The organism is Croceicoccus sp. BE223 (genome assembly GCF_031457155.1).
In the GTDB taxonomy this organism is placed as follows: domain Bacteria; phylum Pseudomonadota; class Alphaproteobacteria; order Sphingomonadales; family Sphingomonadaceae; genus Croceicoccus.
This window is the reverse complement of record NZ_JAVDWB010000010.1, coordinates 1-112,155: the sequence shown is the minus strand read 5'-3', so window position 1 is coordinate 112,155 and position 112,155 is coordinate 1. Positions and strand designations below refer to the sequence as shown.

At 66.8% G+C, this 112,155-nt stretch carries 108 protein-coding genes and 2 riboswitches (1 of these 110 only partly in view); of the genes, 45 read left to right on the top strand and 63 right to left on the bottom strand.

The annotated features are described in order from the left end of the window. A protein-coding gene (locus J2X37_RS16370) for an adenylosuccinate synthase (protein ID WP_310023357.1) crosses the window boundary here: on the bottom strand, nt 1–448 show its 5' end (the start). The gene continues 842 nt to the left of window position 1, outside the view; the window shows 448 of its 1,290 coding nt (coding positions 1–448); its start codon is at nt 446–448; its stop codon lies beyond the left edge, outside the window. Nucleotides 449–660: 212 nt separating this feature from the next. On the opposite strand from J2X37_RS16370, the gene J2X37_RS16365 reads away from it, so the two are divergent. Continuing rightward, nucleotides 661–1,623 carry an alpha/beta hydrolase gene (locus J2X37_RS16365; RefSeq protein WP_310023356.1) on the top strand — a complete coding sequence of 321 codons (963 nt, stop codon included), beginning with the start codon at nt 661–663 and terminating at the stop codon, nt 1,621–1,623. A gap of 11 nt (nt 1,624–1,634) precedes the next feature. Here the strand turns inward: J2X37_RS16365 and J2X37_RS16360 are convergent, their stop codons facing one another. The 5 genes from J2X37_RS16360 to J2X37_RS16340 all read right to left on the bottom strand — a co-directional run bounded on the left by J2X37_RS16360 (nt 1,635) and on the right by J2X37_RS16340 (nt 7,037). Beyond that, nucleotides 1,635–2,753, bottom strand: a complete 1,119-nt coding sequence (locus tag J2X37_RS16360) for an ATP phosphoribosyltransferase regulatory subunit (RefSeq protein ID WP_310023355.1) — start codon at nt 2,751–2,753, stop codon at nt 1,635–1,637. A 43-nt stretch (nt 2,754–2,796) separates the two neighbouring features. After that, a complete protein-coding gene (locus J2X37_RS16355; RefSeq protein ID WP_310023354.1) occupies nt 2,797–3,531 on the bottom strand; it encodes an EthD domain-containing protein in 735 nt (244 codons plus the stop codon). Nucleotides 3,532–3,534: 3 nt separating this feature from the next. Then, complete coding sequence (locus J2X37_RS16350; protein WP_310023353.1) at nt 3,535–4,107, bottom strand: carboxymuconolactone decarboxylase family protein; 573 nt, start codon at nt 4,105–4,107, stop codon at nt 3,535–3,537. A gap of 154 nt (nt 4,108–4,261) precedes the next feature. Next, the gene (gene serA, locus J2X37_RS16345) at nt 4,262–5,845 is read right to left on the bottom strand and encodes a phosphoglycerate dehydrogenase (protein ID WP_310023351.1); all 1,584 of its coding nucleotides are present in this window, start codon (nt 5,843–5,845) and stop codon (nt 4,262–4,264) included. 70 nt (nt 5,846–5,915) lie between these two features. Further along, the gene (locus tag J2X37_RS16340; RefSeq protein ID WP_310023349.1) at nt 5,916–7,037 is read right to left on the bottom strand and encodes a phosphoserine transaminase; all 1,122 of its coding nucleotides are present in this window, start codon (nt 7,035–7,037) and stop codon (nt 5,916–5,918) included. A 195-nt stretch (nt 7,038–7,232) separates the two neighbouring features. Here J2X37_RS16340 and J2X37_RS16335 point away from each other — a divergent pair, with 195 nt between their 5' ends. Then, complete coding sequence (locus tag J2X37_RS16335) at nt 7,233–7,928, top strand: extensin family protein (protein WP_310023347.1); 696 nt, start codon at nt 7,233–7,235, stop codon at nt 7,926–7,928. On the opposite strand, the gene J2X37_RS16330 is transcribed toward J2X37_RS16335, so the two are convergent. Next, the gene (locus J2X37_RS16330; RefSeq protein ID WP_310023344.1) at nt 7,925–9,121 is read right to left on the bottom strand and encodes an MFS transporter; all 1,197 of its coding nucleotides are present in this window, start codon (nt 9,119–9,121) and stop codon (nt 7,925–7,927) included. The two genes, J2X37_RS16335 and J2X37_RS16330, sit on opposite strands and share 4 nt — an antisense overlap. Before the next feature lie 1,304 nt (nt 9,122–10,425). Here J2X37_RS16330 and J2X37_RS16325 point away from each other — a divergent pair. After that, nucleotides 10,426–10,998, top strand: coding sequence for a TMEM165/GDT1 family protein (locus tag J2X37_RS16325; RefSeq protein ID WP_310023342.1), 573 nt, complete (start codon nt 10,426–10,428; stop codon nt 10,996–10,998). A 56-nt stretch (nt 10,999–11,054) separates the two neighbouring features. Here J2X37_RS16325 and J2X37_RS16320 read toward each other — a convergent pair whose 3' ends face one another. The 7 genes from J2X37_RS16320 to J2X37_RS16290 form a co-directional block, all read right to left on the bottom strand. Continuing rightward, nucleotides 11,055–11,672, bottom strand: a complete 618-nt coding sequence (locus J2X37_RS16320) for a LuxR C-terminal-related transcriptional regulator (protein ID WP_310023340.1) — start codon at nt 11,670–11,672, stop codon at nt 11,055–11,057. A 141-nt stretch (nt 11,673–11,813) separates the two neighbouring features. After that, on the bottom strand, nt 11,814–12,572 hold the full coding sequence (locus J2X37_RS16315; protein ID WP_310023338.1) for a proteasome-type protease: 759 nt from the start codon (nt 12,570–12,572) through the stop codon (nt 11,814–11,816). A 97-nt stretch (nt 12,573–12,669) separates the two neighbouring features. Beyond that, entirely contained in the window at nt 12,670–13,482 is an 813-nt protein-coding gene (locus tag J2X37_RS16310) for a transglutaminase family protein (protein WP_310023336.1), read from the bottom strand. Between the two features lie 33 nt (nt 13,483–13,515). Beyond that, the gene (locus J2X37_RS16305) at nt 13,516–14,460 is read right to left on the bottom strand and encodes an alpha-E domain-containing protein (protein WP_310023334.1); all 945 of its coding nucleotides are present in this window, start codon (nt 14,458–14,460) and stop codon (nt 13,516–13,518) included. Further along, on the bottom strand, nt 14,460–15,884 hold the full coding sequence (locus tag J2X37_RS16300; RefSeq protein ID WP_404979647.1) for a circularly permuted type 2 ATP-grasp protein: 1,425 nt from the start codon (nt 15,882–15,884) through the stop codon (nt 14,460–14,462). Before J2X37_RS16300 ends, J2X37_RS16305 begins: the two co-directional genes overlap by 1 nt. Next, nucleotides 15,881–16,807 (bottom strand): alpha/beta hydrolase, encoded by a 927-nt coding sequence (locus J2X37_RS16295; protein WP_310023330.1) that lies wholly within the window; start codon nt 16,805–16,807, stop codon nt 15,881–15,883. The genes J2X37_RS16300 and J2X37_RS16295 overlap by 4 nt, the downstream gene beginning before the upstream one ends. Nucleotides 16,808–16,933: 126 nt before the next feature. After that, a complete protein-coding gene (locus J2X37_RS16290) occupies nt 16,934–17,515 on the bottom strand; it encodes a DUF3617 domain-containing protein (RefSeq protein ID WP_310023328.1) in 582 nt (193 codons plus the stop codon). A gap of 99 nt (nt 17,516–17,614) precedes the next feature. On the opposite strand from J2X37_RS16290, the gene uvrB reads away from it, so the two are divergent. Next, nucleotides 17,615–19,801 carry an excinuclease ABC subunit UvrB gene (gene uvrB, locus J2X37_RS16285; protein WP_310023326.1) on the top strand — a complete coding sequence of 729 codons (2,187 nt, stop codon included), beginning with the start codon at nt 17,615–17,617 and terminating at the stop codon, nt 19,799–19,801. 91 nt (nt 19,802–19,892) lie between these two features. After that, the gene (locus J2X37_RS16280; RefSeq protein ID WP_310023324.1) at nt 19,893–20,477 is read left to right on the top strand and encodes a hypothetical protein; all 585 of its coding nucleotides are present in this window, start codon (nt 19,893–19,895) and stop codon (nt 20,475–20,477) included. 4 nt (nt 20,478–20,481) lie between these two features. Here J2X37_RS16280 and J2X37_RS16275 read toward each other — a convergent pair whose 3' ends face one another. The 6 genes from J2X37_RS16275 to tsaD all read right to left on the bottom strand — a co-directional run bounded on the left by J2X37_RS16275 (nt 20,482) and on the right by tsaD (nt 25,802). After that, nucleotides 20,482–21,153, bottom strand: a complete 672-nt coding sequence (locus J2X37_RS16275; RefSeq protein WP_310023321.1) for a hypothetical protein — start codon at nt 21,151–21,153, stop codon at nt 20,482–20,484. Continuing rightward, nucleotides 21,146–21,322, bottom strand: a complete 177-nt coding sequence (locus J2X37_RS16270; RefSeq protein WP_310023319.1) for a hypothetical protein — start codon at nt 21,320–21,322, stop codon at nt 21,146–21,148. The genes J2X37_RS16275 and J2X37_RS16270 overlap by 8 nt, the downstream gene beginning before the upstream one ends. A gap of 9 nt (nt 21,323–21,331) precedes the next feature. Beyond that, a complete protein-coding gene (locus tag J2X37_RS16265) occupies nt 21,332–22,084 on the bottom strand; it encodes an OmpA family protein (RefSeq protein ID WP_310023317.1) in 753 nt (250 codons plus the stop codon). Nucleotides 22,085–22,096: 12 nt separating this feature from the next. Beyond that, a complete protein-coding gene (locus J2X37_RS16260) occupies nt 22,097–23,602 on the bottom strand; it encodes a lipopolysaccharide biosynthesis protein (protein WP_310023366.1) in 1,506 nt (501 codons plus the stop codon). Nucleotides 23,603–23,673: 71 nt separating this feature from the next. Then, nucleotides 23,674–24,714, bottom strand: a complete 1,041-nt coding sequence (locus J2X37_RS16255) for an NAD(P)H-dependent glycerol-3-phosphate dehydrogenase (RefSeq protein WP_310023315.1) — start codon at nt 24,712–24,714, stop codon at nt 23,674–23,676. Next, nucleotides 24,711–25,802: a tRNA (adenosine(37)-N6)-threonylcarbamoyltransferase complex transferase subunit TsaD gene (tsaD, locus tag J2X37_RS16250; RefSeq protein ID WP_310023313.1), complete on the bottom strand. Its 1,092-nt coding sequence runs from the start codon at nt 25,800–25,802 to the stop codon at nt 24,711–24,713. Before tsaD ends, J2X37_RS16255 begins: the two co-directional genes overlap by 4 nt. A gap of 43 nt (nt 25,803–25,845) precedes the next feature. Here tsaD and hemC point away from each other — a divergent pair, with 43 nt between their 5' ends. Genes hemC through J2X37_RS16235 form a run of 3 tightly spaced genes read left to right on the top strand, consistent with a single transcriptional unit; the run spans nt 25,846 to nt 28,443 of the window. Then, nucleotides 25,846–26,826 carry a hydroxymethylbilane synthase gene (gene hemC / locus J2X37_RS16245; RefSeq protein ID WP_310023310.1) on the top strand — a complete coding sequence of 327 codons (981 nt, stop codon included), beginning with the start codon at nt 25,846–25,848 and terminating at the stop codon, nt 26,824–26,826. Then, nucleotides 26,823–27,503, top strand: a complete 681-nt coding sequence (locus tag J2X37_RS16240; protein ID WP_310023308.1) for a uroporphyrinogen-III synthase — start codon at nt 26,823–26,825, stop codon at nt 27,501–27,503. Before hemC ends, J2X37_RS16240 begins: the two co-directional genes overlap by 4 nt. Nucleotides 27,504–27,522: 19 nt before the next feature. Continuing rightward, a complete protein-coding gene (locus J2X37_RS16235; protein ID WP_310023306.1) occupies nt 27,523–28,443 on the top strand; it encodes a hypothetical protein in 921 nt (306 codons plus the stop codon). A 10-nt stretch (nt 28,444–28,453) separates the two neighbouring features. Here the strand turns inward: J2X37_RS16235 and J2X37_RS16230 are convergent, their stop codons facing one another. Next, a complete protein-coding gene (locus J2X37_RS16230) occupies nt 28,454–29,683 on the bottom strand; it encodes a UbiH/UbiF/VisC/COQ6 family ubiquinone biosynthesis hydroxylase (protein ID WP_310023304.1) in 1,230 nt (409 codons plus the stop codon). Between the two features lie 164 nt (nt 29,684–29,847). Here J2X37_RS16230 and J2X37_RS16225 point away from each other — a divergent pair, with 164 nt between their 5' ends. The 6 genes from J2X37_RS16225 (at nt 29,848) to J2X37_RS16200 (ending at nt 37,139) form a co-directional block, all read left to right on the top strand. Beyond that, nucleotides 29,848–31,890, top strand: coding sequence for a thioredoxin family protein (locus J2X37_RS16225; protein ID WP_310023302.1), 2,043 nt, complete (start codon nt 29,848–29,850; stop codon nt 31,888–31,890). A 169-nt stretch (nt 31,891–32,059) separates the two neighbouring features. Then, on the top strand, nt 32,060–32,431 hold the full coding sequence (locus J2X37_RS16220) for a response regulator (RefSeq protein ID WP_310023300.1): 372 nt from the start codon (nt 32,060–32,062) through the stop codon (nt 32,429–32,431). A 92-nt stretch (nt 32,432–32,523) separates the two neighbouring features. After that, nucleotides 32,524–33,066: a thermonuclease family protein gene (locus J2X37_RS16215; protein WP_310023297.1), complete on the top strand. Its 543-nt coding sequence runs from the start codon at nt 32,524–32,526 to the stop codon at nt 33,064–33,066. 73 nt (nt 33,067–33,139) lie between these two features. Then, nucleotides 33,140–33,727: a hypothetical protein gene (locus tag J2X37_RS16210; RefSeq protein WP_310023295.1), complete on the top strand. Its 588-nt coding sequence runs from the start codon at nt 33,140–33,142 to the stop codon at nt 33,725–33,727. A gap of 74 nt (nt 33,728–33,801) precedes the next feature. After that, entirely contained in the window at nt 33,802–36,591 is a 2,790-nt protein-coding gene (locus tag J2X37_RS16205; protein WP_310023293.1) for an ATP-dependent DNA helicase, read from the top strand. Further along, nucleotides 36,588–37,139: a histidine phosphatase family protein gene (locus tag J2X37_RS16200; RefSeq protein WP_310023291.1), complete on the top strand. Its 552-nt coding sequence runs from the start codon at nt 36,588–36,590 to the stop codon at nt 37,137–37,139. Before J2X37_RS16205 ends, J2X37_RS16200 begins: the two co-directional genes overlap by 4 nt. Before the next feature lie 3 nt (nt 37,140–37,142). On the opposite strand, the gene J2X37_RS16195 is transcribed toward J2X37_RS16200, so the two are convergent. The 7 genes from J2X37_RS16195 to J2X37_RS16165 all read right to left on the bottom strand — a co-directional run bounded on the left by J2X37_RS16195 (nt 37,143) and on the right by J2X37_RS16165 (nt 41,671). Continuing rightward, complete coding sequence (locus J2X37_RS16195) at nt 37,143–37,610, bottom strand: GNAT family N-acetyltransferase (RefSeq protein ID WP_310023289.1); 468 nt, start codon at nt 37,608–37,610, stop codon at nt 37,143–37,145. Then, nucleotides 37,607–38,077: a MerR family transcriptional regulator gene (locus J2X37_RS16190; protein ID WP_310023286.1), complete on the bottom strand. Its 471-nt coding sequence runs from the start codon at nt 38,075–38,077 to the stop codon at nt 37,607–37,609. Before J2X37_RS16190 ends, J2X37_RS16195 begins: the two co-directional genes overlap by 4 nt. 22 nt (nt 38,078–38,099) lie before the next feature. Continuing rightward, the gene (locus J2X37_RS16185) at nt 38,100–38,396 is read right to left on the bottom strand and encodes an integration host factor subunit alpha (RefSeq protein WP_310023284.1); all 297 of its coding nucleotides are present in this window, start codon (nt 38,394–38,396) and stop codon (nt 38,100–38,102) included. A gap of 157 nt (nt 38,397–38,553) precedes the next feature. After that, nucleotides 38,554–39,543, bottom strand: coding sequence for a beta-ketoacyl-ACP synthase III (locus J2X37_RS16180; protein WP_310023282.1), 990 nt, complete (start codon nt 39,541–39,543; stop codon nt 38,554–38,556). Beyond that, nucleotides 39,540–40,586, bottom strand: a complete 1,047-nt coding sequence (gene plsX, locus J2X37_RS16175; RefSeq protein ID WP_310023280.1) for a phosphate acyltransferase PlsX — start codon at nt 40,584–40,586, stop codon at nt 39,540–39,542. The genes J2X37_RS16180 and plsX overlap by 4 nt, the downstream gene beginning before the upstream one ends. Nucleotides 40,587–40,618: 32 nt before the next feature. Next, nucleotides 40,619–40,798 (bottom strand): 50S ribosomal protein L32, encoded by a 180-nt coding sequence (gene rpmF / locus J2X37_RS16170; RefSeq protein WP_066558963.1) that lies wholly within the window; start codon nt 40,796–40,798, stop codon nt 40,619–40,621. Between the two features lie 183 nt (nt 40,799–40,981). Then, entirely contained in the window at nt 40,982–41,671 is a 690-nt protein-coding gene (locus tag J2X37_RS16165; RefSeq protein WP_310023275.1) for an MBL fold metallo-hydrolase, read from the bottom strand. Nucleotides 41,672–41,763: 92 nt separating this feature from the next. Between J2X37_RS16165 and J2X37_RS16160 the strand changes: the two genes are divergently transcribed. After that, nucleotides 41,764–42,219: a GNAT family N-acetyltransferase gene (locus tag J2X37_RS16160; RefSeq protein WP_310023273.1), complete on the top strand. Its 456-nt coding sequence runs from the start codon at nt 41,764–41,766 to the stop codon at nt 42,217–42,219. Nucleotides 42,220–42,225: 6 nt separating this feature from the next. On the opposite strand, the gene J2X37_RS16155 is transcribed toward J2X37_RS16160, so the two are convergent. Further along, on the bottom strand, nt 42,226–42,897 hold the full coding sequence (locus J2X37_RS16155) for a S24 family peptidase (protein WP_310023272.1): 672 nt from the start codon (nt 42,895–42,897) through the stop codon (nt 42,226–42,228). A gap of 114 nt (nt 42,898–43,011) precedes the next feature. Here J2X37_RS16155 and J2X37_RS16150 point away from each other — a divergent pair, with 114 nt between their 5' ends. From J2X37_RS16150 to J2X37_RS16140, 3 genes are read left to right on the top strand one after another with little or no spacing between them, the layout of a single operon-like run. After that, a complete protein-coding gene (locus tag J2X37_RS16150; RefSeq protein WP_310023270.1) occupies nt 43,012–43,221 on the top strand; it encodes a hypothetical protein in 210 nt (69 codons plus the stop codon). Next, nucleotides 43,211–43,606 (top strand): hypothetical protein, encoded by a 396-nt coding sequence (locus J2X37_RS16145; RefSeq protein ID WP_310023268.1) that lies wholly within the window; start codon nt 43,211–43,213, stop codon nt 43,604–43,606. Before J2X37_RS16150 ends, J2X37_RS16145 begins: the two co-directional genes overlap by 11 nt. Before the next feature lie 43 nt (nt 43,607–43,649). Next, nucleotides 43,650–44,561: a YihY/virulence factor BrkB family protein gene (locus J2X37_RS16140; RefSeq protein WP_310023265.1), complete on the top strand. Its 912-nt coding sequence runs from the start codon at nt 43,650–43,652 to the stop codon at nt 44,559–44,561. Here the strand turns inward: J2X37_RS16140 and cysS are convergent. From cysS to J2X37_RS16115, 5 genes are all read right to left on the bottom strand, one after another. Continuing rightward, nucleotides 44,558–46,057: a cysteine--tRNA ligase gene (cysS, locus tag J2X37_RS16135; protein ID WP_310023263.1), complete on the bottom strand. Its 1,500-nt coding sequence runs from the start codon at nt 46,055–46,057 to the stop codon at nt 44,558–44,560. The two genes, J2X37_RS16140 and cysS, sit on opposite strands and share 4 nt — an antisense overlap. Nucleotides 46,058–46,106: 49 nt before the next feature. After that, nucleotides 46,107–46,766: a nitroreductase gene (locus J2X37_RS16130; protein WP_310023261.1), complete on the bottom strand. Its 660-nt coding sequence runs from the start codon at nt 46,764–46,766 to the stop codon at nt 46,107–46,109. After that, complete coding sequence (gene cobT / locus J2X37_RS16125; protein WP_310023259.1) at nt 46,763–48,589, bottom strand: cobaltochelatase subunit CobT; 1,827 nt, start codon at nt 48,587–48,589, stop codon at nt 46,763–46,765. The genes J2X37_RS16130 and cobT overlap by 4 nt, the downstream gene beginning before the upstream one ends. 26 nt (nt 48,590–48,615) lie before the next feature. Continuing rightward, nucleotides 48,616–49,269 (bottom strand): fructose-6-phosphate aldolase, encoded by a 654-nt coding sequence (gene fsa, locus J2X37_RS16120; RefSeq protein ID WP_310023257.1) that lies wholly within the window; start codon nt 49,267–49,269, stop codon nt 48,616–48,618. 129 nt (nt 49,270–49,398) lie between these two features. Next, entirely contained in the window at nt 49,399–50,103 is a 705-nt protein-coding gene (locus J2X37_RS16115; protein ID WP_310023255.1) for a DUF4197 domain-containing protein, read from the bottom strand. A gap of 72 nt (nt 50,104–50,175) precedes the next feature. Between J2X37_RS16115 and J2X37_RS16110 the strand changes: the two genes are divergently transcribed. Further along, nucleotides 50,176–52,356 carry a primosomal protein N' gene (locus J2X37_RS16110; protein ID WP_310023253.1) on the top strand — a complete coding sequence of 727 codons (2,181 nt, stop codon included), beginning with the start codon at nt 50,176–50,178 and terminating at the stop codon, nt 52,354–52,356. Here the strand turns inward: J2X37_RS16110 and J2X37_RS16105 are convergent. Further along, nucleotides 52,341–53,249, bottom strand: coding sequence for a type II CAAX endopeptidase family protein (locus J2X37_RS16105; protein WP_310023252.1), 909 nt, complete (start codon nt 53,247–53,249; stop codon nt 52,341–52,343). The genes J2X37_RS16110 and J2X37_RS16105 overlap by 16 nt on opposite strands. A gap of 35 nt (nt 53,250–53,284) precedes the next feature. Beyond that, a complete protein-coding gene (locus tag J2X37_RS16100; protein WP_310023250.1) occupies nt 53,285–54,346 on the bottom strand; it encodes a methylated-DNA--[protein]-cysteine S-methyltransferase in 1,062 nt (353 codons plus the stop codon). 104 nt (nt 54,347–54,450) lie between these two features. On the opposite strand from J2X37_RS16100, the gene J2X37_RS16095 reads away from it, so the two are divergent. The 6 genes from J2X37_RS16095 to J2X37_RS16070 all read left to right on the top strand — a co-directional run bounded on the left by J2X37_RS16095 (nt 54,451) and on the right by J2X37_RS16070 (nt 61,142). Further along, entirely contained in the window at nt 54,451–56,076 is a 1,626-nt protein-coding gene (locus tag J2X37_RS16095) for a serine protease (RefSeq protein ID WP_310023248.1), read from the top strand. Between the two features lie 267 nt (nt 56,077–56,343). Beyond that, nucleotides 56,344–56,898, top strand: coding sequence for a F0F1 ATP synthase subunit delta (locus J2X37_RS16090; RefSeq protein ID WP_310023365.1), 555 nt, complete (start codon nt 56,344–56,346; stop codon nt 56,896–56,898). A 28-nt stretch (nt 56,899–56,926) separates the two neighbouring features. Continuing rightward, nucleotides 56,927–58,456, top strand: a complete 1,530-nt coding sequence (gene atpA / locus J2X37_RS16085; protein WP_310023245.1) for a F0F1 ATP synthase subunit alpha — start codon at nt 56,927–56,929, stop codon at nt 58,454–58,456. A 41-nt stretch (nt 58,457–58,497) separates the two neighbouring features. Next, complete coding sequence (locus J2X37_RS16080) at nt 58,498–59,370, top strand: F0F1 ATP synthase subunit gamma (RefSeq protein ID WP_310023243.1); 873 nt, start codon at nt 58,498–58,500, stop codon at nt 59,368–59,370. Between the two features lie 21 nt (nt 59,371–59,391). Further along, nucleotides 59,392–60,864, top strand: coding sequence for a F0F1 ATP synthase subunit beta (gene atpD / locus J2X37_RS16075; protein WP_310023241.1), 1,473 nt, complete (start codon nt 59,392–59,394; stop codon nt 60,862–60,864). A 20-nt stretch (nt 60,865–60,884) separates the two neighbouring features. After that, a complete protein-coding gene (locus J2X37_RS16070) occupies nt 60,885–61,142 on the top strand; it encodes an ATP synthase F1 subunit epsilon (RefSeq protein ID WP_310023239.1) in 258 nt (85 codons plus the stop codon). Between the two features lie 87 nt (nt 61,143–61,229). On the opposite strand, the gene J2X37_RS16065 is transcribed toward J2X37_RS16070, so the two are convergent. Continuing rightward, a complete protein-coding gene (locus J2X37_RS16065) occupies nt 61,230–61,502 on the bottom strand; it encodes an HNH endonuclease (RefSeq protein ID WP_310023237.1) in 273 nt (90 codons plus the stop codon). Then, nucleotides 61,499–62,401, bottom strand: a complete 903-nt coding sequence (locus J2X37_RS16060; protein WP_310023235.1) for a DMT family transporter — start codon at nt 62,399–62,401, stop codon at nt 61,499–61,501. Before J2X37_RS16060 ends, J2X37_RS16065 begins: the two co-directional genes overlap by 4 nt. Nucleotides 62,402–62,572: 171 nt before the next feature. Between J2X37_RS16060 and J2X37_RS16055 the strand changes: the two genes are divergently transcribed. The 5 genes from J2X37_RS16055 to J2X37_RS16035 are packed head-to-tail and all read left to right on the top strand — an operon-like array spanning nt 62,573 to nt 69,022. After that, nucleotides 62,573–63,589, top strand: coding sequence for a glycosyltransferase family 2 protein (locus J2X37_RS16055; protein ID WP_310023233.1), 1,017 nt, complete (start codon nt 62,573–62,575; stop codon nt 63,587–63,589). Continuing rightward, nucleotides 63,586–65,262 (top strand): hypothetical protein, encoded by a 1,677-nt coding sequence (locus J2X37_RS16050; protein ID WP_310023231.1) that lies wholly within the window; start codon nt 63,586–63,588, stop codon nt 65,260–65,262. Before J2X37_RS16055 ends, J2X37_RS16050 begins: the two co-directional genes overlap by 4 nt. Next, the gene (locus J2X37_RS16045) at nt 65,262–66,917 is read left to right on the top strand and encodes a hypothetical protein (protein ID WP_310023229.1); all 1,656 of its coding nucleotides are present in this window, start codon (nt 65,262–65,264) and stop codon (nt 66,915–66,917) included. The genes J2X37_RS16050 and J2X37_RS16045 overlap by 1 nt, the downstream gene beginning before the upstream one ends. Nucleotides 66,918–66,921: 4 nt before the next feature. Beyond that, nucleotides 66,922–68,016 (top strand): glycosyltransferase family 4 protein, encoded by a 1,095-nt coding sequence (locus J2X37_RS16040; protein ID WP_310023227.1) that lies wholly within the window; start codon nt 66,922–66,924, stop codon nt 68,014–68,016. Then, nucleotides 67,961–69,022 (top strand): glycosyltransferase family 4 protein, encoded by a 1,062-nt coding sequence (locus tag J2X37_RS16035; protein WP_310023225.1) that lies wholly within the window; start codon nt 67,961–67,963, stop codon nt 69,020–69,022. Before J2X37_RS16040 ends, J2X37_RS16035 begins: the two co-directional genes overlap by 56 nt. Nucleotides 69,023–69,046: 24 nt before the next feature. Here J2X37_RS16035 and J2X37_RS16030 read toward each other — a convergent pair whose 3' ends face one another. Beyond that, a complete protein-coding gene (locus J2X37_RS16030) occupies nt 69,047–70,450 on the bottom strand; it encodes an oligosaccharide flippase family protein (RefSeq protein ID WP_310023223.1) in 1,404 nt (467 codons plus the stop codon). 286 nt (nt 70,451–70,736) lie between these two features. Between J2X37_RS16030 and J2X37_RS16025 the strand changes: the two genes are divergently transcribed. Continuing rightward, complete coding sequence (locus tag J2X37_RS16025; protein ID WP_310023221.1) at nt 70,737–71,498, top strand: Stf0 family sulfotransferase; 762 nt, start codon at nt 70,737–70,739, stop codon at nt 71,496–71,498. On the opposite strand, the gene J2X37_RS16020 is transcribed toward J2X37_RS16025, so the two are convergent. Further along, entirely contained in the window at nt 71,495–72,649 is a 1,155-nt protein-coding gene (locus J2X37_RS16020; RefSeq protein WP_310023219.1) for a glycosyltransferase family 4 protein, read from the bottom strand. The two genes, J2X37_RS16025 and J2X37_RS16020, sit on opposite strands and share 4 nt — an antisense overlap. 209 nt (nt 72,650–72,858) lie before the next feature. Between J2X37_RS16020 and J2X37_RS16015 the strand changes: the two genes are divergently transcribed. Next, nucleotides 72,859–74,361, top strand: coding sequence for a CpaF family protein (locus tag J2X37_RS16015; RefSeq protein WP_310023217.1), 1,503 nt, complete (start codon nt 72,859–72,861; stop codon nt 74,359–74,361). 37 nt (nt 74,362–74,398) lie between these two features. Here the strand turns inward: J2X37_RS16015 and J2X37_RS16010 are convergent, their stop codons facing one another. Beyond that, a complete protein-coding gene (locus tag J2X37_RS16010; RefSeq protein ID WP_310023215.1) occupies nt 74,399–74,617 on the bottom strand; it encodes a hypothetical protein in 219 nt (72 codons plus the stop codon). Nucleotides 74,618–74,707: 90 nt separating this feature from the next. Here J2X37_RS16010 and J2X37_RS16005 point away from each other — a divergent pair, with 90 nt between their 5' ends. Then, nucleotides 74,708–75,622, top strand: a complete 915-nt coding sequence (locus tag J2X37_RS16005; RefSeq protein WP_310023213.1) for a DMT family transporter — start codon at nt 74,708–74,710, stop codon at nt 75,620–75,622. A gap of 60 nt (nt 75,623–75,682) precedes the next feature. Then, nucleotides 75,683–75,814: an entericidin A/B family lipoprotein gene (locus J2X37_RS16000; protein ID WP_310023211.1), complete on the top strand. Its 132-nt coding sequence runs from the start codon at nt 75,683–75,685 to the stop codon at nt 75,812–75,814. Here the strand turns inward: J2X37_RS16000 and J2X37_RS15995 are convergent. The 15 genes from J2X37_RS15995 to J2X37_RS15925 all read right to left on the bottom strand — a co-directional run bounded on the left by J2X37_RS15995 (nt 75,807) and on the right by J2X37_RS15925 (nt 89,624). Next, nucleotides 75,807–76,511 (bottom strand): DUF938 domain-containing protein, encoded by a 705-nt coding sequence (locus J2X37_RS15995; RefSeq protein ID WP_310023209.1) that lies wholly within the window; start codon nt 76,509–76,511, stop codon nt 75,807–75,809. The two genes, J2X37_RS16000 and J2X37_RS15995, sit on opposite strands and share 8 nt — an antisense overlap. After that, on the bottom strand, nt 76,492–76,965 hold the full coding sequence (locus J2X37_RS15990; protein WP_310023207.1) for an isoprenylcysteine carboxylmethyltransferase family protein: 474 nt from the start codon (nt 76,963–76,965) through the stop codon (nt 76,492–76,494). Before J2X37_RS15990 ends, J2X37_RS15995 begins: the two co-directional genes overlap by 20 nt. 1 nt (nt 76,966) lies before the next feature. Beyond that, nucleotides 76,967–77,992, bottom strand: a complete 1,026-nt coding sequence (locus tag J2X37_RS15985; RefSeq protein ID WP_310023205.1) for a bile acid:sodium symporter family protein — start codon at nt 77,990–77,992, stop codon at nt 76,967–76,969. A gap of 76 nt (nt 77,993–78,068) precedes the next feature. Beyond that, the gene (gene gcvPB / locus J2X37_RS15980; RefSeq protein WP_310023202.1) at nt 78,069–79,679 is read right to left on the bottom strand and encodes an aminomethyl-transferring glycine dehydrogenase subunit GcvPB; all 1,611 of its coding nucleotides are present in this window, start codon (nt 79,677–79,679) and stop codon (nt 78,069–78,071) included. After that, nucleotides 79,676–81,034, bottom strand: coding sequence for an aminomethyl-transferring glycine dehydrogenase subunit GcvPA (gene gcvPA, locus J2X37_RS15975; RefSeq protein WP_310023200.1), 1,359 nt, complete (start codon nt 81,032–81,034; stop codon nt 79,676–79,678). The genes gcvPB and gcvPA overlap by 4 nt, the downstream gene beginning before the upstream one ends. An 11-nt stretch (nt 81,035–81,045) precedes the next feature. Next, nucleotides 81,046–81,807 carry a class I SAM-dependent methyltransferase gene (locus J2X37_RS15970; protein ID WP_310023198.1) on the bottom strand — a complete coding sequence of 254 codons (762 nt, stop codon included), beginning with the start codon at nt 81,805–81,807 and terminating at the stop codon, nt 81,046–81,048. After that, nucleotides 81,807–82,178 (bottom strand): glycine cleavage system protein GcvH, encoded by a 372-nt coding sequence (gcvH, locus tag J2X37_RS15965; protein WP_310023196.1) that lies wholly within the window; start codon nt 82,176–82,178, stop codon nt 81,807–81,809. The genes J2X37_RS15970 and gcvH overlap by 1 nt, the downstream gene beginning before the upstream one ends. A 6-nt stretch (nt 82,179–82,184) precedes the next feature. After that, nucleotides 82,185–83,366, bottom strand: coding sequence for a glycine cleavage system aminomethyltransferase GcvT (gcvT, locus tag J2X37_RS15960; protein WP_310023194.1), 1,182 nt, complete (start codon nt 83,364–83,366; stop codon nt 82,185–82,187). A gap of 58 nt (nt 83,367–83,424) precedes the next feature. Then, nucleotides 83,425–83,534: riboswitch (glycine riboswitch) on the bottom strand. After that, nucleotides 83,535–83,642: riboswitch (glycine riboswitch) on the bottom strand. It lies immediately after the preceding riboswitch. 37 nt (nt 83,643–83,679) lie between these two features. Beyond that, nucleotides 83,680–84,405: an NAD(P)H-binding protein gene (locus J2X37_RS15955; RefSeq protein WP_310023192.1), complete on the bottom strand. Its 726-nt coding sequence runs from the start codon at nt 84,403–84,405 to the stop codon at nt 83,680–83,682. Next, complete coding sequence (locus J2X37_RS15950) at nt 84,398–85,615, bottom strand: deoxyguanosinetriphosphate triphosphohydrolase (RefSeq protein WP_310023190.1); 1,218 nt, start codon at nt 85,613–85,615, stop codon at nt 84,398–84,400. Before J2X37_RS15950 ends, J2X37_RS15955 begins: the two co-directional genes overlap by 8 nt. 94 nt (nt 85,616–85,709) lie before the next feature. Continuing rightward, the gene (locus J2X37_RS15945) at nt 85,710–86,405 is read right to left on the bottom strand and encodes an amino acid racemase (protein ID WP_310023188.1); all 696 of its coding nucleotides are present in this window, start codon (nt 86,403–86,405) and stop codon (nt 85,710–85,712) included. Between the two features lie 136 nt (nt 86,406–86,541). Continuing rightward, on the bottom strand, nt 86,542–88,023 hold the full coding sequence (locus tag J2X37_RS15940; protein WP_310023186.1) for an NAD(P)(+) transhydrogenase (Re/Si-specific) subunit beta: 1,482 nt from the start codon (nt 88,021–88,023) through the stop codon (nt 86,542–86,544). Next, entirely contained in the window at nt 88,024–88,329 is a 306-nt protein-coding gene (locus J2X37_RS15935; RefSeq protein WP_310023184.1) for an NAD(P) transhydrogenase subunit alpha, read from the bottom strand. A gap of 13 nt (nt 88,330–88,342) precedes the next feature. Next, entirely contained in the window at nt 88,343–89,482 is a 1,140-nt protein-coding gene (locus J2X37_RS15930; protein ID WP_310023182.1) for an NAD(P) transhydrogenase subunit alpha, read from the bottom strand. 19 nt (nt 89,483–89,501) lie between these two features. Next, nucleotides 89,502–89,624, bottom strand: coding sequence for an aa3-type cytochrome c oxidase subunit IV (locus J2X37_RS15925; RefSeq protein ID WP_310023180.1), 123 nt, complete (start codon nt 89,622–89,624; stop codon nt 89,502–89,504). Between the two features lie 335 nt (nt 89,625–89,959). On the opposite strand from J2X37_RS15925, the gene J2X37_RS15920 reads away from it, so the two are divergent. Both J2X37_RS15920 and J2X37_RS15915 read left to right on the top strand, forming a co-directional pair. Further along, nucleotides 89,960–91,375 carry a sigma-54 dependent transcriptional regulator gene (locus J2X37_RS15920; RefSeq protein WP_310023178.1) on the top strand — a complete coding sequence of 472 codons (1,416 nt, stop codon included), beginning with the start codon at nt 89,960–89,962 and terminating at the stop codon, nt 91,373–91,375. Between the two features lie 47 nt (nt 91,376–91,422). Next, on the top strand, nt 91,423–92,202 hold the full coding sequence (locus J2X37_RS15915) for an SDR family oxidoreductase (protein WP_310023176.1): 780 nt from the start codon (nt 91,423–91,425) through the stop codon (nt 92,200–92,202). 12 nt (nt 92,203–92,214) lie between these two features. Here J2X37_RS15915 and folP read toward each other — a convergent pair whose 3' ends face one another. From folP to J2X37_RS15895, 4 genes are all read right to left on the bottom strand, one after another. Next, nucleotides 92,215–93,360 (bottom strand): dihydropteroate synthase, encoded by a 1,146-nt coding sequence (gene folP, locus J2X37_RS15910; RefSeq protein ID WP_310023174.1) that lies wholly within the window; start codon nt 93,358–93,360, stop codon nt 92,215–92,217. A 43-nt stretch (nt 93,361–93,403) separates the two neighbouring features. Next, on the bottom strand, nt 93,404–94,573 hold the full coding sequence (locus J2X37_RS15905; protein WP_404979645.1) for a site-specific DNA-methyltransferase: 1,170 nt from the start codon (nt 94,571–94,573) through the stop codon (nt 93,404–93,406). Nucleotides 94,574–94,786: 213 nt separating this feature from the next. Next, nucleotides 94,787–95,701 (bottom strand): oxidoreductase, encoded by a 915-nt coding sequence (locus tag J2X37_RS15900; RefSeq protein ID WP_310023172.1) that lies wholly within the window; start codon nt 95,699–95,701, stop codon nt 94,787–94,789. 12 nt (nt 95,702–95,713) lie between these two features. Beyond that, a complete protein-coding gene (locus tag J2X37_RS15895) occupies nt 95,714–96,298 on the bottom strand; it encodes a ribonuclease HII (RefSeq protein ID WP_310023170.1) in 585 nt (194 codons plus the stop codon). A 54-nt stretch (nt 96,299–96,352) separates the two neighbouring features. Between J2X37_RS15895 and J2X37_RS15890 the strand changes: the two genes are divergently transcribed. From J2X37_RS15890 to J2X37_RS15860, 7 genes are all read left to right on the top strand, one after another. Next, complete coding sequence (locus J2X37_RS15890; RefSeq protein WP_310023168.1) at nt 96,353–97,537, top strand: PQQ-dependent sugar dehydrogenase; 1,185 nt, start codon at nt 96,353–96,355, stop codon at nt 97,535–97,537. Nucleotides 97,538–97,670: 133 nt separating this feature from the next. Continuing rightward, nucleotides 97,671–98,183 (top strand): N-acetyltransferase, encoded by a 513-nt coding sequence (locus tag J2X37_RS15885; protein ID WP_310023166.1) that lies wholly within the window; start codon nt 97,671–97,673, stop codon nt 98,181–98,183. Nucleotides 98,184–98,211: 28 nt separating this feature from the next. Then, nucleotides 98,212–98,772: a DUF1285 domain-containing protein gene (locus tag J2X37_RS15880; protein ID WP_310023164.1), complete on the top strand. Its 561-nt coding sequence runs from the start codon at nt 98,212–98,214 to the stop codon at nt 98,770–98,772. After that, a complete protein-coding gene (locus J2X37_RS15875; protein WP_310023163.1) occupies nt 98,769–99,386 on the top strand; it encodes a CoA pyrophosphatase in 618 nt (205 codons plus the stop codon). The genes J2X37_RS15880 and J2X37_RS15875 overlap by 4 nt, the downstream gene beginning before the upstream one ends. A gap of 23 nt (nt 99,387–99,409) precedes the next feature. Next, complete coding sequence (locus tag J2X37_RS15870; RefSeq protein ID WP_310023363.1) at nt 99,410–100,564, top strand: CCA tRNA nucleotidyltransferase; 1,155 nt, start codon at nt 99,410–99,412, stop codon at nt 100,562–100,564. 68 nt (nt 100,565–100,632) lie between these two features. Continuing rightward, nucleotides 100,633–101,295, top strand: a complete 663-nt coding sequence (locus J2X37_RS15865) for a TIGR02281 family clan AA aspartic protease (protein WP_310023161.1) — start codon at nt 100,633–100,635, stop codon at nt 101,293–101,295. A gap of 241 nt (nt 101,296–101,536) precedes the next feature. Further along, a complete protein-coding gene (locus J2X37_RS15860; protein WP_310023159.1) occupies nt 101,537–102,943 on the top strand; it encodes a DEAD/DEAH box helicase in 1,407 nt (468 codons plus the stop codon). Nucleotides 102,944–102,965: 22 nt separating this feature from the next. Here J2X37_RS15860 and J2X37_RS15855 read toward each other — a convergent pair whose 3' ends face one another. The 3 genes from J2X37_RS15855 to parC form a co-directional block, all read right to left on the bottom strand. Beyond that, entirely contained in the window at nt 102,966–104,594 is a 1,629-nt protein-coding gene (locus J2X37_RS15855; protein WP_310023157.1) for a long-chain-fatty-acid--CoA ligase, read from the bottom strand. A 131-nt stretch (nt 104,595–104,725) separates the two neighbouring features. Then, nucleotides 104,726–105,304, bottom strand: coding sequence for a DUF924 family protein (locus J2X37_RS15850; protein WP_310023155.1), 579 nt, complete (start codon nt 105,302–105,304; stop codon nt 104,726–104,728). Between the two features lie 3 nt (nt 105,305–105,307). Continuing rightward, a complete protein-coding gene (gene parC, locus J2X37_RS15845) occupies nt 105,308–107,617 on the bottom strand; it encodes a DNA topoisomerase IV subunit A (RefSeq protein WP_310023153.1) in 2,310 nt (769 codons plus the stop codon). A 188-nt stretch (nt 107,618–107,805) separates the two neighbouring features. On the opposite strand from parC, the gene J2X37_RS15840 reads away from it, so the two are divergent. Both J2X37_RS15840 and J2X37_RS15835 read left to right on the top strand, forming a co-directional pair. Further along, nucleotides 107,806–108,372, top strand: a complete 567-nt coding sequence (locus J2X37_RS15840) for a type 1 glutamine amidotransferase domain-containing protein (RefSeq protein ID WP_310023152.1) — start codon at nt 107,806–107,808, stop codon at nt 108,370–108,372. Between the two features lie 529 nt (nt 108,373–108,901). Then, nucleotides 108,902–112,155: DUF5801 repeats-in-toxin domain-containing protein (locus tag J2X37_RS15835; RefSeq protein ID WP_310023150.1), on the top strand; the 3,254-nt coding region annotated here is incomplete at its 3' end.

Genomic DNA, 112,155 nt, shown 5'->3' with positions numbered 1-112,155 from the left:
CGCAGACCCGGATCGCGCGGCGGCCGACCTTGTCCTCGTAGGCCGGGCCGATGCCGCGACCGGTGGTGCCGATCTTGCCCGAGCCGGCGGCCTGTTCGCGAAGGCCGTCGAGATCGCGGTGCAGCGGCAGGATCAGCGGGCAATTGTCGGCGATGCCGAAGTTTTCCTGCGTGATGGAGACGCCCTGCCCCTCCAGCTTCTCGATCTCCGCCTTCAGCGCCCAGGGATCGAGCACGACGCCGTTGCCGATCAGCGACAGCGTGCCGGTGACGATGCCGGAGGGCAACAGCGAGAGCTTGTAGACCTTGTCGCCGACGACCAGCGTGTGGCCCGCGTTGTGCCCGCCCTGAAACCGGACGACGGCATCGGCGCGGCTGGCCAGCCAGTCGACGATCTTGCCCTTCCCCTCGTCGCCCCACTGGGCGCCGATCACGGTGACGTTTGCCATGGATAGAGTCCTTCCCCCTGCCCGGTGGATCCGCTTCGCGCCCTTCGACAGGACTCGGCACGAGGGATGGACGTTCGGGCGGCGAAAGAGCTTCGCACCCCGGAGTGCGGGCGCGCGTTAGAGCGCATGCGCGGCAGGGTCAAGGCTCGTTTGGGAACGGTTTGTGCGCCCCGTTCCGGTGGATGAAAGGTTCGCTGCGCTAACCAGCCGCCATGACACGCAAGATCGTCTCGCTGCTCGCCTCTGGTGCCCTGCTGATGCCGGTGGCGACGGGCCATGGCGCGCTCGCCGCACCGGCGGTGCAGGCCGCCCCCGCCCCCGCAGCAAAGGTGGCGACGACACCGCCCGGGACGGTGCGCAAGGCCGCGTTCGGAGCGGCCGCGAAGAACGAGATCGCCTTCGGCGCGCATCCGCTGCAACGCATGGATTTCTACCCCGGCGCGAGCGCGACGCCCGGTGCACCACTGCCCACCATCGTCTTCGTCCATGGCGGCGCATGGGTCGGGGGCGACAAGTCCGATTCGACCGGCGCTGCCAAGATCCGCCACTACACCGAGGCTGGCTACAACCTCGTCAGCGTCAATTACCGGCTGCTGCCCGAGGTCGATCTCGAGGACCAGGCCGCCGATCTTGCCGCTGCGGTCGATGACCTGATGGCCAATGCAAAGACGTTGGGCGTCGACAAGCGCCGGATCGTGCTGATGGGGCACAGCGCCGGTGCGCATCTTTCGGCGCTGGTCGCCACCGACCCGTCGCTTCTCAAGGCGCATGGCCGCAATCCGGCCGACATCGCGGGCGTGGTCCTGCTCGATGGCCCCGCCTATGACGTGCCCGAACAGATCACCGATGTCGGCCCGCTGATCGGTTTCGGCTTCCAGGTCGCTTTCGGGGGCCGGACCGGTCGGCAACGCGCCCTGTCGCCCGCCTCGCACGTGGAAACACCCAATGCGGCGCGGTTCCTTTTGCTCCATGTCGAACGGCCGGATTCGACGCGGCAGGCGCGGATCTTCGCCGATGACCTGACGCGGGCCGGGGTCGACGCGCAGGTCATGGCCTTTCCCGGACGCGGCATGGAGGGGCACAACATGCTGAACGCGATGCTCGGCCGCGTCGATTCGCCGGCGACAGTGCCGGTCGACACGTGGCTGGCGGAGACGTTCCGACGCGCGGGCTGACCCGCTGGAGTTCAGAGAGGCTGCGGGCCGTCCGCGCCGAGGACGTGGGTGCAGCCCAGCGCCGCGGCCTCATCGTCTTTCGATAGCGCGGCGACCGTGCTCCACCCGATGGTGCGCAGGCGCGCCGCCGCATCGGCGTCGTGGCCCAGCGGCAGGAACAGCTTTTCCGCCCGCACCGATCCGGCGCGACGTTCGATCAGCGGATCGGGATAGAGCGAGAAACCCGTCGCCGCCTCGTCGTGCCCGCCTTCGCTGGTGACGCGATAGGTGCCGCCCCGGCCCAGCGCTCCGCGCACACCGGAGGCATAGATCATGAAGCCGAACCACGACTGGTATTCGAAGCCGTGCCGCTCGGTCGGGTCCAGCGTCAGCCGCGCCGCGCCCCCTATGCGGGCGGCGATCTGCTGCAAGGCCTCGATCCGGCTGGAAAGCGCCTCACCCCCGTCGATGGCCTTCAGCTTGGCGATGGCGGCATCGAAGGGGCCGGTCGCGTAAAGCAGGGGCAGATAGGCCGCGCCGCCCGCCGCCTTCAGCGACCCGGCGTCCTTGGCATCCAGTTCGCGCCGCACGGCGTCGACCGCGGAAGGATCGAGCGGGAGAGCGCCCGCGGCCAGCGTGTCGACAAGGTCGGGCAAGGTGAAATCGACCGAGATGCCTTCGCCGCCAGCGGCCTGCAGCGCCTCGATCGCGACGGCGACGGTTTCGGCGGCGGCGGCGACGGTGTCGGTGCCGATGATTTCGGCCCCCACCTGCAACCGCTCGCGCTCCGGCTCCAGCCCGTCGCCCTTCAGCAGCAGCACCTGCCCGGCATAGGACAGGCGCAGCGGGCGAGCCGCGTTCTTCAAGCTATTGGCGGCGATGCGGCCGACCTGCACGGTCATGTCGGACCGCATGGCCAGCGTGCGCAGGCTGGCCGGATCGACGAAGCGCACCATTCGGCGGCGCTCGGTGCCCTTCATCCGGCTGGCGAGCGAGCGTTCGAATTCGACCATCGGCGGCTGGACCGGATCGTAGCCGTGGGTGGCCATGACATCGCACATCGCGCGCGTCACGCGCATGGCTTCGGCGGCAAGCGGCGGCAGCCGGTCGCTCAGCCCTTCGGGCAACAGATCGTAAGTCATGTCCTGCATCGCGAGGCGCCTCTTAGCCACGCCTTGCGCGCTTGTCGAATGGCTATGACGCGGGGTTGGTCGTCGCTTGTCCGCCCCGCCGCCAGATCGTGTCGTAGATCGCGAACCGCGAACGCGAATGGTCGATGAACCGCTTCTCGTCGACGATGGCATCGATTTCGACCGACGGCTGGCTCATGATCTCGAACCCATGCTCGATACTGTCGAAGTAGGATTCGGCCAGCCCGTCGAGCGTCTCCCCCTCGCCGCTCACGCGCGCCTTCAGCGCGTCGGTCGCGGCAAGGTCGACATGGTTCTGGCGATATCGCACGCCGGGCACCTCGACCCCGAGCTGGGCATGGACCCCGAACCAGGCCTGCATGAAGCCGGGGCGATCGAGCGAGGGCAGGCGGCGCAGCGGCATCGTGCAGAACACCGGGCCGTCGCCGGTGGTGATCGCCACCTCGCGCCCGACGAGAACCTCGCGGTCGACCAGCGCGTCCGCAAGCGCGTCGGCGAGCGCGGCGGCGGCCTGTTCCATCGCGCCCCGATCGGCGTCGTCGGCGACCAGCAAGAAGGCAAGGTCGAACGGCGGGAGCGATGCCGCCATCAGGCGGATGTGCGCGATCTCCGGGAAATCGACGATGCGCGCACCCAGCCGCGCATCGATCGCCGGATCCAGCCCGGCGACGATGCCTTCCGCGGCATGGACCGCGCGGCCCAGCACGTCAGCCGCGTCGGCCCCATCGGCGAAGCGGGCGTAAAAGGCGACCTTGGGCCGCCCGATCGCTTCGGCCATGCCCTATTCCGCCGCCTCTGCCGTGGCGCGGGTGGCGACGGCGGGGATCTGGCAGGCGGTGTTGGTCGCGTCGAGCACCGCGAACATGCGCCCGATGCCGACAAACTGCGCGACATCGAAGCACAGCTCGACCAGTTCCTTTTCGCTGAAGCTGCGATGCAGCCGCGCGAACATCGTGTCGTCCACGCCGAAGTGGTCGAACGCCATCTGCTGGCCGAATGCGATGGCCGCCCGCTCCCGTTCGTCGAAGAGCGGCGAGGTTTCCGCGTTCGGCAGGGCCGCGATCATCTCCTCGGTCAGCCCTTCGTCGAACGAATCCTGGTATCGCGAGCCGAGGCAGTTGGGGCACTGGTTCACTTGCGCCACGGCAAAGCGTACCAGTTCGACCAGCTTGCGGCTGAGCAATCCGTCCATCTGCAGGGGCCAGTAGAACGCGCCGAACGATTTCACGATGTCGGGCCGGTGCGCGATGGCGCGAAGCGCCGTCGTGTCGCCGACCAGTTCGGCCATGTGATCGACCATCCCCGCCATCTCGGGGTCCATCTCGTCCTTTTCGAGCAACCGGATACGCGCCATGTCACTTCTCCCAACTGTTATGGCGCGCAGTCTATGGCACGCCGCCGCGCGGCCCGACTGCGACAATGGACAGTGCACCGGATAGGAAAAGGGGCCGGCGCATCGCTGCACCGGCCCCATTTCCAAACGTCCCTGCGGGATCGGAAAGACGCTGTCAGAAGCTCAGCGCCTTCACCGTCTTCACGCCTTGCGCGTCGCAGATGGTCTTGAGCACCTGTTCGGGAATCGCCTGGTCGACCGACAGGAGCAGCACCGCCTCGCCGCCGGCTTCGCGACGGCCAAGGTGGAAAGTGCCGATGTTGATGCCGGCCTCGCCCAGGATCGAGCCGATGCGGCCGATGAAGCCGGGTGCGTCCTGGTTGACGATGTAGAGCATGTGGCCTTCGAGATCGGCTTCGATGCCGATGCCGAAGATGTCGACGAGGCGCGGCTGGCTCTTGCCGAAAAGCGTGCCGGCCACGGTCTTCTCGCCCTGTTCGGTATCGACCTTGATGCGGATCAGGGTGTTGTAGGCCCCGTCCCGCTCGTTGCGGATCTCGCGCACTTCCATGCCGCGCTCCTTGGCGAGGAACGGCGCGTTGACCATGTTCACCGTGTCGGAATAGCGGCGCATCAGCCCTGCCAGCACCGCGCCGGTGATCGGCTTGATGTTGAGCGTGGCGGCGTGGCCTTCCACCTCGATGCCGATGCGGGTGAGGTTGCCGTGGGCCAGCTGGCCGACCAGGCTGCCCAGCTTTTCGGCCAGCGCCATGTAGGGCTTCAGCTTCGGCGCTTCCTCGGCCGAGAGCGAGGGCATGTTGAGCGCGTTGGTGACGCCGCCGTTGACGAGGTAGTCCGAAAGCTGTTCGGCCACCTGCAGCGCGACGTTCACCTGCGCTTCGGTGGTCGAGGCGCCGAGGTGCGGGGTGCAGATGAAGTTCGGCGCGCCGAACAGCACGTTGTCCTTCGCCGGCTCCACGGCAAAGACGTCGAGCGCGGCACCGGCGACGTGGCCGCTGTCGAGCATCTCGCGCAGCGCCGCCTCGTCGATCAGCCCGCCGCGGGCGCAGTTGACGATGCGCACGCCCTTCTTCGTCCTGGCAAGATTTTCGCGGCTGAGGATGTTCTTGGTCTCTGCCGTCAGCGGCGTGTGAAGCGTGATGAAATCGGCGCGGGCGAGAAGCTGGTCGAGCTCGACCTTCTCGACGCCCATCTCGATCGCGCGCTCTGCCGAGAGGAAGGGATCAAAGGCGATGACCTTCATCTTCAGGCCTTGCGCGCGGCTGGCGACGATCGAACCGATGTTGCCCGCGCCGATCAGGCCGAGCGTCTTGCCGGTGACTTCGACGCCCATGAAGCCGTTCTTGGGCCACAGGCCGGCCTGGGTCTGCGCATTGGCCTCGGGGATTTGGCGGGCGAGCGCCATCATCATCGCAATGGCGTGTTCGGCGGTGGTGATCGAGTTGCCGAACGGGGTGTTCATGACCACCACGCCCTTGGAACTGGCATAGGGAATGTCGACGTTGTCGACGCCGATGCCGGCGCGGCCGATGACCTTGAGGTTGGTCGCGGCGTCGAGGATTTCCTTCGTCACCTTGGTCGACGAACGGATCGCGAGACCGTCGTAATCGCCGATGCGGGCGATCAACTGTTCGGGGGTTTCGCCGGTGATGACGTCGACGTCGCAGCCGTTCTCCTCGAAGATACGGGCGGCGTTGGGGTCCATCTTGTCGGAAATCAGAACGCGGGGCTTGCTCATCTCAGCCTCCTTGAAAATCATGATGTCGGGGTGTCCGGCGGGCACGACCGCGCCCGCCGGTAAACGTGGATCAGGCCGAAAGCTTCTCGCGGGCCCAGTCGAGCCACGGGCCGAGCGCCTCGATATCCGCGGTATCGACGGTCGCGCCGCACCAGATGCGCAGGCCCGCCGGGGCATCGCGATAGCCCGCAATGTCGTAGGCGGCGCCCTCGTCCTCGAGCAGCTTGGCAAAGGCCTTGATGTAGGCCTCGTCCGCGCCCTCTACGGTCAGGCAGACCGAAGTGTTGGAACGGATCGCCGGATCGGTCACGAGATGGCCCAGCCAGTCTCGCGCCTCTACGATGGCGTTCAAGGCCGCCGCATTGGCATCGGCCCTTGCGCGCAACGCGGCAGCGCCGCCGATGTCCTTGCCCCATTCGAGGCTGAGGATCGCGTCTTCGACCGCCAGCATCGACGGGGTGTTGATCGTCTCGCCCTTGAACACGCCTTCGGCCAGCTTGCCCTTCGACACGAGGCGGAAGACCTTCGGCAGCGGCCATGCGGGCGTGTAGGTTTCGAGCCGTTCGACGGCGCGCGGACCGAGGATCAGCACGCCGTGCGCGCCTTCGCCGCCGAGCACCTTCTGCCACGAGAAGGTGCAGACGTCGATCTTGGTCCAGTCGATCTTCTGCGCAAAGACGGCGCTGGTCGCGTCGGCGAAGGACAGGCCTTCGCGGTCGGCGGCGATCCAGTCGGCGTTGGGAACGCGCGCGCCGGAGGTCGTGCCGTTCCAGGTGAACAGCACGTCGTTCGACCAGTCGACCGCGTTCAGGTCGGGGATGTCGCCATAAGGCGCCTCGACGATGGTCGGATCGATCCTGAGCTGCTTGGCCGCGTCGGTGACCCAGCCCGCGCCGAAGCTCTCCCACGCCATGGCGGTGACGGGACGAGCGCCCAGCATCGTCCACATCGCCATTTCGAAAGCGCCGGTGTCCGAACCCGGAACGATGCCGATGCGGTGTGTCTCGGGCAGTTCGAGCAGTTCGCGCATCAGGTCGATGCAGTACTGCAGGCGCTGCTTGCCGAGCTTCGAGCGGTGCGACCGCCCCAGCACGCGAGTATCGAGTTTTTCGGGAGACCAAACCGGCGGCTTGGCACAGGGTCCGGACGAGAAATAGGGACGCTCCGGCAGCGTCGGCTTCGTATCAGTCATTTAAGACTCTCCTTGCAGAGAGCTCGCGCGGCGTTGGGACCGCGTGGCCCGTCGGCCGCTCTAAGGATGGTGGGCAAAGTGTCAATGGATCTTTCGGCCCGATGGCGCAAGACATGGAAAGTCCACGCGATTTTAGCGAAGGATATGTGCGCCGACCGATTTGGCGGGCGGCCCCGCCAAACCTAAAGTACCAGCATGTCGAACCGAATCCGGCCCGATGCGTTCCCCGCCCTGCCGCGCGCCAGGACCGTCGTGGCGGCCGCTGCCCTTGCCGCCCTCGTCGCGGCCTGCGCGTCGGACAGGCCGGTCGGCCCTCCGACGGGCACGCCTGCCGGGCGCCCCGCGACCGGCGCCGAAACGCAGATGTGCCGGCGCCAGCTTGCCGATCTCGGCGCGGGGTTCAGCCCGATCGGCGATCTGTCGGCGGGCAGCTGCTCCAGCACCAACGCCGTCACGCTCTACCGATTGGCCGGAGACACCGCCCCCATCGGCGTCACCAACGTGCCGCGCATCGGCTGCCCGCTGTCGCAGACGGTGGCGGCATGGGCGCGCTATGGCGTCGACCGCGCGGCGCGCCAGATGCTGGGCAGCGGCCTTGCCACGATGGAGACCTTCGGCTCTTACTCCTGCCGCAACGTGGCGGGCAGCGAGCGTCTTTCCTCTCATTCGACCGCCAGCGCGCTCGACGTGTCGGGCTTCGTGCTGGCCGACGGACGGCGCATCACGGTGAAGGATGGCTGGGATGGCGGCACAGAGGTGGAGCGCCGCTTCCTGCGCGTGGTGCAGGCCAGCGCGTGCAAGCGGTTCGGCACCGTTCTCGGCCCGGACTACAACGCCGCCCATGCCGACCATCTCCACGTCGAAATGGGCAACGGCAGCTTCTGTCGCTAGTCCCCGTCACTCCCGTGACGATAGGGGCCAAGCGTGGCGATCAGCACGACGACCACCGCCAGCGCCGCCGCCGAGGCTGCCAGCGCCCAGTCGTAGTTGCCGGTAAGGTCGACCGACCGGCCGAAAGCCATCGGGCCGAATGCGGCCCCCAGGCTGAACAGGCCGAGGATGACGCCATACGTCGCGCCATAGTTCTCGATCCGCGCATAGCGGCCGGTGAAATAGGCCAGCATGTCGACCTCCGCACCCGCGGCAAGACCGAGCAGCAGGGCGGCCAGCAGCACCGGGCCTCCCCACAAAAGCAGCAATGCGCTGACGATCGGCGAGACCAGAAAAAGCGCGGCGATATAGGGTGCGTGTAAGCGGTCGAACAGATAGCCGACGACGACCCGCGCGACGATCACCGCAGCGCCGATGGCTCCGGCAAATTGCGCAGCTTCGGCCGCCCCCATGCCGCGATCGACCAGCAGAGGCACGAGGTGGACGATAAGACCCGCTACCAGAAAGCCGAGCATCACGCCGACCAGCGCGACGATCGCGGTCTGCCGGTTGAGATCGAACCGACCCCCGCCCCGCCGGGCCTTTACGGGTTCGCCCCGCGGCATGAGCAGGCTGACCGGCAAGCCGATGAGCGCCGTCGCCCCCGCCACGACCAGCGCCGCAGTCCGCCATCCCGATTGCGCCACCAGCGGGCCAAGCAGCATCGGGGCCAGCATCGCGGCCGCCCCCGTGCCGAGCAGCATCAGGCCGAGCGCGAGGCCGCGCGCCCTATCGAAGCGAACCGAGACCACGCGCGCCCAGATCGCCGGCGTCGTTCCGCATCCGGCCAGCGACAGCAGCAGCCATAGCGCATACCAGCCGGCGATCGACGGACCCGCGAAAGACAGCGCGACCCAGACGAGCGGCGTTGCGAGGTAGCTGGCAATGGCGATCGGGCGCGCACCGATGCGGTCGGCAAGGAGCCCGACGATGGGCGCGGACAGGAAGATGCCGAGTTGCTGGAACGTGGCGGCCCCGGAGACCTCCGCCCTGCTCCAGCCCATTTCGGCCTGAAGAGGCTGCACGAAAAGGCCGAGCGAATAGAAGCCGACCCCCATCATCCCGACCCCGATGGCGAGCGCCGCGCCAAGGACGGCGGGCCAACCGTCGGCAAATTCGGCGCGGGCGGGTGCGGAGGACATGGGCGCGGTCATCCTGGTCCCTTGCCCTGCCGCGTTCCGGACCACCAGCGCCAAGTTCGCGCTTGTCCGAAAGGCGGTCAGGCCCGACCGCGCGCCTTTGGCGGCCGAAACAGCAGGGATCGAGCGTGGTGGTCTCGTGGTCGTCCGACCGGTTCAGCCGAATGGACGGTTCGCGCGTGAGATCGAGGACGAGTCCATGCGCCGTTTGCAGCAACAGCTTTTTGCGGTCCGCCCCAATAGACCAGGGGGCTGCCGGGCAGCACCCGTGCCATCTGCCGCGGCTCCAGTCCGGGCATGCCGGTTCCCGCTTCGTCAAAGGTGCCGCAGGCGACGTCGATCTGCGCCGCGTCGGCTCCGCCGGTTCGTGCAAGGCGGCCATCGGTGCCGTAAGCGACATGGTGTCCGGCGTGATGAGGATGCGGCTCTGCAGGTCCGAGAGCCCGATGCCGCTTCGCCCCTGCTCGTTGCCGAGCTGCAATCCCTCGGCGCGCCATTCGCCGGCGATTTCGGCCATGTCGGGAAGCGTTGCCAGACGCATCGCTTCGGGCCGTTCGAGAATCCGTTCGCTGCCGTTCGCGACCAGCCTGAGCCGCCCGCCTTCGATCCGCTCGATCGACGTATTCTGGGTGAAGAAGGCAAAATAGCGACTGTCGCGATCCTCGCGTTCTTTCCCGCAGCCCATCGCCGTCCGGCCCTGCGGTTCGGAACTGGCGGGCGGAACGAAGTGTCCGCCCTGCACCGTGCCCGGCGCACCCGACCAGTTGCATTCGAGCCTGAGGCCGACCCGCCCTCGCCGAACGTTGCGAAGGCAGTCGGAAGCGGATGCGTGACTTACGCCGGACGATATCCGGCAAATTCCACGATTTGCCATGTCCCCTCGATATCGACCAGGGACCTGATCGGCGTGAGACCCGGCTCTCCCGGAGCGGTCGGGGGTTCGGATACCGGCGGCGCGGAGACCTCGGTCGCCGTGCAGCCTGCGAGAGCAAAAGTCATGGTCCAACCGGCCGGAAAATGTCGCTTCATCGCCACCGCAGCCCACTTGTCATTCCGAACAAGGGACTGCCCGCCGCCGATTTGATCGCGCTTGAACGAAGCCCGGCTTTGCCGTAACGGCACCGCGTCATCCGGGGAGTAGCCACCCGCAGCGCCGTTTCCGGCATCGCGGGCCTGCCGTCGACATACTGGGCCGAGAGGCTCCGGCGCGTGGGGACAATGGTCCGGCGAGACTGCGTGACACCAAACCTCCTGTCCGGCCGGGCGGGGGTGCGGTGTTGCATGGTTTCAGCTTGGAAGTGCCCGGCCCGGAGATGTTCATGGAAGCCCTCGTTACCTCTACCGCCGTCGTCGCCCTTGCCGAAATCGGCGACAAGACGATGCTGCTGGCCATGCTGCTGGCCGCGCGGTTCCGCCAACCGGTGCCGATTGCCTTCGGCATCCTGTTCGCGACGCTGGCCAATCACTTCCTGGCCGCCCTGCTCGGTTCCAGCATCGCGGGATGGTTCGATGGCGACCTGTTCCGCTATCTCGTCGCCGCAGGCTTCGTCGTCATGGGTCTGTGGACGCTGGTGCCCGACAAGTTCGACGAGGACGACGAGCCGGCTTCGCGCGGCGGCGCGTTCCTCACTACCCTGATCGCGTTCTTCCTCGTCGAGATCGGCGACAAGACGCAGGTGGCGACCATCGCGCTGGGCGCCCGGTTCCACGATGCGCTGGCGGTGACGGCGGGAACGACCGTCGGCATGATGCTGGCCAATGCGCCGGTCCTGTGGCTGGGCGACCGGCTCGCGGACCGTTTGCCGCTGGCCAGAATTCGCATGGCGGCAGCCATTCTCTTCGTCGCGCTCGGCCTCTGGCTGGCGGCGGAGACGGCGGGGATGTTCGGATAGGCGATAGCGGACGGCAGCCGGGGGCATCTGGCTGCGGCCGCCGCGCTGATCGCGCTTCAGTGGAGCCAGTCGTCCATCGCCGCTTCGAGCCGCAGCCGCACCGCTTCGGCGGCGTGGCGCGCGCCGAGCTTGTCCATCATGTTGCCGCGGTGGATTTCGACCGTGCGCGGGCTGATGTCGAGATCGCGGGCGATGGCCTTGTTCGAACAGCCCTGCGCCAGCCGGTCGAGCACCTCCCGCTCCCGGTTGGAGAGCATGGCGATGCGGCTGCGCGCCTCCAGCGCGCGGCGCCGCTGTTCGACATGGGTCGCCGCCTCCTGCGAAACGCGGTCGATCGCTTCGGCCAGGGCGTCGATGTCCAGCGGCTGGGCCAGGTAATCGAAGGCACCGGCCCGCATCGCGGCAACCACCCGGTCGACGTCCGGCCGTTCCGCCATGGCGATGACCGGTAGCCATGCGCCGCGGTCGGCCATCATCCCCATCAGACCGGCGATGCCGCCATCCTCCGGCGCGTCATGGGCCAGCACGATCCCGTTGCGCGGCAGGTGGCAAGTGAGTTCGTCGACATGCTCGTACACTTCGGCGTGGTGACCCATCTCGAACACGGCGCGGGCGAAATTGGCGCGGTTGCGCGGATCGGCATCGAGGATGTGGATGATGTTGCGCTTTTCCATGCCCGCAATCTGCACACGGCTGGTGGTTAAGCGCCATTCAGTACGATTCCGATACGGATACAACGATCTCGTTAACCGGCGTAACCGGCTAAAATCCCCGAAAAATTACCCCCGGAATGGAGACGATACGCAATTTCCCGGTCAGTCCTTTTGCCGATCCGTGTCGAGCGCATAGGGCGGCAGCTCGTTGAAGGCGCTGCGCAGCGCCTCGCTCCACCCCTTCGAGATCGCCTGGAAGAACTCGTCGCTGGCGTGGATCCGCTGTTCGTGCGTGGGCACGAACCTGTCCTTTTCCAGAACCAGGAGATCGAGCGGCATGCCGACCGACAGGTTGGCGGCGAGCGTCGAATCCATCGACACCATCAGCAACTTGGCCGCGTCGCCGAATTCCATCGTGCGGTTGTAGGCGCGCAGGATGATCGGGCGGCCGTACTTCGTCTCGCCGATCTGGAAGAAAGGGGTATCCTCGCTCGCCTCGATGAAGTTGCCTTCGGGGTAGATCAGAAACAGCCTCGGCTCCATCCCCGCGATCTGCCCGGCAAGGATGATCGAGGCGGTGAACTTCGGGCCACCGGACATGTGATCGTTCGACTGCTGGCTCTTGCGGATGGTTTCGGCCAGCAGGTCGCCGACGATGTTGGCGACCTGAAACATGGTGGGTGCCCGCAAGATCGACGGTTCGCGTTCTTCCGGTGTCTTGGTGCGTTCTTCGAGCAGGCTGATCACCGACTGGGTGGTGGCGAGGTTGCCCGCGGTCATCAGGGCGATGATCCGTTCGCCGGGGACCGACCAGTGGTGCATCTTGCGGAACACCGAGATGTTGTCGACGCCCGAATTGGTGCGGGTGTCGCTCATCAGCACCAGCCCCTTGTCGAGCATCATGCCCACGCAATAGGTCAAGAAACGATCCCTTCCTGGTCTCCGGCCAAGCCCCGCCGTCCGACCCTTCCCTTGTTCCGCAGTCCCTGCCGCCAGCGGCGCTTAGCGCAGATGCACCCTATTGCGCCACCGTCTGGTGCAACACCTCGAGTTCGACCGACAGCCGGTTGTTGCCGCTGCCGAAGCTGATCCCGGTGATCGGCGCCGCCTCGCGATAGTCGTTGCCGGTCGCGACCCGGACGTAGCGCGCATCGGGACTGATCCCGTTCGACACGTCGAACCCCACCCAGCCCAGTTCGGGCACGAACGCTTCGGCCCAGGCGTGGCCCGCCTCCTGCGAGGCAGTCCCATCCATGCTGAGATAGCCCGAGACGTAGCGCGCCGGGACGCCGAGCGCGCGGGCGCAGCCGATGAAGATATGGCTGTGGTCCTGGCAGACTCCGCGACCCGACGCGGCGGATTCCTCGGCGCTGGTCTCGCTGTCGGTCCGGCCCGTCTCGTAGGCGACCTGCGACAGGATGCGGGCGGAAAGATCGTGGAGCATGGCCAGCCGGTCGCCCTTGGCGTCAAAGCCCGACAGCAAGCCCTTCATCGCCGCGCCCGGCTTGGTCAGCGCCGTCTGACCGGTGAAGTGCCAGATCGGCAGGCAGCCCGAATGCCGCCCCATCACGCCCATCCTGTCGTCGGTCTCGACCACGCCGCGGCATTCGATCTCGACATGGGTGACGCCCGGATCGACCGAGACCAGCGTCGTCGTGTTGCAGTTGTGGTCGTCGTATTCCAGTTCGCGGTGCGCCCCGTCGAGATGCATCGACCATTCGACGATGGTCTGCCCGCTGGTATGCTTGGGCGTCAGGCGCAGGCGTTGCAGCGCATGGACGACCGGCTCGTCGAAGTCGTAGCGGGTGCGGTGCGTGATGGCGAGGCGCATGACTGTCCTTTTCTGGTCCCCGCTTCGCTGTCGTCAGTCGACGAAGCGGTAGTCGGTGGCGACGGCGTTCGAGATGTCGTTGTTGCAGGCGATGAAGTCCGAGAGGAATTCGTGCAGCCCGATGTCGATGATCGTGTCGATGTCCTTGTCCTGAAGCTTCAGTTCGGCATTGCGCATCACCGCATGCGCATTGACCTCGTGCCCGTATTGCAGGGCCAGGTTGTGCAGGTTGGACCGGATCTTGGCGTAGCAGAATCGCAGCGATCGCGGAAAACGCTGATCGAGGACGAGGAAATCGGCGATGCCGCGCGCGCTGAGCTGCCCGGCATTGAGCCAGCGATAGGCCCGCTCGGCGCCCAGCGAGCGCAGGATCGTCTCCCACTGCGCATTGTCGAGGCTGGAGCCGACGTAGGACAGCGAGGGCAGCAGGACGTAGTACTTCACGTCGAGAATGCGGGCTGTGTTGTCGGCGCGTTCGACGAAACTGCCGATGCGGGCGAAATTGTAGATGTCGTTGCGCAGCATCGACCCGTCCATTGCCCCGCGAACCAGCGTCGATTCGCGTTTCACGGTCGCGATCGCGTCGGCGATGCCGCCTTGCGTCACCGGGCGCGACAGCAGGTCGTTGAGCTGCAGGTAGCTGCCGTTGACCGCCTCCCACACTTCGCTGGTGATGCTGTTGCGCGCGGAACGGGCGTTGTTGCGCACCGATGCGATCAGCGATCGGATTGAGTTCGGGTTTTCCCGGTCGCGCAGTATGTAGTTCCACACCTGGATGCCGGTGTAGGTGCCGTTCTGCCGGTCGTAGCCCATGCGCATGCCGGCGGTCTCGATGACCGAGCGCCACTCCTCTTCCGCCGTCAGGTGGTCGCGGGTCAGCGCCATGCGGAAGCCGGTGTCGATCAGGCGGGCAAGGTTTTCCGCCCGCTCGAGATAGCGGAACATCCAGAAGATCGCGTTTGCGGAACGTCCAAGCATTATTCTTCCAGCACCCAGCTATCCTTGGTCCCGCCGCCCTGGCTCGAATTGACCACCAGGCTCCCCTGCTTCAGCGCCACCCGCGTCAGGCCGCCGGGCGTGATCTCGATCCCGTTCGGGCTCATCAGCACGAAGGGCCGAAGATCGACATGGCGCGGGGCAAGGCCGCGCCTGGTCAGGATCGGCACGGTGGAAAGCGCGAGCGTCGGCTGCGCGATGTAGTTCTTGGGATTGGCCTTCAGCTTCTCTGTGAAACGGGCGATCTCCCGCTTCGAAGACGTCGGCCCGATCAGCATGCCGTAGCCGCCCGACCCGTGGACCTCCTTCACCACCAGGTCGGCGATGTTGTCGAGCACGTACTTGAGCGCGTCCGGCTCCATGCAGCGAAACGTCTCGACATTGGGGAGCAGCGGCTTTTCGCCGGTATAGAACTCGACGATCTCCGGCATGAAGGAGTAGAGCGCCTTGTCGTCAGCGATGCCGGTGCCGGGCGCGTTGGCGATGGTGATCCCGCCGGCGCGGTAGACATCCATGATGCCCGGCACCCCCAGCATCGAATCGGCGCGGAAGGTGAGCGGGTCGAGGAAATCGTCGTCGACCCGCCGGTACAGGACGTCCACCGGCGTGAAGCCCAGCGTGGTGCGCATCTGGACCCGGCCGTCGACGACGCGCAGGTCCCCCGCCTCCACCAGTTCGGCGCCCATCTGGTCGGCCAGGAAGGCGTGCTCGTAATAGGCCGAATTGTAGATGCCCGGCGTCAGCACCGCGACGACGGGCCGTCCCTGGCAGGCAGGCGGCGCGCAAGCGGCCAGGCTACGGGCCAGGCGTCGCGGATAGTTCGATACCGGCGCGACCTTCACCCGGGTGAACAGTTCGGGGAACATCGCCATCATCGTCTCGCGGTTTTCCAGCATGTAGGAAACGCCGCTGGGCGTGCGGGCATTGTCCTCCAGCACGTGGAAGTCGTTGGTGCCCGTGCGAACCAGGTCGATGCCGGTGATGTGGGTGTAGACGCCGCCGGGCGGGGTAAAACCGCTCATGTGCGGGAGGAAGGCGGGATTGTCCTTCAGCAGCCATTCCGGCACGCGCCCGGCGCGGATGATCTCCTGCCGGTGATAGAGATCGTGGAGGAAGGCGTTGAGCGCCCTCACCCGCTGCTCGATACCCTTGGACAGGCGGCGCCATTCCTGCGCGGTGATGATCCGCGGCACCGGGTCGAACGGGATCAGGCGTTCTTCCGCCTCTTCCTGACCATAAACGTTGAAGGTGATGCCGGTCTTGCGGAAGAAAGCCTCAGCCTCGCGATGCTTGCGGTGCAGCGCCCGCGGATCCTGTTCGTCGAACCATGCACGATAGCCGTCGTAGGCCGGTCGGACGCCGCTGTCGCCGTCCACCATCTCGTCGAAGGTATCGCTGGCTTTCATCCGCATCTGGCCGGGCCTGCTCCTGTCAGTCTGTCGTTCGGGGTGATTCGGAACGCCGGGTCGGCGAGCACGCCCGCCACGGTCTCGATCGCGGCGGGATGCCAGGCAAAGCCCATGTGGGTGCAGCGCACCGGTATCGAAAGGTCGCGCTCTCCGCTCCGTCCGCAAGCGCAATGGCGATGGACGACGCCGTCGCGCGCGCTCCACAGCGCGATCGTGGGAACGGGGGGCTTGGCGGCGAAATCCTCGCCCACCGGCGGTTCGTCGACCGCGTGGCCCGCGACCCAGTGATAGATCCGCCAGGCATTGTTGCCATGGCTGTCGCCCGAGAACGGCGAGCCCATGGTGACGACGAGATCGACGAGATCGGCCCGCGCCTTTGCCGCTTCGCGTGCGAAGACACCGCCCAGGCTCCAGCCGACGAGCGACACGGGCCTGCCCTCGAGATCGGCCACGCGCTCGATCCGCGACAGCAGCCGGGCAAAGCGGTCCTCGCTTGCGCCGAGGTTCCAGCCCAGGCCCCAGTCTGTCACCGCATGGCCCGCCCGGGCCAGTTGCCGCCGCATCGCCGCCATGCGCCAGGGATGCGATCCGAAACCGGGCAGGAGCATGACCGAGCGCGGTGCGTCGCAGGCCGGAACCACGACCGGGCCGTGCATCGCCGCGTAGGCATGGGGAAATATCGCAGATGCGAACTCGCCGATCAGCAGACGCGCCGCGGGCGTGGCCACGCCGTCGGGCTGCGGCCTTGCCGCCAGCGTGCGACGCCGGCGAAACTCGTCGACCAGCCAGCCGATCCCGCGCCCTCGCGCGCTCTCCACGCCCCTGCCCGCAACCCCGGCGCGACCTTCGGCTGCTTGTGCGGCGACCCCCACGGGGTGGCCGCGCAGACGCCGGTCGTGCTGCGTTGCTGGATTGGTCATGACACCTGTCTTAGGCAAATCCTTTCGCACCTGCAAAAGGATTGCAACGAAAATGAAGCGTGATCCCCAAACGCCCGGCGCACGGGTCGGTTTCTCAGTCGGTTAGTCGCGCCCTGATAACGAGTTTCAGCTCTTGCAATCGCCGGTCCTCCGGCTCGCGACCTTCATCTCCATCGCCATTGCGCCGCCCGGCAGGCCGGGGGACTGCATGTTCATCGTCATCGTCATCTGCGAACCGGTTTCGGTGCCGGTGCCGCTCATCGTCACGGTGCCCTTGGCGTCAGCGGTATCGCAGATCATCCGACCGGCGAACTTCGCGCCGTTGGATGTGAAACTGTCCATCCGGCACCCTTCCTGCGACGACTTGGCGAGTTCCTCGAAACCCTTTTCGGCTTCGGCGCGGGTCAGGCAGCGGCTGCTGGTCCTGCCGAAGGATTCGCCCATCATCGCCTTCATCTTCGCCGCTTCTTCCGCGGGGATGCCGGGAATTTCGAGCGAGACCAGTTCCGCCGTCGATTCGTACTGGCCAGGGCGCGGGCGGACGGCATTCTTCATCTGGGACGCGATCTCCGCGTCGCTCATGCCCGATGGCAGGTCGGCGGGTGCTTCTCCCTTCGCCTGCGTCACCGCATCCGCAGCGGGCTTGTCGGAGCCGCAGGCGGCCAGCGCGAGGGGGGCGGCACACAGAACGAGAAGTCGGATGGTCATGAATGTCTTGTCCCGGAAATCGAAGGGCATGGCTTGCCGGCAGGCTAGAGCAAGCCCGCCCGATTGCAACGCCGATGCCCGCGCCCCATATGGCCGGGCATGGCAGAACTCGTCATCCGCCGCGGCCTCGAAGAACCCGATACGTCGGGCAAATTCGTCCCGCACAAGCCGCAACGCCCGGACAAGTCGATGCCGGGCCGACGCTTCGAGATCGTATCGGACTACAGCCCGGCGGGCGACCAGCCGACCGCCATCGCCGAGCTGGTCGAAGCGGCGCGAGAGGGTGAAAAGACGCAGGTCCTGCTCGGCGTCACGGGCAGCGGCAAGACCTTCACCATGGCCAAGGTGATAGAGGAACTGCAGCGCCCCGCGCTCATCCTGGCGCCCAACAAGATCCTCGCCGCGCAGCTTTACGGCGAGATGAAGAGCTTCTTCCCGAACAACGCGGTCGAGTATTTCGTCTCGTACTACGACTACTACCAGCCCGAAGCCTATGTCCCCCGGTCCGACACGTACATCGAAAAGGAAAGTTCGGTGAACGAGGCGATCGACCGGATGCGCCACTCGGCCACCCGCGCCTTGCTGGAACGCGACGACGTGATTATCGTTGCCTCGGTCTCGTGCCTCTACGGCATCGGCTCGGTTGAGACCTATTCGGCGATGATCTTCGACATCGAGAAGGGCAAGAGCGAGGACCAGCGCGAGATCATCCGCAAGCTCGTCGCCCTGCAGTACAAGCGCAACGACACTGCCTTTGCACGTGGCAACTTCCGTGTGCGCGGCGACAGCCTCGAAATCTTCCCCTCGCACTACGAGGACATGGCCTGGCGGATCAGCTTCTTCGGCGACGAGATCGAGGCGATCAGCGAGTTCGACCCGCTGACCGGGAAGACCGGTGCTTCGCTGAACAAGGTGCGGATCTACGCCAATTCGCACTACGTCACCCCCGGGCCCACGATGAAGCAGGCCGCCGCCGCGATCCGCTTCGAGCTGGAGGAACGGCTGAAGGAGCTGAACGCCGAAGGCCGCCTGCTGGAGGCGCAGCGGCTCGAGCAGCGGACCAATTTCGATCTCGAGATGATCGCCGCCACCGGAAGCTGCGCAGGGATCGAGAACTATTCGCGGTTCCTGACCGGACGCCTTCCGGGCGAACCGCCGCCGACTTTGTTCGAATACCTGCCCGACAATGCGCTGCTCTTTGTCGATGAAAGCCACCAGACCGTGCCGCAGATCGGCGCGATGGCGCGGGGCGACCACCGGCGCAAGCTGACGCTCGCCGAATACGGTTTCCGCCTGCCGAGCTGCATCGACAACCGCCCGCTGCGCTTCAACGAATGGGACGCGATGCGCCCGCAGACGATCGCGGTATCAGCCACGCCCGGCGGCTGGGAGATGGAGGAAACGGGCGGCGTTTTTGCCGAACAAGTCATCCGACCCACCGGGCTCATCGACCCGCCGGTCGAGATCAAGCCGGTCGAGGACCAGGTCCAGGACTGCATCGCCGAATGCAAGAAGACCGCTGCTGCGGGCTATCGCACGCTCGTCACCACGCTGACCAAGCGCATGGCCGAGGACCTGACCGAGTTCATGCACGAACAGGGCGTGCGCGTACGCTACATGCACTCCGACGTCGAGACGCTGGAGCGTATCGAGCTGATCCGTGATTTGCGGCTGGGCGTCTATGACGTGCTCATCGGCATCAACCTCCTGCGCGAAGGTCTGGACATTCCCGAGTGCGGCCTTGTCTGCATCCTCGATGCCGACAAGGAAGGCTTCCTGCGCAGCGAAACCAGCCTGATCCAGACCATCGGCCGCGCCGCGCGCAACGTCGACGGGCGGGTCATCCTCTATGCCGACCGGATGACCGGCAGCATGGAGCGCGCCATCGCGGAAACCGACCGCCGCCGCGCCAAGCAGGAGGAATACAACCGCGAGCACGGCATCACGCCGCAGACGATCAAGCGGAATATCCACGACATCGTCGCCGACACCGCCAGCCGGGACGGGGTAGTCGTCGACCTCGAAGACGACGAGCGCAACAACCTGGTCGGTCACAACCTGCGCGCCTATATCGAGGAACTCGAAGGCCGGATGCGCGCCGCCGCCGCCGACCTGGAGTTCGAGGAAGCCGGACGCTTGCGCGACGAGATCCGGCGGCTGGAGGCCGACGAACTTGGCCTGCCGGACGATCAGAAGCGAGCGCCGATCGTCGGGCGCAGCAACGAGGGCAAGCCCGGCACCCGCAAGACCCGCTACGGCAAGGTCCAGAAGAAGTGGAAGCGCTGACCAGCCTTCGCTGAGGCGCTGACGCGAAGCGCGGGACAACTGGCCGCAGCCCTCTTTTGTCGCGGCGCTCGCGATGTTACCGCCCTCGCCGATGATCCGACTTACCCTGCCCGCCCTGCCGCTGGTTCTCGCCGCCGCGACGCTCGCCGCCTGTTCGGGCAGCGACAGTGACAGTCAGCCCGTGACCAAGTTCGAACTCGCCAGTCACGATGGACAGGCCGCGCCTGTGCGAACCGATACTCTGCCCGGCGAAATCGACCCGCCCGAGGCGAAGTGGCACGACAGCGGCGCGCTGGTCACCTACGGCGAACCGGGCAAGCCGCCGCTGATCGCGCTCACCTGCAAGGACGGGATGGTCTCGGTTACCCGCAACATCGGCTCGGACAAGGGAGCCAAGGCGCTGCTCGCCTTCGTCGGCTATCGCGGCATCCTCCGGCTCAAGGTCGAGAACGACGGCAAGGCCTGGCGCGGGGCGCTGCGCTCCGACGATCCGCACTGGATCGCGGTGACCGGCGGCCCGTTCTACACCACGGTCGCGGGCGGCGGAAAGGTGATCTCCCCGGCCAGCGCCATCGCGGCGGGCGTGGTCACCGCGTGCAAGCCCGATGCCGACGCGACGATCAAGGGCGCGCCCGGCGAAGGCGATCCGCTCCCGGTCGCTCCCGCCACGACCTGACGCGTCACAGCTTGCCGAAGCGTTCCTCGTAACCGGCGATATCGTCCTTCGCGAGGTATTGCGCCTGGGTGCGCCAGTCGTCGCGGGTGATGCGGCCGGCAAAGCGGCCCAGTTGCGCGTCGATGCGCTGCACGTCCTCGTCGTTCCACGCGGCGATCTGGTCGTAGCTGGAAATCCCCATGTCGCCCAGCATCGCCATCAGCTTGGGACCCAGCCCCTTGATCCGCGACAGGTCATCGCCCGTCCGCTCCGTGCTCGAAACCGCGTCGGCGGCATGGTCGGTAGCGTCGATCTTGATCGCGGCCGCCACCGCCTGCGCGTCGTCGGCGTCGTCCGGCATCTGGTCGGCCACTTCCTTGCGCGCGCCGTCTTCGGCGAGGTGATGCATCCGCTCGTCATGCGCCAGCGCGGCTGCGCCGATTGCGATGTCGAGGCCAGCCATCCCTTCGGGCGCGAGCGGCGGCTCGTGCTCGTGCGTCACCACGCCCGCGGCGGGCGCGCTGTCGATCAGCGCCTGGTTGCGCCGCGCCGGCCCGACCCCTTCGTCGAGCACGTCGGGCCGGTGGCTGCGGATCCGCTCCTTCTTGGGCCGGGTGAACAGCCACAGCACGATGATCGCCGCCAGCGCGACGACGATCGCGAATGCCACCCAGTTCGCCTGGATCACGTCAACCATCGTTCTTGTCCTCGTTCCTCGTGTCCGCGCGCGCCGCGGCTTCGCGCCTGGCGCGCACCCGGCGCAGTTCCGACAGTCGTCGTCGCCGGGAAAACCAAGCTAGGGTCAGCGACACCACGGCGCCATAGGCGATGAGCGCGGCGACCATCAATTCGATCCATAACGGCATCCCCGCCTCCTATCCCGCGTTCGGGGTGTCGACCGGGGTCGGCACCGGCGGCGCGATGGACAGGACCGAAAACTCGATGCGGCGATTGGCCGGGTCGTTCGGGTCGAGCCCCTCCACCGGGCGCGCCGAACCGTAACCGCGCGCCCGCATCGAATCGCGGGGCAGTCCGCGCGCGATCAGCGCCTCGCGCACCGCGGCGGCCCGCTCGCCCGACAGCTTCAGGTTGACCGCCGCATCGCCGACCGCGTCGGAATGGCCCGCGATGGCGACGATGCTGCCGCTGCACGGTTTCAGGGCGGCGGCGACCTCGTCGAGCAGGACGCCGCTTGCCGGGTCGATCTCGGCACTGCCCTCGGCAAAGCGGATGACGCGCACGGAGAGCAGCGCCTCGACATCGCGTTCGCAATGAAAGGGGCCCGTCTCCACCGCCGCCGAAGTCGCCGCCGCGCGATGCCGCAACCTGGCCCAGTGGACCCCGCCCACCAGCGGCAGGGCCGCGATGCCGCGCGCGACGCGGGCGCGGGTGTCGTCGTCGAGGTTCTCGCCGCCCGAAAGCGTGGGATGGCGCGTGGCCCAGCCGTTGCCGGTGCGGAACCGCGCGGTGATCCCGTCGCCGCCTTCGGCCGCGATCACGGCGCGGGCATCGCGTTCCAGCCGCTCGACCAGCGCCGCGCCGATCATCCGGTCGGCCAGCAGTGCGGCCAGCGCCACAAGCACCGCACCCAGCGCGATGCGGGCGGACAGGGGAAACGACAAGGCCATGACCGGTCCCTGTTAGCGCCCCTGCGCCCCGGGCGAAAGCGCATCGGCATCGGCAGCACTCGCCTCGCTGCTCTTCGCGCTCTTGAACAGGATCCGGTCTTCCGGCCCGAAACCGCGCTTCCAGATGACATAGCCGTAAGTCGCGAGGATCGCCGGTATGCCGAGCGAAAGCTCCAGCCATTCCGGCAGGTAGGTAAAGCCGAACCCCATCGCCACCGCCGGCGCGACGGCCCAGACCAGCGGCCAGCGGAAGTTGTTGATCGGATGGCCCAGAATGCCCGCCAGGATGCGCGACTTGGCAAGAGATGCGAAGCCCAGCGCAAGGGTCAGTGCGATGGCCGCCCCTGCGGCCTGGAACAGTTCGTTGAACCCCATTGCGCGCAATCCCGCAATGATCGCCACGGTCAGCCCGGCCTGGAGGAGGATCGTCGCGGCGGAGATGGCGAGGTTCCTGAGCCGTGCGAGGTAGATCAGCGCCGCTTCCGAAACGACCGCGGTGGCCGCAACCACTTCGGCCAGCAGGAGAAACGCCAGCGCGCCCGTGCCATAGACGAATTGCGGCCCGACGAGGCCCATGACCCCCTCGCCCGGAATGCCGAGGGCAAGGCCGATGCCCGCCTGCGCGGCGACGATCCAGAAGCCCGCCTGGCAGACCTGCCGCGCGATGGCGGCATAGTCCCGCTCCTTGAGCTTGCGCACGATTACCGGGCCGAGGATCGGCTCGAAACTGGTCTTCAGCTTCTGCGGCAGGGAGGCGACCTGCTGCGCGATGTAGTAGATGCCGACCGTCGCCGGGCTGACGAAGATGCCGAGGATCGCGATGTCGAGCCGGCGTGTCCCCCACTCGATCGCGTCCGCCATGGCGAGGGGGAAATTGTCGCGCGCAATGCGGGCCAGCGGGACGATTTCCGGACGCCAGCCGTGCGGCACGCCGTAATCGCGCAGCATCGGCACCAGCGCCGTCAGGGCCGCGGCGAAGACCGATACGAGGTAGGCCAGCGCGAGCCCGCCATCGCGGGTGGCGGGGATCAGCCAGAACACCCCCGCCATGATCGAGATCGTCCACGGCTCCACCACCGAACGGCTGCGCACTGTGGCGGCGATGTTGTAGCGATAGGCAAGCGCGGCGAGCATGACCTCGGTCATGCCGAGCATCAGGATCGCCAGCGGCAGCCAGAGGTCGAGATCGGAGTTGCGCCCGTTCGGGAACATCGGATCGGGAAAGGCGAAGAGAAGCCCGGCAAAGATCGCGCTGGTCAGCAGCGAAAGCAGCAGGCCGTCGGCGACGACATGCGAATCGGCGCGTATTTCTTCGCCCAGTTCCTTGGCCAGCCCGCGCTTGAGGCCCAGTGTCGCGAGTTGCCCGCAGATCTCGATCACGATGAGCGCGGATGCGAACCGGCCCAGCTGGTCGGCGCCGTAAAGCCGGCCCGCGATGAACAGGAAGGGCAGCCGCGCGGCAAGGCGCATCAGGAAGCCGAGAAAGTTCGTCCGACCACCCTTGGCCAGCGCCGCCATGTCGGCACCCGGCTCGGTCGCCTTCGCACCGTCCCGCGCGCCGTTGCCGGACGCGGGCCTGCCGGGTTCGCTCACCTTGGCCGCTCCGGCTTGTCGTCCTGGCCCTCGGTGCGCAGCGGGCGCGCCAGCAGGCTTTCGACCATGCGGCGCGCGCCGACCGTGCCGGACAGCAGCGCGCAGACCGCGTCGGTGATCGGCATCTCGATGCCCATGTCGCGGGCCAGCGCCTGCAGGACCGGGGCGGTATGCGCGCCTTCGGCAACGGTGCGGCGATTGGCCATCAGCGCGGTTGGGTCCTGCCCTTGCCCGAGCGCCTTGCCGAGCGAGAAGTTGCGGCTGCTGGTCGAGGAACAGGTCAGGACGAGATCGCCCAGCCCGCACAGGCCCGCCAGCGTTTCGCCCTGCGCCCCCTTGGCATGGCCGAAGCGGAGCATTTCGGCATAGCCCCGTGCGATCAGCGCGGCGCGGGCGTTCTGGCCCAGCTCCATTCCGTCGACCACGCCGCAGGCGATGGCGAGGACGTTTTTGACCGATCCGCCGATTTCTGCGCCGACGACATCGCTGGAATAGTAGGGCCGGAACGTCGGCCGCGCGATCGCCGCCGAAAGCCGCCGCCACTGCGCCTCGCCGCCCTCGCACGCCAGGGTGACCGCCGTCGGCAGGCCGGCGGCGACCTCGTGCGCGAACGTCGGGCCGGACAGGACCGCGGGGCTCGCTCCCGGCACGGCCTCGCGCGCGACATCGGCCATCAGCCTGCCGCTGCCCGCCTCGATCCCCTTGCAGCAGAGCACGAGATCGCCGGCAAAGCCCGGCAGCCCTGCCATCACCCGGCCAAGGTGCTGCGCCGGGGTGACCGCCAGCAGGACGTCGAACCCAGCGAAATCGGAAATGTCGCCGCTTGCCCGCACCTGTTCCGAAAGGTGCGCGCTGGGTAGATAGAGCGGGTTGCGATGTTCGCCGTTGATCGCGGCGACGACTTCGTCCTCCAGCGCCCAGAGCAGCACCTCGCGCCCGTCGCTGGCCAGCATCTGCGCCAGCGCCGTGCCCCAGGCACCCGCGCCGATGACGCCGACTTTCGCTGCGCCGAGCCTATCCGAACCTTGCCCGTTCATGCCTTCACCCCTGCCCCTCGTGCCGGCTGCGCATCGGGGTCGAGCGGCCAGCGCGGGCGCGCCGCGAAGTCGAGCGGATCGCCCTCCCCCGCCACCAGCCCGGCGGCCAGTCGCTCCTGCCCCGCCCATGCGATCATCGCCGCATTGTCGGTGCACAGCGCCAGCGGCGGCGCCACGAAATCCAGCCCGTTGTCCTGCGCGAAGCGTTCGAGCGCGCCGCGCAGCGCGCGATTGGCCGCTACCCCGCCCGCCACGACCAGCGATGCGACCGGCCCGGCGAGGTCGAGCGAGCGTGCCGCCCGGTCGAGCACGCAGTCGAGCGCGGCCTGCTGGAAGCTGGCGGCGATGTCGGCAGGTCGATACAGGCCGCTCTCGTGCGCGCGCAGCACCGCGCTCTTCAGCCCGGCGAAGGAGAAATGCGGCTCCTCCGATCCCTTCAGCGGGCGCGGCAGCGGCACGGCCCCGGCATCAGCCTCAAGCGCCAGCCGCTCGACCGCGGGGCCGCCCGGATAGCCGAGGCCCAGGATCTTGGCGGTCTTGTCGAAAGCCTCTCCCAAGGCGTCGTCGATGGTGGTGGCGATCCGGCGATAGTTGCCGACCCCGCGCACTTCGAGAATCTGGCAGTGCCCGCCGCTCGCCAGCAGAAGCAGGTATGGAAACGCGAGCGCGGCATCGGCCAGCCGCGGGCTGAGCGCGTGGCCTTCGAGGTGATTGATGGCGATCAGCGGCCTGTCCCCTGCCAGCGCCAGCGCCTTGGCGGTGACGAGGCCGACCATGACCCCGCCGATCAGGCCCGGCCCGGCGGTCGCGGCGATGGCATCGACATCGGCCAGCGTCATGCCCGCATCGGCCAGAACCCGCGCGACCATCGGACCCAGCACCTCGACGTGCGCGCGGGCCGCGATCTCGGGCACGACCCCGCCATAGGGGCGATGCGCTTCGTCCTGCGAGGCGATGGACTGGGCGATAATCGTGCGATCCGCCGCCACGAGCGCCACCGCGCTTTCGTCGCAACTGGACTCGATGCCGAGCACGACCGGGCGCAAGGGGGCGGGGTTCGGAGTAGACGATGGTGCAGGGGTCGCCATGGCGGCTTTCCCTGAACGCTTTGCGGCGCTAGCACAAGCAGCGATGGCAGACCTTGCACCGAAGTCCGATGGCGTATCGCCCAGCCCGGCAAAGCCGCCCCGCCCGGTCAAGCCGCTACGCCTCGGCACGCGGCAATCGCCGCTCGCCATGGCGCAGGCGCACGAGGCGCGCGACCGCCTTTGCACCGCGCACGGCTGGGACGAGGCCAGCATCGAGATCGTGCCGGTCCTCGCCAGCGGCGACAAGGTGCTCGACCGCCCATTGGCCGAAATCGGCGGCAAGGCGCTGTGGACGAAGGAGCTCGACGGCTGGCTCCATGAAAACCGCATCGACTTTGCGGTCCATTCGATGAAGGACGTGGAGACGGTTCGGCCCGATTGGCTGACCATCGCCGCGCTGCTGCCGCGTGCGGATGTGCGCGACGTTCTGGTCGGCGCGCGCACGATCGCCGCGATCCCGCCCGGCGCCCGCGTCGGCACCAGCGCGCCGCGCCGCGCCGCGCAGATGCTCAACATGCGACCGGATCTTACCGTGGTCGGCTTTCGCGGCAACGTCGCAACGCGCCTCGCCAAGCTGCAGGCGGGCGAAGCCGACGTCACGCTGCTCGCCGCAGCGGGGCTGGAGCGGCTGGGCGAAAGCGGCGTCGGCACGCCGCTCGACGCGCCGGATTGGCTACCCGCGCCGGCTCAGGGCGCCATCGGCATCGAGTGCCGGACCGACGATGCCGCAACGCGGGAAGCCCTTGCCGCCATCGACCATGCGCCGACCCGCGCGCAGGTGATGGCCGAACGGGCGCTGCTGCTGGCGCTGGGCGGCAATTGCCACAGCCCGATCGCGGTGTGGACGCGGGGCGAAAGCGAGCTCACCATGACCGTACGGCTTTACAGCCCCGACGGGCTCGTCCGTGTCGAAGGCGAGGCGAGCTTCCGGGCCGACAGCGACGGACCGGCCCGGCTGGCCGCCGACCTCCTGGCCGATGCGCCGGAGGCGGTCGCCGCCCATTTCAGCGGCGCGTCCGTTTGATTCGCATCATCGCGATCCGTCCGGAACCGGGTTGCGGCGCCACCGTCGCGCTGGGTATCGCGATGGGCCTCGACATTGCCGCGCATCCGCTTTTCGCGACCGAACCGGTCGAGTGGGCGCGTCCCCACACGCGCTTCGACGCCATCCTGCTGGGCAGCGCCAACGTCCTGCGCCTCGCCGGGCCTGAGCTTGAGAGTCTGCGCCATCTTCCCGCGTTCTGTGTTGGCGAGACGACGGCGCAAGCCGCGCGTGCGGCAGGCTTTACGGTGGTGGGGATGGGCAGCGGCGGGCTGCAATCGGTGCTGCCGCTGGCGGGCGGCTATCGGAACCTGCTGCGCCTGTCGGGCGAAGCGCGGGTGCCGCTCGATCCCCCGCCAGGAGTGCGGATCGAAACGGTGACCTGCTACCGGGTCGCTGCCCGGCCGATCGATCCGGCGCTGGCCGATCTCCTGCACAAGGGCGCGCTGGTCCTGCTCCACTCGGGCGAAGCTGCCACCCATTTCGCGGCGGAAATCGATCGCCTCGCCATCGCGCGCTCGGCCATCCGTGTCGCCTGCCTCGCCCCGCGTATCGCCGAGGCTGCCGGAACCGGCTGGGCGGCCATCACCATCGCCGGCCAGCCGCAGGACTGTGCCCTGCTGGCCTTGGCCGAACAAATGTGCCAAGCAGCCCGCTGACGGGATCACGAAAAGTACCATGGAAGAACCCCCCACCGCGACCTCAACCGACGCCTCCCTACCGCCGCGTCGCAGCAACTCGTTTCGCACGCTGGCCGTGTCGGTGCTGGTCGCCTTCACGCTGGGCGCCGGGCTGGCGACCTGGTTCGCCTGGAACAGCGGCTGGCTCTCTCCCGCCGCCACCGCACCCGAACCGGCGCAGGAGCAGGCCGCGGCCATCGCCGATGCCGAACTGGTCGCCGCCGAAGCTTCGAGCGCCGCGGCCTTGTCGACCACCTCTCCCGGAACCATCGACAGCCGGATGGGCGAACTGGAACGGCGGATGAACCGGCTCGACATGCAGGCAGAGGCCGCATCGGGCCACGCCGCGCGGGCCGAAGGATTGCTCGTCGCCTTTGCCGCCCGCCGCCTGATCGAGCGCGGCGCACCGCTCGGCTATCTCGAAAACCAGTTGCAACTGCGCTTCGGCAACGCGCAGCCCAACGCGGTCCGCACGATCATCAATTCGTCGCGCAACCCGGTCACGCTCGACAACCTGAGAACCGGGCTCGAACGCCTGTCCACCACGGCGGTGAACGAGCCGGAGACGCTTTCGGGCTGGGAACGGTTCAGGTCCGAAGTCTCGCGCCTGTTTGTCCTGCGGAGCGCCGGCTCACCGTCGCCGCAGCCCGAGATCCGGCTCGAACGCGCGCAGGCGCTGCTTGACGACGGGCGGGTCGAGGCAGCCGCCGCGCTGGTCGAACGGCTGCCGAACAGCCAGGAAGTGCGCCCGTGGGTCGCCGATGCCCGCCGCTATGTCGCGGTGCACGACGCGCTCGACCTCGTCGAAACCGCCGCCCTGCTCGAACCGCGGCAGTTGATCGACGGCGAAGGGCAACCGGTGCGCCAGCGCAGCCCCGCCGCCCCGGCGGTGGAGCCGGAAGCCGCCGAAGCGACCTGACCGGCGCAGCTCAGTCGAGGAGCAGCGCCGGGAGCGTTCCCGAAACGCCGCGCGCCTCGTCCATGAACCAGCGTTTCAGCGAAGGGATGCGGTCGATCGCGCTCATCCCCGCGCGCCGCACCGCGCTCGCGGCCTTGCCCGGCACGCCGAAGATCCAGGTCAGCGAATCGGTCGCCAGCGCCACCGAGAAGTCGTCGAGGGCGCGCCAGTCCTGGTAGCGTTTGAGAAGTTGCGCATCGCCCGGCTCCAGCCCCAGCCGCATCCCCTCGGCCAGAACGTCGGCCAGCGCAGCAACATCGCGCAGGCCGAGGTTGAGGCCCTGCCCGGCGATGGGATGGATGCCGTGCGCCGCATCGCCGACCAGCGCCAGCCGCTCGGCCACGATCGTCGGCGCATGGTGAAAGCCGAGCGGGAAGGAGGAGCGCGGCCCGTCGAGGGCAATCTTGCCGAGCACGTCGCCCATCTTCTTCTGCGCCTCCGCCTCGAAGGCGCGGGCCGGCAACCTGAGCCAGGCGTCCGCGTCCTTTTCGGCAACGGTCCAGACCAGCGCGGTGCGGTGGCGGCCCTGGTCGTCGTCGAGCATCGGCAGAAGCGCAAACGGCCCTGCCGGATAGAAGATTTCCCAGGCGACGTTGCCGTGCGGCCTTTCGTGGGTCAGCCCGCAGATCAGCGCGCGGTGGCGGTAATCCCACTTGGCGACGGTCAGCCCCGCCTCCTCGCGCGTGGGCGAACGGCGCCCCTCGGCGGCGACCAGCAGGCTGCCGGCAAAACGTGCGCCGTCGTCGCGGGTAACGGTCACGCCGAAGGCCGTCCGCTCGCGCGCGACGACGCGGCTGTTCGGGTGAAAGGCGATCAGCGGTTCTTCGCGCGCGGCATCGAACAGGGCGATGCGAAGCTGCCGGTTGGCGAACATCCGGCCCAGCGAGCCCTCTTCCGGCTCGGGCCGGAAATGCAGTTCGCCCGGCTTCAACTGATCCGACACCGCGATCGACGCGATGGCGCAGCCGAACGGCTCCAGCGCATCGGCGAGACCGATGTTGGTGAACATGTTCCAGCTTGCGGTCGAAATGGCCGAAGCGCGTCCGTCGAAGCCCTGCGCGGTCTGCGCGGCGGGGTCGGCGGCGTCGAGAACGTGGCTGGAAATGCCCGCCTTGGCGAGCGCCAAAGCCAACGTCATGCCGACGAGGCCGCCGCCCAGGATCACCACGTCGCGGCGGTCGGGCTCCTGCCCGGTCGTCATCCTGGTGCCTCCCTCGGCCATCGGTCGTCTCCATCTGCGGCTTGCTGGACAGCCGCGGCGGCCATCCCTAAACACTGTGCGAACTCCAGCCGACAGATGGCGGCGGTGCCCCGGCAAGGCAAGCCCTGCCCTGACTGCACCGCCCTATCCGCGCACAGGATACGATGACCGCTCTTTCCCGATCGACAATCCATCGCCGGTTCCTCGCGCTTGTCGCGGCGCTGGCCTTTGCCCTGCTGGCGCTGCCCGCGGCGGCGAACAACATCGCCGCGCGGATGGAAGCCGAAGGGCCGGTTGCGCCCGGCGGCACGGTGACGCTGGCGATCGCGATGGATCCGGCCAAAACCTGGCACGGATACTGGCTGAACCCGGGCGATGCCGGTTTCGGGATGAGCTTCGACTGGACCCTGCCTGCCGGTTACCGGGCCGGAACGCCGGAATACCCGGTGCCGGAGGCGCTCATCATCGGCACCTTGATGAACCATGTCTACGAAGGACCTTACGCGATCCTCGTGCCGCTGACGGTTCCCACCGACGCGAAGCCGGGGAGCGAGGTGCCGATCAGGCTGGCCGCCAACTGGCTGGCCTGCACCGACCAGATCTGCGTTCCCGAACGCGGCACGTTCGACACGACGGTGACCATCGCCCAGCCGGGCATCGCACAAGCGGAAAGCGAGCGGTTCGCGAAATGGCGCTCGGCCCTTCCCGCTCCGCTCGATGCCAAGGGACGCTATGCAATCGCCGGAGACCGGCTGCGCGTGGCGATCCCGGTGGCCGCGGCCGCCAGCGTCGCGGAACCGCACTTCTTCGCGGCCAGGGACGACGTGGTGCAATATGCCGCACCGCAGGACTTCGCGCGCGACGGCGACTGGCTGATCGTCGAGACCAAGGCCGATCCGGACGCGGCCGCCGATGCGCCGTTCGATGCGGTGCTGCGGCTCGATCCGCAGGGCAACGGCCTTGCCGTCACGCTCGAACCGGGCGAGGTACCGACCGGCGGGACACCGCTGGCGGGAAGCCCGGACCTTGGCGGCAATCTGGCCTGGCTGGTGCTCGCGGCCTTTGTCGGCGGGCTCATCCTCAACGTCATGCCCTGCGTCTTTCCAATCCTGTCGCTGAAGGCGCTGGCGCTGGCCAAGGCCAACCGCGAAGGCGCCCATCACGAAGCGGTCGCCTATACCGGCGGCGTGATGGTGGCGGTGCTGGCGCTCGGCGCCTTGCTTCTCGGCCTGCGCGCGGCGGGCGAGGAAGTGGGCTGGGCCTTCCAGTTGCAGGAGCCGGCGACGGTCGTGCTGCTGCTGGTGCTCGCCGCGGCGATCACCGCCAACCTTGCCGGGCTCTACGAAATGGTCCTGCCGGGCATCTCCGGCTCGGAACGCGGCGGCGCATTCCTGACCGGGCTGCTCGCGGCCTTCGTCGCAACGCCATGCACCGGTCCGTTCATGGCCGCAGCGATGGGCGCGGCGCTGCTGTTGCCGGTGGCGCATGCGATGCTGCTCTTTGCCGCCCTCGGGCTCGGCCTTGCCTTTCCCTTCCTCCTCGTCGGCTTCGTTCCGGCGCTGCGCCGCGCGCTGCCGAAACCGGGGGCGTGGATGGTCCGTTTCCGGCACGCGATGGCGGTGCCGATGGGGCTGACGGCGCTGGCGCTGGCATGGCTCACCTGGCGCGTCGGCGGCATGCCGCTGCTCGGTCTGGCGCTGCTGGCGACGCTCATCGTGATCCTGCTGCTCGTCCTTGCCGGGCGGCGGCAGCGGCGGGGCCATGGCGCCGGATGGCCGGTGCTGGCCGCCGTCGCGATCGCGATCGTCGCGGGCGGCACCAGCGCGGCAATGGAGCCTGCCGCACCCACCAGCGAAGCCGCGCTCGACGCGGTTCCCTATTCCGCCCGCGCGCTGGCCGAGGCACGGGCGAGCGGCAAGCCGGTCTTCGCCTACTTCACGGCGGACTGGTGCGTCACCTGCAAGGTCAACGAAGCCGCCGCGATCGAGCGTGCCGACACGAAGGTCGCGTTCGAGAAAGCCGGAGTCGTCGTGATCCGCGGCGACTGGACGCGGCGCGATCCGGCAATCACCCGCTACCTCGAGGAGCACGGCGCGGCGGGTGTCCCGCTCTACGCATGGTATGCTCCTGGGAAGGAAGCGGAAATTCTGCCGCAGGTGCTGACCGTCGGAATGCTGACGGAGCGGACGGCCGCGCTGATACAATAAATGTTATATATCAGGTCTTATTTTCAGGAACCGAGGCCTTCCTGCACGGTTACGGCTCCATCGGGGGCGATGCCAAACACCAGCGGTCGTCCGCAACGGGCATCTGAAGGCACGGCCCGGCAAAGGTGGATTGACGGAACGAATGGCGGACTGGGGTTACCAACAAGCGATGAACGCGGCAGCGACAAGCCCGGTGGTATTGCTGGTAGAGGACGAGATGATCATCGCGTTCGACATCGCTGACCAGCTTGAGGCTGCAGGATACAAGGTCAACGGTCCGCATCCCAGCAACACCAAGGCGCTCGGTGCCATAGAAGCCGCGCGGCCCGATGTCGCCATCCTTGATGTCCAGCTGTCCGACGGCGATGTCTACCCCGTAGCGGCGCGGCTTCGCGAAATGGACGTGCCCATCGTCTTCCATTCGGGACATGCCGATCCGGATCAGCTCATGGCCGAATATCCCAACGCCGTCGTCTGCACCAAGCCATGCTCTGCCGGCCGCCTCGAAAGCGCGGTGCGTTCGGTGATCCAGGGCGGCTGATAAAGGCACGGCCTAACCGCTTGCCATAAAAGGTGTTGGATGGTCGGCGCGGCGCTTTGACAGCGACCGGCGGTACCTGACAGTGCCCGATCATGGGCGCACTTCGCAAATCGACGTTTCGCACGGCCTGGCGCAATGGCGGGTGGACCGGGTTCACGGTTCTCACGGCCTCGCTCGCCATGATCGCATTCGGGCTGACCCTTCGGTTTGGCGACATCGACCTCTTCGCCCCCCGTCCGGATTACACCGCCGCATCGTCCCTTCCGGTCGCGGGCCCGGAAGACCGGCTGGAGGCCCGCTTCGGCCGATGCGACGAAAGGGCCCACGACGCCTGCGTCGTCGATGGCGACACGATCTGGTTCGCGGGCGAGAAGATCCGCGTACTGGACATCAACACGCCCGAGACATCCACCCCGCAATGCGAGCGCGAACTCGCCTTGGGCGAGGCGGCGACGGCGCGCATGACCAAACTGCTAAACATGGGCCCGTTCTCGCTCCAGACCGGGCCGGAACTCACCGATCGCTACGGTCGCAGCCTGCGGCGGATCACGCGCGGAGGACGCTCGCTGGGCGACATCCTCGTCGCCGAAGGATTGGCCGAACCCTGGCAGGGTTTTCGCCGCAACTGGTGCTGACCAAAGGCGCCCGTATCCGCGCCGACAGACCCTTGGTCAGGAACCCTCCCCCTCACGCGCCGTTGCAATGCGCATGAGCGTAGATGTCCAACTCCGTGCCATCACCGGTGCTTCCGAGGCCGAGGAGCGTTTCCTGAAGGACAGCATGCTGCTGCTGCGCACGGCGGTGTCCGGTTCGGGGTTCGGCGCGTCAGTCCGCAATGCGCTTTATGGATACACCGGGTGGAGCGGCCTTGCCGAAACGCGGGAGATGTCCGGCGAGGAGATCTGGGACCGCATCGTCATGGGCCGCGAATGCGGTTCGACCGGCGACCACACTCTCGACCTCTCGGTCGAGATCGTCGACATGGAGGGCATCGGCGAAACCCGACTTGGAACGCCGCCGATCCGCATGGCGCGCTGGTTTCTCGACAAATGCATCGAATCGGGCGACCGAGTGAACATGGCCGCGCTTCTGATGCACCAGTGGATGCACGTGTCCGGTTTCGTCCACAGCCCCCACAACATCGGCCACGACGCACCGTCGATCGTCGCAATGCTCGTGCGGCGCGCGCTGGAAACCGATTTCGGCGAAGAGATCGACGCGCAGATCACCGCGCTGCTGACCCTCGACACCTCCTCGTGCGGCTGCCATCCGCGGCAGCGCCACCACGCCGCCTGAAAGCGCGAACCGCCGCGGGGGAATAGCGTGGCCCCGCCGTTTCCTTGGCGCAGCTCAACCCCTATCTAGGGACTATGGCGAGCAGCGCCCTTCCCGACCCCGTTCCCCTCCCCGCGCTTCATGCCAGCCACTCAGGATGCTGGCTGAGCGACGGGGATGGCAACGTGCGCGCCCTCTCGCGCGGAGAGGCGATCATGGCGGCGGCCGACACGCCGCTCTTGATGCTGAATGCACCGCTTGTCGCCAGTCGGCTCGGCTATCCGGAACTGTCCGGGCTGGACCTGCTCGAACTGTTCGCCTTCGTCCATCCCGCCCGATTCATGGTGCCGACGCCCAAGGGGCTGGCGCAAGCGCTCGACCTGCCGGTGCCCGCGCACGAGAGCGAGGTGCCGCTGCTGCTCGCCCGTGCAACCGCGCGTCTGTTCGAGGATTGCGAAGGCGATTCCTGGGCCGAGCGGGAGGGCGCGTGGAGCGCGCTGCAATCGCTCGTCCGGCTGAAATGGCCGTGGAGCAGCATGCTCGCCCCGCACGTGCGTCGCCCCGAGCGGGCCGAGCGCTGGCTCTTTTCCCGGCTGCCCGAATGGGAGGAGCAGCCGCCCCGCCCCCAGCCGCGACACGTCGAACTGGACCCCGATGCGGTCACCGCCCAGCTCGACCGCCTGACGGGACAGGACGCCGAACGCCGCGAAGGGCAGCGCGATTACGCCCGCGCGGCGGCAAGGACGTTCGCCGCCCGCCCGGAAAAGGGTCGGCCCAACATGGTGCTGGCCCAGGCCGGGACGGGCGTGGGCAAGACGCTGGGCTATCTTGCCCCCGCCTCGCTCTGGGCACAGGTAGCAGAGGGCACCGTCTGGGTGTCGACCTACACCAAGGCACTCCAGCGCCAGCTCCGCCGCGAAAGCCGCCGCGCGTGGCCAGACAGGGACGAACCCGACGGCGGACCGCCCGATCGCAAGAGCCCGGCCGTTGTCGTGCGCAAGGGGCGCGAGAACTACCTCTGCCTGCTGAACCTCGAAGACGCGTTGCAAGGCGGGTTCCAGAACCGTGCGGCGATCTTCGCGCAACTGGTCGCCCGCTGGGCCGCGTACAGCGAGGATGGCGACATGGTCGGCGGCGACCTGCCGGGCTGGCTGCCGACGCTGTTCCGCAAGCGCGGGCTGGCCGCGCTGACCGACCGGCGTGGTGAGTGCGTCTATGCCGCCTGCCCGCATTACCGAAAGTGCTTCATTGAACGCGCGGCGCGGCAATCGGCGCAGGCCGATCTGGTCATCGCCAACCATGCGCTCGTCATGGTCCACGCCGCGCGGTCGGGTGGCTTCGATGCCGAACGGCAGGGGCCGTCCCGGATCGTCTTCGACGAAGGCCACCACCTGTTCGATGCCGCCGATTCGACATTCGCCGTGGCCCTGTCGGGGACAGAGGCGATCGAGATGCGGCGCTGGGTGATCGGGCCCGAGGGCAAGTCCAAGGGCCGGCGCCGGGGCCTCGCCGCAAGGCTGGCCGACATCGCCAGCTACGACGAGCAGGGCGAGCGCGCCATCGCCGCCGCGCGTGAGGCGGCGGGCGACCTGCCGAGCGACGGCTGGCTCCAGCGCATCGCCGAGGGCGAACCCTGGGGCCCGCTCGAAACCCTGCTCGCCAGCGTGCGCCGGCTGACGTACGCCCGCGACGAGGCGGGCAGCGAGGCGGGTTATGGGCTGGAAACCGAAGCCGTCGACCTCGACGGCCCGCTGATCGAGGCGGCGGCAGAAGCGCGCGATGCCCTCGCCCGGCTGCGCCAGCCGCTGATCCGGCTGGGCGGACGGCTCGAGGCGATCCTCGCCGAACCGCCCGACTGGCTCGATCAGCAGGGCCGACAGCGCGTCGAGGGGGCGCGTCACTCGCTGGCCTGGCGGATCGACGTGCTCGGCGCGTGGGAAGCGCTGCTCGCGCGGCTGGGCGGTCCGGCCGATGCCGATTTCGTCGACTGGCTCGCGGTCGAACGCGGCGAAGGACGCGAGTTCGACGTTGCCCTCCACCGCCGCTGGCTCGATCCGATGAAACCCTTTGCCGCCACGGTCCTCGAACCCGCGCACGGCGTGCTGCAGACCAGCGCGACGCTCTGCGACCGAACCCCGGAGGGACCGGACTGGACCCGCGCGGTGCAGCGCTCGGGCGCCGAAGCGCTCGGTCTAGTGCCCCGCACGGTCGAGGCCGAAAGCCCGTTCGATTATGCGCGGCAGGCGCAGGTGATCATCGTCACGGACGTGAAGAAGGGCGACATCGCCGGGCTCGCCGCAGCCTATGGCCGGTTGATCGAAGCCTCCCAGGGCGGCGTCCTCGGCCTGTTCACCGCGATAAGGCGACTGCGCGCGGTCCATGCCCGCATCGCCGACCGCCTCGCCCGCAGCGGCTTGCCGCTCTATGCGCAGCATGTCGATCCGATTGATACCGGCACACTGGTCGATATCTTCCGCGACGATCCGCACGCCAGCCTGCTCGGCACCGACGCGTTGCGCGACGGTGTCGACGTACCCGGCGATTCGCTGCGGCTGGTGGTGATGGAGCAGGTGCCCTGGCCCAAGCCTTCCATCCTGCATCGCGCGCGCCGCGCGGCGACCGGCGGCGACCGGGCCGAGCGGCAGGCGCACGACGATGCCATCGTCCGGGCACGTTTGGCGCAGGCCTTCGGACGCCTGATCCGCACACGTCAGGATTCGGGAGCTTTCGTCGTCCTGTCCCCGGCCTTCCCGTCGCGGCTGCTCTCGGCTTTTCCGCCCGGCACGCCGGTGGTTCGCACGACACTTGACGAAGCCTTAGAGATGTTGATCCGTAGCGGATCCTGTGCGAGTGCGGACCCGATCAGCGAAGGAAAACAGGTTTGAAACGGCTGGGACTCCTGCGGCACGCGAAGTCGGAAGAAGAGCCGTCGACCGGCTATGACTTCGACCGGGAGCTGAGCGCCAAGGGCCGCCGCGCGGCAGAGGCGATCGGCCGCTTCATCGGCACGAAAGTCGCGCCGTTCGACCGTGTTCTGGCCAGCCCGGCGCGCCGCGTGCAGGAAACGCTGAACATCGCGCTCGATGCCATGGGCAAGGCCGCGCCGGTCGACCGGGCAGAGGACCGCCGGCTCTATCTCGCAACGTCCGATTCGATCGACGACGTGATCGCCGAACTGGGCGGCGATGCCGACAGCCTGCTGCTGGTGGCGCACAATCCGGGGCTGGAAGATGTGGTGCTCGACCATGTGCCGGCCAAGGGCGGCTCGCCGCTGCGCGACATCGTGGCGCAGAAGTATCCGACGGGCGCGTTTGCGGTCCTCGAGTTCGACATCGATTCCTGGGCCGACATCGGCGGTGCCCAAGCGCGCCTCGTCTGCCTGACCCGCCCGCGCGATCTCGATTCGACGCTGGGGCCCGAAATCGCCGGCTGACGGCTAGGCGTCGATCATCCCGATCCGGCGATAGAGCCGCTCGGCCGCCGGATTGTCGCCACGAACCTTGAGCGAAACCGTTTCCAGCCCTCGTGCGACGAAGGCGGAGAAACATCGGGCCAGCAGGGCCGTGCCGATTCCCTGACCGCGCAGATCGGCCCGCACCGCCAGGTCCTTGATGAAGCCGCTGGTCCAGCACTGCGCCACGCCGGCAAGCTCTGCGCCGTCGCTGACCAAGAAAACGAGGCCCGGATCGAATTCGGGGTCGCTGAGCAGACCGGGCCACCAGGTATCGAAGTCGGCAACCTCGCCGCCGCCCGAAGCATAGGCCCGGCGCAGCAGGACGTGGACCGCCGGCGGATCGCGCAGCGGGTCGAAGCTGCCAAAGGCAAGATCGTCCGGCAGGACGCACGCGGGCAACGGACCGCTCAGTCGCCGCTGCAGCAGGATTGCATCGGGCGGAGCGGTCAAGGATCGAGGGCATTCGCCAGTTGCGCGCGGATCTGTCGCAAGCGGGCCTTCAACGCATCGTCGGTGCCGCGCCCCTCGGCCGCGGGCGGAGCCGGCGTGTCGGCGGTGCTCTGCTCCAGCGTGCGAACCGCATCGCGAATGCGGGCGACGATCTGCGGCGGCGGCCCGGTCGGGACCTGTCCGGCCACCACCGGAGCGGCCCTGCCGGCACCTGTCTCGATCGCCTTTACCGCGCCGCGGATGGTGTAACCGTCACGGTTCAGCAGGCGGTCGATCGTCTGCAGCAGTTCGACATCGGCAGGCCGGTAATAGCGCCGACCGCCGCTGCGCTTGACCGGGCGGAGCATCGGAAACTGCTCCTCCCAGTAGCGCAGGACGTGCGGCTTTATGTCCAGCGCGGCGGACACTTCACCGATCGTGCGAAAGGCCTGCGGATCCTTGCCGTCTTCGAACAGGGTTTCCTGCATGGAGTCGCGGCCGGGAATCCGTTTACGAACCGCTGACGCGGTCCTTCAGCATCTGGCTGGCGCGGAAGGTCAGCACGCGGCGCGGCGTGATCGGCACTTCCACCCCGGTCTTGGGATTGCGGCCGATGCGTTCCCCCTTGTCGCGCAACAGGAAAGTCCCGAAGCCCGAGATCTTCACGTTTTCGCCATCCGCCATCGCCTCGCACATCAGGCGCAGGATCGATTCGACCATGCTGAGCGAGTCGGCGCGGCTAAGCCCCACCTTGTGATGGACGGTGTCCGCGAGGTCGGCGCGGGTCAGTGTTCCGACAGAGCGCATGATTTGCAATTCCCCGATTGCCCCCAGGAGTGCGACCTCTGACGTTAGCTTATCACACAGCGATGGCTTCACGCCAATCCCAATGACGCAAAAAATCCCCTCGCTGTCGATACTTGATCAACTTTGAAACCAGTTTGCAGCAATCCGCGTACCGGATTCACATGCGTAGCAGGCTGGCACCCCAAGTGAAACCGCCGCCCATCGCTTCCAGCATGACGAGATGGCCGGGCTGGATTCGTCTGTCGCGAACCGCCAGATCGAAAGCCAGCGGCACCGAGGCGGCCGAGGTATTGGCGTGCAATTCAACGGTCTTGACCATTCGGTCGGGCGACAGGCCGAGCTTCTTTGCCGTGGCGTCCAGGATCCGGGCATTGGCCTGGTGCGGCACGACCCAGTCGATCTCCGCCGGGGCGTGGCCGGTTTCGGCCAGCACTTCCTCGAGCACGCCGGCAAGGTTGACGACGGCGTGGCGAAAGACCTCGCGGCCCCTCATGCGGAGCTTGCCGACCGTCTGCGTTGTCGACGGTCCGCCGTCGACGTAGAGCAGTTCGTTGTGTTCACCGTCGGTATGCAGCCGGGTCGCGATGATGCCGGGGACGGTCGCAGCATCCGCCTCGGGAAACTCGCGGGATTCGAGCACGATCGCCCCCGCGCCGTCGCCGAACAGGACGCACGTCGTGCGATCCTCCCAGTCGAGAATGCGGCTGAAGGTCTCCGCCCCGATCACCAGCGCACGCTTGCCCATCCCGCGATGGAGCAGCGCGTCGGCGGTGCCCAGCGCGTAGAGAAAACCCGAGCAGACGGCGGCGACGTCGAAGGCGTAGGCATTCTTGCAGCCCAGCGCTTCCTGCACCTTGCTCGCGGTGGACGGGAAAGTCTGGTCCGGCGTTGCGGTCGCCAGCACGATCACGTCGATCTGGTCGGCGGTCAGGCCCGCCGCCTCGATCGCCTTACGCGATGCGTCGGTCGCCAGCGTCGCCGTGGTCTCGCCCTCCCCGGCGATGTAGCGCTGGCGGATACCGGTCCGTTCGACGATCCATTCGTCGGTGGTGTCGATCTCCCTGGCGAGATCGGCGTTGGTGACGAGCCGCTTCGGCAGGGCCGAACCCGTACCGGTGACGACGGAGCGACGAACCGTGCCGCTCACTTCGCCCGCCCTGCCGCAGGCGTTTCGGTGCCGCGCGCGAGGTCGGCGGAAATGCGGTCGATCAGGTCTTCCTCCAGCAGCCGTGCGGTCACGGCGACGGCGTTGGCGACGCCCTTGGCATTGGCACTGCCATGGCTTTTGACCACGATGCCGTTGAGGCCGAGGAAGACGGCGCCGTTGTGGTTGTTGGGGTCGAGATGGTGCTTCAGCAGTTCGGTCGCCGGGCGACTGACGAGGAAGCCCACTTTCGACCGCAGCGAAGACTGGAAGGCGTTGCGCAGCAGGTCGGTCACGAACCGGGCCGCACCTTCCACCGCCTTCAGCGCGATGTTGCCGGAAAACCCGTCGGTCACGACGACGTCGACGTCGCCGCGATTGATCTTGTCCGCCTCGATGAAGCCGCCGAACGTCAGGGCCAGCCGCTCGTCCGCCTTGCGCAGCTTGTCCGCCGCGTCGCGCAGCGAATCGGTGCCCTTGATCTCTTCGGTCCCGATGTTGAGCAGCCGCACGCGCGGTTCGGCAAGGCCGGTGGCGATGCGCGAATAGGCCGCCCCCATGATCGCGAACTGCACCAGGTTGCGCGCGTCGCAATCGGTGTTGGCGCCAAGGTCGAGCATGACCATGTCGGTCTCGCCGAGCGTGGGCAGCAGTGCGGCCAGCGCGGGACGGTCGATCCCGGGCATCGTGCGAAGCGACAGCTTAGCCATCGCCATCAGCGCGCCGGTGTTGCCGGCGGACACCGCCGCCCCGGCATTGCCCTTCTTCACCGCGTCGATCGCTAGGCCCATGCTGGTCTTGCGGGCACGACGCAGCGCCTGGGTCGGCTTCTCGTCGCCGGAAACGGCCTCGGGCGCGTGGAGGATCTCCGACGCGCCGCGCAGGTTCGGGTGATTGTCGAGCGCGTTCTTGATTCGCTCCTCGTCGCCGACGAGGAGGAACTTGAACCGGTCATGGCGACGGCGCGCCAGCGCGGCGCCCTCGATCATGACACGGACGCCATGATCGCCGCCCATCGCGTCCAAGGCGATACGCGGCAAGGTCATGGTCTACGTCCTAGCAAGTGTCTGGCGGGCTGTCAGAGCCCGACGGAAACGATCTCGCGCCCGTTGTAGTGGCCGCAGGCGTCACAAAGGTTGTGCGGGCGCTTCAATTCGCCACAGTTCGGGCATTCGTGGAACGCCTCGACCTTCAGCGCATCATGAGCACGACGCATACCGCGACGGGACGGCGAAACTTTTCTCTTGGGGACAGCCATTTCGGCACCTGTTCAATCAATAACGACGATCTTGCGTGCCGCCCTAATCCAGCAGGATGCCCGGGACAAGCCTGATGACAGGCCCGCCCGCGATCCGATGGCACAAGGGTGCGGCGAAGGCGCGCGCTATAGCGGTTTTGGCGCGGGTTGCAACCCGGATTCCATGCCGCATCCCGCAGCGCCTTATTGCTTCAACGCCATGTCCGCGACGAAGGGATTGCTCTGCCGCTCGGCACCGAACGTGCTGATCGGGCCGTGCCCGGGAATGAAGGTGGTCTCGTCGCCCAGTGGCCAGAGCCGGCCGGTGATCGAATCGATCAGCGTCTGATGATCGCCGCGCGGGAAATCGGTGCGACCGATCGAGCCCTTGAACAGGACGTCGCCGACGATTGCGAACTGGCTGGGCGCGTGGTGGAACACGACATGTCCGGGGGTGTGGCCGGGGCAATGGATGACGTCGAGTTCGAGGTCGCCCACGCGCACCGTGTCGCCGTGGTGCAGCCAGCGGTCGGGTTCGAAGCTGTGCGCCTCCATCCCCCAGCGTGGCCCGTCGTCGTCCAGCCTTGCGATCCAGAACCGGTCTTCCTCTTCCGGCCCCTCGATCGGCACGCCCATGTCCTTCGCCAGCACGCCCGCGTTGCCGCAGTGATCGAGGTGGCCGTGGGTGACGAGGATCTTTTCCAGCGTCACGCCGGCGCGGGCGATCGCGTCCTTGATGCGGGGCAGGTCGCCGCCCGGATCGACGACGGCGGCCTTCATTGTTTTGGTGCACCAGATCAGAGAGCAGTTCTGCTGCAGGGGGGTCACGGGGACGATGGCGGCGCGCATCGGTGGTTCGGCCGGCGCAGTCTGGGGCGAGGTCTGATCGGTCATGTCCGCGGATGTGGCGGGCGCGGGGTCAGATTGCAAGCGAGCGCCATGGCCCACGATTGCGGCCCGGCGCTGCGCGATGGTAGGCCATTACCATGCCCGACCTGACCTTTCGCGACGCCAAGCTTGCCGACATCCCCGCGCTGGAACGCCTGATGGACGAGGACGCGTTCGGCGCCGCCCGCGACCCGGTGCTGACGACGCGAGAGGACCACGAACGCGCGCTGCTGCAGATAGAAGCAGACCCGAACAACCGCATCATCCTGGCGGAAAGCAGCGGATCGGTTGTCGGGACCTTCCAGCTCACCTTCATTCCCGGCATCGCGCGGCGCGGCAACCTGCGCGGGCTGATCGAATCGGTGCGGGTTGCGCAGGCGGCGCGGGGCGGTGGGATCGGCGCGGCGATGATGCACCATGCGATAGCGCTGTGCCGGGCACGCGGCTGCCATCTGGTGCAGCTGACGAGCGACCTTGGCCGGCCCGATGCGCATCGCTTCTACGAAAGGCTCGGCTTCGTGGCGACGCACGCCGGGTTCAAGATGACCATCTAGCCCGCACTAGATCCGGCCGCCCTTCCAGACGACGCGGCCCAGCACCTCGACCTCTACGAGCGAGACGTCGGCCTCCGAGGGGTAGGCCTTGTTGTCGGAAATGACCGATACCCGCCCTTCCCTCTCGAACAGAAGTCGCTTGACCAGCAGGGTGCCGTCGCGCCGGATGACGTGGATGCCGTCACGCAGCCGTCCGCCGAACTGCACGTCGGCGCGGGCGACCAGGATCTCGTCCCCGTCGGCAAGCGTCGGGTCCATCGAATCGCCAGCCACCGAAAGCGCGGCCAGTGCGCCCGGCTGCAGGCCAAGCTCGCGCAGCCAGCCTTCGGAAAAGCGCAGATGGCCCACCGGCGCATCGTCGTCGGCAAGCGCGCCCGGCCCCGCCGACGCGCCGAGGGCCAGACGCGGCACGTCGATCCAGCCCTTCGCCAGCCCGCCCTTTGACTGTGCATAGGATTTATCCTCGATTTCCTGACCGCCCAGTTCCGATTCGGCCACCCCGAAGAATCGGGCCAGCGTGCGCCGGTCGTTCTCCTCCAGCTTTCGCGGGCTGCCTTTCCTGATAAATTGCTGCAAATACGTCGTATTTCGTCCTATTAGCTTGGACAGGGCGGAGAGCGACACGCTCCGCCGCTCGGCAAGCTCGACCAGTTTCACGCGTGCAGGATCGTTAACCATTCCGCATTCCTACATAATGTATTTTTCCTAGACAAGTAGGATTTCGCGCGGCAGCTAAGGATTATTCCTACAGCGAATCGCCCCTGCGGGTGATTCATCAACAGGAGGGTCGCTTTGCTGCTGAGGGACATCGAGAAATTCCTGCGCCGGACGGGCATGCCGGCCACTAAGTTCGGTCGCCTAGCCGTGCGCGATCCGCGCCTCGTGCTCGACTTGCGCAATGGCCGCGAACCCCGTCGCCGCACGGTGATCCGAGTAGAACATTTCATGAACAACTACTTTCCTCGTTTCACAAGTCCTCAGGAGTCGCTCGATGTTCGCTGATTTCGCCGCCACCCCCGACGCCGCTGCCAAGCGCGATGCACATGGCGATCGGCCCGCCCGCCGTGCCGCCCGCCCCACCGTCGGCGACAGGCTCGAACATTCGCTCAAGGCCCTTGCGGAAGGCCACGGGCAGGTCGTCATCCACCGCGAAATCCCCTGGGCCAGCATCACCTTCTGCGGCACGCGCCACACGATCTCGATCTGCTTTTCCGGCATCGCCGCGGTGGAGGCAGGCGACCGCCTGATCGCGCTCCTGCCCGACCACGAATTCGCCATCCCGGGCCAGCTCGTCGCCGATGCGCAGGTCCTTGGCGCGGACCACGCGCTCCTGCCCGAACCGGTGCTGCGGGTCGAGCTCGAGCTCCTGCTGCTCGACGATCACTGAGGCCCGTGCCGGAACAGAACAGGCGCGCACGTCTTCTTCAGGCATGGACGTCATCAGCAACGACACACCCCGCGCCCCTCATAACGGGCCGCACGTCCCCTCGCCGTTCACCCTTTCGCCCCGCGCCTGGCTCGATACCGCACGGCGCGGCTGGGCGCGGGCAGGCGATCACAACATGGGGCTTATCGCGGCGGGCGTCGCCTTCTACCTGTTCCTCGCGATGGTGCCGCTGCTGGCGTCGGTGATCATGCTCTACGGCTTCTTCGCCGATCCGGCCACGGTAGCGGGCCACATGGCCCGTCTGTCGCAAGCCCTGCCGCCGTCTGCTGCAGAGATCGTGCGCGGCCAGATCGAGGCGGTGGTGGCGGGGCGCGGCGCCCGGACCGGCCTGGCCCTGGTCGCCGCCCTGGCACTGGCGTTGTTCGGTGCGCGCAACGGGGCGGGGTCGATGCTGACCGCCCTCAACATCGCCTTCGGCTGCCCGGAAGGGCGCGGGTTCGTGCATCGCAACCTTGCCGCGCTGGGCATCACGCTGGGCGGTGCGCTGGCGGCCGCGCTGCTGTTTGCGGGGATTGCCGCCTTCGGCGCATTGCAGGCCGCGGTCGCGCCCGGCGCGGTTCTGCTGTCCGGTGCGGCGCAGCTCGCGACCTCGCTCGGGCTGATGGCGGTCCTGTCGGCGGCAGTGGCCATGCTCTACCACTTCGCCCCGGCCTGCGCGCAGCCATCGCTGCGCTGGCTCACCCCAGGCTCGCTGCTGGCAGCGGTGATCGTGGCCGCGCTTACCTTCCTGTTCGGCGTCTATGTCGCCAACTTCGGCAATTACAACGCGACTTACGGCGCGCTCGGCGGGGTCGTCGTGCTGCTGACCTGGATGTGGCTGACCAGCTACGTCATCCTGCTCGGCGCGGAATGCGAGGCGGCGCTGATCGAAAAGGCGCGACCCCCGCGCGACTAGCCGCCCAACCGCCACTCCCAGCCGAGCGGATCGCCATCCATCACCTCGACGCCCATCGATGCCATCTCGTCCCGGATCGCGTCGGAGGCGGTGAAATCCTTGTTCGCCCGCGCCGCCTTGCGACGCTCCATCGCGGCGTCGATCCAGGCCTCGTCGACCGCCGCATCCCTTGGCCGGATCCGCAATTCCTCACGCGGCAGCAGCGGGAGGCCGAGCGCCGAAAGCATGGCGCCGACGAGAGAGGCCTTCTGCTCGGCGTCCACCTTCTTCATCGCCGCCGCCTCTTCGAGCACGGTCAGCGCCACCGCCGTGTTGAGATCGTCGGACAGCGCGGCATCGAACCGGTCGATCAGCGGCGTCAGCTTCGGATGCGTCACCGTCTTGCGCACCGAATCCCGCGTCGCGCCGTCGGTGACGAGGTCCAGCAGGCCCCGCGCCGCGCCGAGCAGCCGCTTCAACCTTACCAGCGCCGCGCCGAGGCCATCCCAGCTGAACTCCAGCTCGCTCCGGTAATGCGCCTGCAGGCAGAGCATGCGGTAGGCGAGCGGGTGGTACCCCTTGTCGATCAGCAGTTGCAGGCGCAGGAACTCGCCGCTCGACTTGCTCATCTTGCCGGACCGCTCGACGAGGAAATTGTTGTGCATCCAGATGCGCGCGCCGCTGTTCTCGGCCGCGTCCAGCCCGCCGGTGCAGCAGCCCGCCCGATGCTCCAGATGGGCCTGGTTCTGGGCGATCTCGTTGGGATGGTGGATCTCGCGGTGGTCGATGCCGCCGGTGTGAATGTCGAAGGGGAAGCCGAGCACCTGGCCGCTCATCACGCTGCATTCAAGATGCCAGCCCGGCGCGCCGCGTCCCCAGGGGCTGTCCCACTCCATCTGGCGCTTCTCGCCCGGCGGCGTCTTGCGCCAGATCGCGAAGTCGGCGGCATTGCGCTTGCCGTCGACGGCCTCGATCCTGCTCTCGCCCTCCTCGGTGACGGCCCGCGCCAGCCGGCCATAGTCGGCCACCGTCGACACGTCGAAATAGAGCCCGCTGTCCAGCTCGTAACAATGCTTCGGCGCAATCTCCTTCGCGAAGGCGATCATCTCGTCGATGAAGTCGGTGGCGATTGTCCAGCGCATCGGCTGGCGGATGTTCAGCGCCTTTACGTCGGCCCAGTAAGCCTCTGTGTAATGGCGCGCGATATCCCAGATGGATTGCGCCTTTTGCGCCGCCATCTTCTCCATCTTGTCCTCGCCCGCGTCGGCATCGTCGGTCAGGTGGCCGACGTCGGTGATGTTGATGACGTGCCTGAGGTCGTAGCCCTTCCACGTCAGCACCCGGCCCAGCGTGTCGGCGAAGACATAGGCGCGCATGTTGCCGATATGGGGGTAGTTGTAGACCGTCGGCCCGCACGAATAGACCCGCGCCTCGCCCGCGTGGACCGGGACGAATGCCTCGGCCCGGCGAGTCAGCGAATTGAACAGGGTCAGCGGATGATCGGCGGTCTCGGTCATCCGCGCGCCTTGCCGCAGCGGGCGCGGGCCGGTCAAGCGGCGTGAATGGTCAGCTGAGGAAGCGGACCTGATCGTCGAGCGCGATGCGCGGCCGGTCGAACCGGTTGACCGAAGCCGAACGATCGCCGTAGCCGATGGCGATGCCGCAGAACAGGATCTGCTCCTCGTCCGACACGCCGATGTGCTGCTTGATGAGGCGGGCGTACATCGCCATCCATTCCTGCGGGCAGGTGTCCAGCCCCTCTTCCTGGCACAGCAGCATGATCGTCTGCAGCCACATGCCCACGTCCGACCACTGCGGGGGTCCCATGAAGCGTTCGAAGTGCACCATCAGCACGACCGGCGCGCCGAATGAAAAGACGTTCTGCCGCGCGAAATCGTCGCGCTTGTCCTTGTCGCCCCGCTCGATCCCCATCGAACCGTAGAGTATCCCGCCAAGCTGACGGAGGCGGCCAAGGTGCTCTGGCGACTGCTCCGGGTCGGACCACGAGTATTCGGGCGGGTCCTGCGGCGCGCTGGCGTCCATCGCTTCCTGCACTTCGCGCAGCTTCGCACCCGACAGGACCGTTCCGCGCCATGGCTGGAAATTACAGCCCGACGGGGCGAAGCGCGCCTTGTCGAGGATGCGACGGATCACGTCGAGGTCGACCGGCTTGTCGAGGAAGGCGCGAACCGAACGGCGATTGGCGACGGCTTCGGATACGTTCACTTGTCTTCCCCTTCGAACAGTCCGGCGAGCTGCTCGATCATCGTGCCGCCCAGCTGTTCGGCATCCATGATCGTCACGGCGCGCTTGTAGTAGCGGGTCACGTCGTGGCCGATGCCGATGGCGACGAGCTGAACCGGCGATTTCTTCTCGATCCAGTCGATCACCTTCCTGAGGTGCTGCTCGAGATAGCCCGCGTTGTTCACGCTGAGCGTCGAATCGTCGACCGGCGCGCCGTCCGAAATCACCATCAGAATGCGGCGATCCTCCGGCCGGGCGAGCAGGCGGGAATGCGCCCACATCAACGCCTCTCCGTCGATGTTTTCCTTGAGCAGACCTTCGCGCATCATCAGGCCGAGATTGCGGCGCGCGCGGCGCCACGGCTCGTCGGCCTGCTTGTAGACGATGTGGCGCAAGTCGTTGAGCCGGCCCGGATTGGGGGCCTTGCCCCTGGCGAGCCACTGTTCTCGGCTTTGTCCGCCCTTCCACGCGCGGGTGGTGAAGCCGAGGATCTCGGTCTTCACGCCGCAGCGTTCCAGCGTGCGGGCCATGACGTCGGCGCTGATCGCGGCGATGGAGATCGGGCGCCCGCGCATCGATCCGGAATTGTCGATGAGCAGCGTGACGACGGTGTCCTTGAATTCCTGGTCGCGCTCGATCTTGTAGGACAGCGAATGGCCGGGCGAGATCACCACCCGGGCCAGACGCGCGGCGTCGAGCAGGCCTTCCTCCTGGTCGAAATCCCAAGAGCGGTTCTGCTGCGCCATCAGCCGCCGCTGCAGACGGTTGGCGAGCTTGGTCACCACGCCCTGCAGGCCCTTCAACTGAGCGTCGAGATACGTGCGGAGCCGGGTCAGCTCCTCCTCGTCGCACAGGTCCTGTGCGCTGACGACCTCGTCGAAATCGGTGGTAAAGGCGCGGTAGTCGAAATCGTCGGGCAGCTCGGTCCACGGACGGTTTGGGCGGGTCGGCAGCATGCCGTCGGGCTCGCCCTCGCCGGGTTCGCCCTCGCTCTCGTCGGTCTCGTCCTCGGCCTCGCCGTCCTGGTCCTCGCCCTCGCCGTCGGCATCGTCGGTCGGGCTGGCCTGTGTGCGGGCGTCGGAATCGCTCGGGTGCTCTTCCTTGTCCTCGTTCTCGGACTCTTCGTCGCCTTCCGGTTCGTCGCCGCCCTCGTCGTCCTCGTTGGCTTCCTCGGGCTCGGTGGCGACGAGCTCGAGATGCTGAAGCAGTCCCATCAGCCGTTCGGAGAACTGGCGCTGGTCATCGAGCACTTCGGCCAGCTGCGCAAAATCGTCACCGATCGCGCCTTCGATCGCGGCGCGGCGAAGGGCAAGGCCGTCGGCGGCGCTGTCGGGCACCGCCTCCCCGGTCAGCGCCTCTCGCGCCAGAAGCGCAAGCGCGGTTGCGAGCGGCACGTCCTCGGCCCGGTCGGCGCGCAGGATCGGGTCGCTGGCAATGCGGCGGTCGAGCGCGGCCGCGAGGTTCGCGCGCGTCCCTGCCATCGCGTTTGCGCCCAGCGCCTCGTACCGCACCTGCTCGAGCGTGTCGAAGACTTGCCCGGCGATCGGCTCCATCGGGCGCGACCGGCGGTGCAGCGCGGCGTCGTGATGCCGGTTCTTGAGCGCGAAGCTGTCGGCAACGCCGCGCGCGGCGGCGACCGGTCCCGCCTCCAGCTTGCGGCCCGGCATCGGCACGCGCACGGTGCTGCCCGCCTGGGTCGGCGCCTCGCTGGTCCAGTTCACCTCCAGCTCCGCGTCGCGCGCCACGGCCCGGCTGGCCACGGTCAGCGCGGTGCGGAAGCGATCGAGCGGGGAATGGTCGGCCAAGGCGTGACGTCCGTCGGGTTACAGGCTCAGAGGATGGACTGGCCGGTCTTGGCCCAGTCGGCAAGGAAGCCCTCGATCCCCGTGTCGGTGAGGACATGCTTGAACAGCGACCGGATGACGGCGGGCGGCGCGGTCATCACGTCGGCACCGATCCGTGCCGATTCGAGGACGTGGGTCGCGTGGCGGACCGAGGCGACGAGGATCTCGGTCTCGAACGCGTAGTTGTCGTAGATCAGGCGGATGTCGCGGATGAGATCCATGCCGTCGAAGCCGTTGTCGTCGTGACGACCGACGAAGGGCGACACGAAGGTGGCACCCGCCTTGGCCGCCAGAAGCGCCTGGTTGGCCGAGAAGCACAAGGTGACATTGACCATGGTGCCTTCGCCGGTCAGCGCCTTGCAGGTCTTCAGCCCGTCGATGGTAAGCGGCACCTTGATGCAGACGTTGTCGGCGATCTTCCGCAGGACTTCGGCTTCCTTCATCATCGTCGCATGATCGAGAGCGACGACTTCGGCGCTGACCGGGCCGTCGACGAGGGAGCAGATCTCCTTCGTCACTTCCATGAAGTCGCGGCCGGACTTGGCGATCAGCGACGGGTTCGTCGTCACGCCATCGAGCAGACCCGTCGCGGCGAGGTCCTTGATGTCCGCGATCTCGGCGGTGTCGGCGAAGAATTTCATGGGTAACGGCTCCGGGCAGGGCAATGGAAACGAAGATAGAAACGAATCTGGCCGGGGCTATATGGAAAGCGAACGCGCGGCGCCACCCCGCACGGGGCAGGCCGCGCCTCGACAGTCGCCGGTTGGGTTTCAGACCGCGCCGAACACGCCGATCAGCAGCGGATCGTTGGTGCTGCGCGGGTTGCTGCGGATCGCGCTTTCCTCGTTGCCCATCTCGGCCCAGATCGTCTCCTCGGCAGCATCGGTGAGGCCGGTGACGAAGCTCGACAGGTTGGTGCCGGTCAGCGCCGACAGCGCCGGGCCGACGACCGGATCGCTGACAAGGCGCAGGGCCTGGCCGACTTCGGGCAGCATGACGTCGATCAGGCGATTGCCCATGCTGGAGCGCAGGAAGCTGGTCGCCGCCGTCGGGTTGCCGGTGACGAGCGCGGCGGCGTTGGCGATGCCGATCGTGCGCACGGTGTCGGCGATCACCGGGGCGGCCCGCTCCGCCCCTTCGGCCGCCACATCGGCGAGGCCGAGGAACAGCCGGTCCTTGACCAGCTGCGAGGTCAGGATCGAGGCAAGGATGCCGCCGCGCGAGCCGAGAAACCGGTCGAGCTGAAGCCGCCCGACCTGGCTGTCGTAGAAGCCGTTGTCCGCCAAAAGCCGATCGAAGGCGCGCGTGGAGGACAGGGTCAGCAGTCGCCGGATCGCATCGACGAAGCTGAAACCGCCATAGGATGCGCAACCCGGCAACGCGAGCGCCGCCGCCGAAAGGCCGATACCGCCGAGGAAGGCGCGGCGGCTGCTGATGGTTGCCGGGGTTTCGAGGGTTCCGCGGGGCAAATTCATGACGACAACTCCTTGATGCGGGATCGCCGGGGTGTCGCAAGCCACGGCCCTTGCCCATATAGGGCCCACGCCATGAACCGTGTCAGACTCCTCGTCCTCAACGCCGCGCTGGGCCCGCTCGATTACCGGGTGCCCGAACACCTTGCGGTCGAACCGGGCAGCGTGATCGTCGCGCCGCTCGGTCCCCGGCAGGTGCTGGGCATTGCCTGGGAGAGCGAACGGTTGCCGGGCACCGAGGTTCCGGACGCACGGCTGCGGCCGATTCTCGACGTGCTGCCGGTGCCGCCGCTGGCCGCCCCGCTGCGACGGCTGATCGAATGGACGGCAGACTACTACTGCGCGCCGCTGGCCAGCGTCGCCCGCATGGCGCTGTCGTCGGGAGCGGCGCTGCGCGGCGGGGGAACGCTGACCGAATATCGCCTGACCGGCGTGATGCCGCCCCGCCTCACCCCACAGCGCGACGCTGCGATCGCCGCGCTCGACGGGGAACAGGGCACGATCCGCGAACTGGCCGAACTGGCCGGTGTTTCCGAAGGGGTGCTGCGCGGGCTGGTCACTGCCGGGGCGATCGAAGCGGTGGCGGTCGACATCGACCGGCCCTACCCCCCCGCCGATCACGAACACGCGCCGCCCGACCTTTCCGAAGGACAGCAGGCCGTCGCCGACCGCTTCGTCAAGGCGGTAAGGGCGCGCCGCTTCGCGCCCTTCCTGCTCGACGGCGTAACCGGATCGGGCAAGACCGAAACCTATTTCGAAGCCGTGGCGCAGGCCATCCGCGATGAGCGGCAGGTCCTCGTGCTGCTCCCCGAGATCGCGCTCACCGAAAACTTCCTGAAGCGGTTCGAGGCGCGCTTCGGGGTGCCGCCGGTGGTCTGGCACTCCAGCCAGAAAAGCTCGGAACGCCGCCGCGCCTGGCGCCAGGTGTGCGCCAGTTCCCGGCAGGGACGCGGCGCACAGGTTGTCGTCGGCGCGCGCTCGGCGCTGTTCCTGCCCTTCGCGCGGCTGGGCCTGATCGTCGTCGACGAAGCGCACGAGGTCAGTTTCAAGCAGGACGACGGCGTGCGCTACAACGCCCGCGACGTGGCCGTGATGCGCGCCCGCTTCGAACAAGTGCCGGTGGTGCTGGCGAGCGCCACTCCCGCCCTCGAAAGCCTGCAGATGGCAGAGGCGGGGATCTACGAGAAGGTCGAACTGCCCAGCCGCTTCGGCGCGGCGTCGCTGCCCGACATCGCGGTGGTCGATCTTCGCGAACAGGTGCCGCCGCGCGGGCGCTGGCTGGCCCCGCCGCTGGTCGCCGGGATAGAGGACCGGCTGGCGCGCGGCGAGCAGTCTCTCCTCTTCCTCAACCGCCGCGGCTATGCGCCCCTCACGCTGTGCCGCAACTGCGGTTATCGCTTCCAGTGCCCGAACTGCTCGGCCTGGCTGGTCGAGCACCGGTTGACGCGGCGGCTGGCCTGCCATCACTGCGGGCACGAGGTGCCCTCGCCCGAGACCTGCCCCGAATGCGGCGAGGCGGACTGCCTCACCGCCTGCGGACCGGGCGTCGAACGCATCGCCGACGAAGTGGCGCAGCTCTTCCCCGAAGCGCGCACCGCCGTCGTCACCAGCGACACGCTGTCCAATCCCGAGCGCATCGCCGCCTTCGTCGATGCGGCGGAAAGCGGGGCGATCGACGTGATCGTCGGCACCCAGCTGGTCACCAAGGGCTATCACTTCCCCGAACTGACGCTGGTCGGCGTTGTCGACGCCGACCTCGGGCTGGAAGGCGGCGACCTGCGCGCGGCGGAGCGCAGCTACCAGCAAATCGCGCAAGTCGCCGGGCGGGCGGGCCGCGCCGCCAAGACGGGTGAAGTGCTGATCCAGACCCGGCACCCCGACGCGCCGGTCATCGCCGCGCTCGCCGCCGGGGATCGCTACGCGTTCTACGCCGCCGAAACCGACGCGCGCCGCCATGCCGGCGCGCCGCCCTTCGGCCGATGGGCCGCGATCATCGTGTCGAGCGAGGACGAGGCAGAGGCTCGCGAAGCGGCGCGGATCATCGGCCACGCCGCGCCGCGCATGGACGACCTTGCCGTATACGGCCCCGCGCCGGCCCCGCTGTCGCTGCTGCGCGGGCGCTATCGATACCGGCTGCTGATCAATGCCCGGCGCAGCGCGGCCCTGCAACAGACGATCCGCGACTGGCTCGACTCGCTGCAATTCGCGCCCGGCGTTCGGGTGGGGATCGACATCGACCCCTACAGCTTCGTCTGATCGGGCAGCGCAGCCTGCGCCCGGCCCGCCCCGCGCATCGGCACCAGCCGCCCGCGCCGCACCGCCATCGCCAGGACGATCAGCCCGAACAGCGTCACGACCACGACCGTCACTGCGCTCGCTTCCAGCCCGAAGCCGCCGCCGGTCAGCAAGTCGGGGCCGGACCGGGTCGTCACCAGCAATCCCTGCGGCGCGTCCCCGCCCGAGACCGGCAGCGAAAAGATGTATCCCTGCGTGAAGTTCCACCCGGCGTGCAGCCCGATCGCCGTCCACAAGTTGCGGGTCAGCATGTAGATCGCGCCCAGCATGATCCCCGCCTCCAGCATGATGGCAGCGGCGGCGGCCCAGCTCGCATCGGGATTGACGATGTGCCCCGCGCCGAAAAGCGCGCTGGTGACGACGAGCGCGGCGATCGATCCCCCCGCGCGTTCGATGAACCGGAACATCACGCCGCGAAAGAGCAGCTCCTCGGTCACTCCGCTGAAAATGGCGATCCCCGCCATTCGTGACAGGTCGCCGATCGAGCCTGCGCCGCCCTCGATACGCAGCCCGCCGAGCGCCATCACGGCAACGACGGCAAGGCAGAACAGCGCGAAGCCATAGCCTAAGCCCTTGGCAGCCTCGCGCGGGGCGGATCGCGTGAACGGCAGATCGCCATCGCCGCCACGCTCGATCCAGCGCACGAAGGCGCGATAAGCGGCGATGGTCACGGCCGCGATCAGCAAGCCGCCGAAAAATGCCGGCGCACCCTCGTCAAGTCCGGCCATGCGGACCAGGATCGCCGTACCGATCCACGCGGTCATGACCACGGCGCTGCCGATCGGCAGCAGAACCAGCGGATGGGCGAAGAAGCGACGGACTCGGCCAGGCCGGGTGGTTTCAGATGTTTCCATCGCGCGTAGCTATCACGCCGTCCGGGGCATGGCGATCACCGGGCGCCGGTTTCCCTCTCCCGCGCCAGCAATTCGGCCTTGATCGCGCCGCCATAGGCATAGCCGCCGACGCTGCCGTCCGAGCGGACGACCCGGTGGCACGGGATCAGCACCGCGACGCTGTTGGCGCCGTTCGCGCTGCCTGCTGCGCGCACCGCCTTCGGCTTGCCCGCTGCCGCCGCCAGTTCGGCGTAGCTGCGCGTTTCGCCCGCCGGAATGCGGCGCAGTTCGGCCCAGATGCGCTCCTGGAAGGCGGTGCCGCGCACGTCGAGCGGAAGATCGTGATCCGAACCGGGCACCTCGACCGCGCTGACGACACGCGCGAGGAGATCGGCAAAGGCCGCTCCTCCCTCGACCAGTTCGGCGTTCGGGAAGCGAGCGCGCAAGTCCGCCTCGTTCTCGCCGAACGAAAGGCGGCAGATGCCCTTGTCGGTGGCCGCGACCAGCATTGGACCGAGCGTCGTCGTCACCCTGGCCCAGCGGATCGTCACGCCCGCACCGCCGTTCGCCCATGCCGATGGCGTCATGCCCAGTTTACCCCTTGCCTGATCGTAGAATCGCGAGGCGGAGCCGTAGCCGGCCTGCGCGATCGCTCCGGTGACATCGCCTTCGCCCAGGGCCTCACGCGCCCGTTCCAGCCGCAGCGCGCGTCCGTAAGAGGCGGGCGTGAGCCCGGTCGACCGCCGGAACACGCGCGCGAAGTGATCGGGCGAATAGCCGACCGCCGCCGCCAGATCGGCCAGAGCGACTCGCTCTCCGGCACCCTTCAGCAGGACGACCGCCTTCGCGACGGCGGTCGCATCGCGTGCCGCCTCGTCCGGCCGGCACCGCAGGCAGGGCCGGAAGCCGCCAGCCTCGGCACGGTCGTTGGTGGTCGCGATGAAGACGTTCTCCGGTCGCGGCCGCCGGGCGGGGCAACTGGGCCGGCAATAGATCATCGTCGTCGTCACGCAGACCACGAAGCGCCCGTCATAAGCGCGGTCGCGCCGGGCGAAGGCGGCAAGAGCCTCGTCCTCGCCGATCCGGCCTTGCGCGAGTGTGGGTGCGTGTTGCGTCATGCCGTCTTCATAGCGCCGCCCCGGCCCGGCGCGCATCCCGAAACCTGCGGGCAAAGCAAATTCGCCCCTGCCACTGGTGCAATTCATCGGCTAACAGCCGCTCGATGGCCCCGCCGCTCCCCCGCTCCGGCTTCGTCAGCCTCATGACGCGCATCCTGCTTTGCGCGCTTATCGCACTGTGCGCGCTGCGGCTGGCCGCACCCGCGCCCGCCCATGCCGAAAGCGCCGACATCAATGCCGCCGCCCGCTCGGTCGTGCGCGTCGTCATCGTCCTGCGCGACGCCGAGGGGTACGACGTCATCGGCCACGGCACCGGCTTTGCCGTGTCGCCCACGCTGATCGTCACCAATGCCCACGTTCTCGAACCCCTGCTCAGCGACGATCGCCTGCGCCTCGGCGTCGTGCCGGCACAGGGCCGCAGCGGCTATTTCGCGCGGATCGCCCGGATCTCGAGCGATGTCGATCTCGCGCTCATCGAACTCACCGAAAAGGCCAGCCTCCCGGTCGCGACCCTGTACAGCGGGCGGGTGGAGGACGGGGCCGACGTCTATGCCGTGGGCTATCCGGCCAATGTCGACGAGGCGCTGGGCCAGGGCCTCAACGGTCTCGTATCGCCGCAAGCTCCGGTCAAGTCGCGCGGGCAGGTTTCGGGCGGGCGCAGCTCGACGCAGTTCGACACTCTGCTCCACACCGCGCCGATCGGCGCGGGCAATTCGGGCGGGCCGCTGCTCGACGCCTGCGGGCGCGTGGTCGGGGTCAACAGCTTCGGCACGATCAGCGACAACGGGTCGGATTCGGAATTCTACTTCGCGGTGTCGATGCGCGAGCTGGCCCCGTTCCTGCGCAAGGCCGGGGTCAACGCCCGCTTCAACGCCTCCCCATGCCAAAGCCTGTCGGACTACGACGACGAGGAACGTGCCCGCCGACTGCAGGATGCCGCGGACCAGCAGGCCCGCAACGAGGCCGCCACGGTCGAGCGGCGGCTGCGCGCCGAACGCGCCTCGCGCCGCGCGGAACTCGAGGCGCTTGACCAGCGCGAGACGCTGGTGGGTCTCGCCGGACTGATGCTGGTGATGATGGTGCTCGGCGCGGTCGGCACGATGCACTTCTACGACAAGGACCAGCGCGAACAGGGACTGGCCAGCGGGATCTTCGCGCTGTTGTGCTTTGCCGGGATCCTCACCGCCTGGTTCTCCCGCCCGTCGGTCGCGGAGATCGAGGAACGCTCCGCCGCCGCCCAGCGCGCGGTGCTGGCAGAGGACGTGCCGGGCCGGCCCGCCGATTCGCTGGTCGACAAGGGGCAGTTCATCTGCACCTTCCAGCCCGACCGCAGCCGCGTCACCGTTTCCTCGACAAGTTCGATCCCGCTATCGTGGTCGCCCGACGGCTGCGTCGACGGCAAGACCCAGTACGGGCAGGTCGCCAACAGCTGGTCGCGGATCGAAGTGGCGGGCGGCGAACAATCGGTTGCGATCCGCCGCTACGATCCGCAGGGGCGGGTGCTGACGATCGACCGCTTCCTCGTCGACCTGTCGACCATGGACGCCGTGCGCAAGGCGCGGGCGGACTACCAGGCGCCGGCCTGCGATGGCGGGCCCGATGCTGCACTGCAACTTGGCAGCGACCAGGAAGCGATTCGCAAGCTTTTGCCCAAACTCCCCAACGAGCGGCTGGTTTTCACCTGCGCACCCGGTTCGCTGCTCAAAAAGGTCGCCCCCTCCCAAAAGTAAAAGGAGCCGTCCCGCCCGGGATGGAGCGGCCGGCGTGCCCGTTTTCGGCGAGTTTTTCACGCTCTTGGCCCCGGAAAATGCGGCACTGCGTCATTGCGGCGATATTAGGCCAAGGGCGGAGTTGTCATTTGCCGCTTTCGTTGCTAGGCGCGCCGCCGAGAAGGAGACCCCTTAGCACGACCGCATCCAAGGTCGCCCGTCGGGCGGCACGGAGAAGACCGGTCGGACGAATCGGGTCTTCACACGACAAAGAGGGACATGACGCGCGTGGATATTTCCGGCGGCATTACGGCCAGTCTCGCAGGGCGCTACGCTTCGGCCCTGTTCGACCTCGCGGTTGAACAGAACCGGGTGACGGCGGTGGAAGGCGATCTCGATCGCCTGCGCCAGGCCATCGCGGCTTCAGCGGATCTCGCCCAGCTGCTCAGGGATCCGGAAGTCTCGCGTCAGACCTCGGGCCGGGCGATCGAAGCGGTGGCGAACCACCTCGGCCTCGCCGACCTCACCCGCAAGTTCCTCGGCACGCTGGCGCAGAACCGCCGCCTCGCCAGGCTGCCCGACGTGATCCGCGCCTTCAACGCCATCGCCGCCGCGCAGCGCGGCGAGGTGACCGCGGACGTCACCAGCGCCCATGCGCTGACCGACACCCAGCTTGCCGCGCTGACCGCGAAGCTCACGGCCCGCCAGGGCCGCGACGTCAAGGTCCGCACGAGCGTCGACCCCGCCATCCTCGGCGGGCTGGTCGTCAAGATCGGCTCGCAGCAGATCGACGGTTCGATCCGCACCCGTCTCAATTCCCTCGCGCAAGCGATGAAGGGCTGAAGGCCCAAAGCTAAAAAGGCTGAACACGATGGATATCCGCGCCGCAGAAATCTCGAAGGTCATCAAGGACCAGATCGCCAATTTCGGCACCGAGGCACAGGTCAGCGAAGTCGGCAGCGTGCTGTCGGTCGGTGACGGCATCGCCCGCATCCACGGTCTCGACAAGGTCCAGGCCGGCGAGATGGTCGAATTCACCGGCGGCATCCAGGGCATGGCCCTCAACCTCGAAGCCGACAACGTCGGCGCCGTGATCTTCGGTTCGGACGCCACCATCAAGGAAGGCGACCAGGTCAAGCGCACCGGCACCATCGTCGACGTCCCCGTCGGCAAGGGCCTGCTGGGCCGCGTCGTCGACGCGCTCGGCAACCCGATCGACGGCAAGGGGCCGATCGTCGCTGACAAGCGCGCCCGCGTCGAAGCCAAGGCTCCGGGCATCATCCCGCGCAAGTCGGTGCACGAACCGGTCCAGACCGGCCTGAAGGCGATCGACGCGCTCGTTCCCGTCGGCCGCGGCCAGCGCGAACTGATCATCGGCGACCGCCAGACCGGCAAGACCGCCGTCGCCATCGACACCTTCATCAACCAGAAGGAAGTCAACCAGGGCACCGACGAGAGCAAGAAGCTCTACTGCATCTACGTCGCCGTCGGCCAGAAGCGCTCGACCGTAGCGCAGATCGTCCGCCAGCTCGAAGAGAACGGCGCGATGGAATACACTATCGTCGTCGCCGCGACCGCGTCGGAGCCCGCTCCGCTGCAGTACCTCGCGCCCTACACCGGTGCCGCGATGGGCGAATTCTTCCGCGACAACGGCATGCACGCCGTCATCGTCTACGACGACCTTTCCAAGCAGGCCGTCGCCTACCGCCAGATGTCGCTGCTGCTGCGCCGCCCGCCGGGCCGCGAAGCCTATCCGGGCGACGTCTTCTACCTGCACAGCCGCCTGCTCGAGCGTGCTGCCAAGATGAACGACGAAATGGGCGCCGGTTCGCTGACCGCCCTGCCGATCATCGAAACGCAGGCGGGCGACGTGTCGGCCTACATTCCGACCAACGTGATCTCGATCACCGACGGCCAGATCTTCCTCGAGACCGGCCTGTTCTACCAGGGCATCCGTCCGGCCATCAACGTCGGTCTCTCGGTCAGCCGCGTCGGCGGTGCCGCGCAGACGAAGGCGATGAAGAAGGTCGCCGGCTCGATCAAGCTGGAGCTGGCGCAGTACCGCGAGATGGCGGCCTTCGCGCAGTTCGGTTCGGACCTCGACGCCTCGACCCAGAAGCTGCTCAACCGCGGCGCGCGCCTGACCGAGCTGCTCAAGCAGCCGCAGTTCTCGCCGCTGCCGTTCGAGGAGCAGACCGTGTCGATCTTCGCCGGCACGAACGGCTACCTCGATGCGATCCCGGTCGACGCCGTGACCCGCTACGAGAGCGAGCTGCTCAGCTACATGCGTTCGGAACATGCCGACACGCTGAAGCTGATCCGCGACACCAAGGCGTTCGAGGACGACGCGAAGGCGCAGACCGTCGCCGCGCTCGACAAGTTCGCCAAGCAGTTCGCCTGAGCCGCCCGCGCCGTCGAGCAACACGTATCTAGGGAGCCGTCATGGCCTCTTTGAAGGAACTCAAGGGTCGGATCACCTCGGTCAAGTCGACCCAGAAGATCACGAAGGCCAAGCAGATGGTCGCCGCAGCGAAGCTGCGCAAGGCACAGGCGCGGGCCGAAGCCGCCCGCCCCTATGCCGAGCGGCTGGCCGCGGTCATGGCCAGCCTCGCCACCAAGGTGAGCGGCGACAACGCCCCTCGTCTGCTGGCCGGCACCGGATCGGACAAGCGCCACTTGCTGGTGGTCGTCAACACCGACAAGGGCCTGTGCGGCGGCCTGAACTCCAACCTCGTGCGCGCCGCCACGGCGAAGGCGCGCGAGCTGAAGACCGCGGGCAAGGACGTCGAGTTCTACCTCGTCGGCCGAAAGGGCCGCGCGCCGCTGCGCCGCAACTTCCCGAACGAGATCGGCAACCAGTTCGACACCAGCCAGGTGCGCGAACCGGGCTATGAAGAGGCCGAACGCATCGCCGACGAAGTGATCGCCATGTTCGAGGCCGGCAAGTTCGACGTCGCCCACCTCGTCTACCCGATCTTCAAGTCGGCGCTGGCGCAGGATCCGACGATCCAGCAGATCGTCCCCGTCCCGGCCCCCGCTGACGCCCCCGCCGACACCGGCGCGGTGGTGGAATACGAGCCCGACGAGGAAGCGATCCTCGAGGAGCTTCTGCCCCGCTACGTCAAGACGCAGATCTTCGGCGCGCTGCTGGAAATCGCCGCATCCGAACAGGGCGCGTCGATGACCGCGATGGACAACGCGACGCGCAACGCGGGCGAACTGATCCAGAAGCTGACCATCCAGTACAACCGTAGCCGCCAGGCCGCGATCACCACCGAACTCATCGAAATTATCGCAGGCGCTGAAGCGCTCTAAGAGACAGGCAAGGAAGAACCCATGGCCACCGCAGCACCCGTGCTCGACAGCACCAGCAACGTTCCCGCTCAGGGCAAGATCAGCCAGGTCATCGGCGCCGTCGTCGACGTGACCTTCGAAGGCGAACTGCCGGCAATCCTCACCGCGCTCGAGACTCAGAACGGCGACACCACGCTCGTTCTCGAAGTCGCGCAGCATCTCGGCGAAAACACCGTCCGCACCATCGCGATGGACGGCACCGACGGTCTGACCCGCGGCCAGCCGGTGCGCAACACGGGCAAGCAGATCTCGGTCCCGGTGGGCCCCAAGACGCTGGGCCGCATCATGAACGTCATCGGCGCGCCGATCGACGAAATGGGCCCGGTCGGCGCGGAAATGACCGCCCCGATCCACGCCGAAGCCCCGCTGTTCATGGACCAGTCGACCGAAGCGGCCATTCTGGTCACCGGCATCAAGGTCATCGACCTGCTCGCCCCTTACGCCAAGGGCGGCAAGATCGGCCTGTTCGGTGGCGCCGGCGTCGGCAAGACCGTGCTGATCCAGGAGCTCATCAACAACATCGCCAAGGGCCACGGCGGCGTGTCGGTCTTCGCGGGCGTCGGCGAACGCACCCGTGAAGGCAACGACCTTTATCACGAGTTCCTCGACGCCGGCGTCATCGCCAAGGACGCCGACGGCAACGCCACCTCCGAAGGTTCGAAGGTCGCGCTCGTGTTCGGCCAGATGAACGAGCCCCCGGGCGCCCGTGCCCGCGTCGCGCTGTCGGGCCTGACCATGGCCGAATACTTCCGCGACCAGGAAGGCCAGGACGTGCTGTTCTTCGTCGACAACATCTTCCGCTTCACGCAGGCGGGTGCAGAGGTGTCGGCGCTGCTCGGCCGTATTCCTTCGGCAGTGGGCTATCAGCCGACCCTGTCGACCGACATGGGCGCGCTGCAGGAACGCATCACCTCGACCACCAAGGGTTCGATCACCTCGGTCCAGGCCATCTACGTTCCCGCGGACGACCTTACCGACCCGGCGCCCGCCACTTCGTTCGCCCATCTCGACGCCACTACCACGCTGTCGCGAGCGATCTCGGAACTGGGCATCTATCCGGCGGTCGACCCGCTCGACTCGACCTCGCGCGTTCTCGAACCGCGCGTCGTGGGCCAGGCGCACTACGACACCGCCCGCCGCGTTCAGGAAACCCTGCAGAAGTACAAGTCGCTGCAGGACATCATCGCCATTCTCGGCATGGACGAACTGTCGGAAGAAGATAAGCTGACCGTCGCCCGCGCGCGCAAGATCCAGCGCTTCCTGTCGCAGCCGTTCCACGTCGCCGAAGTCTTCACCGGCATCCCTGGCAAGTTCGTCCAGCTGGAAGACACCGTGAAGTCGTTCAAGGCGGTCGTCGACGGCGAATACGACCACCTGCCGGAATCGGCCTTCTACATGGTCGGCGGCATCGACGAGGCGGTCGCCAAGGCCAAGAAGATGGCCGAGGACGCCTGAGGACAGGATAGGAACAGACGATGGCGCTGCACTTCGAACTCGTCACCCCGGCCAAGCTGGTCCGCTCCGAAGACGTCTACATGGTCGTCGTCCCCGGATCGGAAGGCGAGTTCGGCGTGCTGGAAGGCCACGCGCCTTTCATGTCGACGATCCGCGACGGCGCGGTCCAGATCTACCGGACCGCTGGCTCGGCTCCGGAATCGATCATGGTCCAGGGCGGCTTTGCCGAAGTCGGCGATGCGGGCCTCACGGTCCTTGCCGAGCACGTCAGCGAGTAAGCCGACCGTTCCACCGAACACGAAAGGGGCGTCCGAGCGGTCGCCCCTTTTCGTTTGTGCGGCTTGCTCGCCGGCTGGTGCCGGCAATCACCCCTTGGGCTTGCGGGTCGGCGCGTGGAAGTCGGGCGGCCTGGCGGCGATCCAGCGCAGGAAGCGCCCGACTTCGTCATCCCGGCGCAAGGTTTCGACATCGGGGCCGATCCGCGCCAGTTCGGCATTGGCGAACCGGGCGTGAAGCGTGCGGTGGCAGATCGGATGCAGCGGCACCGTATCGCGCCCGCCCCTGCTCTTCGGGACCGGGTGGTGCCATTCGATCCGCGTGCCGAGCGGGCGCTCGCACAGCCAGCACGGCTCGCTCACGCCGCCTCGTCCTGGAGCGCAACGGGCGCGCGCGAATGCCACAGGAACATGCCGGACCCGACGATGACCGCGATGCCGAGGAGCGCAACGAGGTCGGGCCGCGATCCGAACACCGCCCAGCCGAGCACACCCGCGACGATGATCTGCACATACGTCATGGGCGCGACGCTCGCCGCCCCCGCCCTGACCGTGCCGAGATAGACCAGGAGATGCGCCACCGTCGCCATGCAAGCGATTATCAGGCAGATGGCGAGGACCAGTATGCCCGGCGTCCCGATCGCCAGAAACGGCAAGCCTGACACATCTCCGCCGATGGCCACCAGCCACAGCATCAGCGCCGCCGGTGCCGCGACCTGGAACTGCATCGCCAGCGGACTGCCGCTGTGTGCCGAAAGCCGGTTGCCGATCACCAGCATGCTCATCCCGAACGCGCTTGCCAGGGGCAGGAAGGCCACTGGCCCGAGGTCCGAAAAGCTGGGACGAAGGATGATAAGCACGCCGGCGAAACCGCCGAGCGTTGCGAGCCAGGTCGTCCGGCCGATGGGTTCGCGCAGGAACGCTCCCGCCAGCAAGGCGGTGAAGATCGGGCTGACGAAGGCGAGCGCGGTCACTTCGACCAGCGGAATGAACCGCAAGGCCGTGACGAAGCACGAGGTCGCCAGCGTCACGCCGACGCTGCGCAGGAGCAGCACTCCCGGCCGGGCTACGCGAAAGCCCGCCCGTCCCTCGCGCAGCGCCAGGATCGCGGCGAGCCCCAGTGCGCCCAGCAGGTAGCGCGTCGCCGCCATCGCGGTGGGCGCCCATTCCTCGACCCCGAATTTCCAGATGGCATCGCCCACCGACAACAGTACGAAACCGGCCGTCGCCACCAGCACACCGGCCCGCTCGTCGTGCTGCACGCGAATCTCCCAGAGATCAGAACTGGAACCTGCCGTAAAGCAGCGCCCGGATCGCCGCCACTGCCCCGTCGAAGAAACCGACTGCGTATCGTGGTTAGCATTATCTTAAGCGAATTGGACGAAGAGCGGAGGATAGTCTATTCGGGTAACGACTTACGGGGGCGTGTCACAGTGCGGTTGATCATCCAGATTCCGTGTCTGAACGAAGCGGATCACTTGCCGGCGACACTGGCCGCCCTGCCGCGCCAGATACCCGGGATCGACACGATCGAAGTGCTGATCATCGACGATGGCAGCAACGACAACACGTCGGACATCGCCCGCCAGTGGGGCGTCCGGCACATCGTTCGCCATCGCCGCAATCGCGGGCTTGCCGCCGCCTTCCAGAGCGGAATCGACCGCGCCCTTGCCGCCGGTGCCGACATCATCGTCAACACCGACGCCGACGGGCAGTACGAAGGCGGCGACATCATCGACCTCGTCCAGCCCGTCGTGCGCGGCGAGGCGGACATCGTCATCGGCGACCGGGGCGTGGCCGAAAACATTCACTTCGGCCCGTTCAAACGGCTCCTGCAGCGGGTCGGCAGCGGCGTCGTGCGGCGCGCGTCGGGCACCACGATCACCGACGCGGTCAGCGGCTTTCGCGCGATGAGCCGGGAAGCGGCGCAGCGGATCACGATCACCACCGAATTCAGCTACACGACCGACATGCTGATCCAGGCCGGGCGCAAGCGGCTGTCGGTGGTCAGCGTGCCGATCCGCACCCACCGCACCGACCGGCCCTCACGCCTTTTCAAGTCCATCCCGCGTTTCATCGTGCAGACGGGCGTCACGATCACCCGCGCCTATACCACCAACAACGCGCTGCGCGTGTTCGTCGGCATTGGCGTTCTGCTGACGGTGGTCGGCGCGCTGCCGATCGCCCGGTTCCTCTGGTTCTATGTCCTGGGTGATGGTGAAGGGCATATCCAGTCCTTGATCCTCGGCGGCGCGTTGCTGATGATGGGTACGCTCGTCGCGGTGATGGGCATTCTCGCCGACCTGATCGCCACCAACCGCAAACTGCTGGAAACGACCCTCTTCAAGCTGCGCAAGCTGGAAGAGCAGATCGAACGTGACCGGTCCGGCCATGCCGAGGACGATGAAAGCGCGACGGCAGAGGTGCTGCCCATCCGGGTGGTTGAATGATCGACCCGCCTGCGGCCCCTCGGGGGGCTCGCGAGAAGATCCCGGATTTTCGCGACCCTGGCGGCCCGGCATGGCCGCTGGCCGCCATCGCGATATTGCTGGTGGCGCAGGCGAGCATGATCTTCACCCGCGCGGTCAACTGGGACGAATCGCTGCATTACGGACAGCTTTACGACATGGCGGCGGGCCAGCCGGTCAACGCGCTCCAGACGCTTTACCTGCGCCTCTACCTGTGGGTCGCGGCACTGCCGGGCACGGCCATCGATCACGTCGTGATCACGAGGGTCGGCCAGTTCCTGTGCGAGATCGCGATCTTGGCGCTGATCTTCATGCTGGCGCGGCGCTTTGCCGAAACGCGCCAAGCGGCGATGGCGGTGCTCCTGTACCTGTCGACCGGATACGTCCTGCAGAACGGCTTTGCGCTACGCGCCGATCCGGTCGTGACCGCGGTGCTGATGGCGATCCTCGTCGTCCTCTCACGCCCCACTTTCGGCTGGCGCTCGGCCTTGGCTCTCGGGCTGCTCGGCGGCCTCGCGCCGATGCTGTCGATCAAGGCGGTGCTCTACGCCCCGGCGCTGGCCGGCATGGCGTGGCTGTGCTGGAGCGACCAGGAGCGCAGCCGCGCTGCGGCGATCAGGCTTGTCGCGGCGGGCGCCATCACCGCATTGACCGCCGCCGCGATCTTTGCATGGCACTCGTCGATCCTCGCCAGCGCGGATAGCGCCGTCGGCGGATCGGTCGCACTGGCCGATTCGGCGGCGCGGCGCATGTTCTTCATTGGCCGGCCCAACAATCTCGGCACCTGGATCCAGTTCGCCTTCACCGGGCTCGCCTTCCTCGTCCTGTTCGGCATCAGCGCGATATCGCTGTTTCGCGAATCCAGACCTGCGGCGGAGCGACTGGCTCTGGCTGGCTTGCTCGTGCTGTTTCTCCTGCCCTTCTGCTACGAGAATACCGCCGCCTATTTCTACGTCTTCATGCTCGCCCCGGTCGCCGCGGCCTGCGCCATCGGGGTGCAGCGGATCGAAGCCCGCGTCCCCGCCGTGGTGCTGAGCGCCGTTCTCGTCGCCTTTGCCGTCCCGGTCATCGCCCTCGACAACCGAGAGGTCATTGCGAACCAGCGCCGCCTCGCCGCCGAACTGGAGGCGATGTTTCCCAAGCCGGTCGCCTATTTCGATCACGCCGATGTCGCGCCCCACTTGCTGAAACGCAATCCGTTCCAGAGCCCTTGGGGCTATCGCGGCTATCTGGCCGCAGGGGTGCCCATCTACCGCAAGGCGATAGAGCGCGAGGTCGTGCCGGTAATGGTGGCGAACTGGTTCACTTTCCGCGATCTTTTCGCCGGCAACGACGAACTGTTCCTGCCCGCCGACGCCATGGCACTCACGGAAACGTATCTGCCCTTCAACGGGCCGATCCGTCTTGCCGGCAAGCTTGTTCCCGCCGGATCCGATGCGGACTTCGAAATCCTGGTCCCCGGCCCCTACACCGTCCACGAAGCACCGGTATTGATCGATGGCACGCACCATCCGGTCGGTGCCGTAGTTATGCTCGAACGCGGTTTCCACCGCTTTGCCAGCGATGACCCGTTACGCCCGGCGCGCCTCTTGTGGGGCCGCCATCTCGCGCCGCGCGACCGGCTCGACTTCACCGCGACCTGGGTGCCGTTCTGATGGCAGCCGACCGCATCCCCGACGCGTGCTCGCCGCTCTGGCCCCTCGTCGCCATCGCACTCCTGCTCGTCGTGCAGGCGACGATGGTCTTCACCCGCGCGATCAACTGGGACGAATTCTTCTACTACTCGCAGGTCCACCAGTACTTGCGCGGCGAGGCGATCGCGCCGCTCCAGACCGTGCACGTCCACCTCTTTCGATGGCTCCCTTCAGTTCGCGGCAACCCGGTCGACGCCATCGTGCTGGCCCGCCTCTTCATGCTGGCCTGCGAAATTGTCACCGTCGGTTGCATCGTGCTGCTGGCCGAACGCTTCGCCGACCGGACGGCTGGGGCATTGGCGGCGCTCGCCTACCTGTCGGCAGGCTTCGTGCTCCAGCACGGCTTCTCGTTTCGGGTCGATCCGCCGACGACGGCACTGCTGATGGGGGCGCTCACCATCCTCGCCCACTGCCGCCTCGATACCGTGCGCATCGCGCTGTTCGCGAGTGCCGTTGCTATGGCAGGCATGTTCACGATCAAGATCGTCTTGTTCGCACCGGCCTTTCTCGGTCTTGCCTGGATGCGCTGGAGCGAGTCCGGGCGGTCGGGAGCGATGGCGCTGCGGCTGGTCGCGGCGGGAGCGATCACCCTGCTTGCCTTTGCCGCGCTCTATGCCGCCCATTCCGCTGCCATCGCCGCCAATGCGCCGGCGGACGTGGTGTCGCAAAGGGGCGCGGGCGTCGTCACGGGGGCGGGCGAGGCGGTCTTCTTCCTCGGCATTCCGCCCTACGTCCAGATGATGTGGAAGGCGATCTCGATCAGCCTGCCGATGACCGCACTGATCCTGCTGGCCCCCTTCGCGATCTGGCGAGCGCGTTTGCCCATGACGGCAAGGGTCGCGCTGGCTGGCCTGTGGCTGCCGATCCTGACGCTGTTCTTCTATCGCAACACCGCGCCTTACTACTACGCCTTCATGCTTGCCCCTGTGGCCGCCGGCTGTGTCCCGGCCATCGAGCTGGCGCTGAAGCGGTTCTCGCCTGTTCTGGTGTCGCTGGTGCTGGTGCTGCTGACCATCCCCGTGATCGTTTCCGAAGATCGCATGACCATCGCCAACCAGCGCCTCGTGGTCGAAGAGGCGTCAGCGATGTTCACTGCACCGACCGCCTATTTCGATCACAACGGCGCGCTGGCGAGCCATGTGAAGGCCAACGGCTTCATGACCCCGTGGGGCCTCGAAGGTTACCGCGCCCACGGCCGCTCGCTGTTCCGCACGCTGATGGAGCGCCAGACCGTGCCGCTGCTGTTCGAGAACGATCTGCTGCTGGCTGCCTTGCTTACGGACGAGCAAGGCTCGGACCAGCTTTTCCCCGAGGACGCCCGGGTACTGAGGGACAACTACGTTCGCGTCTGGGGTCCGGTTTGGCTCGCGGGCAAGACGGTTGCGCCCGGCTCGCGGGGGCGCAGCGAAGTGCTCGTCCCCGGCCATTACCGTGTCGAAGGCGGCGCCGTCACCATCGACGGCACCACCCGGTCGCCCGGAACGGTCGTAACGCTCTCGCGCGGAGACATCGAGCTGGCCAACCCCGGGACAAACACCGCGCGGCTCGTCTGGGCCGATGTTGATCGCATGCCCCGCCGCCCGGTGCCCGAAGGGCGCATCTGGATCGGGTTCTGAGCCGATGGACGAAGCGCGCATCCTGTTCGTCACCCGCAAGTGGGCCCCGGCCGTCGGCGGCATGGAAACCTATTCGATGCGCCTTGCAGAGGCGATGCAGGCGATCGAGCCGGTCGAGGTCGTCGCCCTTCCCGGAAAGCCCCATGGCATGCCGCCCGGTGCGCTGGCGCTGCTGGCCTTTCCTTTCCGCGTCATTGCTGCGCTCCTGCGGCGGAGGCGGATGCCAGAGGTCCTGCACCTCGGCGACATGGCGATCTGGCCGCTGGCGCTGCTACCGCGGCTCTTTTTCGCCGATACCCGCATCGCCCTTTCCGCCCACGGCACTGACGTCGCCTACCACCGCCGCGGCGGCGTCAAGGGCCGGGCCTACGGCGCCTACCTGCGTCTGGGCGCGCGGCTGTTGCGCGGGGCAAGGGTCATCGCCAATTCGCGGGCGACGCGCGACGTTCTGGGTGAAACGGGCTGGACCGCCTGCGCTGTCGTCCCACTCGCCACCGACCTCAGCGGCCCGGCCACCGACGGCAGGCACAATGGGCGCATCCTGTTTGTCGGTCGGCTCGTGGCGCGGAAAGGTTGCGGCTGGTTCGTGCGCGAAGTTCTGCCTCTCCTGCCCGAGGCGATGGAACTCGACGTTGCCGGAACCGGGTGGGACGAAGCGGAAAGCGAAGTCCTGCGCCATCCGCGCGTCAACTGGCTCGGCGCGCTGGAGGGCGAAGCGCTCGCCCGCGCCTATGCCGAGGCGCTGTGCGTCATCGTGCCCAACATTCCCATTGCGAACGGCGAATACGAGGGGTTCGGACTGGTCGCTCCGGAAGCAGCCGCCTGCGGTGGAATGGTGCTCGCCGCCGACCTCGACGGGTTGCGGGATGCGGTGGTGCATGGCGAGACGGGCGTTTTGATTTGTGCGGCGAATTCTGGGGCTTGGTCGGAGAAGATCCTCTCGATAATCCAAACCCCCATTGCCATCCGAGCCGCCAGGTTAGCTCAGTCGCAGGCAACCGCGCGGACATCATTTAATTGGTCGACCGTGGCGCACAATACTCATGCCGCTTATGGTTTTGAGACCTCTCATTCCACATTGTCCGACCGAGATAGGTGAGATGCGCTTGCACATTTGGATGCCAACGATTGCGACTGGCACAGGGGCCGAGGTGTGGTCAAAGAGGCTGGCGGATGGGCTCCGGCGGAAGGGCCACATTGTCAATCTGGAGATGCTGCCCTTCGCTTATCAGTTTTGCCCTTGGCTCATTCCTTCTGAGGTTCCACCAACATGCGATGTGGTGATAGCGAACAGTTGGAACGCAGGTGCTCTGCGGACTGGTGACGTTCCTCTGGTCACTATCTCGCATCATGTCGTACACCTAAGCGAATTATCCCCTTACAAGACTCGCGCTCAGCGCGTCTTTCATTCACTATTTATCAAGCCGCTCGAACGGCGAGCCATCGCCAAGTCGGGACTCGTAGTAACACCGAGCGCGTCGACGGCGCGAGATGTAGAAAAGGTTTTCGGACCAGCGCCCGTTCGCACCATATTGAATGGGATCGATACCGAGTTCTTCTGTCCGGACGAAAATCACCGAGCCAAGAGCAGCGGCCCCGTACGCCTGCTGTTCGTCGGGAAACCGTCCCGACGTAAAGGGTTTCATCTGGTAGCAGAACTGATGAGCCTATTGGGTAGCAAGGCGACCCTTACAATCGCAGGGCCGCGCCCAGAGCGCGGACTGCCCGATGTCGAGGCCGATTGGCAAGGTCGCGTCTCGGACGAGAGGCTGCGCGAACTTTATCGCAATGCCGACTTTCTTATCTTTCCGTCTCGGTTGGAGGGGTTTGGCTATGTGGCCGCAGAAGCCATGGCTTGCGGCACCCCGGTGATCTGTTTGGCCGGAGGGGCAGTCGAGGAAGTGGTGAGGCCGCCGGAAGGTGGGATAATCTTGGACCCGTCGAATATCTGCACAGCGAAAGAAGCTATACTCTGCTTCGTAACCGACGGTAAAAGCTTGGAGAAACTGAGACAAGGCGCGCGCAATCGTGCGTGTCAATTTTCCTTTGAGCAGTGGATTGGCTCCTTCGAGAGCGCACTCTTTGGCCTGATCAACAAACGGTAACTAAGTCGCAAAATCCAGTCTCAACTAAGTACGCCAATCCACGAGCCTCGAATTTTCCCTGCGAGTAAGGTAGAAGAAGAAGAACGGTACGTAGGCCATTATCCCCGCAATTACCAAAAAAAAACCTCGAACTGCGGCCGCATAGTTGCTTAAATATACACGGCAAACGAACACGACAGCAAAAACCAAAAGCGCTCCCAAAAACGGGACTGCGAGTGGCTTCAGAAACTGGACGACCGAGACGCCAAGGTCTCTCTTGAGAATTGAAAGCGACACAAAACAGCCGACAACCGATCGACTCACAAATCCGATTGCCACGATTGTTATACCGAAAGGCGCGGTACCTGCAGCGATAGCAGCACTCGTTCCCGTGAGGATGAGGCTGAAGCGCATGATCTCGGCTGATCGATCAAGTTTGATCAAGATAGGCGTAAGGAGATAATTGACGACTGCCGGAATGGCGGTCAGTGCGACGATGCCTGCGGGAAGCGCGAGATCGGCCCAGCGGTCGCCAAATGCGATTTCAACAAATTCGGGCGAGATCGCCGATAAACCGGCAGCGGCCGGAAAGACCAAGATCGCTGTAGCGCCAAACATCCGATGAGCGGCGTTCACGACCTCATCGCGGCCGCTCGCTGATGAGAAGGCGGAAAGTGCAACTGACTGGATCGGAGCGAGTATCGCTTGAAGCAGGAAGGTCACACCCCTGGTGGCAAGTTGATAAAGCCCCAGAACCGTGGTCCCGCCAACAGCCCCAACAATCAGGTCGGTGACACGGAGATTGAGGATATTGAGAAGACGAGAGCCCGCAAGACTGAGCGAAATGCGCCAAACGGGCCTAAGGGCGTGGAAAGAGGGCCCGGACGAAGGCGTCCAGCGCGCCAGCAAGAGGACAGCGGCGGCATTGACGACCGCCCCGGCGATTCGTCCGTAAACCAGCGCCCAGAGGCCGCCATCGTTCAGCACGACGAAAATCGAGACCGCCGCAGATGCCAAGCCTCCGGTCACCATCGCGGCAGAGATCGCCTGGTATCGGATGCCGTGGCGAAGCCGGGCCAAGGGTATCGCAGCAATGGCATCTATGGGATAGCAGACCGCCAGAACGAGCATGACGTTGCCAACGGTCTCTCTACCGACCGCAGCCAGTGCCATTCCGCCAACGCCTGCGAGAAGCGCGAGGACCAGTGAAGCCCCGATCTGAAAGTAGAAGCCGCTCGCTGCGATCCTCTCGTTCCAATCCCGCTCCCGGACCAGGTAATCCGGCAATCCCGCAAGCATGAGGTCGCGCGTCAATTCGATGCTCACGATCACCAAGGCTACGACGCCGAAATCACGAGCGTCCAGATGGCGAGCCAGAATGGCCAGGACCAAAAATGCTATGATCTGGGTAAGGACAGTCCCCCCGACACCCCAGGCAGACCCAATCATCACCTTTCGGGCAAGACTCATGTCAACGGTACGATCCTGAAGCCATTTTGATCTCGGCTGCCCCCGGCCCCAGCCAAGCAAAATTCGAACCCTAAAGTATTCCAGTGGAATTGCACATTTTATCGAAACATACTATTGACCAAATCATTGCCAATCAATGACAGGCGACTTGTCGAGGCCGACCTAGTGACCTGGCGTTAGCCGCACCGAGCGTTGGCAAGCGCCCTACATCATCGAAGTTGCGGTCATGGTCAGTCGAGCGAAATTTGATACTCTCCCAAAAATTATGAATGAAATTGCCGATGGTGATTTGATAAATGCTGAGTATGACGTTCAATCAGTCGATACAACCGAAGTGCTCGTCATCCTGTCAACTGAACGAAGTGGTAGCACGTTTCTGTGTGAGCAATTAGCGGCGATTGATTATTGCTATGCGCACGAATACTTCCAGCACTATCAATATCTACAAATACTGGCTCGTCGCTGGGATTTCATGGACGGCGAACGTATTAATTGGAAGCGATTTGGCCAAGCTCTTCGCACTCATCGCACGGCACCGAATGGAGTACTCGGAATTAATGTGCATGGGTACCAGCTTGATTGGTTTCAGCAGGTCGACTTCACGGACCTTCCGGTTCGCTACATCCACGTAGTACGCAATGATATTATAGGGCAAGCTCTGTCCTATGACAGAGCAATTCAAACCGGACAATGGTCATCCTTATATCCAAAAAATGGCGATTACTATTATTCTTTTGATTCGACTTTGAATGCACTGCATTATTTACAAAGACAAAGTGCACGAGTTTCTGCCTTTATTAACGCAAATAATTTAAATGTCGATGTGATAACATTCGAAAATATTATATCTGATCCAATATCGGCAATCAGAACTGTCACCGGCCTCGACGATTTTGAAGAAAGACTATCGAAATATCGATCATCCATGATAAGACAGCAGAAACAAAGTCAATATCGAGAAATATTCTCTAAGTCTTATTTGAAAGAATCTATCACTCAATCATACATTAAAAGAGATTATCGCTAAATTAAATTCGCTCTTATCTTGTTCGATGCCGCTTCCGCTATCCCGTTCCATCCGTAATGACTCTCTGCGAGCTTCCGTGCGGATAGGCATCGAATCTCGTGATTTGTCGCCGAAACTGTTTGAATGATCATGTCAGGCATAAAATCGACTGGCGCGGCAACAATCGCCATGCCTGAAGGGTCTTCGACCCCTCGGGCCCCAAAGGCCGTAGTGATGACCGGCAGGCCGGAGGCGAGATAGTCGAACAGCTTGATGTTGCTGCCCCCACCCGAAAGCATCGGATTAAGCGCCACGTCCGAGGCGGCCAGATACGGTTCCAATTCTTTCACGAATCCGGTTATGCGTACGTTCGGCGGAACCTGACCTTCGATATGGGAGCCGGCCGCGCCTGCGATGATGTAGGTTATCTCGGGCCGGCTTGGTGCTATCCTTACGATCTCGGCGGCAGCCTCCATGTTCGGTGGCCAGCGCGACCCGACAAAGATTGCTGCGATACCCTCGATGTTCAGTTTTCGCTTCGCTTCGAGACGCTCGCCTGCTGAAAACGATCGTGCCGAAGCCAGATCTGTTCCGTTAGGAGCGACATGAATCCGATCGGCCTCAACGTCGAACCGTGCGGCAAGAACTTCTTTGTCCTCGCGGCTGCAGCTCAAGATCAGATCTGCCCTGCGCACCGCTCTTCGCTCCAAGTCAAACAAGGCACGGCGAACATGGTTGTTCAAAACGCTCAACTGCGGTTCGAACGGATATAAGTCGCTTTCCACGTTATGAGCGTCCAACACCAGGAAATGATGGGGCCCCAGATACGGATCGATCATATCGAACAGAAATGGATGCTCGATCATCACGACTTGATGCGCAAAGAAGGCGTCTTTCAGCCATCGGCGTTGAAGCGCCATTCTGGGCAACAAGGTCGCCGATATCTGTGGGGCACCCAGCTGCCGCAGAAATCGGTTCGAGAATGCGATGAACGGATTGAAGAATGTTGTCTCTGTGTAGTTCGACTGGATCTCGAACGTCTTTCCGATCGGTGCGTCGTTTCGACGTATCGACGTGTGCGAGAATTGGTGCACCTCCCATCCTGCGCTCGCCAGACCGCGATTGAGATAGTGGACCCGTCGCATGCCACCCGTAATGGGCAGGCGCGACACGAACGGTGATATTGTTAATAATCGTCGGCGATCGACCTCAGCGTCTCGAAAAGTCCCCATTACGCCGGATTAGCTTTGAACTTCTGGGGTAGCAAGCGAGGCGCGATGTCTCCCCCCCTACCCTTTACGGTTAATTCACCAAATTCGGCCAGAACCCTTGCAGGGAAATCGGCGCCTCGCTGGCGCTTCTCGTCTGCTCGGAGTTGGGAATGAACGCTTTTGGTCGTCGCAATGGGATGAGTGGATCGGGCGGGCCTCGACCTGCTTTCGGGGTCGCGCGGCCGATGAAGGGGGGCGAGATGCTGCGCACGCAGCCGCCCATGCCGCCCTCGATGGAAGACGACATCCCCGCGCCCATCATCAACGCCAGCAGCCCGGAGGACGAGGCGCTGGCCAAGCTCGCCGAGCGTGCCGCGGCCAACCATAGCGGCGAATCCGTCGTCGAGGGATTCGAGGCGAGCGTCCACCGCATCAAGGAACAGGTTCTGCCGCGCCTGCTCGAACGGGTCGATCCCGAAGCGGCGGCGACGCTGACCAAGGACGAGCTGTCCGAGGAATTCCGGCCGATCATCCTCGAGGTGCTGGCCGAGCTCAAGATCACGCTCAACCGGCGCGAACAGTTCGCGCTCGAAAAGGTGCTCGTCGACGAACTGCTCGGCTTCGGCCCGCTCGAGGAGCTGCTCAACGATCCCGACATCTCGGACATCATGGTCAACGGCCCGAACCAGACCTATGTCGAGCGCAAGGGCAAGCTGGAACTGGCCAAGATCAAGTTCCGCGACGAAAGCCACCTGTTCCAGATCGCGCAGCGCATCGTGAACCAGGTCGGCCGCCGCGTCGACCAGACCACGCCGCTGGCCGACGCCCGCCTCAAGGACGGCAGCCGCGTCAACGTCATCGTGCCCCCGCTCAGCCTGCGCGGCACCGCGATCTCGATCCGCAAGTTTTCCGAAAAGCCGATCACCGTCGACATGCTCCGCGACTTCGGTTCGATGAGCGACAAGATGGCGACCGTGCTGAAGATCGCGGGCGCGAGCCGGATGAACATCGTCATTTCGGGCGGTACCGGTTCGGGCAAGACGACGATGCTCAACGCCCTGTCGAAGATGATCGACCCGGGCGAGCGTGTGCTCACCATCGAAGATGCGGCCGAACTCCGCCTGCAGCAGCCGCACTGGCTGCCGCTGGAAACGCGCCCGCCGAACCTCGAAGGGCAAGGTGCGATCACTATCGGCGATCTCGTCAAGAACGCGCTGCGCATGCGTCCCGACCGCATCATCCTGGGCGAAATTCGCGGCGCGGAGTGTTTCGACCTGCTCGCCGCGATGAATACCGGTCACGACGGCTCGATGTGTACGCTTCACGCCAACAGCCCGCGCGAATGCCTTGGCCGTATGGAGAACATGATCCTGATGGGGGACATCAAGATCCCGAAGGAGGCCATCTCGAAGCAGATCGCCGATTCGGTCGACATGATCGTCCAGGTGAAGCGCCTGCGCGACGGTTCGCGCCGCACCACCAACATCACCGAGGTGATCGGCATGGAAGGCGACGTGATCGTCACCCAGGAACTGTTCACTTACGAATACCTGGACGAAGGCGAGGACGGCAAGATCATCGGCGAGCATCGCCCGTCGGGCCTGCGCCCCTACACGCTGGAAAAGGCGCGCCAGTTCGGCTTCGACAAGGCCTACCTGCAGGCCTGCCTCTGAACGGCGGTCGCGGCGGTTCCCGGCGCCGCTGCCTGCATCAGACCGGCGAAAGCCACGCCTTCAGCGCGAACAGCGCGGCAATCACCGCCACGAACAGCGCGGCGAGGAAGACCGAGGCCCAGGGCATGCAGCCGACCCGGTCGGGCACCGACCGGCGGCGTCGGCGGCGGTCGCCGATCGTGGCCACCAGCGCCAGCGCCAGCGCACCGAGCGCGACGGTGCCCCACATGCCGGCATTGCTGCTGAAAAAGATCATCTTGCGACCAATCCGAAACCAAGCCCGCCGACAAGCGATCTTCGCTTGATCCGGACGTGCCGCGCACCCCATAGGCGCGCTGTGACGAGCATGGCAAATCCCTCCGCCCGGCCTGTCGGGCATCGTCCGCTGCTCGCCCTGCTGGTGCGTCTCGCCGCGGGCCTGTGCCTGGCGACGATGTTCGTGCTGATCAAGCTGGGTTCGCAGCGCGGCATCGCCCTGCCGCAGATGATCTTCGTGCGCCAGTTCGCGACGATCCCGGTGCTGCTGGGCTGGCTGGCCATCCGCGGCCAGTTGTCGATCATGCGCAGCGACAGGCTGGGCAGCCACGCCGGGCGGGCGATGACCGGCAGCATCGGCATGGTGCTCAACTTCGCCTCTCCGATCCTGCTGCCGCTGGCCGTGGCGACCACGCTGAGCTTTACCGCGCCGATCTTTGCCGTGGTGCTGTCGTTCCTGTTCCTGCGCGAGGATATCGGCAAATGGCGCTGGGGCGCGACGCTGCTCGGCTTTGCGGGAATCGTCGTCGTCACGGATCCCTTCCAGTCGAGCGTTCCGCTGCTCGGCGTGATGGTGGGAATCGGCGCGGCCTTCATGGTCGCGATGATCTCGCTGCAGATTCGCGACCTGACCCGGACAGAGAATTCGCTGGCGATCGTCACGTGGTTCGCGATCTTCTCCAGCCCTTTCCTGCTGATCGCCACGATCTTCACGTCGTGGAGCGCCGATCCTGTCGACTGGCTGGTGATGCTGGGCATCGCGGGGTTTGGCATCGCGGCGCAGATCCTGCTCACCACATCGCTGCGGCTGGGCAGCGTCGTCAGCGTGATCATCATGGACTATTCGACTCTGCTCTGGGCCACGCTTTACGGCTGGTTCGTGTTCGACGCCTGGCCGCCGCGTTCGCTGTGGCTTGGGGCGCCGCTGATCATCCTGGCAGGAACGGTGATCGTCTGGAGAGAGAGGATCCGATCGCGCGAGAAGCCATCGACAGTTGTCGTGTGAGGGGAACTACGGCATTCCCCGCACGTTCGTTTCAAAAATTTCGTTCGAAAGGACCCTGTCATGATCCGTCGCATTCTCCTCGCCACCGCGCTCGTCGGCGTCACGCTCACCGCTTCGGCCTGCAACACGGTCAAGGGGCTCGGACAGGACGTCCAGTCGGTCGGACAGGCCGGCGAAGAGGCCATCAACTGAGCGAACGCTCGATAGGAAAACGGGCCTGCCGGAGCGATCCGGCGGGCCTTTTTCGTGCCTTGCGAAATACCAGCGAAAGGTTGTTGGCGGGCATGACGTGACGCTCCGTGCGGACAAGGCCGCTCGTCCGCGCGGCATCGTCGAGCAAGCTCAGGCTGCGCAGACCCCATTCGGGATTGCGCGATCTCAGGCTCGCATCGAAGGCAAGATTGGACGGCGCGGTCGGCATGTCCGCTTCCAGAAACGGGCCATAGACGATCAGCGGCGCGCCCGGCGGCAACACGCGGTCGGCCCCGCCGAAGAGGCCCAGCGTCGCCGGCCACGGCGCGATATGGGTCATGTTGGCGCAGAACACGGCATCGGCGGTGGCGATGGGCCAGCCCTCTTTCAGCAGGTCGATACGGAGCGGCGGGAGCAGGTTTTCGCTGCCCGCTTCGGCCCTCCATGCCGCGATGGACGTGATGGCTGCCGCGTCGTGATCGCTCGGCTGCCAGGACAAGTGGGGAAAAAGCCGCGCGAAATGGACCGCGTGCTCACCCGTCCCGCTGGCGATTTCGAGCACCGTGCCGCTGCCGGGCAGCACCCCGCTCAGAACGGCCGCAATGGCATCGCGGTTGCGCAAGGTGGCCGGCGCATGCTGCCGGCCCTCCCCTGCCCCCAATTCGAAGGGAACGGGATCAGATCCAGCGTCGGACATGGCGGCAGTATTCGCGATAGGGTTTGCCAAAACGCGCGGCGAGATAGGCTTCTTCCCTGGCGATGACCTGCGTGCGGATCGCCAGCAGGGAAAGCGGCAGGGTCAGCAGCGCGCCCATCGAATCGGCCATGATCGCGATGCCGAACGTGCCGATCGCCATGCCGAGATACATCGGGTTGCGGGTGAAGCGATAGATCCCGCCACCGACCAGCGTGGTGTCGGGCTGCCACGGCTCGGGCTTGTTGCCGGCCTTGCGAAAGCGGACGAGCGCCGCACCAACCAGCGACAGTCCGGCGAACACCGCCACGCCGCCCAGTCCCCAGCGCACCGTCACCGGTATCGCCGCGTAGAGGCCGAACGCACGGTCGAGCACAAGGCCGACGAGCAGGAACCCCGCATAGACCAGCGGCGGCGGGAAGCGGACATTCGCGCTGTCGGTTTCGCGGCCCGCCATGTCAGGCCGCCGCCGCGCCGGGCGCCGCCGCCGGTTCCGCCGATGCCGGTTCTGCCGCCTCGCGCTCCGGACTGTGCTGCCAGATCGCTGCGAGAACCGAGCCGATCACGACGTGATAGACCGCCGAGATCGCCGCCGGAACGGGGGCGAGCGCCGCCTGCATCGGGCTGGCGAACTGCGCCGCAAACGAAGGTGCCGAGGCGAGACTGGCGCCAAGGCCGGAATTCTGCATCCCCACCTCGATCGAAATGGTGCGCGCCGCGTTGCGCCCGAAGCCGAGCAGCCGGCTGATGCCCCAGCCCAGCGCAAAGCCGCTGGCGTGAAGCAGCAGCACCGCCGCCAGCAGGATGCCGGCGTGCGCCTCGATCATCGGCTTCGACCGGGCGACGATACCGGCGACGATGACGACGACGAAAAGGATCGAAACGATCGGTGCGACCGGGACGATGAAGCGGGTCAGCCGCGGCAGGTAATGCGTCAGCCCCACGCCCAGCACCACCGGCACCAGCACGACCGACAGCATCCCGGTGAACAGCGCCCAGCGGTCGATCTGGATATAGACGCCCGCGAGCCAGCCGGTGAGCAGCGGGGTCAGCACGATCGCGGCGATCGTCGAGACCATCGTCATCGTCACCGACAGCGCGACATTGGCCCGCGCGATGTAGGTGATGACGTTGCTCGCCGTCCCGCCCGGACAGCAGCCGACGAGGATCAGCCCGACCGCAAGCCCGGCTGGCAGCGCGAAGAGGGCCGCGGAACCGGCGCCGGCAAGGGGCATGACCAGGAACTGTAATGCCACGCCGGCCAGGATGGCGCGGGGCATCCGGGCGACCCGGCGAAAGTCCTCGACCGTCAGGGTCAGGCCCATGCCGAGCATGATCACGCCCAGCATGACCGAGACCAGCGATTGCCCCAGCGGCGCGATGCTGCCGTCGGTGACCCAGGCGAAGCGAGCGGGCGCGAACCACGCCCAGGCGACGCCCAGAACGGTCCAGACCGCGAATAGATTGGTGATGCGCCCGATCATGCAAGTCCCCTGCCCGGCGCGGCTTATGCCACCGTGCCGGAGCCCGGACAATGCGATAGGGCGAAAATCGAAGGCGTCAGCTACCGCCGATCTCGCTGAGGCTCGGCGTGCCGGGCGGTACGCCTTCGCCCTGGTAGACGAGCACCGGCTTTCTCGCCGCGCGGGTTTCGTCGAGGCGGCGACGCGGGGCGAAGTGCGGCGCGCTCTTGAGGCTTTCGTCCGCGGCCTGCGCCCTTTCGGCAAGGCTGCGCAGCGAGGCGATCAGGCGATCCAGACCCTGCCTGCTCTCGGTCTCGGTCGGCTCGACCAGCATCGCGCCATGGACGACGAGCGGGAAATAGACCGTCATCGGGTGGAACCCCTCGTCGATCAGGCCCTTGGCGATGTCGAGCGTGGAGAACCCTTCGTGCAGATTGTCGTCGCTGAACAGCGCCTCGTGCATGCAAGGCCCGGTCCGGCCGAACGGCGCGTCGAGCACGTCGTCGAGCTTGCGCAGGACATAGTTCGCGTTGAGCACGGCGTCCTCCGCCACCTGGCGCAGCCCGTCGACACCGTGGCTGAGGATGTAGGTGAGCGCGCGGGTGAACATGCCCATCTGGCCGTGGAACGCGGTCATCCGGCCGAACGACTGCGGCGCGAGATCGCGCGCGCCGCGTTCCTCGATCAGCCGCAGCCGGCCCTTTTCGTCGCGGCGGACGAAGGGGATCGGCGCGAAGGGCGCGAGCGCGGCGGAAAGCACCACCGGCCCCGACCCCGGACCGCCGCCGCCGTGCGGGGTGGAGAACGTCTTGTGCAGGTTGATGTGCATCGCATCGACGCCCAGATCGCCGGGGCGGACCTTGCCGACGATGGCGTTGAAGTTCGCGCCGTCGCAATAAACGAGGCCGCCCGCGGCGTGGACCGCGTCGGAAATGGCCTTCATCTCGCGCTCGAACAGGCCGCAGGTGTTGGGATTGGTGATCATCACGCCCGCCACGTCCGGCCCCAGCCGCGCGGTCAGCGCCGCAAGGTCGACGCGGCCCTCGGCGGTGGCCGGGATGTTTTCGACCCGGTAGCCGGCAAAGGCGGCCGTCGCCGGGTTGGTGCCGTGCGCGGATTCGGGCACGAGGATAACCTCGCGCGCGTCGCCACGCGCCTCGAGCGCGGCGCGGATCGCGAGGATGCCGCAAAGTTCGCCGTGCGCTCCGGCCTTGGGGCTCATCGCCACGGCCTCCATGCCGGTCAGGCGGCACAGCCATTCGGCCAGCTGCTCGATCACCTCGAACGCGCCCTGCACCGTGTCCATCGGCTGGAGCGGGTGAATGTCGGCAAAGCCGGGCAGCCGGGCCATCGCCTCGTTCAGGCGCGGGTTGTGCTTCATCGTGCACGAACCCAGCGGAAACGGGCCGAGGTCGATGGCGTAGTTCTGCCGCGACAGACGGGTGTAGTGGCGCACCGCCTCCGGTTCGGTCAGGCCGGGAAGGTCGACCGGCGCCTTCCTTGCAAACCTTGCCAGCGCGGGCGCGATGTCGCCCGGCTCGTCGTCGAAGTCGACGCCGCACTTGCCCGCTCCGCCAAGCTCGAAGATCAGCGGTTCTTCCAGGGCAAGGCCCGCGTCGCCGCTGCGGGTCTGCGGACGTGCGGAGGCCCCCTCCCCGCCGATCGGATTCATCTCGGGCTTCCAGCCGCTCTTGTTCGGGGCGTTCATTTCAGTTCCTCCGCCAGTGCGGTGACGAGGGCGTCGATCCCCCTGTCGGTGCAAGTCTCGGTCACGCAGACCACCAATCCTTCGCCCAGATCGAGCGCATCGGGATAGAGCCGCCCCAACGCCACGCCCGAAAGGATGCCGCGCCGTGCCAGCCGGTGCGCGACCTCGCGCGCGTCATGACCGACGAGGCGGAGCGTGAACTCGTTGAAGAAGCCCTCGGTGTTGACCAGTTCGACGCCGGGGATCGCGGCGAGCTTTTCCGCCGCGAAGACCGCGCGCGAATGGTTGATCCGCGCCAGCCGGTCCAGCCCCTCGCCCCCCAGCAGCGTCATGTGGATTGAGAACGCGAGCGCGCAAAGACCCGAGTTGGTGCAGATGTTGCTCGTCGCCTTTTCGCGGCGGATGTGCTGTTCGCGGGTGGACAAGGTCAGCACGAAACCGCGCTTGCCATCGGCGTCGACGGTCTCGCCGCAAAGGCGGCCCGGCATCTGGCGCACATACTTCTCGCGCGCGCCGAACAGGCCGAGATAAGGGCCGCCGAAGTTGAGCCCGACGCCCAGCGACTGCCCTTCGCCGACCACGATGTCGGCGCCCAGCGCGCCGGGGCTTTCGAGGAGACCCAGCGCCACCGGCTCGGTCACCAGCGCCACCAGCAACGCGCCCTTGGCGTGGGCGGCATCGGCGATCCTCGCCAGATCGGGAATGCGGCCGAGAATGTCGGGATACTGGACCACGACGCACGAGGTCGCATCGTCGATCATCCCGATCAGCGCATCGTCGCCCGCATCGGCGACGAGCGCGGGCGACAGGACGCGGATCACGTCCTTCGTGAACTTTGCCATCGTCTGCGCGGTGGACAGGTAGTGCGGGTGGATCGGGCCGATAATCACGCCGTCGCGCCGGGTGATCCGCCCCGCCATGGCGATCGCCTCCCAGCACGCGGTCGACCCGTCGTACATCGAGGCATTGGCGATGTCGGTGCCGAACAGGCGGGCGACCTGCGTCTGGAACTCGAACAGGACCTGCAGCGTGCCTTGGGCGATTTCCGGCTGATACGGCGTGTAGGCGGTCAGGAATTCGCCGCGCTGGATCAGGTGGTCGACGCTGGCCGGAATATGGTGGCGATAGGCCCCCGCGCCCAGGAAGAACGGCGCATCCGCCGCCGACAGGTTCTTTGCCGCCAGCGCCTTCATGTGGCGCGAAACGGCCATTTCGCTGGCATGGTTCGGCAGGCCCTCGATGCGGGCGTTGAGCGCGTCCGCCGGCACGTCGCGGAACAGGTCGTCGATGCCGGCGGCACCGATCTGGGCCAGCATGTCGGCGCGGTCGTTAGGGGCCAGCGGAAGGTAGCGCATCGTGGGAATACTCAGTCCTTGAAGGCGAGAAAACGGAGGCGGACATAGTCGGCGGTCCATTGGCCGTCGCTGTCCCGAAGCTGCGGGGCGAGGAGATGCGTGGTCTCGGCGATCATCGCCGCCGCGTCCTCTCCGGCGAAGAAGCCGTGGCGGAAGGTATGGAGCCAATCCGCCATGCCGTCCTTCCCGTCATTGGCCGCCAGCGGCGTGGGGCGCGGAATCAGGGCGATGCTCGCGACGCGCAGGCCCGCCGCCTCCAGCTCGCGCGTGGCTTGCGCGACGCCGGGATAGTTCTGCCGGTCGACGGGATCCAGCCCGCGCCGTTCGGCAACCGCGCGGATCGCCGTGCGGATCGCGGCAATGTTGCCCATCCCGCCGCATTCACAGGCGAAGCGCCCACCCGGCTTCAGCGCGCGATGGACCCCGGCGTAGACAGCGGGATGGTCGGGCATCCAGTGCAGCGCCGCGTTGGAAAAGACGGCATCGAATTCGCCGTCGTAGTCCAGCGCCTGTCCGTCGCCCTGCCGAACTTCGAGCCCGCGTTCGCGAGCGCGGTCGAGCAGGCCGGCATCGGCGTCGTAGCCCAGCACGTCGGCACCCGCATCGGCGATGCGGCGCGTCAGCACCCCGTCGCCGCAGCCGAGGTCGAGCACGCGCTCCCCCGCCTGCGGGGCGAGCAGGTCGAGCACGGCCTGCCCCAGGGCCGGGACGAACGCACCCGTCGTCCCGTACGCCCTGGCATCCCAAGCCTGAGGGGTGCCCGCAGCGATCATCAGAGGCTGTCGACGTAGGCCTTGTAGCCGGCCTCGTCCATCAGGCCGTCGAGTTCGGAGGCGTCCGACAGCAGCACCTTGAACAGCCAGCCGTCGCTTTCGGGCCTGGTGTTGACCAGTTCCGGCTCGTCGGTCAGCGCGCTGTTCACTTCGCGCACTTCGCCGGACACGGGGGTGTAAACATCCGATGCGGCCTTCACCGAATCGACGACAGAGACCGAATCCCCCTTGCCGACCGAAGTGCCTTCACCCGGCAGTTCGACGAAGGTGATGTCGCCGAGCTGTTCCTGCGCGTAGTTGGTGATGCCGACGGTGCCGATCGGGCCATCGACGGCGATCCATTCGTGGTCCTTGGTGAAATAAGTCGTCATCTGGGTTCAGACCTTCTGCTGCTTGGCGGGAGTTTGGCGATGATAACGGTGGGCCACGAAGGGCATCGGCGCGACGGTCGCGTCGAGCATCCTGCCGCGCACCTCGATGGTTAGCCTGGTGCCGGGCGCGGCATGTTCGATCTCGACATAACCCATCGCGATTGGCGCGCCGACGGTGGGGACAAAGCCGCCGCTGGTGACCGCGCCGACCTGCTCGTCGCCGGCAAAGATCGCGGCGCCCTCGCGCGCGGCCATGCGCCCTTCGATGGCAAGGCCGATGCGCTTCGTCGCCGCGCCGCCGGCGAGGCGCGAAAGGATGGCTTCCGCACCCGGGAATCCGCCTTCTTCCCGCCGCCGCTTGCTGATCGCGAAGCCGAGGTCGGCGCTGACCGGATCGGTGTCGGTGGTGATGTCGTGCCCGTAAAGCGGCAGACCCGCTTCCAGCCGCAGCGAATCGCGCGCGCCGAGCCCGATGGGTCTGACGATGTCGAGCGCGCAGAGCGCATCGGCGAGGGCCGCCGCATTGTCCATGGGAACCGACAGTTCGAACCCGTCTTCGCCGGTGTAGCCGGAGCGGGCGATACCCAGCGTCACGCCCTGCCATTCGCGGCTGGTCGCCTGCATGAAGACCAGATCCGCCGCCGCGCCGGGCACGACGCGATCCAGCGCCTCGGCCGCTTTCGGCCCTTGCAGCGCGAGGAGGGCCTGATCGTCGAGATGGGTGAGCGTGATCTCGTCAGGCAGGAATTCACGCAGGTGGCCGATGTCGTCCCACTTGGTCGCGCCGTTGACGACGAGGTAGAACGTCGCTTCCGCCGCCCCGGGGGGCGTGACGTTGGTGACCATCAGGTCGTCGAGAATGCCGCCATGTTCGTCGAGCAAGAGCGAATACCGGATCCGGCCCGGCTTCAGCGCCGAGAAATCGCCGGGCATCAGCGCCTCCAGCGCCTCTGCCGCGCCCTCGCCCGACACCAGCAGCTGGCCCATGTGCGAAACGTCGAACAGTCCGGCGTTCTCGCGCGTCCAGGTGTGCTCGGCGATGATGCCTCCAAGCTGACCGGGATACTGGATCGGCATGTCGTATCCGGCGAAGGGCACCATGCGGGCACCGCGCGCGCGATGCCAGGCATCGAGCGGCAGCCTGGCCGGTGCATCGTCCTCGAATTCAGGATGGTCGGTATCGCTCAACGCACAGCTCCGTTCAAAAGATTCGGCCATGCGACGGCGCAGGAATTGCGCACCGTCGCCGGCCCCCTCTGTCACGGAAACCTGAGAGCTTTCCCCCGCGCCCGTTCGATGCGCAAGGTTACCCCTTCGGTGGCTTCCGCGAGGGAAGCGCTTTCCAGAGTATCGCTATCGACCGGCACGGTCCCTTGTGCCTGAGAGATTCCGGGGCGGTTGCTCCTTCGGCGGCCCACGACCCGCCCAAGGGGCGAATCACCGGCGCTCTCCCGCGCGGTCAGCGATATGCGAAAACCCCTGTCGCCGCGGGGCCGCGAAGTCAATCGGCCTGCGCGGGTCCGACGGGGATAGCCCCGCGTTTTGCACGGGCCAGCGCAGGCGCGCGCCAGATGCCGTCGTTGTCGTGGACGAAGCGCCCATCCGCCTTGGCGCCCGATAGCGCGAGCATGGCGCGGGCGACGTCGCTTGCCTGTACCGAGCGGAAGCGGCGGTACTGTCCGTGCAGCAGCAGATCGGTGACCGGGGCGGCGATCGTCGCCAGCCGTTCGGCGCGGCGCACTTCGCTCCCGCGTACGCCGCGCAGCAGGCCGGGCCTTAGGATGTCGACGCGGCGGAAGTTCTGTTTCTTCACCGCGTCCTCGATCTCGCCCTTGGTCCGCAGGTAGAAGTTCTTCGCGTAAGGGTCGGCGCCGACCGAACTGACCATCACCATCTGCCGCACGCCGCCATGCGCCGCCGCCTTCGCGCATTGCAGGACAAGGCCGTAGTCGACCGCGCGAATCGCCTGCTCGTCGCCGCCGACCGCCCTGATCGTGGTGCCGAGCGCACAGGCCAGAACATCGGGCTTCATGTCGGCGATCGCGCCCGGCCAGTTGGCCGGATCGGCGATGATCATCTCCATCCGCGCGCCATCGGGAAGCGGCGCTTCGCGGCGGGACAGCGCGGTCAGGCGGACATGGGGAAACGACCGTGCCTCGGCGATCAGGCTCATGCCGACCAGCCCGGTGGCGCCGATCAGCACCATGCGAACCGGCCGCTCAGACATTGCTCAGCTCTTCGGGCGGCGGGCCGAACAGGCGGGTATATTGCTGGATCGCATAGCGGTCGGTCATTCCTGCGATGAAGTCGGCGACGTGCCGCGCCCGCCCCGGCTCGGCATCGGGCAGCGCGGCGCGCCAGTCATCGGGGAGCAGAGCCGGGTCCGATGCATAAGCCGCATGAAGCCGCTGCAGCAGGTCCACCGCCAGTTGGGCGGTGCGCTTCTGCGCCGGGTGATAATAGACGTTGTCGTACATGAAACGCTTGAGCCGCCGTTCGGCGAGCTGCACCCCGCGCGAAAAGCCTGACAGCGCCCGGTCGGCTCGCCGCACGTCGTGTGCAGTTTCGATCCCGGCATCGGCGATGCGCCCCTTCGTTTCGGCGATGACGTCGTTCACCATCCAGCCGATCTGGCCGCGCACCAGCTCGCGCTGCAGCCGGTCGCGCGGCGTGCGCGGGAAGCGGCTCTCGATCGCGCGCCACTGGTCGGCAATGAAATCGATGGCGAGCAGCTGGTCGAGATCGATGAAGCCTGCGCGCAGGCCATCCTCGATGTCGTGGTTGTCGTAAGCGATATCGTCGGCGACCGCCGCGACTTGCGCCTCCAGGCTTGGCCAGCGGGCAAGATCGAAGGGGAACGCGCGGTCCAGCTCCTCCAGCGCCCAAGGCAGCGGCCCTTCCGCGACCGGACCGTTGTGCTTGGCCAACCCCTCCAGCATCTCCCATGAAAGGTTCAGGCCATCGTGCGTGCAGTACGGGCTTTCCAGCCGCATCAGCACGCGCAGGGTATGGGCGTTGTGGTCGAACCCGCCATGAGCGGCCAGCGCCGCGTCCAGCGCGTCTTCTCCGGCATGGCCGAAGGGCGCGTGGCCGATATCGTGGGCAAGGCACAGCGCCTCGGTCAGGTCCTCGTCGAGGCCGAGCGAGCGGGCAATGACCCTGCCGACCTGCGCCACCTCCAGGCTGTGGGTCAGGCGGGTGCGGTAATGGTCGCCATAGGGCGCGACGAAGACCTGCGCCTTGTGCTTCATCCGGCGGAAGGCGATGGAATGGATGACCCGGTCGCGATCGCGCTGGAAGGCGCTGCGCGGACCGCGCACGCCCCCGCCCGGTTCGCCGAACTCGCGCCCCCTGCTCTGCGCCGGATCGGCGGCATAGCGGGCGCGTCCCGCCGTCATGCCGACATCGGTGGCGTCGTTCGGGGCTGCTTCGAGCATGTCCATCGCCCGCGGCCCTGCCAGATTACGCCGCAGCTTTGAAGGGCCGATTGCGCGGGACCTTGCCGCCGGGCCCACATCGGGACAGGCACCGTCAGTCGTCGGCCAGGATCCAGCGGGCCGCCGCCTCGGCATGGATTTCCGCCCCGTCGAAGATCGGCAGGACGTTCGCCTCGGTATGGACGATGAGGTTGAGTTCGGTGCAGGCCAGCACGATCGCCTCGGCCCCGTCCTTTTCGAGGTTGGTGATGATCGTGCGCAGCTCCCGTTCGCTCGACCGCTTCGCCTTGCCCAGCATCACCTCTTCGTAGACGATGCGGTCGATCGCCTCGACGATCTCGGGCTCGGGCGGGAGCAGTTCGATGTCGCGGGCGACGAGGCGGCGGCGGTAGAATTCCTCGACCATGACGCCGCGGGTGCCCAGGATCGCGGCCTTGTCCGCCTTGTCCGCGATCATCGCGTCGGCGACGCAATCGGCGATATGGAGGATGGGAATCGAAACCGCCTCGGACACGCGGTCATAGACGCTGTGCATCGAATTGGCGGCGATGACCAGCGCCTCGGCCCCCGCAGCCTCGAGCCGCTTCGCGCTGTCGGACAGGATGGCGGCGGCCCTGTCCCACTCCTCGCGCGTGGAGAGGCGATAGAGCGGCCTGAAGTCGAGACTTTCGATGAGCAGGGGAGCCGAAGCGGTCGGCCCCTTCGCCTTTTGAACGATGCGGTTGATGTCTTCGTAATAGCCGCGGGTCGAGACCCAGCTCATCCCCCCGATCAGCCCAAGCTTGCGCAAATGCCCGAATCCCTCTTCTCTCGTGTGCTGCAACTGCACTGTAGGTAGAAAAAGAGCGGCGCGTCCAGCGACGCGCCGCTCCTTTCATCGCCCGGAACAACCGAACGAACAATGAATGCGGGAACCCCCCGGCGCCTCAGTCGGTCAGCGCCTTGTTGATTTCCTCGACCATCTTCTTGGCGTCGGCCAGCAGCATCATCGTCTGGTCCATGTAGAAGACGTCGTTGTCGACGCCGGCGTAGCCGACGCCGCCCATCGAACGCTTGATGAAGAAGACCTGCTTGGCCTTGTCCACGTCAAACACCGGCATGCCGTAGATCGGACTGGACTTGTCGGTCTTGGCGGCCGGATTGACGACGTCGTTGGCGCCGATGATGAAGGCCACGTCGGTCTGCGCGAACTCGCCGTTGATGTCCTCCAGTTCGAAGACGTCGTCGTACGGCACGCTCGCCTCGGCCAGGAGGACGTTCATGTGGCCCGGCATGCGGCCCGCGACCGGGTGGATCGCGAACTTCACCGTGACGCCCTTTTCCTTCAGCAGGTCGGTCATCTCGCGCAGCACGTGCTGCGCCTGCGCGACCGCCATGCCGTAGCCGGGGATGATGATGACCTGTTCGGCCTGGCTCATCATGTAGGCCGCGTCCTCGGCGCTGCCGCGCTTCCACGGACGGTCGGTCTTGGCCGCGCCCGCGCCGCCGCCGCCCGAATCCGCGCCGAAACCGCCGGCGATGACCGAGATGAAGGAGCGGTTCATCGCCCGGCACATGATGTACGACAGGATCGCACCCGATGCGCCGACCAGCGCGCCGGTGATGATCATCGCCGTGTTGTGCAGGGTGAAGCCCATCGCCGCCGCAGCCCAGCCCGAGTACGAGTTGAGCATCGAGACGACGACCGGCATGTCCGCGCCGCCGATCGGGATGATCAGCAGGAAGCCGATGATGAAGGCCAGCGCCGTGATCGCGATGATGATCCAGGCCGACTGGTCCTGCGTGAACAGGCCCGTCAGGATCACGATCGCGGCGAGCGTGCCGAGATTGATGACGTGACGGCCCGGCAACATGATCGGCGCGCCGCTCATCTTGCCTGCCAGTTTCAGGAAGGCGATGACCGAGCCCGAGAAGGTGATCGCACCGATCGCGATGCCCAGCCCCATCTCGACCCGGCTGACCGGGCTGATCGCGCCGGTGTCGGTCAGGATGCCGAACGCGCCGGGATTGAGATAGGCGGCCCAGCCCACCAGCACCGCGGCCATGCCGACGAGGCTGTGGAACGCGGCGACCAGCTGCGGCATGTCGGTCATCGCGATCTTGCGCGCGGTGACGAACCCGATGCCGCCGCCGATCAGGATCGCGACGATGATCTCGGGCAGACTGGCGATGTCATGGGTGACGAGCGTGGTGACCACCGCAATGGTCATGCCGATCATGCCATAGCGGTTGCCCCGGCGCGAGGTGGTGGGATGCGACAGCCCGCGCAGCGCGAGGATGAAGCAGACGCCGGCGACAAGATAGGCGAAGGCGACCCACGGGTTGACCGCATGGGTGCTCGCCTCTGCCGGCAGGTCGACGATGTCGACCTGTTCGACGACGTAGGAAAGAGCGGAAAGCAGGCCCATTTACTTTCCCTCCCCCTTGGGAGCGCGCGGCTCCTTTTTCTTGTACATCGCCAGCATGCGTTCGGTGACGGCAAAGCCGCCGAAGATGTTGACGCTCGCCAGCACGATGCCGATCAGGCCGAGCCACTTGGCGGCGGGGCTGCCGGCATTGGCGGCGGCGATCAGCGCGCCGACGATGATGACCGAAGAGATCGCGTTGGTCACCGCCATGAGCGGCGTGTGCAGCGCGGGCGTGACCGACCAGACAACGTAATAGCCCACGAAACAGGCCATCACGAAGATCGACAGGATTGCAATAAAGTCCATGGTTGCGGCCCCCTCAGCCCAGCAGCCGTTCGTTCACCACCTTGCCGCCCTGCGTCAGGCGGATGGCGTTGCCGATTTCCTCGTCCAGCACGACCTCGTTCTTCTCTCCGTCCCAGAACGCGGACAGGAAGTTGAAGAAGTTTCGCGCCAGCAGCGCCGACGCGTCGGCGGGAAGATGGGCAGGCGTATTGGAATAGCCGACGATCTTGACGCCGTGCTTCTCGACCACCTGGTCGGGCACCGAACCCTCGACGTTGCCTCCTTGAGCGACGGCGAGATCGAAGATGACCGAACCGGCCCGCATCGTCGCGATCTGCGCATCGGTGATGAGTCGCGGCGCCGGGCGCCCCGGGATCAGCGCGGTGGTGATGACGATGTCCTGCTTGGCGATGTGGCTGGATACCAGTTCGGCCTGCGCCTTCTGGTATTCCTCGCTCATCTCGGTGGCATAGCCGCCGCTGCCCTCGCCTTCGATCCCCGCGACGCTTTCGACGAAGATCGGTTTGGCGCCGAGCGACTGGATCTGCTCCTTCGTCGCCGAACGAACATCGGTCGCCGACACCTGCGCACCGAGGCGGCGGGCAGTGGCGATGGCCTGGAGCCCGGCGACGCCGACACCCATGATGAAGGCCTTGGCCGCGGTGATCGTGCCGGCGGCGGTCATCATCATCGGGAAGGCGCGGCCATAGATGTTCGCGGCGACCAGCACGGCCTTGTAGCCGGCTAGGTTCGATTGCGACGACAGCACGTCCATCGACTGCGCGCGGGTGATGCGCGGCATGAAGTCCATGCTCAGCGCCTCGTAACCGGCGGCCCCATAGGCCTCGACCGTGTCACGCTCGCGGAACGGATCGAAAATTGCGGCGACCTTCGCGCCGGGCTTCGCACCGGCAAGGTCCGCCACCGCCGGGGCGCGCACGCCCAGCACCCAGTCCGCGCCCATGACGGTCGTGCCCAGCGGGCCGACTTCGGCACCGGCGTCGGCAAATTCGGCGTCCGAGATGGACGCGTTGTTCCCCGCCCCGCTCTCGACCCGCAGGCGCGCGCCCAGCTTGGTCAGCTTCCTGACGGTTTCCGGCGTCGCCGCGACACGGGTTTCACCCGCCGCGCGCTCGGCTACGATCGCGATGATCGGCCCCTGGTTCCCCTCCACAGGTCCTGGTCCGGTCGGCTCAGGCAATGATCATGACGACGATCGCGGCGACGATCGCGCAGACGATCGTTCCCCACTTCGCCATCGCGATGAAGCTGTCGTAGGTCGAGCGGGCGGCCTTCATGTTGTCCTGGCTTGCCATGGTCGTCCGATTATCCCCTTGCTGTTGCCGCCCGAGCGAACCGGGACGGCAAGTCTTGTGTTGGTGGCGGTCGGTCCGCCGGACGCACGGCTGTATCCGCCCCTCGTTCAAGGCACAAGCCCCGCCACACTGTCACTAAGTTCAGGGATAGCGCCCCTTGCGGGACCATGCCGACCGCAGCGCAAGCGCGCCCTCCGCGGTCGCGAAAGCCGGTTCGCCGTGGCGCTTCCGCAGCGGCAACGCTGACCCTTAAAGGCATTATTTACGATGTCCGTTTATGCATTTGCGGGTGTTTCCCGCAGGCGATCCCCGCTTGCGCAGGATGGGAGTGTTCGATGGGCGAGGACGAACCGCGCCTGGTGCTGCTGGTGGACCGCGATCCGGCGCAGGTGCGCCTGGTCGGATCCATTGCCGCGCGTGCCGGCTGGCGCAGCCATGCCGAGAGCGACAGCGCTTCGGCGCTGGCCTACCTCGCCAGCGACGAGACGGAGACGCCGCAGGCGATCCTGCTCGATTCGATGGTCGCGCGCGAAGACAGTTGCCAGCTTATCGGCCAGATCCGGGCCGCTGCTCCCAGCCTGCCGATCCTGTTCCTGGCCCAGTCAGCCTCGCCGCTGATGGCGGTGGAAGCGATGCGCGCCGGCGCCACCGACTACCTGATGAAGCCGATCGCCTCCGAACGGGTCATCTATGCCCTGGAAAGCTCGATCCACTCTGACGTACGGCGCGACGAACTGGCGCCGCTGTCGGAAAAGATCGAGGCGCCGCTCGATTTCGACATGATGATCGGTTCGGCCACCAATTTCCGCGCCGCGCTGGCCCGCGCCGCAAAATCGGCACGCAGCCACGCGCCGGTGCTCGTCAGCGGCGAGCCGGGCACGGGCAAGGAACTGCTGGCCCGCGCCATGCGCTCGGCCAGCCCCCGCGCCAAGGCGCCGTTCGTCGTGCTGCACACCGCCGGCATGACGCCGGGCAACCTCGAATCCGCGCTCTACGGCCACGAACGCGGCGCCTTTCCCGGTGCGTTCGAACGGCGTGTCGGCTGCCTGCAGGATGCCGATGGCGGGACCCTGCTGATCGACGACATCGAACGCCTGCCGCTCGACCTGCAACGCCGCCTCGCCCGCACCATGCGCACCGGCGAGGCCCGACCCATGGGCGCGGCCCACTCCTTCCGGCTCGACGTGCGCGTCATCGCGACGGCGGCCGAGGAACTTGCGCTGCTGGTGCGGCACGAGGTGCTGGATCCGGAACTTTCGGACCTGTTCTCGGGCACCTCGATCCATCTGCCGCCCTTGCGCGATCGGCAGCGCGACATCGCGCCGCTGACCCGGCACTTCCTCGCCCTCATCGGCGAACAGCCCGGCCTGAGGCGGCTGGGCGTGACGGACGAGGCGCTGGCCCTGCTCGAGGGATACCAGTGGCCGGGCAACCTGCGGCAGCTTCAGGCCGTGCTGTTCCGCGCGGCGGTCTTCTGCGACCGGGACGCGCTGACGGTGCAGGACTTCCCGCAGCTTTTCGACCTCGTCGGCGACACCATCCCCGCCATCGCCGCCAAGCAGGGCGGCGGCGTCCAGCTCTTCGGCCCGGACGGCCACTTGCGAACGCTGGAGGAGATCGAGGCCGACGTCATCCGGCTCGCCATCGGCCATTACCGCGGGCGGATGAGCGAAGTCGCGCGCCGGCTCGGCATCGGTCGGTCGACGCTCTACCGCAAGGTCGGCGATCTCGGCATCGACGACGCGGCCTGATCCTTCGGGCCCTTGCCAGGCGCGGATGGCCCGCCTAGCGGCCGGACATGAGCGACGATTTCGACTTTACGGGCAAGACCGCGCTGATCACCGGCGCGTCGTCGGGCATAGGCCTTGCCACTGCGCGCTGGCTGGAGAAACGCGGGCTTGCCCGCCTCCTCCTCGCCGACATCGACGATGCGGCGCTGATGGCGCACGACTTCACCTGTGCCGTCGAACGCATGGCCGGCGACGTGTCGAGCGAAGCGTTCTGGGTTGATCTGTCCGGCACCGCGGGATCGATCGACCTCGCGGTGCTCAGCGCCGGGATCGCGCCGGGCGGCACCGCGCTCGCCGATACCGATTTTGCCGAGTGGCGGCGCTGCATGGCGGTCAACGTCGACGGCGTCTTCCTCGGCCTGCGCGCGGCCATGCACCTGATGCCGCGCGGCGGGTCGGTGGTGGTGATGAGCTCGGTTTCGGGCATCAAGCCTTATCCCGGCACGGTATCCTACGCGACCAGCAAGGCCGCCGTCGTGCAACTGATGCGCGTCGCCGCCGCCGAAGGTGCGCGGCAGAACATCCGGGTCAACGCCGTGGCGCCCGGACCGGTCGACACGCCGATCTGGGACAAGGCCGACATCACCGGCGCGCTCCATGGCGACCAGCCGGATGAAGCCGAAGCGCGGGCCGCGATGATGGTCGAACTGGCCAGGGGCACGATGCTGCGCCGCGTGCCCGATGCGGCGGAGATCGCCGGGACCATCGGCTTCCTCCTGTCCGACATGGCGGCGAACATGACCGGGATGGTGCTGCTCACCGACGGCGGCGCGACTCTCAGGGTCTAGGCCAGGGCCGCATCATCGCGTCATTTGCGAGAAATCCGTCAGCGCCCCGTCGCGCAGACCGCGCCAGACATGCATCGCCTGCACCGTTTCGGCCGCATCGTGGACGCGCAGGATGTGGACCCCCATGTCCAGCGCCATCGTCGCCACCGCGAGCGACCCGCCCAGCCGCGCGTCTGCCGCTGCCTCGTTCGAGAGCGCACCGATGAACCGTTTGCGACTGACGCCCAGCAGCAACGGCTGGCCCAGCGCGTGAAACAACGGCAGCGCGTTGATGAGCGCGAGATTGTCGGCCAGCGACTTGCCGAAGCCAATGCCCGGATCGAGGATCAGGTTTTCGCGTCGCACCCCGGCCTGAAGCGCGAAGTCGCGCCGCGCGCGCAACTCGTCGAACACGTCGAGCACGACGTTCTGGTATTTCGCCCCGGCGTGGAGGTCGTCGCCCTTGCCCGGCGCATGCATGACGACCACCGGGCAGCCCGAATCGGCGGCAACATCGGCGCTGCGCGGGTCGAACTGCAGCCCGGAGACATCGTTGATGAGCCGCGCCCCGGCTTCCAGCGCGGCTTCCATCACCGCGGCCTTGCGCGTGTCGATCGATACCGCCGCCCCGCCCGCGGCGAGCCGCTCGACCGTCGGGATGACGCGGCGCACTTCGTCCATTTCCCAGATCGTGGATGCCCCGGGCCGGGTCGATTCGCCGCCCACGTCGATGATGGCAGCGCCCGATTCCAGCATGTCGACGCCGCGGCTGACCGCCGTTTCGACATCGTCGTCGAACGTGCCGCCGTCGGAAAAGCTGTCGGGCGTGACATTGAGGATGCCCATGACCTGCGGCTGGTCCAGCCGAACCGTGCGATGCGTGCCGTCGCCGAAATGGAGGTCGAGCGGAACGTGCGCCATGCGCAGGTTCGACCACTGCCGCTCGCCATCCTCGATCAGAGGATCGGGCAGGCGGGAAAGCGCCGCGGCGACATCGGGCGCGGCGACGATCTGCCGGTTCTGCACGTGGCCTGCGTTCGACCTTACGATCAGCGCGAATTCGCGGGCATAGCACATGGTGCCGGCGATCCGGATCGCGCCGGGCATCTCGTCCGGCCCCTCCACGCTCTGCGGCGAAGGGGCGAATGTCAGCGGCTGGATGTAGAGCTTGGGCATCACCCGGCCTTAACCGGGCGGACGCGCCGCGCCAATCACCAAGCGATCAATCCTCGGTCGCGAGGACATAAAGCTGGCGCTGCGCATCGATCGGGGTCAGCCCTTCGCCGCTCTCCATGTGCCAGAAGGTCCAGCCGTTGCACGAGGGCGCACCCTGCAGGGCCGCGCCGACGCCGTGGATCGAGCCCTGCTCGTGGCCCGAAACGAGCGAACCGTCGGCCCGTACCTCGGCACAATAGCGCCGCTTCTTGTCGAACAGCCTGGTGCCGGCGGGAACATAGCCCGCCTCGACCAGCGCGCCGAACGCGACGCGCGGCGCCTGGCGTTTCGACTGCATCGTCTTCAGCGCCGATTCGTCTAGCGGCAGTGCCATCTCGATCCGCTCCAGCGCGGCCTCGCGATACGTGCCCTCGCGCTCGCAGCCGATCCATTCGCGGCCCAGGCGCTTCGCCACCGCACCGGTGGTGCCGGTGCCGAAGAAGGGGTCGAGCACGACATCGCCGGGGTTCGTCGTCGCCAGCATCACGCGGTAAAGCAGGCTTTCGGGCTTCTGCGTCGGGTGGACCTTGGTCCCGCCCTTCTTCAGCCGTTCGGGCCCGGAACAGATCGGCAGCACCCAGTCCGAGCGCATCTGCAATTCGTCGTTCAGCGTCTTCATCGCGCGGTAGTTGAAGGTGTACTTCGCCTTCTCCCCCATGCTCGCCCAGATCAGGGTTTCGTGCGCGTTGGTGAAACGGGTGCCCTTGAAGTTGGGCATGGGATTGGACTTGCGCCAGATGATGTCGTTCAGCACCCAGAAGCCGGCGTCCTGCATCGCCGTGCCCACGCGAAAGATGTTGTGGTAGCTGCCGATGACCCAGATCGAGCCGTTCGGCTTCAGGATGCGGCGCGCTTCGGCCAGCCAGCCCTTGGTAAAGGCGTCGTAGGCGGCAAAGCTGTCGAACTTGTCCCAGTCGTCGGTCACGGCGTCCACCGCACTGCCGTCGGGGCGCGACAGGTCGCCCCCCAGTTGCAGGTTGTAGGGCGGATCGGCGAAGATCATGTCGATCGAGCTGGCCGGGATCGTGCGCATCGCGGCGATGCAGTCGCCGTCGAGTATCTGCCCCAGCGGAAGCTGCGCACGCACGTCCGGTTGCGGTTTCGCCGCCCGCGCGCGGACCCTCTCGGGCTGATTGAGAAGCACTGTCGCCATGTAGACCCCCTGTGGAAAACCCATGGTGAGTCTTCGCGGACTCGCGGTCAAGCAGGGATTGTCGGCGGTCGGTCGGTTTGCCGAGGGGCGTGAGTCCGCGTCGCAACAGTCGCCCACATCATCTTGAGTCCGCAGGTAAAAGCGGGACTCAACATCTTGCGACTGTGGCCTTGCGGACTCGCCCGGCAGGCAATTTCGCCTGACCGCCGATGACCGGATCGAGCGCGCGTCCGCTGATCAGTCGACGGCTCGCAGTCCCGGATTGATGCCGGTCAGTTCGACCGAGCGCTTCCACAGCCACTGCCCGGCGCCCGGATCGCGCGCCAGCCGGGTGAGGAAGGCGGGGCCCGATTCTCCGGCCATTTCGCGGATACCGCGCGGGCCGTAGTAATCGCCGCTCTCCGCCTCCGGATCGGTCGCCGCCTGCAGCGTCGGCCAGGCGCCCTCTTCGGCCGTGTTGAGCAGCTTGCCCGCCAACGGCATCAACAACCTTGCGAATCCGAAATTGCGGCCCAGGTTCGTCGCGGCGACGCCCGGATGGCAGCCGATGGCGGCAATGCCCGAGCCGCTGGCCCGCAGCCTGCGATCGAGCTCGACCAGGAACAGCGCGTTGGCGAGCTTCGAATCGTAATAGCGCTGCATCCGGCTGTATCCGGCCTCTGCCTTCGGATCCGACCACAGCGCCTCGCCGCTCTTGTGCGCGATGCTGGAGGTGATGACGACACGCGACCCCGCGGTCTGTTCGAGCGCGGGCAGCAACAGGCAAGTCAAGGCGAATGTGCCGAGGTGATTTACCCCGAATTGCAGTTCGAAACCCTGCGCGGTGTGCGACAGCGGCGGCATCATCACGCCGGCATTGTTGATCAGCACGTCGATCCTGTCCCGCCCGCGCAAGGCGTCGGCTGCGCGCCGCACGCTGTCGAGGTCGGCCTGGTCGAGTTCGACGAAATCCAGTTTCGCCCCCGGCGTCTCCGCCGCGATCCGCGCCATCGCGGTGCGCGCCTTGCCTTCGTCGCGGCAGGCCATCACCACGTCGCCGCCGCGCGCGGCCAGCACGCGCGCTGCCTCGAACCCGAGCCCGCTGTTGGCCCCCGTCACCACGAAGACCTTCCCGGTCTGGTCGGTCACATTGTCGGCGGTGAATCCGGGCATCGGTTACTCCTGTCAGATCGGCATCTCTAGCTGCGCGACCGGCGCGAAGCTGCGCCGGTGCAGCGGCGTCGGACCGTAACGGCGCAGGGCCTCGAGGTGTTCCGAAGTGCCGTATCCGGCGTTGCGTTCCCAGCCATAGTGCGGATGGTCGAGCGCAGCGGCGCGCATCATCCGGTCGCGGTGCTCCTTGGCGATGATCGAGGCGGCGGAGATGCAGGGTTCCTTCGCGTCGCCCTTGACGATGGCGCGCGCCGGCCAGCGCCATTCCGCGCGGCGTCCCTGCGGTGTGAGATTGCCGTCGACCAGCACTTCGAGCGGGTCGCAGCCAACCTTGGCGCACAGGTCCTGCACCGCCAGCGTCATCGCCAGCATCGTCGCGCCGAAAATGTTGAGGCTGTCGATCGCCGCCACGTCGACGACGCCCACGCCCCACTGGCAGCGCCGCTTGATCACCCCTTCGAGTTCGGCCCGCCGCGCCGCGCTCAAAACCTTGGAATCTCCCAGCCCGGTCGGTCTCGGCTTGCACAGAACGACGGCAGCGGCCACCACTGGTCCGGCAAGCGGCCCGCGCCCGGCCTCGTCGACGCCGACGATCACCGGGCGATCCCGAACGGATTGCGGCCAAGGACAGAGACGGAACGGATTATCGACATGCGCATCACCCAGGCCTTCTTGCTCGCCGGCTTCGCTCTGGCAAGTTGCGGCATGCCTTCGACCGTGTCTTCGGGGAAAGAGGCTGTCGAAAACGCGGTTCCGATGGAGGATACCGACGCCGCCGAGGCGTTTTTGAAGGAGGACAAGGGCACGTTCGACGAGCCCTGGTCGATCCGCTTCGTGCCGGGCACCGACACCCTGATCGTCACCCAGAAGGCCGGCACCATTGCCGGGCTCGATACCGCCACGGGGCGGCGCTTCTCGGTTACCGGCGCGCCAAGGGTCGAGTATGGCGGCCAGGGCGGACTGGGCGACGTCGCCTTCCTGCCCGGCGAAGCGGCGAACGCGGTCGGTCGCCGCACCATCTACCTGTCGTGGGCGGAAGCGGGCGCGAACGACACTCGCGGCGCAGCGGTCGGCCGCGGCACGATGAATTGCGTGCCCGGCGGCGACTGTTCGATATCGGATCTCGCGGTGATCTGGCGGCAGGAGCCGAAGGTCACCGGTCGCGGTCACTATTCGCACCGGCTCCTCTTTTCGCCCGATGGGCGCTATCTGTTCGTGAGTTCGGGCGATCGGCAGAAGTTCACCCCGGCACAGGATCTGCAGGCCAACCTCGGCAAGATCGTGCGCCTCAATCCTGATGGAACGCCCGCCGCCGGCAATCCGCTTGCCGGCAAGGACGGCGCGCGGCCCGATATCTGGTCGCTGGGCCATCGCAACGTGCTCGGCCTCGCCTTCGATGCGAAGGGCCAGCTCTGGGATCTCGAACACGGGCCGCTGGGCGGAGACGAACTGAATCGGGTGGAGCCGGGCCGCAACTACGGCTGGCCGGTCGTCTCCAACGGCGTCAATTACGATGGGACCCACATCCCCGACCACGCCACCCGCCCCGAATTCGCCGCCCCCGCCATCAGTTGGGATCCGGTCATCGCGCCGGGCGACCTACTGTTCCCGTCGGACAGGCTGTTTCCCGATCTTGCCGGCAAGGCGCTGGCGGCGGGCCTGTCGAGCGAGGCGCTGGTCCTTGTCGACGTATCCCAGCCTCGGGCCCGCGAACTGGCCCGTTACGCCATCGGCAACCGCGTCCGCTCGCTGACCGAGGCGCGCGACGGTGCCATCTGGGTGGCGGAGGATGGCGAAGGGGCCAGGCTCTGGCGCCTGACGCCGCGCAAGCCGTAGCGGTCGCGCACCCTTCTTTCTTTCACCCTCCCCGGCAATAACGGCTCGACACGCGGGTTCCCGCGCCCTATCGGCCCGCCGTTTCCTCCCCCGTCCACCACCCGGTTCGTCCGCGCAGGTCCAGTTCCTTTCCATGGCCACGATCATTCCCCTCGACCAGGTCGAACCCGCGCTGATCGAGGCGTTGCTCGACACCGCGTTCGAACCGGAACGGCACAAGCGGACCGCCTACAAGGTGCGGGAGGGAACCGACTGGCTGCCCGCGCTGTCCTATGCCGCGCTGGACGATGACGAGTATCTCGCGGGCACCATCCAGTGCTGGCCGGTGGCGCTGACCGATCCCGATGGACGCGCCCACCCGCTGATCATGGTCGGCCCGGTCGCGGTCATGCCCGCGCTGCAGGGCGAAGGCTACGGCAAGGCGCTCACCCTCGCCTCGCTCGCGGCCATCGACGGTTCGGCCCGCCCGCTGCCGCAAGTGCTGATCGGCGATCCCGAATACTACGGCCGCTTCTTCGGCTTTTCGGCAGACGGCACCGGCGGCTGGACGCTGCCCGGCCCGTTCGACCCGGCGCGACTGCTGGTGCGCGGAGCCAATTCGGCGGTCCTCCCCAGCCGCGGCACGCTGGGGCCTTGGCTGGGATAAAAGGTTCTGGCATCGCGTTGGCCCTGCGATGCCTTACGACGTACCCCCCGATCTTGCCGGAATGAGCCTCGCTGAAATCGCGCAGGCCGTCGCCGCACGCAACCTGCCCCCCGTCGCGACATGGAACCCGGCGGAAAGCGGCGACAGCGCGATGCGCATCGCCCGCGACGGGCGCTGGTATCATGACGGCAGCGAGATCACCCGCGCCGCGATGGTGCGCGCCTTTTCCGGCCTGCTGCGCCGCGACGACGACGGTTTCTGGCTAGTCGTCCCGTACCAGAAGCTGTCGATCGAGGTGGAGGACGCCCCGTTCGTTGCCACCGACGTCCGGGCTGATAACGATGGTGGCGAACAAGTGCTGACGTTTCGGCTGAACACCGACGAATTCGTCACCGCCGACGCCGATCACCCCGTTACCATCCGCGGCAGCGCCGAAGAGCCGGCAGCCTACATCACGGTGCGCGACAGGCTGGAAGCACGGCTGGACCGCTCGACCTGGCTGCAGCTGGTCGAGATCGCGCTTGCCGAAGGAACCGACCCGCCGGGCGTGACGAGCCGCGGCACCCGGTTCGGGATCACCTCCGGATGAGCGCGATCCGCCACGAGCTGGTCGCGATGCACCGCTCCGGCCATGCCCGCGCGATCAAGGACATGCTGATGGATCCGATCTCGTCGGAGATCGAGACCTTGCGCCCCGCCGCCGTGCTGGTCGCCGTGACCGAACGGGCCGAAGACGACGGCAACGGGCCGGGCATCATCCTGATCGAGCGCCCGATGAGGATGCGCACCCACGGCGGCCAGGTCGCCTTTCCCGGCGGCGCCATCGATGCGGGCGAAACCCCGGTCCAGGCGGCGCTGCGCGAAGCGAACGAGGAGATCGGGCTGCCCTTGTCCAAAGTTCACGTCATCGGCGAAACCGACGGCTATCGCACCGGCACCGGCTTCACCGTCACCCCGGTGCTGGCAACGATCCCGCCCGATCTGACGCTGAACCCCAATCCGGCCGAGGTCGACGAGTGGTTCGAAGTGCCGCTCTCCTTTGCCTTCGACCCGGCCAATCATCAGCTCAAGGAGGCCTTCTGGCGTGGCAGGATGCGCAGCTATGTCGAGTTTCACTGGGCTGGCCACCGCATCTGGGGGGCGACCGCCGGCATGATCGTCAACCTGTCGCGCCGGCTTCACTGGGCGGAGAAGTACAGGTGAGATCTCTGGACGACGCCGCCTGGATGGGGCGCGAGGACCTAGCCGAACTGGTCGAGACGCTGGGCGCGGATCAGTGCCGTTATGTCGGCGGCTGTGTCCGCGACGCGCTGATGGGGCACGAAGCGCACGACATCGACCTGGCGACACGTCACCACCCGTCCGAAGTCGTCAAGATCCTGGCTGAGGCCGGGATCCGGACCGTGCCCACGGGGCTGGAGCACGGCACCATCACCGCGGTGCTGGACGGCGGCCCGGTGGAAGTGACCACCTTGCGCCGCGATGTCGAGACCGACGGGCGGCGCGCCACCGTTGCCTATGCCGATGCGTGGGAGGATGATGCCGCCCGCCGCGACTTCACCATCAACGCGCTCTACGCCCACCCCGTCACGCACGAGATATCGGACTATTTCGACGGCCTGGACGATCTCGCCGCCCGGCGCGTCCGCTTCATCGGCGACGCGCGCCAGCGCATCCGCGAGGATCATCTGCGCATCTTGCGCTATTTCCGCTTCCAGGCCCGCTTTGGCAGCGAACCGGCGGACGAGGACGCGATCGCCGCCTGCCGCGAATTGGCCGCGACGCTCAAGGGCCTGTCGCGCGAAAGGGTGGGCTGGGAGCTGCAGAACCTCTTGGCCCTGCCCGATCCCTCGGCGACGGTCGCGCGTATGGCCGAGCTTGGCGTACTGCGTGTGGTGCTGCCCGAAACCGGCGCGGTCCAGATCGATCGCCTCGCCCGCCTCGTCACAGCCGAGCGCGAAGCCGGGATCGAACCCGACGCCATCCGTCGCCTTGCCGCCCTGCTGCCGCCCGATCCCGCCTTGGCCGAACAGGTCGCGGCGCGCCTGCGCCTGTCCAACGCGCAGAAGAAGCGCATCGTGCAGGACGCCGGCCGCGAGGATGCCGATTGCGAAAATCCGCGCGCGCTGGCCTATCGCCTGGGCACCGACGTCGCGCGCGACAGGTTGCTGCTGTGCGGCGCCTCCGTCGCAAAGCTTGCCGGATGGGTTGTGCCCGACCTGCCGATCAAGGGCGGCGACGTGGTCGCCGCCGGCGTCGGCGCCGGTCCCGAAGTCGCTCGCTTGCTCCGCCAGGTCGAGGCGCGCTGGATCGACGAGGGATTTCCGGACGAGGCCCGCACCCGCGCGATCATGGCCGAGGAAATCGCTGCGCGTGGCTGAGGCCTCGCTCGCCCTGCCGCCGGCATTGCGTCAGGCTGGCGAAAGGGTGATCGTGGCATATCGCCCTCATGCCTGACGTCGCCGCGTTCCTGCGCTCGTTGCCCCAGGGCGACACTTTCGCCGCCCACCCGCTGCTCGCCGTGGCGCTGGCCGCGCTGTTCCTGTCGATCATGGGCGGCGCGCTGGCCCGCCGGATGCCGACCGCCGGCGGGCTGGTGCGCGGTGCCGGTACGTTCGGCCTCGTCGTCGTGCTGGTGCTGACCGCGATCGACTTCGCCCGGATGAACCCCGATCTGGCGCTGCCGCAACTGGGCGTGCCCGAACAGGTGATCGACGGCGAGGAAACGCACGTGCCGCTGTCGGGCGACGGGCACTACTGGATCGAAGCGCGGGTCAATGGCCACCCGACGCGGTTTCTCGTCGACACCGGCGCCAGCCTCACCGCGATCTCGCCCGAAACCGCCGCCGCCGCCGGGATCGAGGCACAGCAGGGCCTCGGCACTGTCAGGCTCGAAACCGCGAACGGCACCGCGCCCGCCTACCTGACACAGATCGACAAGCTGGAAACCGGCACCATCGCCGCCCGGGACTTGCGCGCGGTCATCGCACCGACGATGAACGGCATGAACGTGCTCGGCATGAACTTCATGTCGCAACTGGAAAGCTGGCAAGTGAAGGACGGGACGCTCATCCTCGTGCCGCACAAGGCGCAGCTTCCCGTCACCGGCTGACCCCAAATCGCGACGCATCTGACGTTTCGTTTGCATTTCGCAGCCGCAGCAACTATCTGAGCCCTCGGTGACGGCCCCCTCGGGGCCATCCGCCGCCAGCGTGAGCGCCCGCGACATTGACATGCGGAGTGGCCCGGGGCGGATCTACGGTCACCATCGAGCTTCCCCTTTCACGCACGGGTCGCATGACGAACCCAATGCGCGCGGCCCGTGGGGCCGACGCGTCAACGTGAGTATTTGCATGTCCTATTTCGAATCCCTCGGCCTTGCCGAGCCCATCCTTCGTGCGCTTGCCGCCAAGGGTTACACCGAGCCTTCGCCGATCCAGCGCCAGGCGATTCCCGCCCTCATGGAAGGACGCGACATCCTCGGCATCGCGCAGACCGGCACCGGCAAGACCGCGGCGTTCTCGCTACCCTCGCTGCATCGCCTGGCCGCCGATTATCGCAAGCCCGGCCCGGCTTCGTGCCGGATGCTGGTGCTGTCGCCCACCCGCGAACTGGCAGCGCAAATCGCGGAGAACATGAGCCGCTATGCCAAGCACCTGCCGATCAACGTGGAATGCGTGTTCGGCGGCGTGCCGGTCGGCAAGCAAGCCCGCCGCCTGGTGCCCGGCGTCGACGTTCTGGTGGCGACGCCCGGTCGCCTGCTCGACCTGATCGACCAGCGCGCGCTGACATTGAAGCACGTCGAGATCTTCGTGCTCGACGAGGCCGACCAGATGATGGACCTCGGCTTCATCAAGCCGCTGACCCGCGTCGCCAACCTGCTGCCCAAGGATCGTCAGTCGCTGTTCTTCAGCGCGACGATGCCCAAGGACATCGCCGACCTGTCGCAGCGCTTCATCAACAACCCGGTCAAGGTCGAGGTCGCGCCGCAGGCCACCACCGCGGAACGGGTCGAGCAGTACGGCACGTTCGTCAACCAGGCCGAGAAGCAGGCGCTCCTCACCCTTTCGCTTCAGGCGGGTCTTGCCAGCGGCGAGATCGAGAAAACGCTGGTCTTCACCCGCACCAAGCACGGTGCGGACCGGGTCGTGCGCCATCTCGTCGCCGCCGGCATCAGCGCGGCTGCGATCCACGGCAACAAGAGCCAGGCGCAGCGCACCCGTGCGCTCGACGGCTTCCGCAAGGGCGAAGTGCCGGTGCTGGTGGCAACCGATATCGCCGCGCGCGGCATCGACGTGACCGGCGTGAGCCACGTCTTCAACTTCGAGATCCCGAACGTCGCCGAGCAATACGTCCACCGGATCGGCCGCACCGCGCGTGCCGGCGCGGACGGCGTGGCGATCAGCTACATCGCGCCGGATGAGAAGCCCTATATCCGTGACATCGAGAAGCTGACCGGCGTGCGCCTGACGCCGATGCCGCTGGTCGAGAACTTCGAGAAGCGCGCCGCCGCCCTGCCCAAGGCCGGTCGCGCGCCCGCCGGCGCCGAATATGGCGAACGTCCCGCGCGCAAGCCCCGCCCGCAGCAGAAGAAGGGCGGCGACAGCCGCGCCTTCGAGGATCGCAAGGCCCGCAAGGACCGCGAAAATCGCGGCGATGGCCAGCCGCGCGACGACATGGGCCGTCCGCAGAAGCGCCGCTTCCGCCCCAAGGGACCCAAGACCGTCGGCACCCACAAGCACGCGGTTCGCGCGCGCTGAACACGCTCTCTGAAAACTGCCCTCAGGCGGCGCCCGGAACGCTTTCGCATTTCGGCGCGTCGCCCGAGGCAAACCGCGCGCGCAAGGCCAGCTTGTTGACCTTGCCGGTCGCGCCCAGCGGGATCGCATCGACGAATTCGAAACGGTCGGGCATCCACCACCTCGCGATGCGCGGGGCCAGAAACGCGCGAAGGTCCGCCTCGTCCGGCGCCTGGCCGGGCTCGGGCTGGATCACCAGCAGCGGGCGCTCGCCCCACCGTTCGTCGGGCATGGCGATGGCGGCGGCATTGGCGACGCCGGGATGGGACAGGACCGCGTTTTCGAGGTCGATCGAGCTGATCCATTCGCCGCCCGACTTGATCACGTCCTTGGCCCGATCGGTCAGCCGCACCGAGCCGCATTCGTCGACCGTCGCGAGGTCGCCGGTGTCGAACCAGCCGTCCTCGCCCAGGATTTCGCCCTCGCCCTTGAAATAGCGATCGACCACCGCGATCCCCTTGACCAGCAGCCGTCCGGTGCGCCCGCTGCCCCAGGGAATCTCGTCACCATGTTCGTCGACGACCTTGGTGTCGGTGCCGAATGCAGGCACCCCCTGCTTCAGCTTGTAGGGCACCCGCTCTTCCAACGGCGCGTCGATTCTGTCTCGCGGAACGCGGCACAGCGTGCCGATCGGCGACATTTCGGTCATGCCCCAGGCGTGGCCGACCTCGACCCCGTAATCCGCCTCGAAAGCGCGCAGCACGACTTCGGGCAAAGCCGATCCGCCGATGCAGACCCGGTCGAGCCAGGGCAGCTTCAGGTCGTTCGCGCGCAAGTGTTCAAGGAGGCCGAGCCACAGCGTCGGCACCGCGGCGGTCACGGTCACCTGCTCCTCGTCCAGCATCTGGTAGAGCGAGGCGCCGTCCATCCCGGCGCCCGGCAGCACCAGCTTGGCCCCGACCAGCGGCGCGGCGAACGCCAGCGCCCAGGCATTGGCATGGAACATCGGCACGACCGGCATGACCGTGTCGACATAGCCGATGTCGAAGCAGTTCTTGTTCACCGCCATCATCGCGTGAAAGACATTGGATCGGTGCGAATAGAGCACCCCCTTGGGATCGCCCGTCGTGCCGGAGGTGTAGCACAGGCCGCAGGCGGTATTCTCGTCGAACTCGCCCCACGGCGTGTCGAAGCCCTGCCCGCTGATCCAGTCCTCGTAGCAGATCGCCGCGAACGAGGTTTCGGGCATGTGTTCCCGGTCGGCGAGGATGACGTAGTGCTGCGCCGTCAGATGCGGGCGCGCCACCTCGATCAGGGGAACGAAGCAGGTGTCGAGCATGATGACCCGGTCGCCGGCATGCTCGGCGATCCAGGCCAGTTGCGCCGGGTGCAGCCGCGGGTTCAGCGTGTGCAGCACGGCGCCAATGCCCATCGTGCCGTACCAGGCCTCCATATGTCGGTCGCTGTTCATCGCCAGCGTCGCGACCCGGTCGCCGGGGCGGACGCCGAGGTCGCGCAGCGCGGCGGAAACCTGCTTGGCGCGGGCACGGACATGGCCATAGCTGGAGCGGTGGATCGAACCGTCGATCCGGCGGGTCACGACTTCGGTATCACCGCTGTATCGCGCCGCGTGGTCGAGAATCCGGTCGACCGTCAGCGGCCAGTCCTGCATCAGGCCCAGCATCCTTCACCTCTCGTCATCACCCTCTCGCGGGGCCCTTAGCAGATTGCGCGGGAACGGGCGCGATGGCAACCGCCGCCATCGACCGATGCGGCAAAGACGGCCCGGCGCGGGCCGGATGGTCAGCCCAGCCGCTCTCCGTCGACCGGATAACCGCCACCGTCGCGCAAATAGGCCTTTTCCGCCTCGGTGTCGGCGCGGGCCCGTGCCGCGTTGCGCATCGGGAAACGGCCATGGCGGGCAACGACATTGTGATGCCCGCGGGCGAAGGCGTGGATGCCGGCCACCTCCGCCTCCAGCGCGGCAAAGAGCGCGACGCTGCGATCCTGCAAGGCCAGATCCTCGGCATGCATCAGCGGCATGTAGAAGAACTGGCGCTCGGACAGGGTCAGCGCCTTGTCCGCCGCGAGGTCGAGGCCCGCGAGAACCAGCTTCTGCGCCTTGTCGTCGCCCGAAAAGGCCCGCGCCTCGCCGCGAAAGACGTTGCGGGTGAACTGGTCGATCAGGATGACGAGCGCGAGCCGTCCACGCGGCGTTGCAGCCCAGTCATCAAGCGTTCCGGCCAGCGCCTGATCGACCCGCTCGGCGAACCGGTCCCGGATCGTCTTGTCGATGTCGTCGCCGCCTTCGAACCATTGCGCCGGGGTCAGTTCGCGGAACCAGAAGTCCAGCACCGCGAGCCAGGGTCGGGCATGGCCCATGGCTCAGTCGAACCGGTTGTCGCGCGGAAAACCCTGTGGCGGCAGGCGGCCAGCCGCGCCCCTGGCGACGCGCCATTGCCACATGTCGCTCTCGGTCCGGGTGCGCCCGCTGTCGCCGCCCATCTTCCACGACAGGCCTTCCTCTAGCCTGAGCGTGGTGGCATCGGACAGCCCGCCATCGCGGTAGCGCTGCAACTGCACGCCTTGCCCGCGGGTCATGACCGGCAATTCCTCGAGGCTGAACATCACCAGCTTGCGGTTGTCGCCGACGACCGCGACGTGATCGTGATCGGCCGGAATTTCGCGCACCACCTTGAGCGTCACGCCGGGTTTCAGGTTCACCACCGCACGCCCTTTTCGCGTTTCGGCCAGCAGCTCGTCCATCCCCGCTGCAAAGCCGCGCCCGTTGTCCGAGGCCAGCAGCACCTGCCCCTTCGGCCGCGCGACCATCATCGCGACGATGGCGGTGGCAGGGTCGATGTCGAGCGTGGTGCGCACCGGTTCGCCGAAGCCGCGGCCGCCGGGCAGCTTGTCGCAGCCCAGAGTGTAGAAGCGCCCGTCAGCGGTGGCGAGCAGCAGCTTGTCGGTCGTCTGCGCGTGAAGCGCGAAGGCGGGGCCGTCCCCTTCCTTGAACTTGAAATCGCCGTTAAGTTCGACATGGCCCTTCAAGCCGCGGATCCAGCCGCGCTGCGACATGATGACCGTGACCGGCTCCTTCTCGATCATCGCGTCCATGCTGAACTCGACCGTCGGGGCGGCCTGCGCGATCGTGGTCCGGCGGCGACCGAGCGGCGTGTCCTCGGCATATTCCTTGCGCAGGGCGGCCAGGTCACGCTTCAACCGGGTGCGCTGGCGGGCCGGGCTCTCGACGAGCTTCTGCAGTTCGTCCCGCTCGGCCTTGAGGTCGTCCAGCTCCTTGCGAAGCTGCATTTCCTCAAGCTTGCGCAAGCTGCGCAGGCGCATGTTGAGGATCGCCTCGGCCTGCCGGTCGGTCAGGCCGAATTCGGCCATCATCACCGGCTTGGGCTCGTCCTCGGTGCGGATGATCTCGATCACCCGGTCGAGGTTGAGAAAGGCGATGATGTAGCCTTCGACCAGCTCGAGCCGCCGGGCGATCTGGTCGAGGCGAAAGTTTGCCCGGCGCACGAGGATCTCGATCTGCGCGACGATCCAATGGCGCAGCACCTCGCCCAGCCCCATCACCACCGGCGTGCGCCCGCCGCCCGGCTGGGCGTCGAGCACGTTGAGGTTGAGCGAGAACCGGCTTTCGAGGTCGGTCAGCTTGTAAAGGGACTCCTTGAGCAGTTCGGGATCGACGTTGCGGCTGCGCGGCACGAGCACGATGCGGATCTGCTCGTCGCTCTCGTCGCGCACGTCTTCCAGGATCGGCAGCTTGCGATCGCCGATCAGGGCGGCGATCTGCTCGATCAGCTTGCCTTTCTGCACCTGGTAGGGGATCTCGCTGATGACGAGCTGCCACTGCCCACCGCCCAGCCGCTCGATCCCGGCCTCGCGATCCTCGGCCTTCTCGGCCTCCGCCGCATGGAACCGGCCGCGCATGCGGAACGACCCGCGCCCGCTCGCGTAGGCGTGGCTGATGATCTCAGGGCTGTCGACGACGAGCCCGCCGGTCGCGAAGTCGGGTCCGTGGAACACTTCCATGAGCTCGGCATGCTCCGCCTTGGGATTGTCGATCAGCTTCAGCGTCGCGTCGATGATCTCGGCCGCGTTGTGGCTGGGGATGCTGGTCGCCATGCCGACGGCGATGCCGCTCGCCCCGTTGGCGAGCAGGTTGGGGAAAAGGCCGGGAAAGATCTCGGGTTCTTCCTCCTCTCCGTTGTATGTCGGGATGAAGTCGACCGTACCCTCGTCCAGCCCCTCCATCAGCAGGATGGCGGTGCGGGTCAGCCGCGCCTCGGTATAGCGGTAGGCGGCGGCGTTATCGCCATCGATGTTGCCGAAGTTGCCCTGCCCCTCCACCAGCGGATAGCGCAGCGCGAAATCCTGCGCGAGGCGCACCATCGCGTCGTAGACCGAGGCATCGCCGTGCGGATGATACTTACCGATGACGTCGCCGACGACGCGGGCCGACTTCTTGAAGCCGGACTGCGGGTCGAGCTTGAGCATCCGCATCGCCCACAGCAGGCGGCGGTGCACCGGTTTCAACCCGTCGCGAAGGTCCGGCAGCGAACGCGCGGTGATCGTCGACAGGGCATAGACGAGATAGCGTTCCGACAGCGCCGCGTCGAACGGTGCGTCGATCAGCCGGTCGAAGGGATCGGGTTCGGTCGTCAGGGTCGGGTCATCGGCCATGCCGGCTTCTCTAGCAGCGCCGCCCGCCTGCGGGAACGGCTTGCCGGGCATGTTCCACGGTTAGCGCCGATGCGCGGCCCCATCGCTTGTCGATGCTGCCGCGCGCCCGGTCGCAGGGCCGGGAACGGCCACCTTCGCCGCCGGTTGAGCAGTTGAATGGACACCACCCCTTCGAACGGAGAATTCGCATGACCGCCAAGGTCCTCATCATCGCCACCAACGGTTTCGAACAATCGGAACTCATGCAGCCGCGCGCCAATGTCGAAAAGGCCGGCTTCGAAACGGTTCTCGCCAGTCCCGAAAGCGGCTCGATCAAGGGTTGGGACCAGAAGGACTGGGGCGAGAGCGTCGACGTCGACATCTCGCTCGACGACGTCGACGTCGATGATTACGCCGCCCTGCTCCTTCCGGGCGGCCAGATGAACCCCGACATCCTGCGCATGGACGACCGGGTCATCGACATCATCGAGGAGTTCGACAACGCCGACAAGCCGATCGCCTCGATCTGCCATGCCCCCTGGTTGCTTGCCGAAGCCGACATCATCGACGGGCGGACGATCACCGGCTGGCCCTCGATCCGGACGGATCTCGAAAACGCCGGTGCCGACGTGGTCGACCAGGAAGTCGCGGAGGACGGCAACCTGATCACCAGCCGAAATCCCGACGATATTCCGGCGTTCAGCGAAGCTCTCATCGCCCGGCTCCGCGCGCTGTCGGGAAGCGAGGAAGAAGAGATGAGCGACAGCGTGGCCTGAATTAAGTTCATATACTTGAGGAAAAGCAGACCCCGCGGCAGGCCCAGCGCTTGCCGCGGGGTTCTCGCGTTAACCATTGAGAGTGTTATCAAACCGCAGTCCGAGGCAGGAAGGGAACGGCAAATCCGCCACGTTCTGCCGGGCCGAGTCGCGTCGAATCGCGGGGATCGCGCAGCAAAACGTTAACCATCCGTGTTACCCTTTCGCGCCCGCACGTGCGCCGCTCGTCAAATTGCCGTCATTGTAAGAAATCTACAGAAAACAATGGATTGGTGGATTTCTGGTACACTCCGCGCGGCGATTTTCCCATTATGGTGCACCACAATGGCACCGTCGGAATCATTCGCTTTAAGGATTGGGTCCGGATGTCTTAAGGTGTCTCACTGAGCAGGGCTTGTTTATCTAGTTCGTGAAGTAGCATGCTGGGGGGTACAGCTACTGCCACCCCTCTACATTGTTGGAGCCGCTCGCGGCTCGACGCGCTGCTTGCACCGGTACTCGCCCCGCAACGGTCCATTCGGAATTCCCGATGGCCGGAAACGAACGATCGGTCGTGCGCCCGCACGACCCCGATGTGGGGCGAGAACAGATGGACTTTCAGTCGAACGGCTCGAACAATGGCTCGAACGGTGACCACGAAACCTTCGGCCTGACCGAGGCCACGCCGGTCTTCAACGGAACCAGCAACGTAAAGCGGGTCGTCGCCGATCCGGGCCGCGAGAACGTCCTCGTCCTGCCCGCGGGCGTCTCGCTCGACGATATCGACGTCCAGGGCGACAACCTCGTCATCAAGCTGCCCGACGGTACCGAGATGATCGTGATCAACGGCGCGATCTACGTGCCGGAAATCGTGATCGACGGCGTCACCGTGCCGCCGATGAACCTGGCCGCCCTGCTCAACGCCGAGGCGCCGGAACCAGCGGCGGGCGAAACCCGCAGCTCGGGCGGCAACTTTGCCGATCCGGTCGATCCGATCCAGCCCGCCTACGACATCGGCGACCTTCTCCCCTACACCGAATTGTTCTTCCCGCAGCCGGAAGACCAGGAGATCATTCCGGGGCTCGTCAACCGGGTGCCCGAGATCACTTTCATCCCGGAAACCGGCGACGGTACCGTCGTCGATGAAGACGGCCTGCCGGTCCGCGACGGCGAAACCCCCGGCACGCGCGACCAGACCGATGGCGAAACCACGACCGGGACGATCCTCTACGTTTCGCCGGATGGGACGGAACGCCTGCTGATCGACGGGCAGGACATCTTCGAACTCAACGACCAGGGCGAAGTCGTCATCCTCGAACCGTTCGTGACGGGCTACCCGCTCGGCAACGGCGTGCTGGTGATCAACGAAGTCGATATCGCCACCGGGTCGATCACTTATACCTACACGCTGAACGACAACACGACCGGCGATGACACCTTCGTCGAGTTCGAGATCACCGTCATCGACCCGCAGGGCGATTCCGATACCGGAACGGCGCGCATCGACATCATCGACGATGCACCGTTCACCAACAACGACGGCCTCCTCGCCACGCTGGACGACAGCGCGGAAGGTGTCGTCGTCGGCACGGTCGCGCAGCTGCTCTCGAACGACGAATACGGCGCCGACGGCGCCGGCACGCCCGCGATCGTCATCGCCACCGGCAGCCTCGGCGGCACGATTTCGATCGTCAACGGCGAACTGGTCTACACCTCGAACTACAATGTCGCGCCAGGCCAGTCGGTCACCGAGACCTTCACCTACACCATCCGCGACGGCGACGGCGACGTCAGCAACACCTCGACCTTCACCATCATCCTGACAGACGATGGCCCGACCATCGGCTCCGGCCCTGACGATATCGCCGCGATCATCGCGGTCGACGAAGAAGGGCTCGACGACGGGATCGCCGGTGGACCTGAAAACGACCTTCCGGGCGAAGCGACCGTGATCAACGGCACCTTCGCCGGCTTCTCGTACGGCGGCGACGGCCCGGGCAACGTGGTCCTGGCTGGTGCGACCTACAACGATATCCTGACGCATGCCGGCAATCCGGTGGTCACCACCTGGAACAGTGCGACCCACACCCTCACCGGCGAGGATTCGGTCACGGGCGAAGACGTCTTCACCATCGTCCTGGCAGTCGACGAGAACGGCAAGCCGACCGGTGAATACACCTTCACCCTGCTGCAGCCGCTGACTCACGCCGACGGCGACGGCGAGAACGATCTCGATCTGCAGGTCGTGGCAACGATCACCGATTCCGAAGGCGACGCCAACACCGGCGTGATCAACATCACGATCGACGACGACAGCCCGACCATCTCGGTCGATCCGCGCTATGAGGCTGGCGACGTCATTCTCGACGAATCGCCCGCCGGTCAGGACGAGGATACCGACCAGACGCCCGCCGACGCGGACGCTCCGGCCGGCCGCGATTCGGTCGATTTCGACTTCACCGATGCCTTCGAAGACGGCGCGAATTTCGGGGCCGATGGTCCCGGTTCGATCACTTATGCCCTCAATCTGTCTGCCAACGGCGTTCAGTCGGGCCTCTTCGCGCTCGACGTGACCGATGCGGCGACAAACGACGACGACGGCTACGGCCAGGGCGAGCCGATCCTGCTCTACCAGGTCGATGCCACCACGGTGATCGGCTACGTCGGCGAAAGCCCGGCGGACGGCGAGAACTACACCACCTACTTCACGATCACCATCGATCCGGACACCGGCGTCGGCACCTTCACCCAGACCGGGAACGTCTGGCACGCCGACACCACCAACGACGACGACACCTCGTTCCTCGACATCGTCGACGGCGACCTCTTCGTCGAGGCGACCGCGATCGACTTCGACAACGACCCGTCCGCTCCGGCCCAGCTCAGCATCGGCCACGACGTCCTGCAGATCCAGGACGACGGCCCGTCGCTGGCAATTTCGGTCATCGCCGAAAGCGGCGAGGTCAACGACGACGCGCTCGTCGCGACGACCAGCGACGCGGATCTGCCCGACAGCGACAACACGCTGAGCCTTACCTCGTTTTTCTCGGTGACGACCGCAAGCTACGGCACCGACGGCGAAGGCACGCTGAGCGAGACCTACGGCCTCACCATCCTCGACAGCGACACCTCGCTGACCAGCGGCGGCGATCCGATCACGCTCAGCTACGGTCCTGCGGTCGATGGCAAGGTCTCGGTCGTCGGCATGGCCGATGGCGACGTGGTCTTCACCATCACCGTCGACACCGCGACCGGCGCGCTGACGCTCGAACAATCCGGCCCGATCGACCACGCCGAAGGCACCGACAGCACGCTGCTCGGCGCGGGCGTTCTCGAAGCCACCTATGACGCCACCATCACCGATGCCGACGGCGATACCGAAAGCCTCGACGGCAGCATCGACCTTGGCGACAACATCAGCTTCGGCGACGATGTCCCGACCATCGTGGTCGATCCCGACTACGAGCCGGACGCCGTCATCCTCGACGAATCGCCGGCTGGGCAGGACGAAGACACCGACCAGACGCCCGCCGATGCCGATGCTCCGGCCGGCCGCGATTCGGTCGATTTCGACTTCACCGCAGCGTTCACCGACGGCACCGACTATGGCAACGACGTGCCCGGCGACACGCAGTATTCGCTGCTGCTGACCAGCCAGAACCTAGCCTCGGGCCTTTTCGCGCTCGACGTGACCGATGCGGCGACAAATGACGACGACGGCTACGGCCAGGGCGAGCCGATCCTGCTCTACCAGGTCGATGCCACCACGGTGATCGGCTACGTCGGCGAAAGCCCGGCGGACGG

Excerpts from the sequence above, each read along its gene's own strand:
- J2X37_RS16365 (WP_310023356.1), top strand. The coding sequence starts at position 661 with ATGACACGCAAGATCGTCTCGCTGCTCGCCTCTGGTGCCCTGCTGATG.
- J2X37_RS16360 (WP_310023355.1), bottom strand. The coding sequence starts at position 2,753 with ATGCAGGACATGACTTACGATCTGTTGCCCGAAGGGCTGAGCGACCGG.
- J2X37_RS16355 (WP_310023354.1), bottom strand. The coding sequence starts at position 3,531 with ATGGCCGAAGCGATCGGGCGGCCCAAGGTCGCCTTTTACGCCCGCTTC.
- J2X37_RS16350 (WP_310023353.1), bottom strand. The coding sequence starts at position 4,107 with ATGGCGCGTATCCGGTTGCTCGAAAAGGACGAGATGGACCCCGAGATG.
- serA (WP_310023351.1), bottom strand. The coding sequence starts at position 5,845 with ATGAGCAAGCCCCGCGTTCTGATTTCCGACAAGATGGACCCCAACGCC.
- J2X37_RS16340 (WP_310023349.1), bottom strand. The coding sequence starts at position 7,037 with ATGACTGATACGAAGCCGACGCTGCCGGAGCGTCCCTATTTCTCGTCC.
- J2X37_RS16335 (WP_310023347.1), top strand. The coding sequence starts at position 7,233 with ATGTCGAACCGAATCCGGCCCGATGCGTTCCCCGCCCTGCCGCGCGCC.
- J2X37_RS16330 (WP_310023344.1), bottom strand. The coding sequence starts at position 9,121 with ATGACCGCGCCCATGTCCTCCGCACCCGCCCGCGCCGAATTTGCCGAC.
- J2X37_RS16325 (WP_310023342.1), top strand. The coding sequence starts at position 10,426 with ATGGAAGCCCTCGTTACCTCTACCGCCGTCGTCGCCCTTGCCGAAATC.
- J2X37_RS16320 (WP_310023340.1), bottom strand. The coding sequence starts at position 11,672 with ATGGAAAAGCGCAACATCATCCACATCCTCGATGCCGATCCGCGCAAC.
- J2X37_RS16310 (WP_310023336.1), bottom strand. The coding sequence starts at position 13,482 with ATGCGCCTCGCCATCACGCACCGCACCCGCTACGACTTCGACGAGCCG.
- J2X37_RS16305 (WP_310023334.1), bottom strand. The coding sequence starts at position 14,460 with ATGCTTGGACGTTCCGCAAACGCGATCTTCTGGATGTTCCGCTATCTC.
- J2X37_RS16300 (WP_404979647.1), bottom strand. The coding sequence starts at position 15,884 with ATGAAAGCCAGCGATACCTTCGACGAGATGGTGGACGGCGACAGCGGC.
- J2X37_RS16295 (WP_310023330.1), bottom strand. The coding sequence starts at position 16,807 with ATGACCAATCCAGCAACGCAGCACGACCGGCGTCTGCGCGGCCACCCC.
- J2X37_RS16290 (WP_310023328.1), bottom strand. The coding sequence starts at position 17,515 with ATGACCATCCGACTTCTCGTTCTGTGTGCCGCCCCCCTCGCGCTGGCC.
- uvrB (WP_310023326.1), top strand. The coding sequence starts at position 17,615 with ATGGCAGAACTCGTCATCCGCCGCGGCCTCGAAGAACCCGATACGTCG.
- J2X37_RS16280 (WP_310023324.1), top strand. The coding sequence starts at position 19,893 with ATGATCCGACTTACCCTGCCCGCCCTGCCGCTGGTTCTCGCCGCCGCG.
- J2X37_RS16275 (WP_310023321.1), bottom strand. The coding sequence starts at position 21,153 with ATGGTTGACGTGATCCAGGCGAACTGGGTGGCATTCGCGATCGTCGTC.
- J2X37_RS16270 (WP_310023319.1), bottom strand. The coding sequence starts at position 21,322 with ATGCCGTTATGGATCGAATTGATGGTCGCCGCGCTCATCGCCTATGGC.
- J2X37_RS16265 (WP_310023317.1), bottom strand. The coding sequence starts at position 22,084 with ATGGCCTTGTCGTTTCCCCTGTCCGCCCGCATCGCGCTGGGTGCGGTG.
- J2X37_RS16260 (WP_310023366.1), bottom strand. The coding sequence starts at position 23,602 with ATGGCGGCGCTGGCCAAGGGTGGTCGGACGAACTTTCTCGGCTTCCTG.
- J2X37_RS16255 (WP_310023315.1), bottom strand. The coding sequence starts at position 24,714 with ATGAACGGGCAAGGTTCGGATAGGCTCGGCGCAGCGAAAGTCGGCGTC.
- tsaD (WP_310023313.1), bottom strand. The coding sequence starts at position 25,802 with ATGGCGACCCCTGCACCATCGTCTACTCCGAACCCCGCCCCCTTGCGC.
- hemC (WP_310023310.1), top strand. The coding sequence starts at position 25,846 with ATGGCAGACCTTGCACCGAAGTCCGATGGCGTATCGCCCAGCCCGGCA.
- J2X37_RS16235 (WP_310023306.1), top strand. The coding sequence starts at position 27,523 with ATGGAAGAACCCCCCACCGCGACCTCAACCGACGCCTCCCTACCGCCG.
- J2X37_RS16230 (WP_310023304.1), bottom strand. The coding sequence starts at position 29,683 with ATGACGACCGGGCAGGAGCCCGACCGCCGCGACGTGGTGATCCTGGGC.
- J2X37_RS16225 (WP_310023302.1), top strand. The coding sequence starts at position 29,848 with ATGACCGCTCTTTCCCGATCGACAATCCATCGCCGGTTCCTCGCGCTT.
- J2X37_RS16220 (WP_310023300.1), top strand. The coding sequence starts at position 32,060 with ATGAACGCGGCAGCGACAAGCCCGGTGGTATTGCTGGTAGAGGACGAG.
- J2X37_RS16215 (WP_310023297.1), top strand. The coding sequence starts at position 32,524 with ATGGGCGCACTTCGCAAATCGACGTTTCGCACGGCCTGGCGCAATGGC.
- J2X37_RS16210 (WP_310023295.1), top strand. The coding sequence starts at position 33,140 with ATGAGCGTAGATGTCCAACTCCGTGCCATCACCGGTGCTTCCGAGGCC.
- J2X37_RS16205 (WP_310023293.1), top strand. The coding sequence starts at position 33,802 with ATGGCGAGCAGCGCCCTTCCCGACCCCGTTCCCCTCCCCGCGCTTCAT.
- J2X37_RS16190 (WP_310023286.1), bottom strand. The coding sequence starts at position 38,077 with ATGCAGGAAACCCTGTTCGAAGACGGCAAGGATCCGCAGGCCTTTCGC.
- J2X37_RS16185 (WP_310023284.1), bottom strand. The coding sequence starts at position 38,396 with ATGCGCTCTGTCGGAACACTGACCCGCGCCGACCTCGCGGACACCGTC.
- plsX (WP_310023280.1), bottom strand. The coding sequence starts at position 40,586 with ATGACCTTGCCGCGTATCGCCTTGGACGCGATGGGCGGCGATCATGGC.
- rpmF (WP_066558963.1), bottom strand. The coding sequence starts at position 40,798 with ATGGCTGTCCCCAAGAGAAAAGTTTCGCCGTCCCGTCGCGGTATGCGT.
- J2X37_RS16165 (WP_310023275.1), bottom strand. The coding sequence starts at position 41,671 with ATGACCGATCAGACCTCGCCCCAGACTGCGCCGGCCGAACCACCGATG.
- J2X37_RS16160 (WP_310023273.1), top strand. The coding sequence starts at position 41,764 with ATGCCCGACCTGACCTTTCGCGACGCCAAGCTTGCCGACATCCCCGCG.
- J2X37_RS16155 (WP_310023272.1), bottom strand. The coding sequence starts at position 42,897 with ATGGTTAACGATCCTGCACGCGTGAAACTGGTCGAGCTTGCCGAGCGG.
- J2X37_RS16145 (WP_310023268.1), top strand. The coding sequence starts at position 43,211 with ATGTTCGCTGATTTCGCCGCCACCCCCGACGCCGCTGCCAAGCGCGAT.
- J2X37_RS16140 (WP_310023265.1), top strand. The coding sequence starts at position 43,650 with ATGGACGTCATCAGCAACGACACACCCCGCGCCCCTCATAACGGGCCG.
- cysS (WP_310023263.1), bottom strand. The coding sequence starts at position 46,057 with ATGACCGAGACCGCCGATCATCCGCTGACCCTGTTCAATTCGCTGACT.
- fsa (WP_310023257.1), bottom strand. The coding sequence starts at position 49,269 with ATGAAATTCTTCGCCGACACCGCCGAGATCGCGGACATCAAGGACCTC.
- J2X37_RS16115 (WP_310023255.1), bottom strand. The coding sequence starts at position 50,103 with ATGAATTTGCCCCGCGGAACCCTCGAAACCCCGGCAACCATCAGCAGC.
- J2X37_RS16110 (WP_310023253.1), top strand. The coding sequence starts at position 50,176 with ATGAACCGTGTCAGACTCCTCGTCCTCAACGCCGCGCTGGGCCCGCTC.
- J2X37_RS16105 (WP_310023252.1), bottom strand. The coding sequence starts at position 53,249 with ATGGAAACATCTGAAACCACCCGGCCTGGCCGAGTCCGTCGCTTCTTC.
- J2X37_RS16100 (WP_310023250.1), bottom strand. The coding sequence starts at position 54,346 with ATGACGCAACACGCACCCACACTCGCGCAAGGCCGGATCGGCGAGGAC.
- J2X37_RS16095 (WP_310023248.1), top strand. The coding sequence starts at position 54,451 with ATGGCCCCGCCGCTCCCCCGCTCCGGCTTCGTCAGCCTCATGACGCGC.
- atpA (WP_310023245.1), top strand. The coding sequence starts at position 56,927 with ATGGATATCCGCGCCGCAGAAATCTCGAAGGTCATCAAGGACCAGATC.
- J2X37_RS16080 (WP_310023243.1), top strand. The coding sequence starts at position 58,498 with ATGGCCTCTTTGAAGGAACTCAAGGGTCGGATCACCTCGGTCAAGTCG.
- atpD (WP_310023241.1), top strand. The coding sequence starts at position 59,392 with ATGGCCACCGCAGCACCCGTGCTCGACAGCACCAGCAACGTTCCCGCT.
- J2X37_RS16070 (WP_310023239.1), top strand. The coding sequence starts at position 60,885 with ATGGCGCTGCACTTCGAACTCGTCACCCCGGCCAAGCTGGTCCGCTCC.
- J2X37_RS16050 (WP_310023231.1), top strand. The coding sequence starts at position 63,586 with ATGATCGACCCGCCTGCGGCCCCTCGGGGGGCTCGCGAGAAGATCCCG.
- J2X37_RS16045 (WP_310023229.1), top strand. The coding sequence starts at position 65,262 with ATGGCAGCCGACCGCATCCCCGACGCGTGCTCGCCGCTCTGGCCCCTC.
- J2X37_RS16040 (WP_310023227.1), top strand. The coding sequence starts at position 66,922 with ATGGACGAAGCGCGCATCCTGTTCGTCACCCGCAAGTGGGCCCCGGCC.
- J2X37_RS16035 (WP_310023225.1), top strand. The coding sequence starts at position 67,961 with ATGCCGCTTATGGTTTTGAGACCTCTCATTCCACATTGTCCGACCGAG.
- J2X37_RS16030 (WP_310023223.1), bottom strand. The coding sequence starts at position 70,450 with ATGATTGGGTCTGCCTGGGGTGTCGGGGGGACTGTCCTTACCCAGATC.
- J2X37_RS16025 (WP_310023221.1), top strand. The coding sequence starts at position 70,737 with ATGAATGAAATTGCCGATGGTGATTTGATAAATGCTGAGTATGACGTT.
- J2X37_RS16015 (WP_310023217.1), top strand. The coding sequence starts at position 72,859 with ATGAACGCTTTTGGTCGTCGCAATGGGATGAGTGGATCGGGCGGGCCT.
- J2X37_RS16010 (WP_310023215.1), bottom strand. The coding sequence starts at position 74,617 with ATGATCTTTTTCAGCAGCAATGCCGGCATGTGGGGCACCGTCGCGCTC.
- J2X37_RS16005 (WP_310023213.1), top strand. The coding sequence starts at position 74,708 with ATGGCAAATCCCTCCGCCCGGCCTGTCGGGCATCGTCCGCTGCTCGCC.
- J2X37_RS16000 (WP_310023211.1), top strand. The coding sequence starts at position 75,683 with ATGATCCGTCGCATTCTCCTCGCCACCGCGCTCGTCGGCGTCACGCTC.
- J2X37_RS15995 (WP_310023209.1), bottom strand. The coding sequence starts at position 76,511 with ATGTCCGACGCTGGATCTGATCCCGTTCCCTTCGAATTGGGGGCAGGG.
- J2X37_RS15990 (WP_310023207.1), bottom strand. The coding sequence starts at position 76,965 with ATGGCGGGCCGCGAAACCGACAGCGCGAATGTCCGCTTCCCGCCGCCG.
- J2X37_RS15985 (WP_310023205.1), bottom strand. The coding sequence starts at position 77,992 with ATGATCGGGCGCATCACCAATCTATTCGCGGTCTGGACCGTTCTGGGC.
- gcvPB (WP_310023202.1), bottom strand. The coding sequence starts at position 79,679 with ATGAACGCCCCGAACAAGAGCGGCTGGAAGCCCGAGATGAATCCGATC.
- gcvPA (WP_310023200.1), bottom strand. The coding sequence starts at position 81,034 with ATGCGCTACCTTCCGCTGGCCCCTAACGACCGCGCCGACATGCTGGCC.
- J2X37_RS15970 (WP_310023198.1), bottom strand. The coding sequence starts at position 81,807 with ATGATCGCTGCGGGCACCCCTCAGGCTTGGGATGCCAGGGCGTACGGG.
- gcvH (WP_310023196.1), bottom strand. The coding sequence starts at position 82,178 with ATGACGACTTATTTCACCAAGGACCACGAATGGATCGCCGTCGATGGC.
- J2X37_RS15955 (WP_310023192.1), bottom strand. The coding sequence starts at position 84,405 with ATGTCTGAGCGGCCGGTTCGCATGGTGCTGATCGGCGCCACCGGGCTG.
- J2X37_RS15950 (WP_310023190.1), bottom strand. The coding sequence starts at position 85,615 with ATGCTCGAAGCAGCCCCGAACGACGCCACCGATGTCGGCATGACGGCG.
- J2X37_RS15940 (WP_310023186.1), bottom strand. The coding sequence starts at position 88,023 with ATGGGCCTGCTTTCCGCTCTTTCCTACGTCGTCGAACAGGTCGACATC.
- J2X37_RS15935 (WP_310023184.1), bottom strand. The coding sequence starts at position 88,329 with ATGGACTTTATTGCAATCCTGTCGATCTTCGTGATGGCCTGTTTCGTG.
- J2X37_RS15925 (WP_310023180.1), bottom strand. The coding sequence starts at position 89,624 with ATGGCAAGCCAGGACAACATGAAGGCCGCCCGCTCGACCTACGACAGC.
- J2X37_RS15920 (WP_310023178.1), top strand. The coding sequence starts at position 89,960 with ATGGGCGAGGACGAACCGCGCCTGGTGCTGCTGGTGGACCGCGATCCG.
- J2X37_RS15915 (WP_310023176.1), top strand. The coding sequence starts at position 91,423 with ATGAGCGACGATTTCGACTTTACGGGCAAGACCGCGCTGATCACCGGC.
- J2X37_RS15905 (WP_404979645.1), bottom strand. The coding sequence starts at position 94,573 with ATGGGTTTTCCACAGGGGGTCTACATGGCGACAGTGCTTCTCAATCAG.
- J2X37_RS15900 (WP_310023172.1), bottom strand. The coding sequence starts at position 95,701 with ATGCCCGGATTCACCGCCGACAATGTGACCGACCAGACCGGGAAGGTC.
- J2X37_RS15890 (WP_310023168.1), top strand. The coding sequence starts at position 96,353 with ATGCGCATCACCCAGGCCTTCTTGCTCGCCGGCTTCGCTCTGGCAAGT.
- J2X37_RS15885 (WP_310023166.1), top strand. The coding sequence starts at position 97,671 with ATGGCCACGATCATTCCCCTCGACCAGGTCGAACCCGCGCTGATCGAG.
- J2X37_RS15880 (WP_310023164.1), top strand. The coding sequence starts at position 98,212 with ATGCCTTACGACGTACCCCCCGATCTTGCCGGAATGAGCCTCGCTGAA.
- J2X37_RS15875 (WP_310023163.1), top strand. The coding sequence starts at position 98,769 with ATGAGCGCGATCCGCCACGAGCTGGTCGCGATGCACCGCTCCGGCCAT.
- J2X37_RS15870 (WP_310023363.1), top strand. The coding sequence starts at position 99,410 with ATGGGGCGCGAGGACCTAGCCGAACTGGTCGAGACGCTGGGCGCGGAT.
- J2X37_RS15865 (WP_310023161.1), top strand. The coding sequence starts at position 100,633 with ATGCCTGACGTCGCCGCGTTCCTGCGCTCGTTGCCCCAGGGCGACACT.
- J2X37_RS15860 (WP_310023159.1), top strand. The coding sequence starts at position 101,537 with ATGTCCTATTTCGAATCCCTCGGCCTTGCCGAGCCCATCCTTCGTGCG.
- J2X37_RS15855 (WP_310023157.1), bottom strand. The coding sequence starts at position 104,594 with ATGCAGGACTGGCCGCTGACGGTCGACCGGATTCTCGACCACGCGGCG.
- J2X37_RS15850 (WP_310023155.1), bottom strand. The coding sequence starts at position 105,304 with ATGGGCCATGCCCGACCCTGGCTCGCGGTGCTGGACTTCTGGTTCCGC.
- parC (WP_310023153.1), bottom strand. The coding sequence starts at position 107,617 with ATGGCCGATGACCCGACCCTGACGACCGAACCCGATCCCTTCGACCGG.
- J2X37_RS15840 (WP_310023152.1), top strand. The coding sequence starts at position 107,806 with ATGACCGCCAAGGTCCTCATCATCGCCACCAACGGTTTCGAACAATCG.